This window comes from Spirulina subsalsa FACHB-351 (assembly GCF_026130165.1).
GTDB lineage: Bacteria > Cyanobacteriota > Cyanobacteriia > Cyanobacteriales > Spirulinaceae > Spirulina_A > Spirulina_A subsalsa_A.
This window is the reverse complement of the sequence record NZ_JAIHOM010000004.1, coordinates 1-81,112: the sequence shown is the minus strand read 5'-3', so window position 1 is coordinate 81,112 and position 81,112 is coordinate 1. Positions and strand designations below refer to the sequence as shown.

62 protein-coding genes, 3 tRNA genes, 1 other RNA gene, 2 pseudogenes and 1 riboswitch are annotated in these 81,112 nt (G+C 47.7%); of the genes and pseudogenes, 29 read left to right on the top strand and 39 right to left on the bottom strand.

Translation table 11 applies throughout. The features are described 5' to 3' along the window. Nucleotides 1-212 (top strand): transposase (locus K4A83_RS01500; RefSeq protein ID WP_265262603.1); only part of this gene is annotated, 212 nt, incomplete at its 5' end. A 173-nt stretch (nucleotides 213-385) separates the two neighbouring features. On the opposite strand, the gene amt is transcribed toward K4A83_RS01500, so the two are convergent. The 3 genes from amt to K4A83_RS01485 form a co-directional block, all read right to left on the bottom strand. Next, nucleotides 386-2,956, bottom strand: coding sequence for an ammonium transporter (amt, locus tag K4A83_RS01495; protein WP_265262606.1), 2,571 nt, complete (start codon nucleotides 2,954-2,956; stop codon nucleotides 386-388). A gap of 228 nt (nucleotides 2,957-3,184) precedes the next feature. Then, nucleotides 3,185-3,613: an NUDIX hydrolase gene (locus K4A83_RS01490; protein WP_265262602.1), complete on the bottom strand. Its 429-nt coding sequence runs from the start codon at nucleotides 3,611-3,613 to the stop codon at nucleotides 3,185-3,187. A 28-nt stretch (nucleotides 3,614-3,641) separates the two neighbouring features. After that, nucleotides 3,642-5,615: a DICT sensory domain-containing protein gene (locus tag K4A83_RS01485; protein ID WP_265262601.1), complete on the bottom strand. Its 1,974-nt coding sequence runs from the start codon at nucleotides 5,613-5,615 to the stop codon at nucleotides 3,642-3,644. 262 nt (nucleotides 5,616-5,877) lie between these two features. Between K4A83_RS01485 and rnpB the strand changes: the two genes are divergently transcribed. Then, an RNA gene (rnpB, locus tag K4A83_RS01480) (RNase P RNA component class A) lies at nucleotides 5,878-6,237 on the top strand. A 194-nt stretch (nucleotides 6,238-6,431) separates the two neighbouring features. On the opposite strand, the gene K4A83_RS01475 is transcribed toward rnpB, so the two are convergent. Continuing rightward, on the bottom strand, nucleotides 6,432-7,031 hold the full coding sequence (locus K4A83_RS01475; protein ID WP_265262599.1) for a DUF1517 domain-containing protein: 600 nt from the start codon (nucleotides 7,029-7,031) through the stop codon (nucleotides 6,432-6,434). A gap of 286 nt (nucleotides 7,032-7,317) precedes the next feature. On the opposite strand from K4A83_RS01475, the gene K4A83_RS01470 reads away from it, so the two are divergent. Further along, nucleotides 7,318-8,136 carry a polysaccharide deacetylase family protein gene (locus tag K4A83_RS01470; RefSeq protein WP_265262598.1) on the top strand — a complete coding sequence of 273 codons (819 nt, stop codon included), beginning with the start codon at nucleotides 7,318-7,320 and terminating at the stop codon, nucleotides 8,134-8,136. A 97-nt stretch (nucleotides 8,137-8,233) separates the two neighbouring features. Here the strand turns inward: K4A83_RS01470 and K4A83_RS01465 are convergent, their stop codons facing one another. Further along, nucleotides 8,234-10,636, bottom strand: coding sequence for a phosphoketolase family protein (locus tag K4A83_RS01465; RefSeq protein ID WP_265262597.1), 2,403 nt, complete (start codon nucleotides 10,634-10,636; stop codon nucleotides 8,234-8,236). Nucleotides 10,637-10,782: 146 nt separating this feature from the next. After that, nucleotides 10,783-14,331: a methionine synthase gene (gene metH, locus K4A83_RS01460; protein WP_265262596.1), complete on the bottom strand. Its 3,549-nt coding sequence runs from the start codon at nucleotides 14,329-14,331 to the stop codon at nucleotides 10,783-10,785. A 74-nt stretch (nucleotides 14,332-14,405) separates the two neighbouring features. Here metH and K4A83_RS01455 point away from each other — a divergent pair, with 74 nt between their 5' ends. Continuing rightward, entirely contained in the window at nucleotides 14,406-14,963 is a 558-nt protein-coding gene (locus K4A83_RS01455; RefSeq protein WP_321160986.1) for a sugar O-acetyltransferase, read from the top strand. Nucleotides 14,964-15,011: 48 nt separating this feature from the next. Here the strand turns inward: K4A83_RS01455 and topA are convergent, their stop codons facing one another. After that, nucleotides 15,012-17,657, bottom strand: coding sequence for a type I DNA topoisomerase (gene topA, locus K4A83_RS01450; protein WP_265262595.1), 2,646 nt, complete (start codon nucleotides 17,655-17,657; stop codon nucleotides 15,012-15,014). A 1,030-nt stretch (nucleotides 17,658-18,687) separates the two neighbouring features. On the opposite strand from topA, the gene K4A83_RS01445 reads away from it, so the two are divergent. Next, a complete protein-coding gene (locus K4A83_RS01445) occupies nucleotides 18,688-19,530 on the top strand; it encodes a hypothetical protein (protein ID WP_265262593.1) in 843 nt (280 codons plus the stop codon). 172 nt (nucleotides 19,531-19,702) lie between these two features. Here K4A83_RS01445 and cbiQ read toward each other — a convergent pair whose 3' ends face one another. Both cbiQ and K4A83_RS01435 read right to left on the bottom strand, forming a co-directional pair. Then, complete coding sequence (cbiQ, locus tag K4A83_RS01440; RefSeq protein WP_265262592.1) at nucleotides 19,703-20,491, bottom strand: cobalt ECF transporter T component CbiQ; 789 nt, start codon at nucleotides 20,489-20,491, stop codon at nucleotides 19,703-19,705. Then, entirely contained in the window at nucleotides 20,491-21,969 is a 1,479-nt protein-coding gene (locus tag K4A83_RS01435; protein ID WP_265262591.1) for a CoA-acylating methylmalonate-semialdehyde dehydrogenase, read from the bottom strand. Before K4A83_RS01435 ends, cbiQ begins: the two co-directional genes overlap by 1 nt. A gap of 120 nt (nucleotides 21,970-22,089) precedes the next feature. Between K4A83_RS01435 and K4A83_RS01430 the strand changes: the two genes are divergently transcribed. Next, nucleotides 22,090-23,004 carry a glycine betaine ABC transporter substrate-binding protein gene (locus tag K4A83_RS01430; protein WP_265262590.1) on the top strand — a complete coding sequence of 305 codons (915 nt, stop codon included), beginning with the start codon at nucleotides 22,090-22,092 and terminating at the stop codon, nucleotides 23,002-23,004. 124 nt (nucleotides 23,005-23,128) lie between these two features. Here the strand turns inward: K4A83_RS01430 and purM are convergent, their stop codons facing one another. Further along, nucleotides 23,129-24,151 (bottom strand): phosphoribosylformylglycinamidine cyclo-ligase, encoded by a 1,023-nt coding sequence (gene purM / locus K4A83_RS01425; protein WP_265262589.1) that lies wholly within the window; start codon nucleotides 24,149-24,151, stop codon nucleotides 23,129-23,131. 438 nt (nucleotides 24,152-24,589) lie between these two features. Between purM and K4A83_RS01420 the strand changes: the two genes are divergently transcribed. The 5 genes from K4A83_RS01420 (at nucleotide 24,590) to K4A83_RS01400 (ending at nucleotide 29,658) form a co-directional block, all read left to right on the top strand. After that, a complete protein-coding gene (locus K4A83_RS01420; protein WP_265262588.1) occupies nucleotides 24,590-25,618 on the top strand; it encodes a septal ring lytic transglycosylase RlpA family protein in 1,029 nt (342 codons plus the stop codon). Between the two features lie 452 nt (nucleotides 25,619-26,070). Next, the gene (locus K4A83_RS01415; RefSeq protein WP_265262587.1) at nucleotides 26,071-26,733 is read left to right on the top strand and encodes a FeoA family protein; all 663 of its coding nucleotides are present in this window, start codon (nucleotides 26,071-26,073) and stop codon (nucleotides 26,731-26,733) included. 11 nt (nucleotides 26,734-26,744) lie between these two features. Next, a complete protein-coding gene (gene feoB / locus K4A83_RS01410; RefSeq protein ID WP_265262586.1) occupies nucleotides 26,745-29,114 on the top strand; it encodes a Fe(2+) transporter permease subunit FeoB in 2,370 nt (789 codons plus the stop codon). Between the two features lie 15 nt (nucleotides 29,115-29,129). After that, entirely contained in the window at nucleotides 29,130-29,351 is a 222-nt protein-coding gene (locus K4A83_RS01405) for a FeoC-like transcriptional regulator (protein WP_265262585.1), read from the top strand. 236 nt (nucleotides 29,352-29,587) lie between these two features. After that, nucleotides 29,588-29,658 (top strand) — tRNA-Gly (locus K4A83_RS01400). A gap of 175 nt (nucleotides 29,659-29,833) precedes the next feature. Here K4A83_RS01400 and K4A83_RS01395 read toward each other — a convergent pair. Both K4A83_RS01395 and K4A83_RS01390 read right to left on the bottom strand, forming a co-directional pair. Further along, nucleotides 29,834-29,907, bottom strand: a tRNA-Pro gene (locus K4A83_RS01395). A 71-nt stretch (nucleotides 29,908-29,978) separates the two neighbouring features. Next, a complete protein-coding gene (locus K4A83_RS01390) occupies nucleotides 29,979-30,509 on the bottom strand; it encodes a GNAT family N-acetyltransferase (RefSeq protein WP_407809774.1) in 531 nt (176 codons plus the stop codon). Nucleotides 30,510-30,823: 314 nt separating this feature from the next. Between K4A83_RS01390 and lspA the strand changes: the two genes are divergently transcribed. Further along, on the top strand, nucleotides 30,824-31,312 hold the full coding sequence (lspA, locus tag K4A83_RS01385) for a signal peptidase II (protein WP_265262583.1): 489 nt from the start codon (nucleotides 30,824-30,826) through the stop codon (nucleotides 31,310-31,312). A gap of 58 nt (nucleotides 31,313-31,370) precedes the next feature. Next, nucleotides 31,371-33,611 (top strand): PBP1A family penicillin-binding protein, encoded by a 2,241-nt coding sequence (locus K4A83_RS01380; protein ID WP_265262582.1) that lies wholly within the window; start codon nucleotides 31,371-31,373, stop codon nucleotides 33,609-33,611. Nucleotides 33,612-33,664: 53 nt separating this feature from the next. Here the strand turns inward: K4A83_RS01380 and K4A83_RS01375 are convergent, their stop codons facing one another. From K4A83_RS01375 to K4A83_RS01355, 6 genes and pseudogenes are all read right to left on the bottom strand, one after another. Then, nucleotides 33,665-33,985, bottom strand: coding sequence for a hypothetical protein (locus K4A83_RS01375; protein WP_265262581.1), 321 nt, complete (start codon nucleotides 33,983-33,985; stop codon nucleotides 33,665-33,667). A 621-nt stretch (nucleotides 33,986-34,606) separates the two neighbouring features. Beyond that, a pseudogene (locus K4A83_RS22925) lies at nucleotides 34,607-34,735 on the bottom strand (RNA-guided endonuclease TnpB family protein); the annotation flags it as partial. 248 nt (nucleotides 34,736-34,983) lie between these two features. After that, nucleotides 34,984-36,522 (bottom strand): sensor domain-containing diguanylate cyclase, encoded by a 1,539-nt coding sequence (locus K4A83_RS01370; protein ID WP_265262580.1) that lies wholly within the window; start codon nucleotides 36,520-36,522, stop codon nucleotides 34,984-34,986. 146 nt (nucleotides 36,523-36,668) lie between these two features. Beyond that, complete coding sequence (gene pta, locus K4A83_RS01365) at nucleotides 36,669-38,759, bottom strand: phosphate acetyltransferase (protein WP_265262579.1); 2,091 nt, start codon at nucleotides 38,757-38,759, stop codon at nucleotides 36,669-36,671. 49 nt (nucleotides 38,760-38,808) lie between these two features. Next, nucleotides 38,809-39,126, bottom strand: a complete 318-nt coding sequence (locus tag K4A83_RS01360) for a hypothetical protein (RefSeq protein ID WP_407809776.1) — start codon at nucleotides 39,124-39,126, stop codon at nucleotides 38,809-38,811. Nucleotides 39,127-39,325: 199 nt separating this feature from the next. After that, nucleotides 39,326-39,421 (bottom strand): annotated as a pseudogene (locus K4A83_RS01355) (helix-turn-helix domain-containing protein); the annotation flags it as partial. Nucleotides 39,422-39,733: 312 nt separating this feature from the next. Between K4A83_RS01355 and K4A83_RS01350 the strand changes: the two are divergent. Beyond that, nucleotides 39,734-40,870 carry a three-Cys-motif partner protein TcmP gene (locus K4A83_RS01350; RefSeq protein WP_265262577.1) on the top strand — a complete coding sequence of 379 codons (1,137 nt, stop codon included), beginning with the start codon at nucleotides 39,734-39,736 and terminating at the stop codon, nucleotides 40,868-40,870. Here the strand turns inward: K4A83_RS01350 and K4A83_RS01345 are convergent. From K4A83_RS01345 to K4A83_RS01320, 6 genes are all read right to left on the bottom strand, one after another. Further along, the gene (locus K4A83_RS01345; protein ID WP_265262576.1) at nucleotides 40,860-41,636 is read right to left on the bottom strand and encodes a DUF5131 family protein; all 777 of its coding nucleotides are present in this window, start codon (nucleotides 41,634-41,636) and stop codon (nucleotides 40,860-40,862) included. The genes K4A83_RS01350 and K4A83_RS01345 overlap by 11 nt on opposite strands. A gap of 244 nt (nucleotides 41,637-41,880) precedes the next feature. Next, entirely contained in the window at nucleotides 41,881-42,888 is a 1,008-nt protein-coding gene (locus tag K4A83_RS01340) for a methyltransferase domain-containing protein (protein ID WP_265262575.1), read from the bottom strand. A gap of 55 nt (nucleotides 42,889-42,943) precedes the next feature. Beyond that, nucleotides 42,944-44,140: a fatty acid desaturase gene (locus K4A83_RS01335; RefSeq protein WP_265262574.1), complete on the bottom strand. Its 1,197-nt coding sequence runs from the start codon at nucleotides 44,138-44,140 to the stop codon at nucleotides 42,944-42,946. A gap of 13 nt (nucleotides 44,141-44,153) precedes the next feature. After that, a complete protein-coding gene (locus K4A83_RS01330; protein WP_265262573.1) occupies nucleotides 44,154-44,600 on the bottom strand; it encodes a hypothetical protein in 447 nt (148 codons plus the stop codon). Between the two features lie 362 nt (nucleotides 44,601-44,962). Next, a riboswitch (cobalamin riboswitch) is annotated at nucleotides 44,963-45,107 on the bottom strand. Between the two features lie 209 nt (nucleotides 45,108-45,316). Continuing rightward, a complete protein-coding gene (locus K4A83_RS01325) occupies nucleotides 45,317-45,970 on the bottom strand; it encodes a Uma2 family endonuclease (RefSeq protein WP_265262572.1) in 654 nt (217 codons plus the stop codon). A 46-nt stretch (nucleotides 45,971-46,016) separates the two neighbouring features. Further along, nucleotides 46,017-51,479, bottom strand: a complete 5,463-nt coding sequence (locus K4A83_RS01320) for a hybrid sensor histidine kinase/response regulator (RefSeq protein WP_265262571.1) — start codon at nucleotides 51,477-51,479, stop codon at nucleotides 46,017-46,019. Between the two features lie 374 nt (nucleotides 51,480-51,853). On the opposite strand from K4A83_RS01320, the gene K4A83_RS01315 reads away from it, so the two are divergent. Further along, nucleotides 51,854-53,668 carry a WD40 repeat domain-containing serine/threonine-protein kinase gene (locus K4A83_RS01315; RefSeq protein WP_265262570.1) on the top strand — a complete coding sequence of 605 codons (1,815 nt, stop codon included), beginning with the start codon at nucleotides 51,854-51,856 and terminating at the stop codon, nucleotides 53,666-53,668. Here K4A83_RS01315 and K4A83_RS01310 read toward each other — a convergent pair. Then, complete coding sequence (locus K4A83_RS01310; RefSeq protein ID WP_265262569.1) at nucleotides 53,637-53,882, bottom strand: hypothetical protein; 246 nt, start codon at nucleotides 53,880-53,882, stop codon at nucleotides 53,637-53,639. The genes K4A83_RS01315 and K4A83_RS01310 overlap by 32 nt on opposite strands. Before the next feature lie 161 nt (nucleotides 53,883-54,043). Next, on the bottom strand, nucleotides 54,044-54,790 hold the full coding sequence (locus K4A83_RS01305; protein WP_265262567.1) for a HEAT repeat domain-containing protein: 747 nt from the start codon (nucleotides 54,788-54,790) through the stop codon (nucleotides 54,044-54,046). A 658-nt stretch (nucleotides 54,791-55,448) separates the two neighbouring features. Between K4A83_RS01305 and K4A83_RS01300 the strand changes: the two genes are divergently transcribed. Then, the gene (locus K4A83_RS01300; protein WP_265262566.1) at nucleotides 55,449-55,847 is read left to right on the top strand and encodes a response regulator; all 399 of its coding nucleotides are present in this window, start codon (nucleotides 55,449-55,451) and stop codon (nucleotides 55,845-55,847) included. A 346-nt stretch (nucleotides 55,848-56,193) separates the two neighbouring features. Then, a complete protein-coding gene (locus K4A83_RS01295) occupies nucleotides 56,194-56,430 on the top strand; it encodes a hypothetical protein (RefSeq protein ID WP_265262565.1) in 237 nt (78 codons plus the stop codon). An 89-nt stretch (nucleotides 56,431-56,519) separates the two neighbouring features. On the opposite strand, the gene K4A83_RS01290 is transcribed toward K4A83_RS01295, so the two are convergent. The 3 genes from K4A83_RS01290 to K4A83_RS01280 all read right to left on the bottom strand — a co-directional run bounded on the left by K4A83_RS01290 (nucleotide 56,520) and on the right by K4A83_RS01280 (nucleotide 58,950). Next, nucleotides 56,520-57,680 carry a cysteine desulfurase family protein gene (locus K4A83_RS01290; RefSeq protein WP_265262564.1) on the bottom strand — a complete coding sequence of 387 codons (1,161 nt, stop codon included), beginning with the start codon at nucleotides 57,678-57,680 and terminating at the stop codon, nucleotides 56,520-56,522. A gap of 114 nt (nucleotides 57,681-57,794) precedes the next feature. Continuing rightward, nucleotides 57,795-58,175: a DUF7682 family zinc-binding protein gene (locus K4A83_RS01285; RefSeq protein ID WP_017306594.1), complete on the bottom strand. Its 381-nt coding sequence runs from the start codon at nucleotides 58,173-58,175 to the stop codon at nucleotides 57,795-57,797. Nucleotides 58,176-58,509: 334 nt separating this feature from the next. Then, nucleotides 58,510-58,950, bottom strand: a complete 441-nt coding sequence (locus tag K4A83_RS01280) for a DUF3531 family protein (protein WP_265262563.1) — start codon at nucleotides 58,948-58,950, stop codon at nucleotides 58,510-58,512. A gap of 74 nt (nucleotides 58,951-59,024) precedes the next feature. Between K4A83_RS01280 and K4A83_RS01275 the strand changes: the two genes are divergently transcribed. Both K4A83_RS01275 and K4A83_RS01270 read left to right on the top strand, forming a co-directional pair. Next, the gene (locus tag K4A83_RS01275) at nucleotides 59,025-61,520 is read left to right on the top strand and encodes a GAF domain-containing protein (RefSeq protein WP_265262562.1); all 2,496 of its coding nucleotides are present in this window, start codon (nucleotides 59,025-59,027) and stop codon (nucleotides 61,518-61,520) included. Between the two features lie 80 nt (nucleotides 61,521-61,600). After that, complete coding sequence (locus K4A83_RS01270) at nucleotides 61,601-62,026, top strand: QcrA and Rieske domain-containing protein (RefSeq protein WP_265262561.1); 426 nt, start codon at nucleotides 61,601-61,603, stop codon at nucleotides 62,024-62,026. Between the two features lie 121 nt (nucleotides 62,027-62,147). On the opposite strand, the gene cruF is transcribed toward K4A83_RS01270, so the two are convergent. Beyond that, the gene (cruF, locus tag K4A83_RS01265; RefSeq protein ID WP_265262560.1) at nucleotides 62,148-63,074 is read right to left on the bottom strand and encodes a gamma-carotene 1'-hydroxylase CruF; all 927 of its coding nucleotides are present in this window, start codon (nucleotides 63,072-63,074) and stop codon (nucleotides 62,148-62,150) included. A gap of 409 nt (nucleotides 63,075-63,483) precedes the next feature. Between cruF and K4A83_RS01260 the strand changes: the two genes are divergently transcribed. Then, entirely contained in the window at nucleotides 63,484-64,680 is a 1,197-nt protein-coding gene (locus K4A83_RS01260; protein WP_265262559.1) for a GNAT family N-acetyltransferase, read from the top strand. Nucleotides 64,681-64,732: 52 nt separating this feature from the next. Here K4A83_RS01260 and K4A83_RS01255 read toward each other — a convergent pair whose 3' ends face one another. The 5 genes from K4A83_RS01255 to psbZ form a co-directional block, all read right to left on the bottom strand. Then, complete coding sequence (locus K4A83_RS01255; protein WP_265262558.1) at nucleotides 64,733-66,037, bottom strand: glutamate-5-semialdehyde dehydrogenase; 1,305 nt, start codon at nucleotides 66,035-66,037, stop codon at nucleotides 64,733-64,735. 10 nt (nucleotides 66,038-66,047) lie between these two features. Beyond that, entirely contained in the window at nucleotides 66,048-66,440 is a 393-nt protein-coding gene (locus K4A83_RS01250) for a hypothetical protein (protein WP_265262557.1), read from the bottom strand. 220 nt (nucleotides 66,441-66,660) lie between these two features. Further along, nucleotides 66,661-66,732, bottom strand: a tRNA-Gly gene (locus K4A83_RS01245). Nucleotides 66,733-66,816: 84 nt separating this feature from the next. Next, nucleotides 66,817-67,410, bottom strand: a complete 594-nt coding sequence (ribH, locus tag K4A83_RS01240; RefSeq protein WP_321160985.1) for a 6,7-dimethyl-8-ribityllumazine synthase — start codon at nucleotides 67,408-67,410, stop codon at nucleotides 66,817-66,819. A 142-nt stretch (nucleotides 67,411-67,552) separates the two neighbouring features. Then, nucleotides 67,553-67,741, bottom strand: coding sequence for a photosystem II reaction center protein PsbZ (psbZ, locus tag K4A83_RS01235; RefSeq protein WP_017304778.1), 189 nt, complete (start codon nucleotides 67,739-67,741; stop codon nucleotides 67,553-67,555). A gap of 633 nt (nucleotides 67,742-68,374) precedes the next feature. On the opposite strand from psbZ, the gene K4A83_RS01230 reads away from it, so the two are divergent. Together K4A83_RS01230 and K4A83_RS01225 are read left to right on the top strand one after the other, a co-directional pair. Next, nucleotides 68,375-68,578, top strand: a complete 204-nt coding sequence (locus K4A83_RS01230) for a hypothetical protein (protein WP_265262555.1) — start codon at nucleotides 68,375-68,377, stop codon at nucleotides 68,576-68,578. A 56-nt stretch (nucleotides 68,579-68,634) separates the two neighbouring features. Next, entirely contained in the window at nucleotides 68,635-69,312 is a 678-nt protein-coding gene (locus tag K4A83_RS01225; RefSeq protein WP_265262554.1) for a potassium channel family protein, read from the top strand. Nucleotides 69,313-69,352: 40 nt separating this feature from the next. On the opposite strand, the gene K4A83_RS01220 is transcribed toward K4A83_RS01225, so the two are convergent. Next, nucleotides 69,353-71,002, bottom strand: coding sequence for a cation:proton antiporter (locus tag K4A83_RS01220; RefSeq protein ID WP_265262553.1), 1,650 nt, complete (start codon nucleotides 71,000-71,002; stop codon nucleotides 69,353-69,355). Nucleotides 71,003-71,026: 24 nt separating this feature from the next. On the opposite strand from K4A83_RS01220, the gene K4A83_RS01215 reads away from it, so the two are divergent. Further along, nucleotides 71,027-72,232: a DUF4336 domain-containing protein gene (locus tag K4A83_RS01215; protein ID WP_265262552.1), complete on the top strand. Its 1,206-nt coding sequence runs from the start codon at nucleotides 71,027-71,029 to the stop codon at nucleotides 72,230-72,232. A gap of 98 nt (nucleotides 72,233-72,330) precedes the next feature. Continuing rightward, nucleotides 72,331-72,981: an HAD family hydrolase gene (locus K4A83_RS01210; RefSeq protein ID WP_265262551.1), complete on the top strand. Its 651-nt coding sequence runs from the start codon at nucleotides 72,331-72,333 to the stop codon at nucleotides 72,979-72,981. Nucleotides 72,982-73,112: 131 nt separating this feature from the next. Here the strand turns inward: K4A83_RS01210 and K4A83_RS01205 are convergent, their stop codons facing one another. Then, the gene (locus K4A83_RS01205; protein WP_265262550.1) at nucleotides 73,113-74,129 is read right to left on the bottom strand and encodes a CHAD domain-containing protein; all 1,017 of its coding nucleotides are present in this window, start codon (nucleotides 74,127-74,129) and stop codon (nucleotides 73,113-73,115) included. A 324-nt stretch (nucleotides 74,130-74,453) separates the two neighbouring features. On the opposite strand from K4A83_RS01205, the gene K4A83_RS01200 reads away from it, so the two are divergent. Next, on the top strand, nucleotides 74,454-74,933 hold the full coding sequence (locus K4A83_RS01200; RefSeq protein ID WP_265262549.1) for a hypothetical protein: 480 nt from the start codon (nucleotides 74,454-74,456) through the stop codon (nucleotides 74,931-74,933). A 628-nt stretch (nucleotides 74,934-75,561) separates the two neighbouring features. Continuing rightward, on the top strand, nucleotides 75,562-76,569 hold the full coding sequence (locus K4A83_RS01195) for a pentapeptide repeat-containing protein (protein ID WP_265262548.1): 1,008 nt from the start codon (nucleotides 75,562-75,564) through the stop codon (nucleotides 76,567-76,569). A 531-nt stretch (nucleotides 76,570-77,100) separates the two neighbouring features. Here K4A83_RS01195 and K4A83_RS01190 read toward each other — a convergent pair. After that, nucleotides 77,101-77,520, bottom strand: a complete 420-nt coding sequence (locus tag K4A83_RS01190; protein WP_265262547.1) for a DUF4359 domain-containing protein — start codon at nucleotides 77,518-77,520, stop codon at nucleotides 77,101-77,103. 109 nt (nucleotides 77,521-77,629) lie between these two features. Beyond that, a complete protein-coding gene (locus K4A83_RS01185) occupies nucleotides 77,630-78,052 on the bottom strand; it encodes an acyl-CoA thioesterase (protein WP_265262546.1) in 423 nt (140 codons plus the stop codon). Nucleotides 78,053-78,346: 294 nt separating this feature from the next. Here K4A83_RS01185 and K4A83_RS01180 point away from each other — a divergent pair, with 294 nt between their 5' ends. The 3 genes from K4A83_RS01180 to K4A83_RS01170 all read left to right on the top strand — a co-directional run bounded on the left by K4A83_RS01180 (nucleotide 78,347) and on the right by K4A83_RS01170 (nucleotide 80,919). After that, nucleotides 78,347-79,060, top strand: a complete 714-nt coding sequence (locus tag K4A83_RS01180) for an ABC transporter ATP-binding protein (protein ID WP_265262545.1) — start codon at nucleotides 78,347-78,349, stop codon at nucleotides 79,058-79,060. A gap of 90 nt (nucleotides 79,061-79,150) precedes the next feature. Further along, complete coding sequence (locus K4A83_RS01175; protein ID WP_265262544.1) at nucleotides 79,151-79,657, top strand: adenylyltransferase/cytidyltransferase family protein; 507 nt, start codon at nucleotides 79,151-79,153, stop codon at nucleotides 79,655-79,657. 8 nt (nucleotides 79,658-79,665) lie between these two features. Then, nucleotides 79,666-80,919 carry a dihydroorotase gene (locus tag K4A83_RS01170; RefSeq protein WP_265262543.1) on the top strand — a complete coding sequence of 418 codons (1,254 nt, stop codon included), beginning with the start codon at nucleotides 79,666-79,668 and terminating at the stop codon, nucleotides 80,917-80,919. Nucleotides 80,920-81,112: the final 193 nt, after the last annotated feature.

Sequence of the window (81,112 nt, the reverse complement as noted above, 5' to 3'; positions counted from 1 at the left end):
TCATCGACCGTTGGTATCCTTCCTCGAAAACCTGCTCACACTGTGGTCACGTCCTCAAAGAGTTGGACTTGTCGGTGCGAGAATGGCGTTGTCCGTCCTGCCAATCTGTGAACGGGCGAGATGAAAACGCCGCTAAGAATATTCAAGCAGTTGGGGCATCAACTGTTGGGTTAGACGATGTTAGACGGGCAATGCCCGCAATCGTTGCTTGACCCCAGAATCCCCGCACCTTTAGGTCGGGGAGTATGTCAAACCGACTCCGATGGGAAAACCGCAGCAAATCCTCGTTTCTTCCGTCAAGTTAAAGCAATCCTGCCAGAGCAAGTTACTTCGCAGAAAGAAGAATCCCCCTAAGAATTGCGAAACGCAATTAACGGCGGGAGTGTCAAGAATGGGCAGCTGTTCCCGTTAAACGGGCTGTAGATTCCCGACGATTGGGGAGTTGAGTGACAGGGATTTCTAGGATAAACTTAGCCCCTTGTCCTACTTCAGAATGGCATTTCATCACCCCTTGATGACGATCTACGATGATTTGATAACTAATAGATAAACCCAATCCTGTCCCTTTCCCGACTTCTTTGGTGGTGAAAAAGGGATCAAAGAGTTTAGGTAAATATTCAGGTTGAATTCCCATCCCATTATCTTGAATGACAATGCGAATCCAGTCCTGATTCTTCCATTCAGTTTGAATGAGAATAGTGGGTTCTCGATCTTCGTCAAACTGGGTTTCTTCTAACGCATCAATGGCGTTATTTAACAAGTTCATGAACACTTGATTCAATTGCCCAGCGTAGCACTCAACGAGGGGCAAATCTCCATATTCCTTGACCACTTGAATATTGCGCCGTTTACTAGGAATTTCCCCACATTTGGGATGTAAGCGGTGCTGCAAAATCAACAGGGTACTCTCTAAGTTTTCATGGAGATCCACGTTTTTAACTTCTGCTTCATCCAAGCGGGAAAAGGTGCGCAGGGATTGCACAATTTGCCGAATGCGTTCGGCTCCCACTAGGAGGGAATTGTGAAGTTTTGGTAAATCTTCTTGCAAAAATTCCCATTCTAGTTCTTCTAATTTGCCCTGAATTTCACTGGGGGGTTCTGGATAGTATTCTTGATATAAGTCCAGTAAACGCAGGAGATCATCACTGTAGGATTGAGCATAAATTAAGTTGCCATAGATGAAGTTGACGGGATTATTGATTTCATGGGCAACTCCGGCCACCATTTGCCCTAAACTGGACATTTTTTCCGATTGGATGAGTTGGGATTGTGTCCGTTGGAGTTCAAGTAAGGCTCGTTCTAATTGGACGGTTTTGGCTTGGTGTTTTTCGGCTTCCTCGGCCTGTTTGCGCTCCGTAATATCCCGGAATGTTCCAGTATAAAAGGAACGAGTTTTTAATTCTGCTCGGCGTAAACTAGCTTCAACGGGGAAATGGGAACCATCTGCTCGTTGTCCTAGAATCTCTTTCACGTTCTGGTCAAGGAGTTGAACAAAAAATTGGGTACGGTCTGCGATCGCCCCCGGATAACAACGCACCAAGTCCAAAATCGACATTCCCACCAACACATCCCCAGTGTAGCCAAACATTCGCTCGGCGCTGGGATTGACCGTTAAAATCTCTAAAGTGTTGGTGGTAAAGGTAATAATGGCATCGGTGGCCGTTTCAATAATCGCCTCAATGCGCAGTAGGGATTCTTCCATCACGTCCATCACGCTGTTGTAGCGCATAGCGATGTGTCCCGCTTCCGTAAAAGGATCTACCGGCACCCGTAAGCTCAAATCTTGGGTAGCCGCTTGCTCATCCATGACGCGAAACAATTCGTAGGTTTCGGTTTTTGCGCCATGTTCGGAAACATTTAAACCTAACTCTTCAGCTTCCACAGAAACGCGGAGGGAAAACCAAGGGGTCAGGCATTTTAAAAATAACCAGGTCAGGCCAAAAGCCCAGAGGAAGGCTAAGATAATCCCGAGGGTCTGAATCCCTAACTGTTCGAGACGACTAACACCCGGTGCAAAGGTATCTAAGGGAGAAAAGAGGGCAACGGCTACAGTTCCCCAAGCACCCGCCCCCGCGTGGACTGCTACGGCATCTACGGCATCGTCCACCTGGCAACGGAGGAGGAAGCGGCTAAAGAAGAGCATCACTAAGGCTCCCACCGCCCCAATTAAGGCCGCTGAACCACTGGATACGGAGTGACAAGATCCGGTAATGGAGACTAAGCCTGCTAAAGAGCCATTGATTAAATATTCAACCCTTGCCCCTTGTCCTTTGGGCCAACTGAACAAAATGCCGATCAGCATTCCCGTTGCACCTGCTAGGATGGTGTTCCCGAGGATGGCGGGAACTTGAGGGCCGAGGTGCAGTAAGCTACCACCATTAAAGCCTAACCAACCTAACCATAAAAACATGGTACCCATGACCGATAGGGGGAGGTTAGAGCCATGAATTCGTTGGGTGGCATTGGCGACAAAACGGCCGAAACGGGGACCCACCACTAAGAGAACGGCGAGGGATGTCCAGCCGCCGATACTGTGAACTACTGTGGCTCCGGCTTGGTCAATAAAGCCTAAATCTCCTAACCAGCCGACAAAGGTTCCCGTTCTAATACCATTCCAAGCCCAATGACCATAAAGCGGATAAATAATCCCCGAAATAAAAGCGGCAATGCACAAATAGGCGGAAAACTTCAAGCGTTCAGCAACTGCTCCGGAAACAATAGTGGTGGCAGTGCTGCAAAACATTGCTTGGAAAATAAAAAACGTTGCTTGTTCTGGTGTGGACTCCCAATCCATCAAGAAACCTGTTGAGCCTATCCACCCTGCTTGAGAGGCTCCAAACATCAGGGCATATCCTAATGCCCAAAACAGCAACACGGAAATTCCAAAGTCTGACAGGTTCTTAACAGCGACGTTAATGCTGTTCTTCGACCGAGTAAGTCCAGACTCCAGGCACATAAACCCGGGCTGCATGAGGAAGACCAGACCAGAACAAACGAGAAGCCATAGAATGTCAATCACTTCATCACTTGCTCTTTTCTTGCAACATAATATTCTCGCCTATCGGGTGGCTAAATGCTGTAATAATTTATACTTTTTTCCTTAGACATTGGGGGCTTTCAGTTGGGCTGGACTTGGGGGTAACTTGACTAGCCCCAAGCCCTGTCTAGGCAAGAGCGGGGACGGTCAAAAATGAGGTCGTATCCCGTAATTCCGGTAACGGAAATAATCTCCCAAAATTCGGTCATGATCAAAACAGAGATGGGTGGGCATTTCCCAAGGGTGAAAAATCCCTAAACTTTGGGCATCATCAGCCGCTTTGGGTTCTCCGGTGGCTGTGGCGAGAAACACGATGCTGATGGTGTGTTGGCGGGAGTCCCGTTGGGGGTCGGAATAGACATAAAATTGCTCTAATAAGGTGACGTTGAGGGAAACTTCTTCTTTGGCTTCTCGTCGGGCGGCGGTTTCTACGGATTCTCCATAGTCTACAAAACCGCCGGGGATGGCGTACCCATAGGGGGGGTTTTGCCGTTCAATTAAGATAATGGGGCGGTGGGGACGGTCGATGAGTTCAATGATGATATCAACGGTGGGGGCAGGATTACGGTAGGTCATAGTTGGATCGGTGGCGTTGTGGGCTTAACTAGCGGGTGGTTCGTTTTTTGTTCTTTAAGGGGGGTGTTTCGACGGAGGGAATAATGGGTAGGGTGAAGTGGAAGGAACTCCCCTGATCTTTGCCTTGGGATTCGGCCCAGATCATGCCGCCCCAACGTTGAATGATTTGCCGACAAATGGCTAATCCTAGCCCGGTTCCCCCAGTGGTTCGTTGTAGGGCGCCTTCTTCTTGATAGAAGCGGTCAAAGACGGTTTCTAGACGTTTGGGTTCTATGCCGCGTCCGGTGTCGGCAACGGTGACTTGTAACATCCGTTTGTCCCGAGGGTGGGCGCTGATGGTGATCTTGCCTTTGTGGGGGGTGAATTTACAGGCGTTGTCGAGGAGTTTGGCGAGAACTTCGACTAACCATTCTCCATCGGCTTCGATGAGGGGCAGGTTTTCAGGGAGATGGGTGATAATTTGGGGCAGGTCTTGGGGGTTATGGCGGGCGCGAATATGGCTTAATCCCAAATCAATACATTCGGGGAGGGCGAGGGGTTCGGGGTTCCAATCTACGCGGCCGCTTTCGAGTTTGGAGAGGGTGAGGAAGTCCTGAATGAGTTTGCGCATTCGTTCTGCGTCGGAGAGGGCGGTGTTGAGCATGACTTGACGCAGTTCTGGGGGCATATCGGGTTCTGTGCTGAGACTTTCGAGACAGACTTGAATGGTGGAAAGGGGGGTGCGTAGTTCGTGTCCGGTGATGGCGACGAGGTTGGAACGGGTGCGGTCGAGGGCGGCGAGTTGTTGGTTGAGGTCTTCGAGGTGGGCGTAGGCTTCGGCTTGAATGAGGGCGACTCCGACTTGATTGGCGATCGCCTCGACTAGGCCGATTTCCTCGCTGGTCCATTCTTCGGGTCGCGGACCACAGTGTTGGAGTTCGACAATTCCCAGTAGGCGTTCTTGGTAAAAGACGGGAACGAGTAACCAGGAGCGAATGCCCCACTGGGTCAAGAGTTGGCGAAATTCAGGACTGGTGGTGGGGGGAAGGTCTTGGTGGGTGTCTTTGACCCAGGCGGATTCGTTGGTGGTGATGACGGTTTGGAAGAGGGGGTTTTCTGTCAGGGGCCAGGTGATGCCTTGGAGGGAGGGAACGTTAGGACTGAGGAATTCATGGGCAATGGTGGCGGTGGTGTCGGTGGCCCGACAGCGATAGATCAGGCAACGACAAGCGCCGAGGACTTGCCCTACTTTTTCGACGGCGACTTCTAGGATTTCTTCGGGATTCAGCGATCGCCGAATGGCCACGGTCATCAGGTGAATCAAGCGTTCTCGTTTTTCTTGGGCGGCGATCGCACGATAAGCCTTCATTAACTTATACTGGCTGACCTGCAAGTAGGTCACTAAACGTCCCACAAAGGGATCCGGATTGGTCTCCACAGACTCGTCCCCACCCTGACTTTTAACGAATGCTCCCAGATAGGTTTGTTTGGCTTGAGCCAGTTTCCGCGCTAACTCCGGACGGTAACGCAAAATCCGATCTAACAAAATCCCAGCCGCCTCTTGAGCCACCTGACGTTCAAAGGTCCAAATCCCCTCAAACCGCCGATTGGAGTCCATCCCTAAAGTGGACTCATCCCCCGGGCTGCTTTTTTCTCGACAAATCAAACAAGTGGCATAACTATCCCCCAGCACCACCAGATGCCATTCTTGGGCTAAAGCATCGGTGGGCGCAAATGCCACGGTTTCATAATCCCCCGAGTGATTGCGAAACTCAGTTTCTGGGGCCGCTAATACATAAACCTGATCACTTTTCTCGGCAATGCGACGATAACGATGGGCTTCTTGACGATAAAAACGCTCTTGTTGGAATGTTGCAATGACTAAAGGAGCGCTAGACCCTGCCAGCACTTGATCCTCCATCGCATGGGACAGCGCAATGAGAGAGGATTTAAAATACATCTGGGGTCGCCAGTCCGGTAGCACCTTCAACAAATCAGCAAGGACGGAAGTAGAAATACTCATTAAAGTTGGGGTTGGGGTCTTTTCCTCAGAGGTGGATTTGGTCAGGGCGTAAAAAAAAGTCTGCGCGCAATCGGAACAGAATAACTTCTTATTTTAAGTTAAATCAGGAAGCCCTATCCTCACCAACGGCAGGGTGGGGTAGTTCATTTGGTGGCCTTCACTCTCCATCCTACAAAAATGCGCTCCTATCGCGATTTTCTATCAAAAATTTCAATCATTAGATAGACCATCTCCAATTTTTCAAGATACACTAAAGCTAGAAAGAGTCGGCGAGATGGTTGCAGATTAGCCCTGGCGGTTAGTCTGAGGAAAGTCCGGACTCCCCAAAGACCAGACCTGCTGGGTAACGCCCAGTGCGCGTGAGCGTGAGGAGAGTGCCACAGAAAAATACCGCCTTCGTTTGAGGGTAAGGGTGCAAAGGTGCGGTAAGAGCGCACCAGCAGTATCGTGAGGTACTGGCTCGGTAAACCCCGGTTGGGAGCAAGGTCGCAGGGGCAAGGGTTGGTCTTTTTCCTGTCCCGCTTTTGGTGAACCGCTTGAGGTGTTTGGTAACAAACATCCCAGATAGATAACCATCCTTCCTCTGGGAAGAACAGAATCCGGCTTATGTCCGGCTCTTTCTTGATTGATCAATTTCTAGCTGAATTCTAGGGCTGACGCGCCCCGCTTAAGGTTGATTCTCAAATCAATTCTTAAGCGAGAGCGCGTCAGGGGGTTTAGATTGGGTAATGGGTACTTTCAAGTTAACTGAAAATAGCGGTTTTGTCAAGTTGGCTCGCGGAAATTACCGATTTGAGATCTATCTGCGTGCGCCCTTTAAAGTGGAATGAGTTCAGGAAAATTCAAGAGGATTTGTTCATCTGTTAACTGATCTCCCAAACGGGCGGGGGAAAAATGGACTTGAATCGCACGCAAACGGTCTTCATAATGTAAATTAATCAGACTTTTTAAGCCCTCAGTCATGGCATTAAGATCGGCGAGATCCGTTTCTAACTCCTGAACTTCTCCCTCTGCCGCGACGGTAATCATCACCACAATATGGCGTGTAATGGGGATAGACAGCGTATCCTCTGCCATTTCTTCCCCTAGACTAGGCTGACTCAGATAACGTTGTGCTGAATCGGTGAAGAGTGTGTTAACGTAGTCTCCGGCTTCTTCTTCTTGCCAAAAGATATCCCCTTCATTGGCGGCAGCCTGCCAAGTGTGTTGGACATCTAATAGACTTTGACAAATTTGTTCTAAACTGTCCCCCAAGACTCTGAGATCGCCTTCTGATGCGATCGCCTCTCGTCCCGCTTGATTGAGAATTCCCAGTAGTGGGGCAATATCCGAGCCTGTAATCTGCAAAAACAAACGACACACCATCAAGCGTTTGCGTCCCATCATTTGATTTAAGCGATCGCCAATTGGAGACATCCCGTTGTTCACTCCTTCCGATGCACATTTGCTCTATTTTACCGGAAATGGGGAATCTCGAATGCTGATAGCAGCATTTACTCTTTTTCCAATTTATTTGGAATTTTGACAAAAGTCTTGGCACAATAGGAGATGACCATAATTAGACCCTATTTGCCCCGGTCTCTTCTGACAAAATCATGAGAGATGGGGCTTTCTTCTTAAGAGAGGCTGAAAATAGGGATCAACTCACCCAAGAGGGGAACGATTTCCCGAGGGGTTTTCTCTGACCCAAAATAGGAGCTATATGAGACGCTGGAAACGCTGGTTTTTGATCATGGTATTCCTAGGGATTGTACTGGGATCAACACCTTTCCCCCTCAGCCCACAGCCCATTGATATTATCTTAACGCCAGAGCCAGTTAACCCGGAACTACCCCCCCTGCCTGATTTTGTGGATCACCTACCCGAAGTTCTACCCCCTGCCCCCATCAGGACCCCTCCCCCCCAATTTCAGGGCAAAGTTGTGTATCAAGTTGACCTCCCTGCCTCGGAAAAGGCGATCGCCCTGACCTTCGATGATGGGCCTTGGCAAAACAGCGATCGCTTTCTAGAAGTTCTCGACACCCACCAAGTCAAAGCCACCTTTTTCGTCGTCGGGCAACACCTAGAACTCTATCCCCAAGTCGCCCAACACATCGTAGAAAAGGGTCATATCATCGCTAATCATAGCTGGAATCACACCTATCATCCCCTCAGCCCCACCCAAGCCGCCACAGAGGTCAAAAAAACTGAAAATGAGATATTAAGGCTCACAGGGGTCAAAACCACCCTATTCCGTCCTCCCGGTGGAGTTCTCGATAATGGGATGGTAGCCCAGGCCAAAAGTCAAAACTACACCATCATCATGTGGTCTATTGATCCCCAAGACTACACCAATATTTCAGCCCCCACCATTACCCAGCGCGTCCTCAGTCAAGCCAAATCCGGCGGGATTATCCTACTCCATGATGGGGGAGGGAATCGTCGTCAGACCCTCGAAGCACTTCCCCAAATTATTAGCCATTTAAAGCAACAAGGCTATGAATTTCTCACCCTTCCTGAACTCTTAGCCAAAAGTCTATAGCAAGGGGCGGGAGTAATTCATGAATTACCCCTAGAATATTTGAGGAATTCACAAATTACCCCCACGATATAGCACGATATAGATTGATAAATTACCCCTAATAAGGCCACTTCCAGTGAACCATTTCAGGTTTATCTATCCCATGATCATAGGCATAGTGTAAATGGTCAATGATCTCATTCTTCATTCGTTCCTTCACATAGGCCGCCGCAGAACGTAATTTCGGCACATAATTGATCACATCAATCACCAAATTAAAACGGTCAATTTGGTTATGAATTGCCAACTCTAAAGGAGTATTAATATTTCCCTCCTCCTTGTAACCCCGAACATGAATCCGGTCCTGATTTGTCCGACGATAAACCAACTTATGAATCAACCAAGGATAGCCATGAAAATTAAACACTACAGGCTTATCTGGCGTGAACAACGTATCAAAATCTCGGTTCGATAAACCATGAGGATGTTCCCCCTCTGACTGCAACTTAAACAAGTCCACCACATTAATAAAACGGACTTTTAAATCCGGGAACTCTTCGCGCAAAATTGCCGTTGCAGCTAACGCCTCCCGAGTGGGAATATCCCCACAACTAGCCATCACCACATCAGGAATATCCGGCTCTTTTCCACAATCATCATTGCTAGCCCACTCCCAAATCCCAATCCCTTTCGTGCAGTGTTTAACCGCATCTTCTATGGTCAAATACTGCAAATGGGACTGTTTATCTGCCACAATGACATTCACATAATCCGTACTGCGTAAACAGTGATCTGTCACCGATAACAAACAGTTGGCATCCGGTGGGAAATAAACCCGCACCACATCGGCACTCTTATTCGTTACCAAGTCCACAAAACCGGGATCTTGGTGACTAAAACCATTGTGATCTTGCCGCCACACGACGGAAGATAAGAGAATATTCAACGAAGAAATCGGCGCACGCCAAGGCACTTCCTTCTTGCAAATATCGAGCCATTTGGCGTGTTGATTAAACATGGAATCAATCACATGGGCAAAGGCTTCATAGGTATGGAAAAAGCCATGTCTTCCGGTGAGTAAATAGCCTTCTAACCACCCTTCTAAAGTATGCTCACTCAACATTTCCATCACCCGACCATCGGGGGACAATTCACTCCCGTCCTCATCTTCGGGTAAAAAGTCCGCCAGCCAGGTTTTTTTAGTCACTTCATAGACCGGATGGAGACGATTAGAAGCCGTTTCATCGGGGCCGAAAAGGCGGAAGTTCGTCATATTATTGCGCATTACATCCCGCAGAAAATAGGCCATGACTTTAGTATTTTCCATCTCAATGGAACCCGGACGGCCAATATCTACGGCATAGTCGCGGAAATCAGGCATTTTCAGCTTTTTACGCAGGATTCCCCCATTAGCGTGGGGGTTAGCTCCCATTCGGCGGTGTCCTTTGGGACTCAAAGCCTTTAATTCGGGGATTAAACTGCCTTTCTCATCAAATAATTCCTCGGGTTTATAACCTTTCATCCAGTCCACCAACATCTGTAAGTGTTCTGGGTTATGATGTAGACCCCCCATGGGGACTTGATGCGATCGCCAAAATCCCTCAACCTTGTGACCATCCACCTCTTTCGGGCCAGTCCAACCCTTCGGAGTGCGCAAAATAATCATCGGCCACCGGGGACGTTTGGCCACCCCCGTAGTACGCGCTTCTTCCTGAATCGCGTGAATCTCATTCACACAATGTTCTAAAGTATTCGCCATCAAGTGGTGCATCGTTGTCGGGTCTTCCCCTTCCACCACATAAGGCGTATAGCCATAACCTTTGAACAAATCTTCCAATTCTTCCCGACTAATGCGAGAAAGGATGGTAGGATTAGCAATTTTGTAGCCGTTGAGGTGCAAAATCGGCAGCACTGCCCCATCTCGAATCGGATTGAGAAACTTGTTCGAGTGCCAAGCGGTAGCAAGGGGGCCGGTTTCCGCTTCCCCATCTCCCACCATAACCGTCACTAGGAGGTCAGGATTATCAAAAGCGGCTCCGTAAGCATGGGAAAGACTGTAACCCAGTTCCCCCCCTTCGTGAATAGAGCCTGGAGTTTCTGGGGTGCAATGGCTACCAATCCCCCCCGGAAAGGAAAACTGTTTGAAAAACCGTCGCATCCCCTCCTCATCTTCGCTCATGTTGGGATAAATTTCCGAGTAAGTCCCTTCAAGATAAACAGGAGCAAGAACCCCCGGAGCGCCATGACCCGGGCCAGCTAAATAAATAGCGTTCAGGTCGTATTTCTTAATGAGACGGTTCAGGTGAACATAGACAAAGCTTAAACCCGGACTAGAACCCCAATGACCGAGGAGGCGGTTTTTCACTTGGTCAGGTTGCAGGGGTTCTTTGAGTAGGGGATTACTGCGTAGATAAATCATACCTGCGGCTAGATAGTTGCAGGCTCGCCAGTAGGCATCTATTTTTTGCAGTTCCTCTTGTTGAATTGAGTAAGGATTGGAGGATTCTGGGGTAATAACCATAAATGACTCTGGGTTAGACTTGGCTGCATTCTAACCTGTTCTGTTTGTTTTGGGAGCTAAAAGTGTTTTAAGATACCATTTAATTTTCTGGAGGTTTCAGGTTTTCTGGACTAGAGGACATTCATCCTAACTGGTCACGAGTACCCCTAGGCGCTAAAGTATTTCGCCACAGGATGATAGGTAATAATGGCCGTGGTGGATTGTTCAGGATACAACTGTTCGCTTTCGTCCATGTATAAACCAATGCGATCGCACCTCAACAACTCCAATTGCTTATACTGGTCTTGGATATTGGGACAGGCCGGATAACCAAAACTATAACGGGACCCCTGATAACGTTGTTGTAAGATATCCCGAATATTATCCGGTTCTAAATCCCCAAATCCTAACTCGCGGCGAATTGTAGCATGAGTCCATTCCGCCAGTGCTTCAGCCGTTTGTACCGCCATCCCGTGATAATAGAGGTAATTAGTGTAATCATCCCCCTCAAATAGGGTTTTAGCGTAGTCTGTGGCCACATCCCCCATCGTCACCGCTTGCATGGGGAAAACATCGATAATCCCCGAATCTTTAGGAGCAAAAAAGTCCGCAATACAAAGACGACGACCTGAACGTTGTCGGGGAAATTCAAAGGTCGCAACTTCTTGTTTCGCTTCGGGATTATTGGGATCATAAATATATAAGGTATTCCCTTCCGATTGACAGGGGAAATAGCCATAAATGACCGTCGGATGCAGCAGACTTTCTCCGAGAATTTTAGCTTTCCATTCCGCTAAAATCGGGTGAACTTTTGCCGCTAAAAACTCGTCGTATTCCTCCCGCGATTGGTCTTTCGGTTTGCGAAATTGCCACTGTCCCACAAATAAGGCTTGTAAGTCTAAATACCAGAAAATCTCCTCTAATGATAACTCGCTGGGTTGTAATATCTTAGTCCCCCAAAATGGAGGAGTCGGTCGTTCTATATCCACGGCAACCGCTTCAGAGCGACGGGTATCAATGACCAGAGGTTCATCTTTTTTCACCTTGCCATTGCTACTTTCTCTCCCGTCGTCTTTCCCCTCATTGCGACCTTGGAAAACTTGATTTTCTTCCGCAAAATTCGCTAAAAAGCCTTGTAAATCATCCCAATTCCCTGCTTTTTTGGCGGGCATTAGTTTGTCCATAAAGTGCAAGTCGGAAAAGGCATCTTTCCCATAAACCACTTTCCCCTGATAGGTATTCTTGCAATCTTCATAGACAAATTTAGGCGTTAAGGCCGCACCGCCTAAAATCACGGGAACGGTAATTCCTCGCTCGTTAAACACTTCTAAGTTATCTTTCATGAAGGCTGTGGATTTAACTAATAATCCACTCATGGCGATACAGTCCGCCTTGTGTTCTTCATAGGCTTGTAGGATATTTTCTACAGGCTGTTTAATTCCTAAGTTAATCACTTTATAACCATTGTTGGTCAAGATAATATCAACTAGGTTTTTGCCAATATCATGGACATCTCCCTTGACCGTTGCAATAATAAACGTCCCTTTGGCATTACTTTCGCCCTCTTCTTTTTCCATGAAGGGTTCTAAATAAGCTACGGCTGCTTTCATGGTTTGGGCAGATTGTAAAACAAAGGGCAGTTGCATCTGTCCTGAACCGAATAATTCCCCGACAACTTTCATCCCATCTAAGAGGAACACATTAATAATATCTAGGGGCGGATATTGGGTTAATGCTTCCTCTAACGCCTGTTCTAAGCCTAAGCGTTCCCCATCAATAATATGGCGTTTTAACCGTTCTTCAATGGGTAAATTAACATCAACGGCTTCCCCTTTGCTGGCTTTTTTTCCGGCAAATAATTCCGTTAATTTAGTGAGGGGGTCATAAACGCACACATCCCCCTCAAACTTCCGCCGATCATAAATTAAATCCCGACAAACTTCTTGATGTTCAGGGTCAATTTTGGCGAGGGGTAAAATTTTGCTGGCGCTGACAATGGCGGCATCTAAACCCACCTGCATGGCTTCATGGAGAAAGACCGAATTCAAGACTTGACGGGCGGCGGGATTTAAACCAAAGGAAATGTTAGAAACTCCGAGTAGGATGTGACAATGGGGCAATTCTTGACGGATTTGTTGAATAGATTCAATGGTGGCCTTGCCGTTTTCTCGGTCTTCTTCAATCCCGGTGGAAATGGGGAGGGCGAGGGGGTCAAAAAAGAGTTCGTGGGGGGGGATGCCATAGGCTAGGGCGCTATCATAGGCTCGTTTGGCGATCGCAAATTTCTGATTAGCTGTCCGGGCCATCCCCTCCTCGTCAATGGTCCCCACCACCACACCGGCCCCGTAACGCTTGGCCAAATCCAACACCTGATAAAACCGAGGTTCCCCGTCCTCATAGTTGGTCGAGTTGAGGATACATTTCCCCCCCGCCACCTTGAGGCCGGCCTCCATCTTCTGCCATTCCGTGGAGTCTAACATCAGGGGCAAGGTGACATTATTCACCAAGCGCGAGGCCAACTCTCGCATATCTCGTTCCCCATCCCGTCCCACATAGTCCACGTTGACATCCAGAATATGCGCCCCTTCCTTGACTTGGGCTTTGGCGAGGGAAATTAAACCATCCCAGTCTTCCCCATCCAACAGGGTGCGGCACTTTTTCGACCCACTGGCGTTCAACCGTTCCCCGACAATCAAAAAGGAATTATCTTGAATGTAGGGCTGGGTGCTATAAATTGAAGCGGCCGAGGGTTCATAATGGGGGTGGCGTGGTTTGGGGGTTAATCCCTGCGCCATTTCGGCCAACTGTTGAATATGTTCGGGCCGAGTGCCACAACAACCGCCGATAATTTGCACTCCCAAATCTTCCACAAAGTGCATTAAAGCCATTCGTAATTCCATCGGGGTGAGGCGATAATACGCTTGGCCGCCCACATTTTCCGGTAAACCTGCATTGGGAACACAGGAAACAATAAAGGGGGAATTTTCCGCCAAATACTTAATATGTTCCTTCATTTGTTCGGGGCCTGTGGCACAGTTTAGCCCCAAAATATCAATAGGATAGGGTTCTAAAATAGCTAAGGCGGCGGCCATTTCGGTTCCCACTAACATGGTTCCCATCACTTCCATGGTGACAGACACCATCAAGGGCAAACGCTCCCCTTTTTCCGCAAAAACGGCTTCAATGGCATTTAGTGCCGCTTTAATTTGTAGGACATCCTGACAAGTTTCCACCAATAGGAGATCAACCCCTCCATCATAAAGACCTCGGACTTGCTCAATATAGGCCTCTCGCAAACTGTCAAAATCAATATGTCCCAAGGTCGGTAATTTCGTCCCCGGCCCAATAGACCCGGCCACAAAGCGGGGTTTTTCTGGGGTAGAATACTCTTGGGTTAGGCGTTTCCCCAATTCTGCCGCCTTGCGATTGAGGTCATAGGCACAATGGGCTAAATCGTACTCTCCCAAGACCAAAGGAGTTCCTCCAAAGGTATCCGTTTCAATCACATCGGCTCCCGCCTCCAAAAACCCGCGATGGACTTTCTCCACGGCCTCTGGTTTCGTCTGCACCAGATACTCATTACAGCCCTCATATTTCGCTCCCCCAAAGTCCTCAGCTGTGAGGTTCTGCACTTGGAGGTTCGTCCCCATTGCACCATCAAAGACGAGGACGGGACGTTCTGGACTATTGAGACGATCGAGAAAAGCGCTCTTCATGGGTTCTCAAGACGGGTAAACAGGCATCTTTGTATTTTAGCAGGGGGGGGAATGGAGTTGATTGGAGGCAGATTATGAACAACGAAAAGGTCAAAATGCTGGCGGGGGAACTCTATAATGCCAATGATCCTGAACTGCTGGCTGAACGTTCTCACACTCGGGGTTTACTGGCTCGTCTGAATCAGAGTCGTCCACAAGACCAGAACCTGAGAGCGGAAATCTACGGGGCTTTATTCGGTTCTGTGGGGTGTTCTCTGGTGATTGAACCTCCCTTTTATTGCGATTATGGGCAGAATATCATTTTAGGCGATCGCATTTTCCTAAACTTTAACTGTGTGATCCTTGACCCAGCAAGGGTTGAGATTGGCGATGATGTCTTTTTCGGCCCGGCCGTGCAACTCTACACCGCCACCCATCCTCTGGATTCGGGCCTCCGTCGCACCGGGTTAGAATCCGCCCATCCCATCACCATCGGTTCTGATGTTTGGATTGGGGGAGGGGCTATTGTTTGTCCGGGGGTTAAAATTGGGGCAGGGTCGGTTATTGGGGCGGGTTCTGTAGTCACAAAGGACGTAGCTCCGGGGGTTGTGGTCGCTGGAAATCCCGCCCGAGTGATTCGTGTCCTTGATTGACATACTCCCGCCGTTAATTGCTAACGCAATTTAACGGGGGATTCTTACTCAAGAACTGGACTTTTTCCGACTGCTGGTTTTCTTCGCCGTCGTTTTCTTCGTCCCTGTTGCCTTCGTGGTGGTCTTCTTCCGGCTCGTTTTCTTTGTTGCAGCCTTCTCGGCTAACAACTGTAACGCCCGCTCCAACGTTATACTTTCCACCGTTTCCCCGTCCGGTAAACCCGCGTTCACCTTGCCATGATTCACATAAATCCCGTAAGGTCCCTCATAAATATTCACCGCTTGTTCATCCTCGGGATGATTGCCCAATTCCCGTAAAGGCGTTTTAGTCTTGCTGCGACTGGCTCCCCGGCCGCGTTTCGGTTCGGCTAATAACTGTAAAGCCCGTTCATAGGTAATGGTCAGCACATCATCAGGGGCCTTAATGGAACGGTAATCTTTCCCTTCCTTCCCTTGGTCATGCACCACATAGGGGCCAAAGCGTCCTAAACTGGCTTTGATTTTCGCCCCCGTTTCTGGGTGTTCCCCCAACAACCGAGGCAGAGATAATAACCCCATCGCGATGTCTAAGGTCACATCTTCGGGTTTCAAACCTTTAGGCAGAGACACCCGTTTCGGTTTGGGGTTTTCGTCCGTTTTATCCCCCAGTTGAATATAGGGGCCATAATTCCCCGTCAGGACATAAATGGGTTCCCCAGTTTCCTCATGGAGTCCCAATGTCTCCGGGCCTTCAATTTTTTGCTTGAGTAGGAGTTGCACCTGCTCAGGAGTTAAATCACTGGGGGTTAGGTCTGGGGGAATGGAAGCGCTGACCTTTTCCTCCCCTTGTACTACTTCTAAATAGGGGCCATATTTGCCGATTTTAACGGCGGCTTCCAAATTATCTAGAATCACACTTTTAGCGGTGCTGGGGTCAATTTGACTTTCTCGCACCTTCACCTGAGTTTCTAACCCCTTTTCACCGAGATAAAAGTCTTCTAAGTAGGGCAACCATTCGGCCTCCCCTGTGGCAATGTTATCAAGGGTTTGCTCCATGCGAGAGGTGAACCGAGTATCCACTAAGTCCGGGAAATGTTCCTCTAGTAAACGGGACACCGCAAAGGCTGTAAAGGTGGGAATCAGGGTTTTATTGCGCATCTGCACATATCCCCGGTCAATAATGGTGCCGATGATGCTGGCGTAGGTACTGGGACGGCCTACTCCTTCACTTTCTAGGGTTTTGACTAGGGAGGCCTCGGTATAGCGGGCGGGGGGTTGGGTTTCGTGTCCCACTACGTCCAATTCCTTACAGTCTGGCTTATCCCCTACTTTTAGCGCGGGGAGGATGACCTCTTGATCTTCAATGGCGGCGTCGGGGTCATCGGACCCTTCTACATAGGCGCGGAAAAAGCCGGGGAAATCAATGCGCTTGCCGTTGGCGCGGAATCCTGCGTCTTCTACGTCGATATTAACGGTGATTTGGGTGAGTTTGGCATCCTTCATCTGACAGGCGACGGTGCGTTTCCAGATCAGGTCATAGAGACGGAATTCGCGATCGCCTAATCCCGTTTCTTTGGGGGTACGGAACCGAGAACCTGCCGGGCGGATGGCTTCGTGGGCTTCTTGGGCGCCTTTACTTTTGGTGGTGTATTGTTTCGGTTTCGGAGACAGGTATTCTTTGCCATACATTTCCTGCACACAGGAGCGGGCGGCTGTAATCGCTTGGTCTGAGAGATGGACTGAATCGGTCCTCATGTAGGTGATATAGCCTTCCTCATAGAGTTTTTGGGCAACACGCATGGTATCCCGGGCCGATAACCCTAACTTGCGGTTGGCTTCCTGTTGGAGGGTGGAGGTGGTAAACGGGGGGTAGGGTTTACGAGTGGTGGGACGTTCCTCAATGTTCGTCACCGTCCAGATTTTACCTTCTAGACGGTCTTTGAGTGCGATCGCCTCCTGTTCATTCAACAGCACCACATCTTTTCCCTTAGCGATTTTCCCCGTATTCGGATCAAAATCGCCCCCCGTGACCAATTTTTTCCCCCCCAAGGTGATTAACTTCGCCTCAAAAGGGCTTTTTTCCTGTTCTAAACTGGCTTTTAAATCCCAATAGCCCGCCGACTGGAACTTACGCCGTTCCCGTTCCCGTTGCACCAACAACCGCACCGCCACCGACTGCACTCGTCCAGCCGACAGGCCATAGGCGATTTTCTTCCACAGCAAGGGCGACAGGGTATAACCTACCAAACGGTCTAAAATCCGCCGCGTTTCTTGGGCATGAACCAAATTGTAGTTAATATCCCGACAATCCTTTAACGCCGCCCGAATGGCCTCCTGAGTAATTTCATGGAACACCATGCGTTTAATGGGGATTTTCGGCTTTAAAACCTCTTTCAAGTGCCAGGAGATACTTTCCCCCTCCCGGTCTTCATCTGTGGCGAGAATTAGCTCATCGGCGGCTTTGAGCGCTTCCTTGAGACTCTTCACCACCTGCTTTTTCGTTTTCGGCACCACATACAACGGGTCAAACTGGGCTTGTACATTCACCCCCAACTGCGCCCAATCCTCGCCCTTGTAACTAGCGGGGATTTCATCGGCCGACGAGGGGAGATCACGAATATGACCCATCGATGCCTCAACGCGATACCCCGAAGGCAGGTAATTACGAATAGTGCGGGCTTTAGTGGGCGACTCAACAATAACAAGGGTGGACATAGGAAGGTAACAAGATGATCAACATATCGAGACAGAGGAGTTGAACGTTGGAGTTGAACGTTTTACCATCCCCTCTTTATACTTAACTTAAATCCAATGGGGCGATAAGACCGCCAATCTCATGTTCTCAAAAAAACGCACAGGGCTTCAAAACTAGCATACCTTTGGCGCTCCTTAATTCTACCAAGCTCCGTCCCACTGCTGGGCTTATACCGCGTTAGCCTGCCGCCCCTATCCCCTCAGTGCCAACGCCTGACCATCTTGCAAAAAGGATTAAGTATGGTGGGGCGCACCAAATCTCAAGCTTCAGGAGACTTGTCCTCTAGTTGTGTTGGAGAAATCCTGCTCAATTACGGTGAGTCTGTGAAGGAAGAATCCCCTCGCCTTTAGGCAGGGGAGCGTCAAAGCAGCTAAGAAGGTCAATCCTGCACTATGCCGAGGGGTTCTGGGTAGCCGCAAATGTCGAGGCGTTCCCTAAAACCCAGTTTCTTTGCTCCCCCAAACAAGAAACTGGGTTGCGCTCATCTGCTCATTTCCCCCCTAAACGCTCCCAAAAACCCGGTTTCTACTGTTCAACTTGAAACGGGGTTTCTTGCACTGACTTTTTTTCCGCTACAACTTCCCTGAAACCCAGTTTCTAATCGCCAGCTAATCCAGAAACCGGGTTGCGCTCATCTGCTCATTTCCCCCCTAAACGCTCCCAAAAACCCGGTTTCTACTGTTCAACTTGAAACGGGGTTTCTTGCACTGACTTTTTTTCCGCTACAACTTCCCTGAAACCCGGGTTCTAATCGCCAGCTAATCCAGAAACCGGGTTGCGCTCATCTGCTCATTTCCCCCCTAAATGCTCCCAAAAACCCTGTTTCTATGGGTTGGATTTTGCGCTCCCATAAACTTAAGCTTCTATCTGGAGATATATAGGAGTAAGCGGATGTTTACTGATACAATAATCTAGTAACACTTTATTGAAATAAGTTCACTTATAAATCCGGCTTACTGTATATTTAACTAGGAATTATTCAACGAGAGCATGGGGATTTTGAACTGTAATCAAGCAAGCTTAGAGTCGATCATAGTTCGGGCGCAAACTGACTTAATCTCACCCTATATATTCTATAAACTCTGCCAAGAATTTTGTTTAAAGACAGGTACGGATAAGTTGTATTTTGGAGAACCTATCTCTTGTTGTTTAGACTTTGATAGAGGATTAGGTATTGCAGAAATTAGGACGTTTTTGGATGGTTTAGCCTTTTATATTCGGCTGATTAATACCCCTAATTCTACAGTTAATTTTTGGCTGAGTTGTCGTGATAAAGAACTGAAAAAACCGATAAATATAACGGTAAAAGTTATCGGTTGTGGGGTGGTGGGTAGAGTGGCAAAAATCATAATAGATGGGGCGAATCCTGTAGCTTTTAAAACATTTTTTGACCCCGATTTCGTATGGATTCATGGTCCTTGGGGGGAGATTCCGGTAGGAATTCGGTTGAAATATTGTGGGGTAACAAGAGATATGGCTGAGTTTTTATTTGCGGGTACGAGTTGGGTTGTGAGTGAGTGGATTGATTATGAGCAATCGAAGTTATGTAATCGTGAGGGCTTAACCTATCAAGAATTTGCCAAGAAAGAGGGGTTAACTAAACTCAACCCTTTAAACCGCAATAACTATAATCTGAACGGTATCAGACTTGATCCCGGTGGCATTCAAAAGGACTATCTGGGTCGCCGTTGGGTCGATTTTTATCGAGGGATTTGGTTTTATATGCGCAAAATTCGCCGAGATAAATGGAGGGGAATTTATGCAATTGCTCATCAGTTTTTGAGAGGGATAATCCTGACGTTCCGCAGATTAATTCAAAAACCCGGTTTCTAATCGCCAGCTAATCCAGAAACCGGGTTGGGTTCATCCTCTCGTTTTCCTTCTAAACGCTCTCAAAAACCCGGTTTCTACTGTTCAACTTGAAATTAGGTTTCTTGCTCTGACTTTTTTCCCGCTATAGCATCCCTAAAACCCAGTTTCTTTGCTCCCCCAACCCAGAAACTCTTTACAGTTTCAGGGTGGCTAAAATGATTAAGACCAGTCCTAAAACGGCTTCGATACTATACCGTAAATTGGGGGAATATCGGCGCTGATGTAATACCCGAAATTCTCCGTTAAATCCTCGGGATTGTAACCCTAATACTGAAGCGCGATAGTTCTCTAGGGTGCGGTGTAATAGTTGAGTTATTAATAATCCTAAACTGTGTAAACTGCGGTTAAAAGAATGGTAGCCAAAGCGGGCATTTTGTGCTAGAATTAGCTCATTAGCTGTGTCCATTAAAAGGAAAATAAAGCGATACATTAATAACAATAAGTCGAGAATTAAGGAGGGACACCTTAGTTTTTGTAAAAGGCGAATGATTTCAAGGAGGGGGATGGTGAGGAGGATAAAGTATAAACAGGAGGTGAGGGCGATCGCACGACTGAGCATTTCCCCGGCCTGTTGGAGTCCCTGTTGGCTAAGATAGAGGTAAAATCCCCCCAAGAAAAACCCTTGCCAGATGTCCTCCTGTATTTCTGAGATTTGGGAGAGAGACACCCCACTGAGGACTAAGGGGGGTAAACTCAACACCCCAAATCCCAAGGGCAGACTTAATAATTTTCCGTACACTGACAGGGGAATTCCCCCATACACCACAATCCACACTCCCACCCAGAGGGTAATGAGCCACTGGATGGGGGGCGGTGCGGTGTACCCTAGGATAAAAAGGGCGATCGCAAACCCTAACTTATGTTCTGGGGGTAAACGTCGTAAACGGTTGGTATAGGCGAATTGCGCTAGGTTTAAGGACATTAAAACGACCGACTCCAATCCTCAAACCAGCGTTCAACGACGACTTTAGTTTGAGTGAAAAACTCAACCGCGTGTTTTCCTTGACCATGTAAATCCCCAAAAAAGCTCTCTTTCCAACCACTAAAAGGGAAAAAGGCCATCGGTGCAGCTACCCCAATATTAATCCCAATGTTACCCGCTTCAGCCTCATAGCGAAATTGACGGGCGATCGCACCACTTTGGGTAAAAATACAAGCCATATTGCCCCATTGTCCGCCATTGACCCATTCTAGGGCTGTTTCCAAGCGATCCACTTCCACAATCCCTAACACCGGACCGAAAATTTCCGTTTGCGCTAAGATACTGTCCGGTTGCACATTTGTTAACAGGGTTGGCCGGATAAAATTGCCCTGTTCATAACCCGAAATCTGAGGATGACGACCATCTACTACAGGAGTCGCTCCCTCAGCGATCCCTTGTTCTATAAGTTGTTCAATTCTAGCTTGACTTTGAGGAGTAATCACCGGCCCCATTTGCACCTCGGGATTTAAACCATCCCCCACAATACGGGTTTCGGCCACGTCCGTCATGGCATCAATAAACCAATCCCGCGCTTCCCCCACCGTCACCGCGAGAGAGGCCGCTAAACAACGCTGTCCAGCACAACCAAAGGCACTATCGGCGGCAATTTTGGGGGTTAAATTGGGGTCGGCATCGGGGAAAATAATAATCGGATTTTTCGCTCCCCCTTGACACTGTACCCGCTTCCCGTGAGTGGCCGCTTTCCCATAGACATATTTAGCCACCGGGGAAGATCCCACAAAACTAATCGCCCGGATGGTGGGATGTTCTAAGATGGCATCGACTACCGTTTTCGCCCCATTGACCAAATTCACCACCCCGGCCGGCAGTCCCGTTTCAGCGAGGAGTTCAAGGGTACGCTGCATGGTGAGGGGGACTTTTTCCGAGGGTTTAATGACAACAGTATTGCCACAGGCGATCGCATAGGGTAAAAACCAAAAAGGGATCATCCCGGGAAAGTTAAACGGGGCAATAATGGCCGTCACCCCCAAGGGTTGACGAATCATGATCTCATCAATGCCCCGAGCAATATCTTCAGAATTGTATCCTTGCATTAACAAGGGAATCCCACAGGCCACCTCCACATTTTCAATGGCTCGTTGCCACTCCCCCCGCGACTCTGTTAAGGTTTTGCCACATTCGAGGGTAATTAAACGGCACAATTCATCGAGATGGGTTTCTAGCAAGATTTTCAGCTTAAATAAATACTGAATGCGTTCCGTGGCCGGTACTCGTCGCCACGTGACAAAAGCCCTCGCCGCCGCTTCTGTCGCCCGGTGAACATCTCCCACCGTGCCGAGGGGAACATAATTCAACAAGTCTGCCGTCGCAGGATTCCGAACCTCTAGGGTGTCTTTACTCTCGGAGGGGTACCACTGACCATTGATGTAGTTTAGGAGAGGAGTCGCTGTAGCCATGATGCTTGTTCACATTGAGAGGCAAGATAATCCTAGCTTACGGCATCCTGTCGCACTACGTCCCCCAGGGAGTATGTCACAATGAGAAAAGCTAAAGGATTAATTTATCCACATTTCATTATGTTTCGTCTTCGCTCTTGGCTGTTGCCCTTCATCCTTGCTGTTATCACGTTCTGGATTGCGATCGCCTGTAATAATCTCCCCAGCAGCCGGGAGATGGTGATTAGGGTAGGCTCTAAGAATGTTGCCGAACAGTGGATTTTAGGAGAAATGTATGCTTTAGCGTTAGAAGATCACGGTTTCACGGTAGAACGCCATTTAAATTTACCCGGCACCACCGCCGCCCACAATAGTTTAACCCGAGGCGAAGTCGATTTATACCCGGAATATACAGGAACCGCTTTATTAAGTGTGTTGAAATTGCCCGGCAATAGCGATCGCCAAGTGGTTTATGAAACGGTGAAAGAAAGTTATCAAGAGCAGTTTAATTTAATCTGGTTAGCGCCCTCTCCCATGAGTAACACCCAGGCGCTAGTGATGACTCCCCAAAAGTCCCAAGATTATGGGATCACCACCCTTTCTGATCTGGTTGCCCAAGCAGATCGCTTAGTTATGGTGGGGCCGCCAGAATTCCAAGAAAAGGAGGACGGTTTACCCGGCATTGAGGAAGTCTATGGCCCTTTTACCCTCAAGGATTATCTTGCCGTTTCCCCTGAATTTCGCTACAGCACCTTAATGTCAGGGGATGCTCATGTCGCCGTGGGTTCTAGTACCGATGGCGAAATTAGCGCGTTTAAGTTGGTCATGTTACAGGATGATAAAAACTTTTTCCCCCCCTATCAAGTCGCTCCCGTGGTGCGGGCCAATGTGTTAAAAAAACACCCAGAACTTGAGGATATTTTAGATAATATCACCACGCAAATCACAGATTCTATTATGCAGGATCTGAATTATGAAGTGACAGGAAAACAACAAGATCCCGCCATGGTTGCCCATGATTTTTTACAAAAAATTCAGGTATTGGGGAGAAATTAGGGGAGCGGGGGAGAAATTATCAATTGACAATTGACAATTGACAATTATCAATTATCAATTATCAATTCCCTAGCCCCACGAGTAGAGTTATATGCCTAACGGCACGCTTCGCGTACAGCAAGCCCTAATTGATAACCAGATTCCGGTTGCCTGGAATGACTTCCCCGAGAACAAAAGCCGAAAGATGATGGGATTGAAAATGGGCGATCGCCGATTCCACCTCACGGGGGGGTACAATGACCACAAAACCCACCCCCATATTGAACGTTTCAAACATCGCCGCTTCAGAAACATCCCCCATTTGAGCCAACCATTCAAATAGAGGGGGAATAGACCAAGCGTTTCGCTCAATTTTCACCCCTTGATGCTCCTGTACACAACGGGGGAGATTTTCCGGCAGTCCTCCCCCAGTAATATGAGCCATGCCGTGAATATCCACCCCAGACCGTAAAGCACTGAGAATCGGCTGTACATAGATGCGAGTCGGGGTAAGGAAGATTTCCCCCAAACTGGCACCCCCCAAGGCCGGGGGACAATCAGACCAGCTTAACCGCTTCGTCTCAATGATTTTGCGCACCAAGGAAAAACCATTACTGTGGACTCCTTGACTGGGAAGTGCGATCGCAATATCCCCCAACTCAACCCGAGAACCCCCTAAAATCCGCTCCCGTTCCACAATCCCCACACAAAACCCTGCTAAATCATACTCCCCCACCGGATAAAACCCCGGCATTTCCGCCGTTTCTCCCCCCAAAATCGCGCAGCCACTCTGACGACAGCCTTCCGCAATTCCAGCCACCACCTCCGCCAACTGCTCCGGATTCAACTTCCCCGTCGCTAAATAATCCAAAAAAAATAGAGGTTCAGCCCCCAGCGTGAGAATATCATTCACACACATAGCCACCAAATCAATCCCCACCGTGTGATGAACATTCACCGCTTGGGCAATTTTCAGCTTCGTTCCCACCCCATCGGTCCCCGACACTAAAACCGGATTCTGATACCCCGTCGGTAAGGCAAAACACCCTGCAAATCCTCCCAACTGACCCAAAACCTCTGGCCGTTGGGTACTCTCCACCGATTGACGAATACGCTCCACAAAAGAGCGTCCTGCTTCCACATCAACCCCTGCTGCTCGATAATCCATAATCCTCGTTCACCTTGCAATTGATTCTTTTCGCCTGTCCATCTTGCGATTTAATGCTGATTTTCCCGCTATTGATTTAAAAAAAATCAACTTCTACAGAAAAGCTTTAGTTTTTTAAATATAACCCAAAAGCTATTAAACCTTTCAACCCTTGACCTGACTAAGAGTTCACCCCGCCAAGGGTCAAATTTGGCAGGGGTGAGGACTCACGATCCCCCCTCCCTTACGGATGTTCATTACAAAACTTCATGCTAATCTGTGTCAGTTCTCGCACATAGAAACACCTTTCATCAGTCAACAAGTTGTTGCTTGTCTTTCCCCCCTCGCTCAGTGCCGCGTCGGTCAAGACAACACAGAAGCGTAAACGTTAGAACGACCCCCGTTAGAGCGTCCAACATTACCCCCTGTGAGTCAACAGCCTAGTACCTGAAAAAGCCTATGAATCAACAACTCTGGTCTAGCCTAACTGCCACCGTCCTCAGCACCGCGCTGAGTGCGGCTGTTCCCTATAACGTCAATGCCTCTGAGCCAGTCGTCCCCGTTGGGATTGAAGGAACAGAAGCCGCCCTAGCAGAATTGTATGGGGATTCTGTTTACCTCGCTCAGACTGCTGAGGAAATTGCCGCTAGTGATTCCCAAATCTCGGGGAACAGAGGCAGCTTGACCACAATTTTCCCCCATGCGGTGGGAGAATCCCAAGGCGCCACCTTGTATGTGCGTCGTATTCCCCTCCTAACCTTTGTGGGGACTGACTCTGCGAATGTTGCCGCTAAGAGTTTAACGCCGAGTTTCTTGACTCCTGAACAAATCCGTCAGGGTCAAGGGCTACAGGTTAATCAATCCAATGAAGACCCCGTTTGGCGCGCTACGCTGGTCGCAGACCGCATTAACCAAATGTCACCGGAAGAAGCATCTTCTATTACCTTAGCGTGGAATGCCGAACAGGAAGCCTACATCATCAAAGCGGGTGAAACCGAATTGGTGAGAGTGGACCGTCAAACCCAGTTACCCGATAGTACCGAGAACTGGGATCAAGACGCACTACAAGCGACAAATCGCTTGCGTCGTCTGGTGGGAGGCGCTGCTCCCCTCAGTGCGGGAGATGTGCAAATGCGTCCCACTCGTGCCGCTCGTTCCGTGCGTCCGGCTCAACGGGTCGCTGTAGGGCGGATTAATGGACAATATCAGGGGATGGCCTCTTGGTATGGTCCAGGATTCCATGGTCGTCGGAGTGCAAGCGGAGAGCGGTTTAATCAAAACGCTTTAACGGCTGCTCACCGGACGTTACCTTTTGGGACACAAGTTCGGGTGACGAACTTAAATAATGGTCGCTCTGTGGTGGTCCGCATCAATGACCGAGGGCCCTTTATTCGCGGTCGCATTATTGATTTATCTCGGGGTGCAGCGAGTGCAATTGGAATGTTAGGGAGCGGTGTTGCTCCGGTTCAAGTGGAAGTGATTGATTAAACGGCTTAACGCTAAATCACGGATTACAGCCAGGGCTTCCTAGCCCAAAACAGGCGATAGAGTGGAGGGCAACGGCTCTCTACTCTGTCGTTTTATGGTTATAGAAATTTAACAAGATTAATTCCCCATCCCACCAGTGGAGTAGGGTCGCTCACCTCAAAATGCCCAGATTCAATCGGTGTGAGAACTTCTGGCTCATGGTTGGGTTCTTGGCTATGTTCAACCCATCGGAAGTTAATAATAATCTTTGTTAAGTAAATGAGACTTGTTCTCTAGAACAAAATTTAGGGCATCCTAGCACTGTTTTTAACGCCCAACGCCGCTTGATAGCGTTGAAGAAGGGATTTAATGGGGTTTTACCCATTCTTAAGTTTTTTGGAAGTAACCGTTACCTTTGAGGTTTTCATGATACTTATTGAGAATAATTTGTATTAAAGGTTTTCAATAAGCCAATGAATGACCGAATTGTAAATTTGCTGTGCAAACGCAGGCAAGACCGTTGGCAGTCCTTTGTTTATTTGAGCGAGACATCGGGTCAAACCGAGCTTGACCCGGATCAATCGGAGGCGATCGCCTCTGATGACTCCTGCCAGATTTCTTTAGCCGAGACGAAAGTAGGCGATCGCATCAGAATCGTTTCGTTAAACTGCGGGTCAGCAAACAACCGTTTGATGGGGATGGGACTCCTGCCAGGAGTCCAACTCGAAGTAGTCAGTGTTACGGGAACAGGGTCAGCCATTGTGGCACTAAACGCGAGTCGTTTGGGCTTAGAACACAAAATAGCCCAACAGATTCAAGTGCAAAAAGCAGACATTTCCCTTAAGACGAGCGTAAACCCAAGCCATAGCCGATTTTTAGCCATGAAACAATCCAACGAAGACAGTGGGATCAAGTTGCGGAAAGCCAGCATTGGATCCAGCTTAAAAGTTGTGTCTTATGCACCGGGTTGTCCAGACTATAAACGGAAGTTACTGGCAATGGGATTGACCCCAGGGACGGAATTTGTGGTTAAGCGTCATGCTCCCCTGGGAGATCCGACAGAAATTGAAGTGCGGGGGTTTCGGCTCAGTTTACGCAAAGATGAAGCGGATGCTTTAGTGGTCCAATCCGTATAGGGGTAATTATCATGCTGAAAAAAACTATCGGATTAGTGGGGAATCCCAATTGTGGGAAAACCACCGTATTTAATGCCCTCACCGGGGCAAATCAACGAGTAGGCAACTGGCCGGGTGTCACCGTTGAACGCAAAGAAGGCAGTTATCGCTATCAAGGCAAAAATATTAAACAACCTTGCACCATCAACGTGGTGGATTTACCCGGAGTTTATTCCATTGATGTGGGGGAAACCACCACCGGACTCGATGAATTGGTGGCTAGAGATTATCTCGTTTCTAATGAAGCTGACTTAATCGTGAACATTGTTGATGCCTCTAACTTAGAGCGTAATCTGTATCTGACGACCCAGATTATGGAAATGGGCATCCCCATGATTATTGCCTTGAATATGATGGATTTAGCCAAAAATCGGCAAATTCGCATTGACCCAGACCAACTATCTAAGCGATTGGACTGCCCAGTAGTGGCTTTAGAAGCACATACAGGCAAGGGAGTTACTCAGTTGTGTGATACTATTGCTTGGGTCCTAGCAGACCCGACCCCCCCTCAAAGTTATGTGGCCTATCCCCCTGTGGTCGAGGAAGCCTTAGAGGATTTGATGCCAACGTTGTCAGCCCAAAACCTGCCATCACACAATGTTCGCTGGTTTGCCCTTAACTTATTGCAATATGACGACCGCCATCTGCCGGAATTGGGTGACGACCTGCTGAGACGGATTGTCAAACACCGCCATCGCATTCACCAAACCTTGGCAGAAGATACAGATTTGTTGATTGCCGACAGTCGCTATAGCTGGATTCGTCAAGTGTTAAATGACGTGATGGAACGAACCAATGTGGTGACGCAAACCATGAGCGATCGCATTGATCATGTCGTACTCAATCGCTGGCTAGGCCTGCCGATCTTCCTGCTGGTGATGTATGTCATGTTTTTCGTGGCGATTAATGTCGGGGGCGCATTTATTGACTTTTTCGACATTGGCGTTGGCGCGATTTTTATCGGTGGCACCGGCCATCTGTTAGAACAAATTAATGCTCCGGGTTGGTTAAGGGGTTTGTTAGCCGATGGTGTAGGTGGGGGCATTCAAACCACCTCAACCTTTATCCCCCAAATTGGTCTGTTGTTCCTCTTCTTGGCTATTTTGGAAGACTCGGGCTATTTAGCCCGGGCAGCATTTGTGATGGATCGGTTGATGCGGTTCATTGGACTGCCCGGTAAGTCTTTTGTCCCGATGATGGTCGGGTTTGGCTGCAATATTCCGGGGATTATGGCCACCCGGACTTTAGAAAATCGGCGCGATCGCCTCATGACCATTATCATGAATCCCTTTATGTCTTGTGGCGCCCGTCTACCCATCTATGCCCTATTCTGTGCAGCCTTTTTCTCCACAAACGGACAAAACGTTGTTTTTGTTCTCTACATTATCGGCATTCTCGCCGCGATTTTTACGGGATATGTGATGAAAAATACCCTGTTTAAGGGAGAAGCTGCCCCATTTGTCATGGAGTTACCCCCCTATCATATTCCGACCGTCAAAGGGGTATTAATTCGGGGCTGGGAACGGCTGAGAGCCTTTATCACCAAAGCCGGGAAAATGATCGTGATTATGGTGCTGATCCTCGGGTTGATTAACTCCGTAGGTTTAGACGGTTCTTTTGGTAAACACGATAGTCAAGACTCGATTCTCAGTGCTTTTAGTCGTACTGTGACTCCGGTCTTTACCCCAATGGGCATTCAACAGGACAATTGGCCGGCAACGGTTGGGTTGTTTACGGGGGTTTTTGCTAAAGAGGTGATGGTGGGAACGATGGATTCTCTCTATACTCAACTGGCCCAAGAAGCGGGTGCAGGTGAGCCGGAAGAAGCCTTTGATTTTTGGGGGGAGATTGGCGAAGCCTTTGCCAGTATTCCCGAGAACTTAGCGGATTTGGCGGATCAGGTGCTTGACCCTGTTGGCATGAGTATTATGAGGGATACCGGGGATCTAGAAACGGCTGCCGAAACTCAGGAAGTCCATTACACTACTTTTGGCCAAATGTCTCAACGGTTTGGCAGTACCACGGCGGCGATCGCCTTTTTGCTATTTGTGCTGTTGTATTTCCCCTGTGTTGCAGCTACGGCGGCAGTTTATCGGGAAACCAATCTCGGCTGGACGATCTTTGTTGCCGCTTGGACTACAGGACTCGGTTATTGGGTGGCGGTGTTCTATTACCAGTCCATGACCTTGACTGAACATCCTCTGAGTTCCAGTGCTTGGATTGTTGCCCTAATCCTGAGCCTGTTCGGAACATTAGTCGCCTTGAGCCACTATAGCCGCAGTCATCGCGTTAAATCCAAGGTCAACCCCAATAGACAAAATAATCAAGCACTGCAATCTTAGGCGGAGACCCAAGCGATGATTTTAACCGAGTTACAGCAATATCTACGCCAGCACAAAACCACCACCTTAGACGAACTTTCCTGCCACTTTGCGATCGCTCCCGATGCCCTGCGGGGAATGCTGAGTCAACTGGTGCGTAAAGGACGAGTACGCCAACTGGAAACTAAAAAATGTGGTGGTTGTCATAGCTGCTCCCCAGAAGCCTTAGAACTGTACGAGTGGGTTAATTCTGGATAAAAGTCAGGGCAACCAAGCCATCCCCAACATGACGGGAATGGCTTGGTTGCATCGCCATACTCGCCTGTGAACTCCCCCACTCCACTGGCGGGATGGGCAATTCCCGGCAATCTTTTTTACATAGGGTTTGTTGAGTCTAGCGTTGGGTTTTTTCAGCAGACCCTAAATATCTATTGAGCATTAGGGGTTGTTTTCTACTCAGTCCTGTGCTACAGTGATAACTCGGTGGAAAAACTGCGGGTGTAGTTTAGTGGTAAAACTTTAGCCTTCCAAGCTAATAATAGGGGTTCGATTCCCCTCACCCGCTTAATAAGGGAAAACAAGAGCAAATTATTTTTTGACCTGTTGAAATAGATGGAATCCCCGTCCGTTTACGGCGGGGCGGATGTCAAGATCATGACTCCTTGTGGCTGCTCTACCAGATTACCAGTATACTTAAAACCTATATATAGCAAAGGTATATAGCAAAGGTTTAACTTAAATCGGGATGACAGGATTTGAACCTGCGACATCCTGCTCCCAAAGCAGGCGCGCTACCAAGCTGCGCTACATCCCGAAGTCGTCGTCAGGTGACAGTCAAGTGACAACCGATTTAGTATACCCTATTTTAAACCGTCTTGCCTAGCTTTAATCGGGATACCAAAACATTCCCTTAATTCCTTCCGGGTCAAGGATAAAGCCTAAACGACGGTAGAAATCCACCACATGGGGATCGGCAAACAAGGTAATGTTACTAATATCCTCGCTGCGCAGTTTTTTAATCGTGTATTGCATTAACGCCTTACCCAGACCTTGACTCTGATAACTCGGATGCACCACCACATCCCAAATGGTGGCATTAAAGGCATGATCGGAAGTCGCCCGGGCAAAACCAATCAAACGCCGTCGCACCCCCCGTTGTTCCCACATAGACACAACGAGAAAACTATGCTGGAGTGCTTTGCGGACTTTGCGGAGGGGGCGCCTTGCCCACCCCACCGCATCACAGAGTTCTTCAAGTTCATACAAATCAATCTCTCGCTCTGTGCTGAAGACAATGCGAGTGTCGTTGGCGCGAGGATCACTAGATCGAGGATCTTTGGCGATCGCACTTCCACGCCCTCCCCGAGAACCCGCTACCGTGTCAGAATTGCTAAACAAGCTTTTCCAAAAACCCATGCCAATGTGGCGAACTGATCAGTGGTGAATAAACCGGAAGGCGAAATTACAGCAGAGTCCAGAACTCCTGATTTCACCCCCACAGCCATAGATGATAACACAACTCACCCGTTCAATGGCTAATTCGGGATCCTCTCTTAAACGGTACGGTAGAATACAGAACATGGAAGCAAAGACAGTGATCGTTATAGCCGGAGTAGAGATTCCCCAAAGAATTGGGAACGGACACCCCTGAGCGTGCGAGAATTGGTCAAAGCCCTAGAACCGAGAATAATCAATAGAGAAGAGACTAGGACTAAGCTCAAACAAAATTTATGAAGCAGCGACGTAGAAGATTGGCAGTCAATCGCTGGTTTTGGCTCGCCGCACTGGTGGGACTCTTACTCGACCAACTGACTAAAAACTGGGTAACAAGTACCTTTGCCCAAGAATTCGATACTATTCCTATTCTGCCCGGAATTTTTCACTTCACCTATGTTACCAATAGTGGGGCGGCGTTTAGCCTCTTTACCGGGGGGGCGGACTGGTTACGTTGGCTGTCCTTGGGGGTTAGTGTGGGGTTAATGCTCTTTGCTTGGTACAGTCCCCCCCTCCGATTGGCGGAACAGTTAGGTTATGGATTTATCCTCGCCGGTGCCATTGGCAATGGGGTTTGTCGGTTCTTATATAGTTATGTGATTGATTTTCTAGATTTCCGTTTAATCCAGTTCCCCGTTTTTAATTTGGCGGATGTGTTTATTAACATAGGAATTGTCTGTTTACTCTATGCCATGTTCCGTTCTCCCTCTCATCTCAGAAGTTAGTTAAGATTGCTAATCTCCATTCTGCTCAATCTCTACTCATATCCTACCGAATTGACTTATGACTAGCCCTCCTCCTACCCAACTCAGTCGTATTGCGACCCAAGTGGTTCAACGGTTAAATACGGTTTTAGCGCTTCGTCCTAATGCACGAGTGCCAGAATTGTGGGTACAGGATGCCGATGCAGACCATGCGGAAACCTATAAATTGGTGGGGGATAAGTACACCTTGGGGCGCAGTTCCCGGTCCAGTGATATTGTGGTGCGCAATGGGGTAGTCAGTCAGGTTCATTTATCGGTGAGTCGGGACCCGAAACATCCCCGCCAATTTGTGCTGAAGGATGAACACTCCACCAATGGGATTTATTTGGGCAAACGTCGTCTAACCTCCCTAGAATTGCGTCACGGGGATATTATTACCCTGGGGCCGCCGGAGTTGGCCAATGGGGTGCGCTTGCAATATCATAATCCTCCGCCGTTATGGGTGCGGGGGCTGCGCTATGGTTTGTATGGGGTGGCGGGGATGACGGGATTAATTACGGCGGCGATTTTGTGGGAGTGGACGAAAATTCCCATCTATCCTCTACCCTTGGGGGTGCAGGGTCCGGTGGCGGTTTATGCTCGGGATGGGCAAACGCCTTTGATGCCCTTGCGGACAGAAGCCCATCGGGAGTTTGACCGTTTATCGGATTTTTCGCCCTATTTGCCCAAGGCGGTGATTGCTTCGGAGGATAGCCGCTTTTATTGGCATCCGGGGGTAGATCCTTTGGGGATTTTCCGGGCAGTGTTGATTAATGTGCAACGGCAGGGAATTCGTCAAGGGGGAAGTACGGTCACGCAACAGTTGGCGCGTAGTTTGTTTCCGGAGTATGTGGGGCGGTCGAATACGGCGGGGCGCAAGGTGCGCGAGGCGATTGTGGCGTTGAAGTTGGAGACGTTTTACAGCAAAAATGAGTTGTTGCGGACTTATTTGAATCGGGTTTATTTGGGGGTGGGAAGTTATGGCTTTGAGGATGCGGCACGGTTTTATTTTGATAAGTCGGCGGCGGATTTGACGGTGGCGGAGGCGGCGGCGCTGGTGGCGATTTTGCCTGCGCCCAATGCCTATAATCCGGTGCAGGATTATCGGACGGCGGTGCAGTTGCGGGACCGGGTGATTAGTCGGATGGCGCAGTTGGGGATGATTTCGGAGGAGGAGGCGAGTCAAGCGCGGAGATCCCGGATTCAGGTGAGTCCGAGGGCGCGAGAGGCGTTATCTCAATCGGTGGCTCCCTATTATTATGGTCAGGTGTTGCGGGAGTTAAATCGTCTGTTTCCGGAGGTGGCGCGAGAGGGGAATTTTGTGATTGAGACGGCGCTGGATCTCAATAAGCAGGCGAAGGCGGAGGAGTCTTTGCGGCAAATGGTGGAACGGGATGGGGGACGGTTAAATTTTAGGCAAGGGGCGATTGTGACGTTGGATGGTCGCAATGGGGAGGTGTTGGCCCTGGTGGGGGGGGTGAGTTATGCCCAGAGTCAATTTAACCGGGCGACTCAAGCCCAACGTCAGCCGGGATCGACGTTTAAGGTGTTTGCCTATGCGGCGGCGTTGGAACGGGGGATTTCGCCGAGTAAGGTCTATTCTTGCGCTCCGGTGACGTGGCGGGGGCAACGGTATCGAGGCTGTGAACGGACGGCGGGGGAGGGTGCGAATTTTTATCACGGGATGGCGCAGTCGGAAAATGCGATCGCCATTCGCATTGCTCAAGATGCGGGGATGGACAATATGATCCGCATGGCCCAACGGCTAGGCATTACGTCTAAACTCAATCCTTCCCCCGGATTAGTGTTGGGGGAAAGTGAGGTCAATGTGCTGGAAATGACGGGGGCCTATGCCGTATTTGCCAATAATGGGGTGTGGAATCGCCCCCACACGATTCGCCGAATTCTAGATAGTAGTGACTGCGAAGATGACCAAGATTTCCAAACTTGTCGGGTGATGTATGATTTCTCCCAAGATGGGGAACGGGATGGGGATGGAAACCAACAAGTGATTAGTGGTGCGATCGCCCAAACCATGCACAATCTATTACGGGGTGTCATCCAAGGAGGCACTGGAGGACGTGCGGCCATCGGACAAGGAGAAGCGGGCAAAACCGGAACCACCGATCGCAATGTGGATTTGTGGTTCATTGGTTATGTCCCCCGTCAACATTTAGTGACAGGCATTTGGTTAGGTAACGATGACAACTCCCCCACTCGGGGAAGTAGTGGTCAAGCGGCCCAATTATGGCGGGATTATATGCGGCAAATTGTGCAATAAATCGGGAACAGGGAACAGTCAAAACTCTTGCCTATTCCCTAAGCAATAATCGCCTAAACCATCACCTTTTCTTTCTTCCGTTGGCGATGTTGACTCTTTTCCAAAACATAATAAATGCCGTTGAGAATAGTAGACTCTCTAGCCAGTTGGCGTTCTGCTGACTCATGAATCAGATGGGTTTTTAAAGATTTTCCTTGACCTTGATCACACACCATGTAAAAATTCGGAACTCGACTCAAAACGTAAGCAGTTAAATCAGGAAATAAATCGCGGCGAATAAATTCTCTTTGAATATGATCGGGCTGTTCTGCTAGGATGTGATCCATCTCTTCTTCAACTTGTAGGAGTGTCAAGTTGACTAAGTTTTTGCTCATGCTTATCTTCCTGTTATGAGTTCCTACCCACTGCTTTGAGTTCGTAGACTTTGAGTTCATAGAAGATTGATTAATCAATATTGATTAACAAATATTGACCAATCAACTTGTCCCAATCAACTTATCTCAGTAAGTTTGCCTACCCTGCATAAAGACTGGAGCAGTTACGCCCTATTATAGACCATGATGCGCGCAAATCTGAACGCAATATTTAGTTTTCTAAAAGGTGTGAGGGAATACATTTATGTGCCGAGGATTGTGATTCACAAAAGACTGCTCTAGGGATAATCTAACAGAAAATGGCATAATCCAAAGTCGTTAGTCGTTGTTTTAACATGGGTTTCAGTCAATTGCTTATTGTTAGTTGTTTAAAATCGTGATCATGTAACTCTAGATTACCGATTATGTTTTGAGAGGTAATGGGGTGAAAATAAGTATATATTCTTATTGTGTTTTGATCCTTTATAGGATAGCGCAGCAAACAGCAAAGTACGGATTTCTAAATTTTGCAGGGGAGTCCAAAGAATACCCGCCCCAAGACCTGCGATAAAATTTTGATTCCCCAGTTGGATTGACACTCCCATCGCTAAAAGCGAGGGATTCTTGGTTCAACGAGTTTCCTTAACTTGGCAGGACGTATCCAACCAAGCCAGAGGGAATCTCTCCCCAAGCGTAAGTTCCCGTTTGCCCAGCGGTACTTAGTCCCTTGTTTAAAATATTGATAGCGGCGTTAATATCTCTATCTTCTACGCGGAGTTTGTTAATCGAGACCATAATGCCGCGATAAACATCTTAGCCAAAGGCTTAGAAATGCTCGGCATAGTATTGCCAAATACGGTGGGAAGAACCGATAGAGAGGGGTCAGTTGGTGACTCCGACGGGGACTTTTCCCTTAACACCGGAGTTAGTCGCTTTAGGCGATCGCGAATTAACCCATCCCTACTACTGGAGTGCTTTTACCATGATTGGTTCCCCCTGGTAGGAGCAGGCCCGAGTTTTCACGCTAAAAACTCGGGATATTCGGCGAAAATCATCCGATCTCGTCCTTGGTGTTTGGCTTCATAGAGTGCCTGATCCCCTCGTTTGACGAAATCCTCATAGGAGAGTCCGGGATGGGGAATAGTGGTGATAATTCCCACGCTGACGGTGATATGGTTGCTAACCTTCGATTGACAATGGGGAATTTTGAGTTTTCGCACTCGGGAGAGAATTTCCCCGGCCACTTGAACGGCTCCGTTCGCATCGGTATGGGGGAGTAAAATGGCAAATTCTTCCCCTCCGTAGCGTGTTACGAGGTCTGTAGACCGCTTAACAGCCGTGCGTAGGGTTTGGGCGACGGTGCGTAAACACTCATCTCCGGCTGGATGACCATAGGTGTCATTGTAGGCTTTAAAGAAGTCTACATCGACTAGCACTAAGCTGAGGTAAGCCTGAGATAGGGCCATTTTCTCCCATTCTTGGGGGAGTGCTTCATCAAAACAGCGACGATTTCCTACTTGGGTTAAGCTGTCTAGGGTGGCGAGTTGTTGGAGTTCAGTGTTGGTGGTTTTGAGTTCTTCTAACAGTTCGGCTTGTTGGATGGCGATCGCAACTTGGACGGCTAACTGCTGTAATAATTCTATCTCGAAGGCTTGCCAAGAGCGGGGTTGTTCGCATTCCTGCACCACTAACATTCCCCACAATTCCTCATCATGCAGCACTGGCACCACCAAATTAGCACGCACTTGTAAATCCGTGAGCCAGTGAATATAACACTCCGATAAATTGGACTGCCGTACATCATCCACTACATGAATCCGTCCTTTTTGGTACAGTTCTACATAGTTGGCGATGAATTCTGTATCGGTGAGTCGTCGTCCGAGGAGGGAATAATCGGGGGAACGGAGTGCTTCTACTACCACTGTCCCACTCCAATCAAAGTCTAAACGGTAGAGAAAAGCGCGATCGCACAGCAAGAGATTTTGCACTTCCTGCACCGTTGTCTCTAGAATCGCCTCGATTTCCAAGGAGCGGCGAATGCGTTGGGCGATCGCATTCACTAAGGTCTGTTGATGGATAATATACTTTAAGGCATCTTCCGTATTTTTCCGTTGGGTAATATCTTCCCCAATCCCAGCCACCCCCTCCACTTTTCCCTCTGCATCCCGAATGGGAAACAACCGCACCGACACCCAGCACGTCCGGTTTTGGGGATCTACCATGCGATACTCTAACTCTACCGTATCCTTGAGAATTCCCTTGTCTAGTGCCTGTTCTTGGGTAAACGTAACTTGTTCTGCATCCTCGTCTAAAATCCCCGTTAACCAAAAACATCCCGTCTCCGTGGAACTCGGCACATCCCATAACACCTCACAACCCGGACTTTTATAGAACAATTGTTTTAAGTCAGGACTCATTAACCAGATGACAATGGGTAAACGAGTCACTAACTCTTGCAAAGCAATATAGTCTCGCCATGCGGCGAGATCCTGCTTTGATAAAGACGCTTGAAGGTTTGCATCCGCACACCAACAAGCGGGGAGGGGTGAATGGGTCATAAGTAAAACTGTTCTACCTCGTTAGAACAAGAGTATACCCAAGGTTTGATAATCCTATCTGCTCACTCACAAGGGAGGTCATTAACCCGACATTCTACACACAAACAATATTGTAACGAGCTATGCTCGGAAAATCCTGTGACAACTTAACTTTGAATAGCCGTAATCACTACAGTATTGACAATATCCGGTACAGTACAGCCGCGACTGAGGTCATTCACAGGTTTTTTCAGACCCTGGAGAATCGGACCAATGGCGATCGCACCTGTTTCCCGTTGTACCGCCTTATAAGTATTATTCCCCGTATTCAGGTCAGGGAACACCAAAACCGTCGCCTGTCCCGCCACTTCCGAACTCGGCAACTTTTGCGCCGCCACCTCTGCATCTACAGCCGCATCGTATTGAATCGGCCCCTCTAACTTTAAATCGGGACGGCGTTGTTTAGCAATTTCTGCCGCCTGACGGACTTTTTCCACCGCTTCCCCCCGTCCAGATGTTCCCGAAGAATAGGACAATAACGCCACTTTAGGTTCAATGCCAAAAGACTCCGCCGTTTTCGCCGAAGATAGAGCAATTTCCGCTAATTGTTCCGCGTTTGGATTGGGATTAACCGCACAATCACCATAGACTAAAACCCGATCCGCTAAACACATTAAAAACACCGAAGAAACAATAGCACAATCCGGCTTTGTTTTAATAATTTGTAGCGCTGGACGAATGGTGTGTTGCGTGGTATGCACAGCACCAGATACCATCCCATCCGCCTCCCCTTGATAAACCATCATTGTCCCGAAATAGGACACATCTAACACAAAATCCCGAGCCGCTTCTAAGGTCATCCCTTTATGTTTACGAAGATCATACAAAATCTGACTATATTCAGCCACTTTCCCCGACTCAATGGGATTAATGATCTGCACTTGATCTAAATCTAAACGAATCCCTTGTTGCTTGACAATTTGGGCAATTTCTTCCCGTTGTCCCAAGAGCGTTAAATCAACAATATCCTGATTTAATAACAGTGCCGCCGCCTTTAAAATACGCGGCTCATTGCCTTCCGGGAGAACAATATGTTTATGGAGAGCTTTTGCCTGTTCCACCCGATTATAAATAAACATTTTCGGCGTGATTCCCTGACTGCGGAGGGTACTAATTTGCTTCTCCAATTGTGCTAAGTTGACATGACGGTTAAATTGCCGTAAACTCAGGGATATTTTTTCATGATCCGATGCCGTAATAGAGGGATAAACTGCCGTATTGAGTTGAGTAGCTGTTTCATAAGTATTCTCTTGCACCAAGAGAATAGGTAAGGTATCTGATAAGCCCTCAATTAACTGCATAATAGGCAATTCTGGCCTAAATCCTGTAGATAAAACAATCCCAGCCAAGCGGGGATAATTAACCGATTGATGGGCTTGTAATGCCCCAACAATAATATCTCCTCGATCCCCCGGTGTAATAATTAACGCATCATCGACAAAGTGAGTAATAGCGTGTTGTACCTGCATCGCCGCCACAATATAGCCAGATACCACATTATCCAGTTTATCCCCTCCCCAAATTACCTCCGCTTTGAGTTGAGCCACAATATCCCGCACCCGAGGACTATTGAGACGATTACTAAAGGGAATCACTCCCAGTAAATATTCTTGGGGATTATATTTTAACTCTAAATTTTCTTGTAACTCTTTTAAAGCACGGGGATTTGCCTTATTTAGTAAAATTCCTACCACCTGACATTCTTCTTCTTGGTAAGCATGGAAGGACAAATCAACGGAATTAATCGCCTCATCAACAGTCTTTTCATAAGCATTACCTATAATTAAAACGGGACAATTTAATGTCTTCGCAATAGTGCGGTTAATATTAAACTCAAACGCTGTACTTTGTCCTAAATAATCTGACCCTTCACAGAGGATAAAATCACATTTTTGCTCAAGATTTTTGTAGCGACTAATGATTTTTTCTAAAACCCCTTCTACATTCCCATTTCTCCCCAAATCTCCCATCTCCCGAAAAGAAACCCCATAGGACTCCTCATAGGTTTGATTTAAGCGAAAATGCCGTAAAATGAGCTTAATATCTTTATCCGCTTCTTCGGGTCGATGAGTGCCGATAATAGGGCGAAAAAAGCCGACCTTTGTCGTTTTGCGTAAAATTAGTTCAATAATGCCTAAAGCAATGAGAGACTTTCCACTTTTCGACTCATTAATACTAATGTATAGGGAGTGTGTCATGGTTCACCATAGAGAGTTCAAGATGAGCTTGAGGTGAGGAGAAAACCCTTTAAAAAGCATCTTGGACGACTAACATTAAGCCCCAAATAAGTATGAGTAAAGAAACACTAATCACCCCCATGACGGGGGTGAAACGGGGACGAGAAGGGCCACTATAGGCCTCGCGAATCAGGATAGATACCGAGGCCCCAATGCCGTAACTTAGACTCAAGACAAGATATGGCCATTGGTGACTGGTGCGCCAAGTGAAGAGCAGAACGAGCAAAAAGGCGATCGCTAAAGATAACATTAAAGCCTCAATAAAGCGAGGGGGGTTGTGTTGACTCGATAAAACAATAGTTTGCCACCACAGTCGCCAAAGTTCCATCACGGTGTTTCTCTCCTATTCACTCCTTCAATATTGACATCCTCCCCAGCTATCACGGCGTGGGCATTCCCAGTCTGACCATTACATAGCCTCCTGACAGGTAGACAAACAAGCCACTGCCCCCCGCAAACGCTCGCGCCGTCTAGAGCCTTTCAGCTTAAATGCTGCTTTAGTAAAACGAGCAGATTTTCGGTTCATCTTCTTTAAAAGCCACCCTCACACAGCCGAACAGTTGAGCAAGTCCTTGCTGCTGTTGAGTGGTGGGGTAGATTTTATACTGATAGCGTGCTTTCATCACTGTGGGTTAAGTGGTTCTGTAGCATTATACTAACTTAGTTTAACCAATTTCTAGCTGCGGTCGGTGGGGCATCGCTATACTCAATACTGATCTTGAGAATCAAAAAAGGCCGTCCCGGAAGGACGGAGTTTTAGACCCATTTTTTGATGAACCCAAAAAATCAAATAATATATAGCTAGTCCTAATGAGATGTGAACTCTGGGCTATTATCCTATGTCGATTCCAGGCGAGCCTTTTTTGCACGACTCAGATAGGTTCGCTATATTGGGTATTATTCCATTCCAGATCCTGTTAATATTCACACAATATATGACCAGAAACTCATTTTTTGAGGTACAGAAAGAACAGTCCTTGATCAAAGCCAGAATTGTTGAAAAATATTTCTGGGCTTGGGCAAAAGTAATTATTCCTACTGTCAAACAATCCTCTAAAAAACCCAAAAAAATTGCTTATATTGATCTTTTTGCGGGGACCGGACGATATGAAGATGGTTCAAAATCCACCCCAGTGAAAGTGCTGGAAACAGCTATCTCAGATCCAGATCTGCGGGATATGTTAGTATCAATTTTTAACGATGTCGATGCCACCCATGTCAAATCTCTTGAAGAAGCTATCAATGAGATTCCCGGCATACAGCGTTTAAAATACCCTCCCAAAATATGGAATCATGAAGTTGGAGATAATATAGTTAAAACCTTTCAAGAACACCGATTGGTTCCCACCTTATTTTTTGTAGATCCTTGGGGCTACAAAGGTTTATCTCTTCAACTGATTAATTCAGTGGTCAAAGATTGGGGTTGTGATTGTATTTTTTTCTTCAACTATAACCGGATCAATATGGGATTAAGCAATGATGCCGTTCAAGAGCATATTAATGCGCTATTTGGAGAAGTACGGGCAGATCAACTCCGCCAACAATTGGAACCACTGAGTCCACGAGAGCGTGAGTTAACTATTGTAGAAGTAATTTGTGAAGTCTTAAAAGACATGGGGACTCAGTATGTTCTTCCCTTCCGATTTAAACATGAAAGCGGCAATCGCACTACCCATCATCTTATCTTTGTAAGCAAGCATATCAAAGGCTATGAAATCATGAAAGACATAATGGCTAAAGAAAGTTCTGAGCAGACGCAGGGTGTGCCATCTTTTGAGTACAATCCGGCGACTCTACGACAACCGTTATTGTTCGAGTTGACTCGTCCTCTTGATGCACTCGAAGCGATGTTGCTGGATACGTTTTCAGGTAAAACCATGACAATGCAAGAGATTTACGAACAGCATCATGTTGGGAAACCGTATATTAAAAAGAACTACAAAACTGCCCTTATTAATCTTGAAGCTCAGGGAAAAATTACGGCAGATCCACCTGCCAATAAACGGCGAAAATACCAGGGAAAAATCACATTTGCTGATGGGGTCAAAGTGGAATTTCCACCTAAGCAATAAGCTCTAACTGATTCCCCCCCTTAGTTACCTTAATTGGAGAAGTTCCCCATTTGTCAATATGCTGATTCCATATATCTGGCATTTCATCCCAGATTCTATTATCAAGTAATCTACCGCCAGCTTTTGGTGTTCTTCCTCCAACTTGTTTAAAGAAAAATGCTACCCCGGCATTTTGGCACTGGTCGCGAATATCCTCTACCCATTGGATTTGTATGGGTCGATGTTTGTGACCAGATTCACCACCTACAATAACCCAATGAATATCAGTCAAATTTAGTTGAAGTTCTCCTAAAAGTGGTTCACACGATATAAAGCGTACAGATACAGGAACTCGGCGAAGATATTCAATACGCTCAACGTAGTTCTGATTTTCAACTGATACCCCTAACCAGACATTCTGTGGAAAATCCAACTGAGAAGATAAATCATCTAAACGTTGATGGCGCTTGGTCAGAATTTGATAGATATGCCAAGGAGTTTTATTAATAACAGAGAAAACTTCTCGGATGAATTCTAAGGGAACATCCTCATGGAAAAGATCACTCATCGAGTTAACGAAAATTCGGCTGGGAGTGCGCCAACTCAATGGTTGTTGTAACCTCTCCGGATGCAATGTTAAGGCAAAACCGTTAGGAAAGTTCTTGTGAAAACGCTGCGTTATAGCTTCAGCATAACAATGAAGACAACCCGGGCTAACCTTGTCACAGCCAGTTGTCGGATTCCAAGTTTTATCAGTCCACTCAATACCCGTATGGGTGCTAGACATATTTCAATCCCGCCAGCTACATCAGCGCCAGACGCTAACCTGCCTGGAACAAAGTGTTTCCTAGTACTATAGCATTATTAGGATAAACTTGCCAGTCTACAACCAGACCCAACCTAAAGTCAGCAGGGGTCGCCCGTTATACCCGTAGGGTTAGCGGGGGAGAACTTCACGAAACTCTCTAGGAGCCGAGTGAGCTACCCCATTCTCACCAAAGGCAGGATGGGGCAGAATATTCACAGTGATATTATTTGGTCTGGGCAGTGAACGGTTCACTGGTTTGACCCGATACCGCCATCTCCCCAACAGGTGTCGCAGCGCGAACCGCCCGGAACATCCCAAATCGGCACAAACCCGCTCCAAACGCCACCCGCATTAACAACAAGGTGGGAACTTCCCGCAAAGACTTCAGGAATCCCCTCACCCCAAAGCGAATTAGCCCCTCTGGACGTGCTACCCCCTGCCAAATGGAATCAAGCCAAGAGGGTAACGTTTCCGCCGTCCAGTCAGCCGTGGCAACTTCCCCAGATACCAACCCAGTAGCGGCAAGTTGTTCAGCAAACCCTTCAATACTGGCAAAGGCGGGATGGGCCCATTGATCTAACAGTTGCCGCATTACAGGCTTTTCCCAGAAATTCAAAGGCTTTTGGCGGTCATCTCGTTGATTCCAGTCCGCCACCACTAAAATCCCCCCCGGTTTCAACACCCGCATCATCTCTCGTGCATATTGGGCTTTATCCGGCATATGGGGACCCGCTTCAATGGACCACACCACATCAAAGCTCCCATCGGGGAAAGACAACGCTAAGGCATCATCCACCTGAAACTGAGCAGTAAGATCGGGGGGTGTGAGTTCCTGAGCGCGTTTGACTTGCTCTGGGCTGATGGTAACACCTGTAACCGCAAAACCATAATCTCGCGCCAGAATGCGACTACTGCCCCCAATCCCACAGCCCACATCTAAAACCGTTGTGCCAGCAGGAAGGTTATTTAATCTTCCCCAACGCACCATTTCATGAACAAAATCCTCCTTTGCTTTTAAGAAGTCCTTCCGTTGGGGTGGTGAGCCATAATGCCCGAGGTGGATATGTTCCCCCCAGTAAAATTCGAGGATGCCGTCATTGGTCCAATCATCATAGGAGTTGGCGACAGAATCGGCGGATTGATATTTCCGAGGAAAGAGGAGGTAAAGTGCTAATCCTAGGAGGATTGCCAACAGGATTAAGCCCGGGGTGATTACAAAAAGATTAGACATGGTTGAACGATCAAAGGTATTCCTTAAAAGTCACGAGCAAGCTTGAGAAAGTTCACTATTTTAGAGCAGTCTCCATCTGTGCTGTATCACGAAAAGAAGCGATGCTCACTAAGCGATTCGACTCTGCATCCCAGAGCAGGAATTGGCAACAGTTGAGTAAATCTCTGATGTGCAGTGTCTTCACTTCCGAGAGCAAATGACGATTTTCTTCATGACAAGCGGCGAGATGGTAATTGGGAATTCTGGAGGAGAGATGATGAATATTGTGATAGCCAATATCTGCCGTAAACCATCTCAGGATGGCTGGTAATTCTAAATAACTGCTCCCCTTAACGGCTCCCAAAACATAATCCCAGCCTGCTGTTTTATGGGCGTAAGATCCCTCAAAAATATGTTGTACAAAAAAGATCCAGATAAAAATAGTCGCAGAACAACTAAGCGTAATGGAGTAAATCGTCCAGAACAGCCCAAAGCCCCATACATGACTGAGAAAAATCCAGCCACTGATTACACAAATGTTATTGAACAAAAGATCCCAAAACTCAGTAGCTGACTGCCAGTGTTTTGACGAATGGGCGGATGTTGTTTGTGCTAGGTTAAACTCTGAACCTTTTTGCAAATCTGTGAATAAATGATGGGCGAAATCATAAACTCCCAGAATTAAAATGAGTCTGGGTTTAATAACTAAGTAAAAAAAGCCGCCCGGAATGGCCATTAAGGGATATCGTAGGACTTCATAAAATCTTTGATTGAAGGGATCAAGCTGGGAAAATTCCTCAGTCGATAGGAAATCGGCAACACCCCGATAGCGCTCCCAGTCGCCATTGGTTTTGTGATGGTAAGCATGATCTCTTGACCAACCATATTGGGGCATGGCGTTGATTACACCGAGCAGAAATCCCATAATTCGGTTCATCCGTTTTGAGCGAAACAAAGAATAGTGTCCGCAATCGTGCATTAAGGAAAAACAGCGTAGGGAGAAGAGAATTAGCAGGGTAATAATCGGCGGGAGAAGCCAGAAAGAAATCGAGGCGACTTTTATGGCTAATATCCATAAAAGAACATACGGCACAACGGTATTCAGAATTTGATAGGTTGCGCGCAGGTTGCTACTTTTGATGTACGGAGTTAAAACAAAATCAGATTTTTTAAGTTGATCTGATGTTTTTTGGGGATGGGAAGATGCAGATTTTACCAAGGGATGTACTGATGTGGGAATTTTTCCTAGACGATGCAAGTAATTTTTGAGCATAATGGATTTTGAGTCAATTTCCTAGAGTAGGATTTTCGAGGTGGAATTCTGACCAACGCCGTCTTACTTGGTCGTGGATTGTGCATAAGGGGGTCTTGGATTGTAAACAATGAACCTCAACGGTGTCATTTCCTTGAAGTGAAACAATAATTTCGTAGGTGGGGTCATAGGTTGCGATCGCCTGAATTAGGTCAGGAATTGCCTCCCACTCCAGATTGATTTGCTGAAAGTGGCACGCTGCCTCATTTTGAGCGATAAACCTTTGAGTAAACTTCACCTGTTCAAGTTGCCAATTTATTGTTCTGGGTATCTTCTCAGTTATCTCGCAAACTAGAAGACCTCGCCCCTGAGATAGATAGCCACAATGGGCGGTATATGCTAAGAGAATGAGGTTTTGTTGAACAAAAGCATCCTGCCAGTAAGGTGAGTTTCTTTGCCAGAGATCATGACTAGAGTGCATAACTATCCCCCCATAGAAGTTGGTTTATCTTTACCCGATAATTTGGGGAGACAATCTGGATTTTATTCTGGTTTCTAAAGTTCATAATAGTCACGTTTTAAGGCAAAAAAAAGTAGCAAAAACGGAGCGCATTTCTGCGATTCATTCCGGTGCAAAGAGCAGTAAGCTGTAACGCTCTATAAAGGATTAGTTGATATTAGGGAACAGAGAAAGCTTTGAGGGGATTTGTTCTCTCCCTAAAACTATTTTGCTGGTCGATTTTTCCTGCTTTTGGTGAAATCGACCTTTAAAGATAAATTCAGAAAAGCTTTTAGACATTATCATCCGTACCTCGCAGACGAAATAGAACAAGTTCGCGCATCTCCAGAGGAGACTATTCGGCGGGCATTCTGACTGAGAGAGTGCTTGCTCTCCTCACAGCTGCGGGACAGCGCCGGATTTGCACCGGACTTTCCCCCTTACGTCTGATGGCTGCTCCCCACCAGAACCGAAAATACTGATTGACTATAACACAAACTTAGGGCAGAAAGCATCCCTCAAGAGATTGTTGACTAATCCTCTTCAGCCAGAATCGAGGCGAACCTATTTCACAGGGGAGCTAAGTGAAGAAGCGAAAGAAGAAAATCGACAAAAAGCTATACCAAGAATTTTTCTAACTTTGGGTCTTAACTTGTCAAGATCGCCTATTACCTTGTTGAGTCTAGCGTTGGTCTTTTTCAGCAATCTCTAGCTATTCCCAATTGTAAAACCTCTAAAACTTTAGCCAAATCACCTGCTAATAATGCTGATCTATCTAACCATAATCCGGGGAAAATTTGGGAGCAAATTATGCCTTCTGAATTAGGTTCAAGTTTAATATACTCTTCATTCGTTAATCTAAACCAATCAAACTCACCATCCTCAACTCGCCAGACTAAATATTCTTGTACTTGGTTACGGCGATAAACATTGAGTTTTTGATGTAAGTCAAGAGAAACGGTACTTGCTGCTATTTCGACTATTAATTCTGGCGCACCTTCTACATAGCCATCGTCACTAATTGTTGATTGTCCACCGTTTGTAATCCTTAATAGTGCATCAGGTTGAGGTTCATTATCAGCATCAAGACGCACCGTACAATTATCACCTAATTCAATTCCGGGTGTACTTGACCAATAGTTACCTAACCAAGTGATAATACGAGCATGAGGGTTGCCATGATTCCTAATTCTTAAAGGAGAAGCCATATAAACAATTCCTTCAATGAGTTCGGCTTTTTTAAGATTTGGCATGGCATTATATCTACGCTCAAATTCTCTACGAGTGAGTTTATCGCCATTTTCTAGGGGTGAAATTGTTGAGTTAGGGTAGATTTTTGCCGTTGCTATCATAGTTTGATTGCCCTTTTATGAAAATCTTCGCCAATACTTCCTGCTCTTAGGGTTCTAGTTCTAACAAAATCTCCCCGTTAATCATGCGCTGGGCGGCATCGAGTAAAATATCATCTACATAGGGCTTAGTAAAATAGCCCCGAGCGCCTCGTTCTGCGGCAATTTGGCGGTGTTTGCGCGCCCCTCGGGAGGTCAACATGGCTACGGGAACCTTTGATAATTCGGGGTCATTTTTCAGTTCTGACAGTAACTTTAACCCGTCCATTTTAGGCATCTCAATATCACAGAAGGTAATATCAGGATTTAACCCGGCTTTGAGTTTTTTCAAGGCATCTTGACCATCCCGCGCTTGTTCTACCTCATAGCCGGCCTTTTCAAAGGTCATGGACAAAAGCGATCGCACCGTCACCGAATCATCAATAATCAAAACCCTCGGTTGTCCCGAATGTTGCACCCTCACCGGACCGGGACTGGGAGGACGGGGGGCTTCTTCCGGCGGGAATAATTCGTCTAAGCTAAAACTGGGTTCTTCCGTCTCTGGGGCTTGGGGAGGCGTAACAGGGGCTTCCACTGGGGGAGCGCTCCCGACTGTGGTACGGCCGGGGGTGCGGATACTATTGGCTAATAACACCTCCCCAGCGCGAATCCGTTCGGCGGCCTGTAATAAATCCTGTTCTACATAGGGCTTCGTGAAATAACCACTCGCCCCTCGTTCCGCCGCCACTTTGCGATGGCGTTCAGCCCCCCGAGAGGTCAACATAGCCACAGGAATAGTCCCCAGTTCGCTATCGCTTTGGATTTTGCCCAACAGTTCTAAACCATCCATGCGGGGCATTTCAATGTCCAATAGTGCTAAATCCGGTCGGATTCCCCCTTGGAGTTTATCCCAAGCTTCTTTTCCATCTCTGGCTTGTTCCACCTCATAGCCAGCCTTTTCAAAGGTCATGGACAAAAGCGATCGCACCGTCACCGAATCATCCACAATTAACACCGTCGGGGGATGGCCGTCGTGGGTATCGGGAGCAGATGGTAGGGTAGTCCCCCGTGCTGCCCCCGGGGAAGTCTCCACAGGCATTTGAACCAAGGTAGGAGTCTGAGTCTCCTTAAGGCGCGGTTTACGAGAACTGCCAGCCAACAGCACATCCCCGGTCATCATCCGTTGTGCCGCATCTAACAACACTTCCTCTAAATAGGGCTTCGTGAAATAGCCACAGGCCCCCAACTCCGCCGCCATTTTCCGATGACGTTCGGCCCCCCGAGAGGTCAACATAGCAATGGGTAACTCCGCCAAGACCTCATCTTTTTGCAGACGGCTTAACAATTCTAACCCGTCTACCCTAGGCATTTCGATGTCACAGAACACAATATCGCAGGGCAGACCCGAGCGCAGTTTTTCCCAAGCATCTTGACCATCCCGGGCTTGTTCCACCCGATACCCAGCCTTAGCAAACGTCATGGATAACAACTCCCGGACTGTGATGGAGTCGTCTACAATCAACACCACCGGCTCCCGTTGAATTTGACTTTCCTCCTGCGCTCGGATAGCGGGGGGCGTTTGCCACATTCCCACACTCATATCCTTGCGAATGCGACCCTCGGCAATTTCGATTAATTCTAGAACATCCGCGATCGCCATAATACGACCATCCCCCTGCACCGTCGCCCCAGCAATCCCCGCCGGCTTAGGAATTGGCCCCAAAAGCTGTTTAATTACAATCTCCTGTTCGCCCAGCACCTGATCCACCCCCACCGCAATATAATTGCTCGTACTGCGCAGAATCACCACAGAAATCATATTGTCATCCCGTCGCCCCGCGTAGAGGTTCGCCCGTCCCAAACGACGGTTAAAGGACAACAATTCCGAAAGGTGCATATATTGCAGGGTCGTATCCCGCCATTTAATCGACAACTGCCCCTTCGTATTGCGTTGAATATTCGTTTGGGGCAGGTCTAGCATATCTTCCACCCCATCGAGGGGGAAAGCAATGGAGGCATTTTCACTAATACAACACAGGGCCTTACAAATACTCAAGGTCAGAGGTAAACGAATAGTGAACGTCGTCCCCCGTCCCGGTTTAGAATCAATGCTCACACTGCCGCGAATCTCATTAATACTGGTGCGCACCACATCCAAACCGACCCCCCGTCCGGCGAAATTATCCGCCTGATCCTTCGTACTAAACCCCGGATGGAACAGGAGATCATAAACCTCCAACTCCGAAAGCTGTTGAGCTTGGCCGTGGGTCATCAAGCCTTTTTGGATCGCTTTAGCCTTAACGCGATCGCTATTAATCCCCGCCCCATCATCACTCACCGCAATCACCGTCTGGTTCCCTTGTTGCAGCGCGCTCACCTTCACCTGTCCCGTAGGGGGTTTCCCCGCCCTCCGCCGTTCTTCCGGCGACTCAATCCCGTGAGTCAGCGCATTATTCACCAAATGGGTCAAAGGATCCGATAAATGCTCCAAAATCATCTTATCGATTAACGTTTCCTGACCCTCCAGTTGTAACGTCGCTTCTTTACCCAACTGAGGCGCAATCCGCCGCACCGCCAAAGGTAAACGGTTCGCCGTATTCCCAAAAGACACCATCCGCGACTTCGTTAACCCCTCCTGTAACTGAGACGTGACCTGTCGCAAGGTTCGCGCCACCTGGTCAATATCATCCACCAAAAACTGAATATCCGAAGCCGACTCCCGCACCCGCACAATCAACTCAATCATCTCCTGAGCTAATTCGTGAAACTTGGTGAAACTATCCATTTCCAAGGAGTCGTAATCATTCTCATGTTCCACCGTAATCGGAGCCGCCCCCGGAATCACCACCTCATGCTTATGTTGAGCGCGATATTCCCGACGACTGCGCAACAAGGCATCCTCCAACAGCGAGCGTTCATAGAGGTCTTGCATTCGTCCCCCCACATCGCTCAAGTTTTGAACTTGGTGCATCAAGTTCTCCAAAAACTGGCGCAGACGTTCCTCATCTCCCTCCAAACTATTCCGGTTCACCACCAACTCCCCAATCAAGTTATTGAGGTTATCCATTTGGCGCACCGGAACCTTCAAGGTGGCTTCCACCTTAGATGATTTAGTCCGTCGGGTGGCTGGAGTCCGCCGTTTTACATCCCCCGGCGGTCCAGCCTGTTGTTGAGTTTGAATTAACAGTTCTTCTAAATCACTAAAATCATCGGTTTCAGGATGGGATTCCCGGTCCACTGGGGTAGTGGGCGACGGGGGGGCAGTGTCCACTGGGTGAGGCGACTGTTCCAACAGGGCTTCCAATTCCGCCAAGGTCGTGGCTAAAGGCAAATCCTTTCCTAGGTCACGCTGGGCGAACACACTCGGAGGTTGTTCCAACAGGGCAGCTAATTCTTCTAAGGGTTCATAGTAGCTAATTTCCCCATTAGAAGCCGTGGAGGGGGCAGCCTCTTGGGGTTTAGGTTGCCCTTGGGGTTGGGGAGCAATAACCGATTCTTCTGGCGCACCACTGAGCAGGGCTTCGAGGTCATCCACTCCTTCCACAGGCGACTCTTCCGGCATCCCACTGAGTAGGGCTTCGAGGTCATCCACTCCTTCCACAGGCGACTCTTCCGGCATCCCACTGAGTAGGGCTTCGAGGTCATCCATCCCTTCGACCCCACCACTCAACACATCGTCTAATGTCGCTTCTGACTCTGACTCGGCCGAGGCGAATAATTCATCAAGGTCTAAACTTTCGTCCCCTTGAATGCCCATTTGACCCGGTTCACCCACCCCACTACGATTGACTGACTCAGGCATCCCAGATAGTCCGAGGTCTTGGGCATCACCAAACAGATCCTCTAGATCCCCTTCCACATCGTCTAATTCAGCGAATAGCGCCTCTTGCTGTTCTGGCTCGGAAATAGGGCTAGCAGCCTCGGGAGTCGGGGTATAGTTGGGGGTCATGCCAATTTCAGCATTTTTCCCGCTAAAGAAGGCTTCTAGATCATCCATATCCTGAATGATCGTATCTTCCCCACTCAGGATGGCGTTAAATTCCTCATCAACAGCTTGAGCGCTGGGAATGTTGGCATCACTGAAATCAAAACCGGGATCGGTGCTTTGGATGAGGGTAGTAAAGGCATCCAGTTCAATGTCCTCCTCGGACTCTAGAAGGTCTAAGCCCTCAATTTCCACCTCTGCCGTTTCCCCAGTTGGACTCAACTCATTGACGGCCGATTCTGAGGAAATATCCAGTAGATCACTAAAGTCTTCTTCCTGCTCTAGGGCGAGTTCTGGCGGTGCAGGGGTGGATACAGGGGGTTCGGGTTCGGGGGGGGTAGGGACTGGGGGAGGGGATTCCCCAAAGGAAAACCCTTCCCCAAACAAGTCGGTTAGGGAATCAAACTCCTGTCCTTCTGTTAAGGTCAAGTCCGATTCAAGGAATTGTTCACTGTCTCCTAGGAAGTCGGTGTCTGTGCCAAAGAGATCATCGGCTAGGTCTAAACTGTCCTGTTCTGCGGTCGTTAGTTCCGCCTCTTCTCCAAAGAGGTCATCAAGGTTGTCGAGGGAGTCATCTCCTGCTAAGGCACCCTCCAAATCCATCTCTAGACTCTGTTCTAGGGCTTCAATGGACTCAAGGTCTGTGAGTTGATTAGAACTTTTGTTTTTATCTGTCCCTCCTTGGAAGGAGGGGAAATCTTGACTGGGAGAACTATCGTGTAGAAGGGCTTCTAAATCATCAAGACCCTCTGCGCCCAGGTCTTGATCAAGGACTAAACTCTCTAAATCATCAGAACCAGAATCTCCGAATAGGTCGGCAAATTCTCCCTCGTCTAAGAAGCCCAATTCTTCGGGTTCTTCTAGATTCATCTGGGGATGGTCTGTGAGGGTGGGGGTGGGGGAGGCATCACTAAAGAAATCATCTAGGTCAGCCAGACTATCTAGGTCAAGAGTCTCTAGATCAAGGTTTTCTTCGGCAGGAGAGGACATAGGCGGGGTTGTCAGGGCTTGAAGTTGGGAATTGGGATGAATAGGATCAACCTGACCTTTAACCCAATCTTGGGCGGAGGGTAGGATATCTTCTTCCTGGACGGCGCTGGGTAATGGGGAACTTCCGGTTGAGGAGGCTTGGGGTGAACTCTCTAGATAATGGGTTACTTGAGGGAATAGGGGTTCAATTTCTGCCATTACTGGAGCGGCAACCTCTTCGGGCAGGGTGATTGTTTTTTCTACTTGGTCAATCATCCGGCACAACCCTTGATGAATGGGGAATAACAGACGGGTTAAGCCTTGATCAACGGGGCGGGGATTGTTTTTGAGAAATTTAAAATAGTCTTCTAGCCGATTGGCGGTTAGGCGAATGCTTTCCAAGTCCAGCATGGCCGCTCCCCCTTTGATGGAGTGCGCACCGCGATAGACCTCCTGTATCATTTCCGGGTTGTCTACGGTACTTTGGAGGTCTTGTAAACTTTGTTCAATTACCTCTAGATGTTCTTTGGCTTCGAGAACAAAGTATCCGGTTATTTTCTGGCGTTGTTCGGCATCCATAATTAATTATTAATAATCAATTATCAATAATCACTCTTAGATTTCCGATAATTAGGCTCAAACACCTATTACACCGTTTCTAAAAGGAGGTTGTAGGAGATGTCTAATCAACAATTATCAGTCCTCAATAGGGTTGGTGTCCCCCCTGACCTACGCGCTAGGGTCTATTGAGTGGTACTGACTTAACTCTAGCCAATCTTGACTCAGTTTGAACAATCACTCTCTCCTCAATTCACAATAGTATCCGGTTTTTTGAGGAGTGACCCGGTAACAATGAATAGTAATCGGTAGGAGATGGGGTGTGAGGTGTGGAGGGTGAAGTATGACTTATTTCCTTTTTCCTATTCCTTATTCCCTATTCTCGACACCCCACTATGAGTTACTGTCCCCATCCCCAGTGTCAACAACCTGAAAATGCAGATCATGCGCGCTTTTGTGGGCATTGTGGGACGCGGTTGCTATTGGGGGAACGGTATCGCCTGCTACGTTTGATTGGGTCGGGGGGGTTTGGACGGACGTTTTTAGGACGGGATGAATATAAACCTTCCCATCCTTTTTGTGCGGTTAAACAATTTTGTCCCCAAGATCAATCTCAGAAGGCGGCGGATTTGTTTGAACAAGAGGCGCAACGGTTGGAACAGTTGGGACACCATGCCCAAATTCCTCAACTTTATGCCCATTTTAGCCAAGAGAATCAACAATATATTGTTCAGGAGTGGGTGGATGGTCAGAATTTAGCCCAAGAGTTGGCCCAACAGAAGTGTTTTCCGGAGGGGGAAGTGGGGCGGGTTTTGCTGAATCTCTTGCCTGTGTTGCGCTTTATCCATGAAGGACAGGTGATTCACCGGGATATTAAGCCGGAAAATATTATCCGTCGGATGAGGGATCAAGAGTTGGTGTTGGTGGATTTTGGGGCGGCGAAGTATGCGACGGAAACGGCTTTGGGGTGCCGGGGGACGGTGATCGGTAGTGTGGGTTATGTGGCGCCTGAGCAAAGTTTTGGTCGGGCGACGTTTGCTAGTGATTTGTATAGTTTGGGGGTGACTTGTGTTCAGTTGTTAACAGGGGTGGATCCTTTGGAGTTGTATAGTGTCCAGGAGGGGGCTTGGGTCTGGCGGAAGTTTCTGCCTCGTCCGGTCAATCCAGCGTTGGGTCGGATTTTAGATAAGTTGTTGGCCCGGGGGGTGCGCGATCGCTATGAGTCGGCCCAACAGGTCTTAGCGGCGTTGTGTGCCTCGAATTTACAGCCCCAGTTATCCCGTCCCCTCTGGCACTGTACGGATACTTTAAGGGGTCATACGGAGGGGGTGCAGGTGGTGGCGTTTCACCCCAAGGGAGAGGTCTTGGTCAGTGGTAGTGGCGATCGCACGATTAACCTCTGGCGCAAACAAGACTGGTGGGAACTAGACACTCTTCTCGGTCATGAAAACACTGTCCAAGGGTTGAGTTTCCACCCCCAAGGCCATCACTTAGCTTCTGTGAGTCGGGATAAAACCCTCAAGTTATGGGATTGGCAACAGGGGCGCTTTCACAAAACTCTACAGCGTAAGGGGGGGTTAGGGGGCGGTGTGTTTACGGTGGCCTACTCCCCCGATGGTCATTATCTCGCGAGTGGGGGGGGAGAACATAGTGTTGAGCTTTGGCAAGTTTGCCCCTTCCGTAAAGTGACCCAATTGAAGTTAACTGGGCTATTTGCTAATGTGGAGGCGATCGCCTGGAGCTCTGATAGTCAACTCCTCGCCACAGCCAGTAACTCCCCCCGTCTCTATCTTTGGTCAGTTCAGCAACAAAAACCCCTCTGGACCCGCAAACTCCTCTGTTCTGCCCTCGCCTTTAGTCCCAATGGTCAACTTCTGGCAACGGCTGGGTCAATATCTGAAGGCACAAGGGCGGGCAGTCCTGCTATTCTACTCTGGGAAATCCACACTGGACGCATGATTAAAGCTTTAGTCTGCGGCAACAATGCCGTCTCTAGTTTGGCATTTCATCCTCAAGGGCATTTGCTAATTAGTGGCGATGAACAAGGAATCTTGCGACTGTGGGATGTCAAACGAGGCTTAACGCTGGGTTCGTTACGGGGTCACACTGGCATAGTCCACAGTGTAGCGTTTCACCCTCAAGGCCGGCTTTTAGCCAGTGGCAGTGAGGACAAAACCGTTAAGATATGGCAACCGTTTCCACAAAATTAACTGGAGTACAGTTATCCTGAGCCAGTTTCCGCGTGAATTTCACCCATAAGGAGGTTTTTTCAACCACGGGGAGAGTTGCTAAAGGCAAGATGGAAGGAGCGCAAGCTTCAAGGTCTTCACTCCCACAAACTGGGCAGCTTTCCTGCTCTAGAAGACTAGCGGCAGGGTTACTAATCTGACCACAATGGCGACAGAAGTTATAGTGATGAAGCATGGGTTTTCCCTCAGCGAAATGGTATGAATCTCTGATTATCTTAACATTTCTTTATCTAAGTTAACAATAAACCCCTGAAATCTTGACAAAAAAAATTATTTATGGTAGAGAGCGATCCAAGCCCCACTCAACATCAGGAAGGCACACAAGCTTAACTTGAGTTAAACCAAACCTTCTAACTCCAACTCCTCAATCATTTGCAAACCTCGGGGATCTCCGACTTTAAGCAGCGCGGCCTTAGCATCTTCCCGTACCCCGAGATCAGAATCTTCTACTAAAGACTCTAACAGGGCATCAATCGCTGTGGCATAGACCACATTAGAAGGTAACTCCCGGCATAACTGCCCTAATGCCCAAGCGCAATTACTCCGCACCGCTGCCACGGAATCTTGACGGAGTGACTCAATTAATGGCGGAATTGCACCGATCATCACGTCATAATCTAACTTAGCCATCTGGGCTAAGGCACTAGCTGCCCAGAGACGCACGGCCGAGATGTCCATTTTTAAACCTTGGGTGAGGGGGGCAAGGGTGCGACGATCTAAACAGTTACCTAATGCCCAGACAATGCCTTTGCGGACGTAACCATTCCAATCTTGGTAATACTGAGTCATTAGGGCTTCCACTGCATCAGGGCTGGGATTGCGTCCTAAACCATAGGCCGCACTGACGCGGACTAGGGGACAAATATCCGTTAAAGCTTCCATCAGGTGGGGAATTGCTCGTGAATCCTGAATCTGACTAAAGGCACGGGCGGCTACAATCCGTTGAGAGGTGTCGTCGGAGGATAACAAGCGTAACATTTCCTCGGGATCTGGTGCCGCTTCTTCTTCGATTGCGTCTAGTTCATCAAGTGGACTATCTAACTCATCCTCCCAGTTGACTGGATTGAGGCCATCATCATTCATAGGAATCTGCAAAAAAATCACATCGCGTCACGTTGAACGGGCTGCTCCTCGCCCTTTCCTCGGGATGGGGGAGGGGCAGATCTCACCACGCTATCATCGGTCATTCCTCCCATTGTATCGGCTTTTGATGGATTTTGAACAAAAAGAGCGGCCCATTCCCCCACCTCGAAGCGAAGGGTAGGAATTGACTGAGTTTAACCGGGGAACAAGCGGGAGCAAACGAGGGTTGCGATCAGGCGAACAACATTCCGTTACAAGCTCAACCCCTCTCAATTCCTCCGGGGGATTCTCCCACCATAATCTGCAATTTGGTGGGATGGGGATGTCAACGCTAAAATCAAAAAATGGACTCCGAGAGCAGCAACCTGAATCCTGAAAACTAAGTATGGGTTTGCTGGGGGCAAAACTTTGTGTCTGTCAGAGATGCGGTTATTCGTCTTCCTTCAGATGCTTGTTGCTGATACTCGCAAGGACTAGCATTGCAAGCTAGCCCGTCATCTCTGTGGTAACGTTGGGATGGTTTTTGGGGAGACAGTCGGCGGGAAGTTGGTCATGGGACTGCTCTCGCTCAGGGTCTGTAAAACAGGAATCTCGCACTATACCTGTTAGGGTTGGTGGGAGAGTGTCAATAGAAGCTATATTACTCGGATGAAAGGGGATGCCTGAAAAACTGAAAATTATGGTCGTGGATGATGAGAAGGACAATCTGGATTTGTTGTATCGTACCTTCCGACGGACTTTTAAGGTGTTGAAAGTGGATAGTCCGGCGATCGCACTAGAAATGCTCACTCAAGACAGCGACGTTGTAGCCGTGGTTTCAGATCAAAGTATGCCGGAAATGAGCGGCATCCAGTTGTTAAGCAAAATTAAGCATCAATATCCTAGAATTGTGCGGATTTTACTGACAGGGTATTCCGATGAACAGTTAGTAGAAGCGGGGGAGGACTTGAACTCAGCCGAGGTCTTTCGTTGTGTCTCTAAACCTTGTCAGCCGGAAATCCTTCAATCGGTTTTACAGCAAGCGGTTGAGGTGTATCAGGGGGGAATTGATAATTAGGGCTTGCTGAATAACTCGGGGAGTCGGGAGTCAGGGAGCAGGGGAGAGGGGGAGCAGGGGAGCAGGGGGGCAGGGGGGCAGGGGAGCAGGGCAATTGATAATTGACAATTGATAATTATTACCTATTCCCTATTCCCTATTCCCTGTTGCCTATTCCCTATCACCTATTCCCTATTCCCTTTGCTTTCCCTTGTGGATGACAAAACTCAAATGGGAACGCTATATATCTTTATCAAAACTTTACAAAACAGAACTTTCGAGGACAGAACTTCATCATAACTTTATAGAATTTCCGTAATTTCCTGTATATAGTAAAGACTCAGTGAAATTACTTTAAGTGTAAACAATGATGATGATTCAGAGTGTATCCAGTCTGATCTTGACTTTCTCCGTAATTACTGTTACATCAGGAGGGGTACTGTTAAGCGTTATGGGAGCCCAAGTTTCCGATCCTTATGGTTGTGCCATCAGTCCAGATAATATCGGTTGTGAAATGAATCGCCCTTTTGATGTGAAAGAATCTGACGCGGCCTATGATGAAGACATCAATCTTGATGCCATCTTATCGTTGGAGCGGGAATAATACTGAACTTTTGACCTATTATAAAACTGTTGATTTGTCTTCAAGGGATTTACTTGATCTTCGTCTTTCGCTTCAATGTGACGTTTCTATTAACAGCCTGATAAGGCAAATTTCGGTAACAAACGGTCTAGGACTTGTTTTAAGACCATAGCCGTCCAATCAATATCTTCTAAGGTGGTTTCTCTGCCTAAAGTGAACCGAATTCCGGCTAAAGCTTCTTGATCGGAATAGCCCATTGCTTTGAGAATGGGACTGGGGGTTAATTTGCCACTATGACAGGCTGATCCGGCGCTGATGCCGATGCCTGCTAGGTTTAACTGCCGGACTAGGGTTTTTCCGGTAATTTCCCCTTGAGTTAAACAGAGACTGACGTGGTGGGGGAGACGGTGTAACCGATCTCCGGTGGGGACGAGGTAGGAACAACAGGCTAGTTGATCAAAGAGGCGATCGCGCAATTCCCGTAGACGAGGAGTTTCCCTTGTCATTTCAGCCAGCGCCCACTCAGCCGCCACCCCAAACCCGGCAAGGGTTGGCACCGCTTGGGTTCCTGATCTTAAACGCTGTTCCTGTCCTCCCCCATAAATCATCGGAGCGAGTTGTACCCCCTCCCGCACATACAAGGCCCCGGACCCTTGGGGGCCGTAGAGTTTATGGCCCGATAGAGAGAGTAAATCTACCCCCAACTGCTGCACATCGAGGGGTAATCGTCCCGCCACTTGTACCGCGTCAGTGTGGAATAATACATTGTGACATCGGGCGATTTGGGCTAAGGTTTCAATGGGTTGCAGGGTGCCGACTTCACTCTGACCGTAAATGATGGACACCAGGACGGTATTGGGTTTTAAAGCGGCTTTGAGGTCAAGGGGATTGACCCGACCTTGGCGATTGACTGGGAGACGGGTGACTTGCCACCCTTGTTGTTCTAAAATTCGGGCGGGTTCTGCGATCGCCGAATGTTCCACCGAGGAAATAATTAAATGCTGGGGAGTCCGGTATTGTTGTGTCACGCCAAAAATCGCCCAGTTATCGGCTTCTGTCCCCCCAGAGGTGAAAAAAATGCTCTCGGGATGGGGGGCATTAATTAACTGGGCCACCTGTAAGCGGGCCATTTCCATCACCGTAGCCGCCCGTTGACCCCAAGCATGAAGACTCGAAGGATTGCCCCATTCTTGTTGAAGGACTTCTTGGATGCGGGCAGTCACTTCAGGACGTTGCGGTGTTGTCGCACTGTAATCCAGATAAATTTGCATAATTCTTGGGGAAGGTCTGAGAGCAGTTCAAGGGGGGGTGTCGGTCTAAAAGGTTCCATAAGCCCTTGGCAAATGAAGCCACAAGATAGGCCTGATTCCTCATCGCCACCCGGTTTAACTACCGGGCTTACAAACATTGTAATCTTCATGGGAAATTACCGCTTCTGGAATGACTAAATTGCCATGATCTCGACAGATCAGACGGTAATTTCGGGTGACAGGAATACTAATTACAAAACGGTCGTGGCGCAGTCGTTTACCGCGAAATTGGCGATAATCTTGCTGTTGTTGCAGGCTGGTGATAATATGTCTAGCTTTAATCACCACATTTTTAGGTAGTTCACTCAGGTCAATGGCATCGTGGGCAAAAGTGGCCTCCCACGATTTTTTCTCCCGCTTTTTCCGCTCCCGATCTTCTTCTTTTTGCGCACATCGGTGGCAGGTCTGACCATACCCCTTGTGACCGCAAGGAAACTGTTTCTTTCGTCTAGCCATAAGACCACTGGTTATTGAACCTCTGGAGCAATAAGTTAGGCTTATCGCTCTAGATTCTCAGAGATATTACTAGCTCTGCATTCCAATCCAATTGGATTCCCAGACTGAGCGGCACTGACCTCTACTGACTCGTATCTTCAGATTAGGCTGGTTAACTAATCTAGTTGGTTGATTCCAACTTGGGCGTTACTTCCGGGGTGCCTCTCCGTAAATCCTTTTGAGGATAACAGTAGGATAACACAGCCGTGACCGAAATTCCCCTACGACCTCACTTTTATTGGGGTCACAGTCCCCTTTCAGCCTAGGGATGGGCGGTTATCGTTGGGGGATTCCGCTAATTGAAAATTGCTGCACTGCGACGATCCACTGGCCAATCTTCATTCACTCCCCCAATAATAACCTGACGCAGGGTGAGATATTCCCGACTCAGTTGGGTCAGAGCATTAATTAAAACATCAACGGCGATTAAATCACTGGTGCCTAAATCCAGCCAACAACGTCCCCAAGTTCCTGCATATTCAAAATCACTCATATTGTGCATTGGAGCCATCATAGCGGCTTCTGAGATCGCCGGATTATACTCCATATAACTAATATCAACTCCGGTTTCTGTCACCTGTAGATTTTCCCCGTTGAACCCTCCTAATTTGCCCAAATAGAACCAAGAATTGAAGAGTTCCTCGACATATTGCTGTTCCAAGGGGGAGGGAATATTTTCAAATTCTAGCCAAATCCACAGATCAAAGGGGTTGAATTCACGAAATTGTATGTCCATACATTGGGTTTATTTACGGTGCTATGTCGTCAAATTTTAGACTATCCTAGAGGATAACAGATTGAGCTTGAGTTATGGTTCATTTTTCCTCGCCGGATGAGCATGAGCGTCTCCAGGTGTTGTATCGTTATCAGATTTTAGATACTCCCCCGGAAGCGGTTTTTGACCGCATCACTGTTTTGGCGACTCGTGTTCTGAATGTGCCGATTGCTTTGATTAGTCTGGTGGAGCGCGATCGCATTTTTTTTAAGTCTCGGCAAGGTATTGATCCCCCAGAATTAGATCGAGAGGGGAGTTGGTGTGGTCAGGCCATGTTTACTCAAGGTATCTACTGGGTAGCCGATTTGCTGGAACATCCCATCTGGTGCAATCATTCCTTTGTAACCGAGAAACAGTTACGTTTTTATGCGGCCAGTCCCCTCTGCACCACCACGGGACACCGTTTAGGGACTCTCTGTGTGATGGATTATCACCCCCACCCCTTAGACGAGGAAAAAAGCGCGATTTTGGCCGCTTTGGGGGAGTTGGTAATAGAACAAATGGACTTACGATTAGCCGCTAGTCGTTTAGTGACCACGGAGAAGGCTTTAAAGCACAGCGAGTCACGGTTTCGGCAGTTTGTGGAGCAAGCGGCCGATGTGTTCCTGATTTATGATGAAATGGGGTTTGTCTTAGACACCAATCAAGCGGCTTGTGATTTTCTCGGTTATAGTCGGGAGGAGTTATTACACCTTCCCATGCACTTGATTACCTCCCGTTGGCATCCCCAACAGTGCCGGACTGGTTTGTTAACGGGTCAAGTACATCGCCAGATGGATCATTATCGCTGCAAGGATGGCACCTTAATGCCTGTGGAGGTGCGTTTAGGTTGGATTGAAATTGACGAACAGCGCTGGATTCATGCCATTGCTCGGGATATTCGCGATCGCCTCATTGTAGAACGAAAACTCAAGCAACAAGCTGACCGTCAACGTTTAAGCTATAGCCTTACCCAAAGTTTACGCCGTACTCTTCATTTAGATGACATATTGCGTACCACAGTTGCTGAACTTTGTCAACTTTTCGCCACCGATCGAGTGGCGATTTTTCGCTTTTTAGACCCCCATCAAGGGCAAGTCGTCGCTGAGTCCGTTGTATCCCCTTGGCTGTCGATTCAAGGAGAATATTTCACCGATGTTTGTATTCACCAAACCTTTGAAGACTTATCCCGCAATCAACGAGTTTTGATTCAACATCCCAACATTGAGCAAAGCCCTTTAAGTCTTTGTCATGTGGAATTATTGCGCCAGCTTGAAGTGAAGGCCTATTGTGTCCTACCCATCTTTTTAGCCCAAGAATTGTGGGGGTTATTAGTTGTCCATCATTGTACAGCCCCCCGTCAGTGGGAAGAGTGGGAAATGGGCTTGTTATTAGACCTCGCCAATCAGTTAGAAATTGCGATTCAACATAGTCAACTTTACGAAAAAACCCAATATCAAGCCCAACGGGAACAAGCCATTCATCAGGTTGTCAAAACAATGCGCCGTTCCCTTAATTTAGACCAAATTTTTTCAACCGTCGTGAATGAACTCGGAGATTTACTCGCTGTTGATCGGGTGGTTATTGTTGAATACCGTATCCAAGAAAAAGTTTGGGTTCATGTGGCCGAATATCGTAAAATGGCTGAGTTTTCTTCGTTGCTTGGGCAGAAAATTGACGATGAAAATAATCCCATTGCAGCCCGTCTAAAAACCCTAGAAATTGTTCAACTTGATGATACCAGTCATTTACATGATCCGATTAATAAAAACCTGAACGAAAACTTTGGGGGGGCTTGGTTACTCATTCCCCTGAGTTATGATGATCAACTGTGGGGAAGTTTAACCTTGATGCGTTCTCCCCAGAGAGGACAAGGCTGGAGTCCCCATGAAATCGAAGTCGCTCAGGAAATTGCTGATCATTTAGCCATTGCTATTGAACAATCTTGTCTCTATCATCAACTGGAAAAAGCTAATCAAGAATTGAGTCAATTAGCCTGTATGGATGGATTAACAGGCGTGGCAAATCGTCGGCGATTTGATGAATATTTTTATCGACAATGGGAGCGCGGACAGCAGGAAGAAATCCCGTTATCTTTGATTTTAGTCGATATTGACTTTTTTAAGCCTTATAATGATACCTATGGTCATCAAGCGGGAGATGATGCCCTGAGACAAGTTGCCCAGGCTTTAACCCATTCATTAAGTCGAAATAGTGATCTCGTGGCACGTTATGGGGGGGAAGAATTTGCGCTAATTTTACCGAATACTCCCCTGGAGCAAGCCCAAAAAATTGCGGCAAAAATTCAGACTCAAGTGGCAGATTTACAGATTCCCCATAGTGCATCTTCAATTAGTTCTTGGGTAACGGTAAGCATGGGATTGGCTACGATTATTCCTGAGCCTCATCTGTCCCCCCAAGAATTTGTGACTTCGGTGGATTGTTGTTTGTATCAAGCTAAAGCGAAAGGTCGCAATCGTTATGTTGCTAATAGTCGGAATGTGGTCAATTTTTTTACCAATCATTCTCCCCGCAAAATAGATCATGGCTAGTCAATCAATCCACTTTTTTTATATAACGTTATAGTAGGGACTGGAGTGATCCTGAACTGAAGTAGTATCGAGTAAAAACTATGAATCGTAGAGACTTTTTAAATTGGATTGGGGTTGGATTTGTGGCCAGTTTTCTCCCGGTTGCGATCGCCGCTTGTTCGGATAATGAGGAAACCACTACCGCCACACCGGGGGAATTCCAAGCGGTGGCAACGGTGACAGCCCTTAATGCAGAAGGCCATTTACTGGATGAATCTTCCCCCATCGGTAGTATTTCCATCGTGGAAAATCCTAGTAATCCTGAGCAATTCCTAGCGGTTAATCCCACCTGCACCCATAACGGTTGTACTGTGGATTGGAACTCAGAAGCCGGGAAATACGTTTGTCCTTGTCATGGGGCTGAATATAGTCCCGAGGGGGAAGTTTTAAAAGGACCGGCAATGGATTCTTTGCCAACTTATGAGGTGAAGGTAGAAGGGGATGAAATTCTAGCTCGCGTGATTTAAGGGGAGTGGCTAGGTTGTTCTAGGATTCCTGATTTTTGCTCCCACCAAGAAGCCCGATTTCTGGTCATTTTTGCCTTAAAATGGGCAGATTGATTCAGAAATCGGGCTTTCTCAGCAGACCCTACTTAACCAGTCCGGCTGGAAAGGTAGGAGATTGCTGAGAACGGGACTGTAAGACGCTTTCTTGTAGGTTTTCGGCTAAAACGTCGCTGCGAGATTTAGCAATGGTGAAAAAGGCGATCGCGGGAATCACCCCAACCACCCAGCCTAACAGAGCGGGAATCCAGAAACCAGAACCAACACTCATCACCGTGGCAAAAATTAAATTGCTCACATAAACCACGAGGGGAAAGATCAATTGTTCACGGGAGAGATTGAGGGGGGTTTTCGGCCATAAGAGGGTGGCAACCGTCATAAACACAACACCAGTCCCAAACCATCCGGCAAAATTTTGATAAGGCATCCCGAAAAATCCGCCCGGTTGCTCCCAAATCCAGAAGGGAACGCTAGTCTGGCTCATGGCGGGGTCGAGGACGAAATCCCAAGAGGTCAGGAGTAGGGATCCCAAGGCGATCGCACTGATTAAACTCCAGCGAGTGGCTACCCCACGAGACTCTAGACCTACACGAACTAAAAGATAGGCACTAAACCCTAAATAAAACCAAGACAAGGGAATAGTAAACGGCACTAAACCCGCGATTTTATAGCCTAAACCACTTAAATAACGGTAATGACCGAAAGGAAATCCGGTACTGGTGCCTAAAAGTTCACTTCCTAAAGAAAGGAACACCGCCGGCACCATGAAGGTTAAACAACGACGTAAACCAAAAAGGCGGTAAGCATAAATCGCTACCGCCGCCGTTGCTAAAACCATATAACTGGCACCCCCTCCAGCCATTGACCAGCGAAAGACCAATTGGCCAAACTCTGACAGACTAGCAATAAATTGAGCGTTGGGGAGGACGATCAGTAAGCCCGCTAAACCAAATACCATCGAGATAATATGGCCAACGAGCAGGGAGCGTTCAGCAATAACAAGTTTTTTCATCTAAAATGCAAACCTCTTGAATCTGAGTGGTTCATCCCGCCAAACTGCTCGTTGCTCTGAACTCGGGGCAGTGGGGGCGGGGAATTGCGTAACATCTAGAATGGGAATTTCAATGGTTGATAACAGTTTGCCTATCCTGACTGGAGATAGCATGACACCACAGTTTATTAAACAATAGTTTACATCTGTACACAATACTTTACTTTGAGTCAGGTCTGAGACTAAGGAGAGAGGAGTCAATCGTATCTTTTGTTACGAACCCTGCCTGTTGGGTGAAATCCGTTAGAATGAGAGCATAGGAGTGCTGTGAGATAAGTGGGTGTGACAGATTGCCTTTAGGTCTGAAATCCGCCCCTTCTGTTCCCTCTCTTGGCTCTCTCGTCGCTCTTAGCAGGCATTTGGGAATTCTATGACCTCATCTGTGATCAAAGACCTCAATCTAGAAATTCGCCCGTTGCAACTCCGTGATCTCGATGGGGTGGAACAACTGGTTAATCAGGTATTGGCCGACGACCACGAGAAACAAGCCAACCATCTCCGCAAAACCCTAATGGCCTTTCGCCAGTGGTATGGTTTGTTAAAATTGCTGCGTCTGTTCCCCAACCCTACTCAGGATCGTTTTTGTTTATATGTGGCGGCGAGGGGCGAGGTGATTTATGGGTTAATTCACGTTTCTCCGTTCAACCGCACGCGCACGACTTGGCGGGTGGAGAAAATCTTGGTCAATCCGGCTCTTCCGGCTGGTGAGAAACTGATCCCGGCTCAAGATGTGGGTTCTCATTTGTTGCGGCACTGTTTAGAAACCATTTGGGAAGCGCGCACTTGGTTGTTAGAGGTGAATGTGAATGATAATGAAAGTCTGGGGATTTACCGACAAAATGGCTTTCAACCTTTAGCTCAACTCACCTACTGGGCGATCGCACCGGATCTATTAAAGCATCTCGCCGCAACCCCTCCCACTGTCCCCAATTTACTCCCAGTCAGCAACGCGGACGCTCAATTGTTGTATCAACTGGATACAGTGTCCATGCCGCCTCTTTTGCGTCAAGTCTTTGACCGCCATATTCTGGACTTTAAAACCCCGTTCTGGCAGGCTTTACTGGATAACCTGAAAAAATGGTTCAATCAACAAGAACGAGTGCAGGGTTATGTATTTGAACCCCAACGCAAGGCAGCCATTGGCTATTTTGACTTAAAAATTACTAAAAATGGGGTTAAGGCCCATAAAGCCCAGTTAACGGTGCATCCGGCCTATACTTGGCTTTATCCTGAACTGCTGTCTCAGATGGCGCTGGCGGTGCAGGATATCTCTCCTCAAACTCTCCTCCTCGCTTCGGCGGACTATCAACCGGAACGGGAAGAGTATTTAGAGAAGTTGGGGGCAGAACGCACCGAACACACTCTGTTAATGTCTCGCTCGGTGTGGCACAAGTTGCGGGAAACGAAACACCTTGAAGGGCTGCAACTGTCGGATGTGTTGCAAGGTCTACAACCAGCCCGGACTCCGGTTCCAAGTCGAATGTCTTGGATGCGCCATTTCCAACATCACAAACCTGCTCAAGGGGGAGAAAATGGGGCGGAACATCCCCCGGAAGCCCATTCTTGAAAGTAATTCAGTGAACAGTAAAATATGGGAATTAATAATTAATAATTGTTCCCTATTCCCGATTCCCCCGTCTCTCGCCTTTATCTTCTCTCCTGCCTTGCCCCTGTACCACTTGTTTAACAGTGGTGAAACTTTCTAGGCTGATTAAGCCCCGTCGTTGCCCTTTTTGGTTGGAAATGCCCAAAAAGACGGCATCGCCCCGTTGAGGGTTGCGGGTGAAACGGGGGGAGGAGTTAATGTAAATCAGGGCGCTGTTGATTTCTTGGGCGAAATGGCGACTTTCTAGATAGGATTCTGTAACGAGACAGTCGGCATGACCGCTACTATGTTCGTTGATCCAGGCGATCGCACCCTCTAAATCCGGCACCATCTTAAAGGCGACAATTTTGGTTAAATAAGCTAGATCCCATTCTTTGTCTTGAACGGGTTTTAACAGATCGGGGAATTCTGCCACCAGTTGCTCATCACCCCGCAGTTCAAAGCCTTTTTCTTGTAAATCACTGAACAACCGCATCAAATAAGACAGTTTTTGCCCGTCTTGAATTAACACCTTTTCAATGGCATTTACAGCATCCGGTTCTCCTTCGTGGCTGTCGAGAATCATCCAGCGCATTAAATCTAAGTCGCCACTGGGGGAATAGTAAAGGTAACAGTTGCCCAAGGCGGAACGCAATACGGGGGCGGTTGCCCATTGGCTCACTTGTTGGACTAAACTGGCGCGTCCGTAGGGGAGAATCAGGTTGAGATGGTGATCTTGGGTGACTAATTCTTGGATGGGGGTGCCGGTTTCGGCGGGTATAATTTCAATGCTACTGGGGGGGAGTTTGGTTTCTGCGATCGCCTCTTGGATGAGTTGACCGATAATTTCCGCCGTGTGACTGGATTCGGTACTGCCGCGCAAAATCAACGCATTGCCCGTTTTTAGGGAAAATCCGGCGGCGATGGCGGCTAATTCGGGGAATGCTTCATAAACTAAAGCAATCACCCCAAGGGGCATCAATTGACAGTAGGTTTGGGAGGTTTCCAAGGGGTGGGGCGCATTCATCAAGCGCAAAATCGGGTCCGAGAGTTCCGCCAAGCGTCGCAGGAGGCGGATGGTTTTGTGGAGGCGTTCTGGGGTGAGTTTGAGCCACTCCTGCACAATCTCAGGGATGGCCATTTCTCGACTGGCTTCTAGGTCGAGGGTGTTGGCTTCGAGAATTTCCGCTTGAGCGCTTTCGAGCATTTTAGCAAGGGTTTGAATGCCACGACTGCGCTCTACTCCGCTTAAGGTATCCAATTCTAAGGAGGCTTGATAAGCGCGTTGGACGGCCAACTGAACGGGGGATAGGGAGTTCTGGGAGTTGTCTAATTCCATCACCTTGCTGCTAACGCCGATAGGATAACCAAACCATAAAAGCCGGGAGAAGAGCGAGTAACACGGCTAACATTACCCAAAAAATCACACTGAGTCCAGACGGCGATCGCAGAGCTAAGGGCAACCAGACAATCAATAACATAACAATTATTGTTAAGGCAATGGGTAAATAGCGATCGCTTACCGTCGGATTCGCCGTCACCCAGCGCGTCCCAGTCCACCGCCAAACCCGTTTATAGGGATAGGTCGTAGACAGTTGTTCAATGGTTTGACCTGTCTCATCTACCACAAAAATCTGCTGACATCGATTACAGCCTAGGGCTTCTGTGAGGACAATAGGCTGCAATAATCCTTTCCGCCGACAGGGACAAGGGTATTCATGGTCTAAGTTGATTTTCTGCACGTTCTAGGGTTAGAGCAAGAGAACAGAAGTTTTTCACTTAGCATCATGTTATCTAATCTCCTATCAAAACGGTTGCACAAATGCAACAGCAAAGGGTTTCAGGAGAAAATTCTGAAACCCTTATTTTGTAGTCATTCCTGTACAAAACCTGTACATAGTAGATTATTCATGGTTTACAAAACATGTACAGGAATGGCTGTAACCTTTGTGTAGTCTTTTAAGCGGGTAACGCGATTCGAACGCGCGACATTCACCTTGGCAAGGTGACGCTCTACCCCTGAGCTATACCCGCAGTAAATTTAAGTCACTCTTTTTATAGTTCCACAAATCGAAACCTTTGTCAAGGGGTCGGGTCAATTTTTCCCCGTTCCAGAGTTCACGCTTGATTAACTTCCCCGGTTTTTTGACCCGGTAAGAGATCCTCACCTGTGGGAGCCGGTAGTGCAGGATTGGCTTCTTCCACATAGGAATAGGGAGGAATGGTTAACTCGTGGCGCATTTGCTTCATCAGATTAGCCATTTCTAGGGCATTCATGGCATAACTCCAGCCTAAATTGCTCTTAATCCCCGCTCGTTCTAACGCTTGCTGCATGGTGTCCGTCGTCACTACACCAAAGACCACCGGGACTCCGGTTTGAAAGCTGGCGGCGGCAATGCCTTTAGCGGCTTCCCCGGCCACAAAGTCAAAATGGGGAGTTTGTCCACGAATTACGGCCCCTAAACAGATCACAGCATCGTAACGCCGAGACAGCGCAGCTTGACGGGCTACCATGGCTATTTCAAAACTCCCCGGCACCCAGAAATAATCGACCTGTGTTCCATGAGGATTGATGTCTACACCATGACGTTTTAGACAGTCTTGGCATCCGGCCAGTAGTTTTCCGGTCACTAGGTCATTAAAACGACCAATCACAATCCCAAAACGAAGGGATGCCGGGTCTTGATGGAAATTTCCCTCAAATACTGCCATGAGTGCCTCAATAGTTTAATTTGTCAATAACGATTAGGAGAATATTCTGGGTTGGCGATCGCAAAACTCAGCGCACAGTCGAAACAGATCCCCGTGAACTACCCCACCCCACTAGCGAGATGGGGAATTCCCAGCCATTGGGTTAAACCACTAAAAAGTTCAGAACGCCCACGACAATCACTAGGACTAACCATAGACCAGAACTTAGGAAAATCAATCTTTTGGATTGATCCCAGTTTTGAGGAGTGGCATAAGCCACCGGAACTCCAATCACCATGGCTAAAGACAAGAAAACCAGCCCGGCTAACGCCAATTGAAAGAGAATAGACATTTTATTATGCTCCCAGTACAGCTATGAACAGAGATTAAAAAAACAGTTGAGCAGAATCCCCCCCATTGGGCATCAAAATTCCGCTTGATTAGTACGGTACCAAATATTGACCCGTTGCACAAGACTGAAGGAATGCACCGCAACGGTAGAATTATCTAGGCTAGATGGTGGTGAACTTCCCGCCCCAATGAGAAGAGACACCCAACCAAAAAAAAGCTAGCTCGTTGCCAAGCTAGCTCTTTGAAAAAGCACCCGGGAGTCTGTCCTTGTTTCGACCCCGAGTGCTTCCTCTTACTTTCTCCTCACACTCGACTATTAGAATAACCGAATATTCGGCGTTGTCAAGCCATTCTCAGAGAAAATGGCCGCAATATTAAGGATTGATGACAAAAGAACAAACTTCTTTACCTCCCTTGTAACCCTTTAGTCAATATTTTTTGACGGGCAGGACTACCCCAAAAATGAATGGAGTCAGTGATTTAAATCACAAATTCATGGATACTTGATCTCATAGGTCATGTAATTTACATCATCTTAGATATTGACGAAGTTCACGATTTATTGTATGCGGTGTCACGGGAGAGGGGTCACTGATTAGAGATAGTAGAGAGTAGAGAGTTTTTAACCCCGGCCATGACTATTCAACATCAACTGATTCCTGGTGCGATCTTCGAGATTTTGGCTTCGGTTGCGCAAACCGGAACCCTCACCCTGACTGATCGCTATGGTCTATTAGCGGCCATTATGGAGGATAATCTAACCGAAGAAGAAAGACGGGCTGTAGACCGTCTGTTGCGTTCAGTCCAGCGTGGTCGCGTTAGAGTCGCGATCGCCTAAATCGTCCCCTTTAACCCTATATTGCAGGTCATCAGCATTCAATCAACCTTTCCAGAATGTACATTATCATCGGCGGAGCAGGCATGATGGGTTTGGATCTTGCCAAAACCCTTTTGGATTCAGGTCATACCATTGCAGTGATTGATATTAACCCCCTTGCCTGTCAGTATGCCCGCGAAAAAATCGGCGTAATGGCCTTTGAAGGCAGTGCCGTCAATACAAGTGTATTATTAGAAGCCGGAATCCGTAAAGCCGATGCTTTTATTGCCGCCCTCCCCGAAGATGCACTGAACCTAGCGATAGTCACTCTGTCCAAACATTATCAAGTTTCACAGATTTTGGTTCGGATGAGCGATCGCGATTTTGCAGCCCCCTATCAACTCGCCGGAGCCACTCATATTATTAGCACATCCGAGTTAGCCATTGCCCGTATTGTTAACGCCATTGAGTACCCCCAAGTTGATGCTATGATGCACTTTGAACAGGGACAAATCGAAGTCTTAAAACTCTCCATTCCCCCCGTTTGTTCCGTTGTCGGGCGAACCATTGCCGAAATTGCCCGAGATCCAAAATTTCCCACCGGAACCCTAATTATCGGCTATCAAGCACACCCCCATGAGGACTTAAGTATTCCCAATGGGGGTACAGTTTTAGAAGGAGGATCGACTATTTTAGCCGTCACAAAGCCCCATCTTGTCCACCAGATGCTTGATTTTATGGGGCTATGTTCCTAATCGAGTTTTAAGGTTTCACCAAATCAAGCAACTTTTACCTCTAATCTTCATTTAAAGATAACAACTTTTCATTGATTCCCCTCAAATAGACTGCTCCCACCTCATCAGACAATAATCCCTTCCGCATAGCATCCTGAATCGCCAGCTTTTCCGCTAGATACAAACGACGACGCAATCCGTCTAAATAACCCTGTTCTTGCAAACCATTAGACTGCTGGCTAATCCGTTGATTATACCAATTCCGTAAAGCCTCCTCAGAGCGAGCAATTCTCGCCTGATAACTCGCAAACAGTTCCTCATGGAGGGATTTAGGCAAACTCCCGGATTGTAACAAACTGCTTAATTCCTGTTGAGCCGCTTTGGAAGCAATTAAGTTTAATTGAAGTTCCTCAATTTGTTTTTGCTGGGGAGATTCCGGAGATAACCGCAACTTTTTCACAAACCAAGATAGACTTAATCCCTGCCCCACCAAAGACAACAACACCGTACTAAAAACGAGGGTAATCACTTCTATTCGTCCCGGCAAAGTCAAGGGCAAACTCAGAGCTAAAGCCATTGAAAGAGAACCCTTAACATTGCCTAAAATTAAAACGTGCTGCCACCGTAACGGAAGAGGACGGTCAAAGAAACGCATAAAAAAGAGTAAGGGGTAAATAGAAAAAACCCGCCCAATTTGATAAGCAATAATAGCTAATACTGCACCGGGTATTGTTGTGTAAATAGTTGTTGGATCAATTTCAATTCCGACTAACAAAAAAATAAAAGTATTAGCCCCAAATCCGGCATAATCCCAGAAATTAAGTAAACTCACCTTCGTAGTAGCTGAAGTTTGTCGAAAGCCTAGATTTCCCATCACTAAGCCCGCAATCACCACCGCAATCGCACTGGAAACCCCCAACATTTGCCCTACTTGAAAGGTGCCTAACGATATGGCAACCGTGAGCAAAATATTACTTAACGCATCATCTAACTGACGAAATAAACCTACACAGAGATAGCCCAAACCTAACCCTAAAACCGTTCCCCCGACAAAAGCAATTAAAATCTGTTCTATCCCCTCCCCAATTGTGAAAGAACCGCGAGTATGAATCGCCGTAATGACACTTAATAAAACTAAAGCGCTGCCATCGTTAAATAAGCTTTCTCCTTCTACAATTGTCACCAATCTTTTAGGCACAGCAACCGTTCTAAAGGCAACAATCACTGAAACCGTGTCCGTAATGGTTAAAATGACCCCTACCGCACAGGCTGTAATCCAAGCTAAACCTAAGCCAAATCGGAGTAAACTAGCTGTGATGGCCGCCGCTAAAATCACACCTGGACCCGCTAAAAGGAGAATGATTTTAAGGGTACTGCGTAAGCGACTGATATCGGTATTAATCGCCGCTTCAAAAATTAGAATCGGCAAAAATAAGTTGAGAATAACATCAGGATTTAAGCCAATAGCTGACGGTAAAGCTCCTTTAGGAATCGCTAATCCAGCTAATACTAAACCCACCACATAGGGAATTCTTAACCATCGAGTAATTAGAGCCACAGTTGTGGCAACCATTAAAAGCACAATTAAAGCATTCACCAACCCCGTAAACTGCCCGGAGTTGTTGGGTAAAGTTTGTTCTAGTAACGATGCTATGAGGGGATTAGTCAAGAGATCAGGAGTCCGCTTTAGGATAAAATACTCTAAGATCATGTTATCTGTGAGAGAAGTTGAACAGTGCAGGATAGCCCAAACCCTTCTTATACTAGCCCCCATCCGCAAGAGTTAAATCCCCAAGATATCACTTGGCCTTTTTGGTTTCTGGTGCCAATTTATCCCTACGGACAACGAAAAACCCTCTTAAGAGAAGTTGTCAAGGGAGAGGTTTGGATTTTTGAGCAACTCCAAGGGATTTTTTATGTGGTGGTGCCAATCCGTATGACGGTGGTGAGATTGGAGGAGGGTGGACTTTTAGTTTATGCACCTGTGGCCCCGACGCGGGAATGTTTGCAAGGCGTGCGACAATTAGAGGCACAATATGGGTCGGTGAAGTATATCATTATGCCGACAATTTCAGGGATTGAACATAAAGTTTTTGTCGGACCTTTTGCCCGACATTTTCCCACCGCACAGATTTATGTGGCTCCCAATCAGTGGAGTTTCCCGGTGAATTTGCCTTTGAGTTGGTTGGGATTGCCTCCTCGACGGACTCATATTCTACCCCCGGATAGCCGTGAAGCCCCTTTTGCAGGACAATTTGATTACGCGATTTTAGACACCATTGAACTGGGGCCAGGACGTTTTTCCGAGGTGGTATTTTTAGATCGGCGATCGCGCACCCTCCTAGTCACCGACTCCCTTGTATCCATCCCCCAAGATCCCCCCGAAATTCTACAACTCAATCCCTACCCCCTCCTCTTTCACGCCCGAGACAGCGCCTTTGATCCCCTCCAAGACACCCCCCAAAACCGTCGCCAAGGATGGCAGAGAATCACCCTATTTGCCTTTTATTTTCAACCCAGCACCCTCGAAGTAGCCCCCTGGTCCTCCGTCCTCCGCGAAGCCGTAAAAGCCCCAGAACGCAGCAAAAAAGCCTACTTCGGACTATTCCCCTTTCGCTGGAAACCCAACTGGCAAGAATCCTTTAACCAGTTACATGGGGGTGGACAGTTGCGCGTTGCCCCCATCTTACAAACCCTGATCCTCAACCGTGCGCCCCAAGCCGTGTTAAACTGGGCTGATCAAGTCGCCCGTTGGTCCTTTGACCAGATTATACCCTGTCATCTCACTGCCCCCATCGCCGCCACCCCTTGGGAATTTCGCCAAGCCTTCAACTTTTTACAAGGACATTCTTCAGGACTCCCCGATGCAGACATGGCCTTTATGCGTCGTTTGGATCAAGGTTTAGCCCAGCGTGGCATTACTCCCCCTCCGAAAGTATAGCTAGGGCGGGAGTCGGGGAGCAGGGGAGCAGGGGAGCAGGGAATTGATAATTATTACCTATTACCTATTACCTGTTCCCTATTTCCTTAAACTCAACCATGCTCAACGCCATTTTATTTGATTTAGACGGCACATTAGTTAACACCGACTCCCTCCATTTTGATACATGGATCACCGCTTTAAAACCCTTGGGAATCTCCATGGATCGACCCACCTATGATCGGGTGATTTCCGGCAAACATAACGATGATATTGTACAGGATATCCTCTCCCATTTGCCCCTAGAAGAGGCGAGGAAGGTCGCAGAAGAGAAAGAACGGCTTTTTCGTCAAATGGGAGAGAAACTAAGCCCTGTCGCAGGTTTAAACCAGATGTTAAACTGGGCAGATCAACAACAACTCAAGCAGGGAGTTATCACCAATGCGCCCCGTGAGAATGCAGAATTTATGCTCAAAACCTTGGACTTATGGGAACGGTTTCCGGTGGTCATTGTTGCCAATGATGCCCCCAAAGGCAAACCCGATCCTGCTCCCTATCAATTAGCCCTTTCTCGCTTAGAAATAGAGTCCGACGGAGTATTAGTTTTTGAAGATTCTCCTTCTGGAATTCGTTCTGCTGTGGGGGCAGGATTATATACCATTGGCATTGCTTCCACTCATCCAGTAGAATCACTCTTAAGAGCAGGAGCTAAACAGGTCATTGAGGATTTTACAGATTCCACATTGTGGGAAATATTAGCACTATTTTAGCAGAATCAGTTCCCCTAGGTGATCCGCTACTCTGAAATAGAATAGAGTGCGTCAGAGTGAGGCATTCGAGCTTCAGATCCATGCCCTTCATCCTGACGCACCCTTTTCAAAAACGCCCCGAGATAAATTTCCTAAGACTCAGGAAGTAAAACCAAATCTTTAGGGAAACTTTGCTGTTTTAGGGGTTCTAGTTTCTGCACAGTTAAGCGGAAATGATGGCGGGTGGAAGGTTCGGTAAATTGAGCTTGTAAACCTTGCCAAGCTTGCCATTTTTCCCAGCGAATTTCCTGTAGTTTTTGGGTTAAATGGGGTAATTCTTGCTCAATGGGGTCTGGAAAAAGACTTTGTAGAAATTCCACTAAGACAAAACTATCTTGAATGTCGCCTAAGACGGTCTGGATTTCCTTGATATCTTGAACATAGCTTTGATAGGTTTCCCCATAGAATTGGGTGAATAGTTCCAGTTGATAGCGCGATCGCTTGGCCTCTTTGCGCAGACTATGTAAGCTAGTGATCTCATGAGTAAAGACTTGTTCCATTAAGGCTCGGGGAGAAGGATCTAAAGAAACAGCATTCGTCAAACTCCCTACCCCCACCCACCAGCCCTGATGTAGCAACAATTGACTCACTTGGGGTAAAAGTAAATCCGCGAGAACCTCCTCAATGGGTAGAGAAGCAATAGCGTGATATTGGGGAAATTCTAACCATTCTGTTAAGCGTTGTTTGAATTTAAGGTAGGGTTTCTCTTGGAGGGCTTTACGGACTTGTTTAAAAGCTTTGTGGCGTTGATGTTTGAACGCGGGGAACACATCCCGCAGCACCTTCTGTTCTTTTTTGGGCAAATGGGGGAGATAGTCTTTTTTAAGGCTTTCCCCCAACACATCCAAATCTCGTAACTCCCCTAAAATGCGAGCAAACTTACCCACTTTTTGCTCGCGGATGCCTTTGGGTAAACGTAACGCAGTGGCAAAACCAATCAAGACGGTGCGTAAACGCCGCATTCCAACCCGCATTTGATGTAATTCTTCAGGATCTTGATCTTTGAGGACTTCCGGCTCATGTTTGAGGATTTTTTTATAATGCTTGGCAACGGCAATATAAGCCCAATCGCCAAAAGTTACAGCAGTTTCCGGTGTAGGTTGTTTCATAACTCCCCGATGAGCAGTGCAAGCTATCTTCTCCATGTTAGATCGATTTTTGGCGGTCGGGAAAACAACCAATAGTCTGAGGGGGGATTGGTTTCCCCACTGATTCTCCTCGTACTCATAGGGACGGGATAACGCAACTGGGGCAGAAGAAGCGATTAAGCTCTAACCAGACAGACGATGCTGGGGTTACTGAAACCCCGTCCGTCTGTACGGCGGGGTAATTCATGGCACTGGCACAGTATCCGAGACAAAAAGCTTGCATTGACTGCAAAAGCTCATATTATTATCGGTAAGTGTAAATCGTCTTATGGGGTAGATTTAATCATGCGTCTTACGAAATTCACCGTACTGACTGGAACAGCGTTGGCTGTTTGTTTAAGTGCGATCGCTGCCGATCTCGTACAAGCTCAACCCGGTAGCAATCCTCTGCTCCTCGCTCAAGAAAGTCCCTCCCGCGAGCCTAAAATTCGCGGAGTTGTGCGCAGTGTTGTGGGAACTCAGGTTTTAGTTGAACTGGAACGGAGCGAAGATCCCCTAATGTGGGTCGGTGTTTCCCAATCGGATTTAGGGGCCATGAACTTAATGGGCGGAACCCCCGTCTTTGTTCAAGGGCGGCGCATTGTGGGATTAGCCCCCAGAGGAATCTCCGTCTCTTCTCCCTCCGACTTCAGCAGTCGCACCGAATCCCTCTGGGCTGAATACGACCGCAACCAACAAGAACCTCGTTCTTCTTCCATTTTGCCTCCCTCTGACCCCATGATGGCCCCTGTTCCTCAAACAGCCCCCATCCCCGGTTTGTGGTAGGTTAGGCTTGGGAGGAGAACCCTATCCAGACTAGACGCTGCAAGGTGTCTCATCTCATTGGACTCGTTAAATCAACAATCCTCTCCCATTACCGCAGAGGAGCGTCCAATTCCTTTTCCCCTAGGCGCACCCTATGTAAGGGTGCGTTTTTAATTGACCGTCTGGATTCCCCTTGCCAGAACGCCCCTCAAGCGAGTATCTTTAAGGGGTATAGAGAATCAGTTGAACGTCAAATCCATCTAATTTACTTATCAAGTTTTAACTGTATGTCACGCAACAACTGGGAAGAGAGCGGGTTATTAGCCAGACTATCCGCAACCCAAGACTTCTCAAGCTTAATGCCCAGACCGGGTTGGACAGCCCATTTCCTCTGTTGGATGCAAAATCAGGGAATTTCCTTTGTCCATTTGTAGCTGATTCACCCTGAAAATTCCCCAACCATCAGGACAGATGAGGGAAGATCGCAAAAACTAAGCCGTCAAACCCCTTAGTTTTTACCTCTACTTAGAAATTTTCTCATCTCGTCACGTTTTAACTGGATCGAATTTTTTCCTGTTCCTATCTTTATACCCATTCATTTTGATCGAGTGTTCTGTCTACTCCATCAAAAATCATCCACCCATTTTTTATGAGTAAAAGCCAGCTTTTCAGCATTGATGAACTTTTACGTCGAGTGAGCCAAGGAGAGCGCAATTTTTCCCGGATTAAAGTCCGTCAGGCGAACTTTGCTCACGCTAACTTGAATCAAATTAACTTGAGTTATTCCTCCCTTAAGCACGCAGACTTAACGAAAGCGAAGTTAATGCGGAGTAATTTAAGTCAAGTGAATCTCAATCATGCCCAACTCAATCAAGCACTTTTGATTGAAGCCAATTTGAGCGGAGCAACACTGATTGAAGCGAGTTTGATGGCCGCAGACCTCAGTGGGGCGATTCTCTCTAATGCTAATCTTTCTGGGGCTAATCTGAATCGGGCTTCTTTGGTGGGCTGTAGTTTAGTCCAAGCACAATTCCTCAAAGGGAGTAAATTAAAAGGTGCAAATCTGACGGGAGCGACTTTAACTCGTGGTGCTTTGGTAAAAGCTAACTTAAATCAGGCTAATTTAACTCGGGCTATCTTAACTCAAGCAAACTTAGAACAGGCTAGTTTACAGTCTACTATTCTAACCTGTGCCTATCTTAATGGGGTGAATTTGCGGGGGGCCAATTTACAAGGGGCGGATTTAAGTTTTACCAATTTGCGCAATGCGGATTTAACGGCGGCCAATTTGAAAGGAGCTAGTTTAGAAGGTGCAGATTTAAAGGGGGCAATTTTGACCTCTGCTAATCTGCGTTATGCCCAATTACAAGGGGCAGAATTAACTAATGCTAATCTACAAAACGCTAAGTTGTCTCATGCGGATTTGACGGGGGCGAATTTATTAAGTGCGAATTTGTCCTATGCTAATTTGTCTCAAGCGCGACTTTGCCAAGCTGGGTTATTATTGGCTCATTTAATGGGAACGAAGTTTAATCAGGCTAATTTAAAGGGGGCGAATTTGATTGGGGCGAATTTGAGTTTGGCTGATTTTTCCCATGCTTTACTAGAGACGGCTATTTTACCCAATGGTCAAACGGGAGAATCAGTGGTCAATTAGTCTAATACTGGTTTTATGGCAATTGATAACTGTTCACAATAAAAAATGGACAAAACAGAAGGGGTAAATCTTGCTGCTTTATCCATCGATTTCAGGCGTGAGCATTCAAAAACTTGTCTGGGTAGATGTTCTGAGAAAAACTAAAGATTATAACATTTCTCTTCTACTGTTTGTTCTACTTCCCGTTCCATGATGCCACCCTGTTCTAGAGTTTAAAATTCCCCGGATAGAAACGAAAACACTGAGGATGGATTATTGAACTGGATTCTTGAACCTAGATCAAGACGACTTTGTTTCATAGAATCAGGTCATAGTATCAGGAACATTACGACCCGGAACTTTCTAAAAAAGAGGTCTTTTCCTCAAGTCTGTTCTCTATGTTTCTAATCTAACGAATGGGGATGGTTTCTACAATAGCCAATTCCTCTATTTTGGTTGCGCTTTTGATTAAGAAATAATACGGATTAGGTCAGGGATTTGTGTTATTTTTCCGTAATAATACGCAGGATACAATAAAATCAGCAGGGGATCTCACGAGAAGGTGATGAAGTTGCCAAGCAGGGCGAGGGTAGTCACTTTTTGGTCGAGGATTTCTGTGTGATAGAGAGAAAAGACTTGAAAGTTTTGCTGGGTGGTGGATTGTTGGACGAAATCTTTTAGGAAGGGTTTGAAGCGATCGCCTCCTGCGGTTAAACTGTCCTGGCAAAGCTGCTGTAAACGGTTTCCGGTGTTTTCTAAACCCAAGTCTCGTAAGAGATTGTTGACTCCGGTGGGAATACGATCTACAACATTTTGCTGACAAGCACTTTCTTTTATTTCACGAACAAATTTTTCCGAGGCATAATTGAGATAAGCCTCTTTTGATGGGTTGGTGACCGCAAATACACCTACTAGGGCGATTAAAGCGATCGCACTCCCCCCCTGATAAATAGTCTGGCTAGATAATCCCATAGTTCTAGTAATCATAACTGTAGAACACTTGCTATTCTCCTACAAGGGCAAAGTCTGATATTCCGGACTGCCCGGAAATCCTAGCCCTTCTGTTGTAGTCAGTTTCAGGTTATGAATCTGAGGTTTGCCACTGGGTCAGCCAATGAATCAGGTCAGGAGGAAGAGTCAGACGCTGACGTTGGATGGGATCAATGGCAACGTGACGGGTTAAAACTTGAGCAACTCGGCGATCGCCTGCTGGGTCGTGATAAATTTGATATGTCACCTCAAAGCTGCTTGAATCTAAGGTATGGGGCGTGAGGACAATCAGAATGCGATCGCCACAAAACAAAGGTTGGAAAAAGTCCACCGCACAATGAGTAATCGGTAACGCCAAACCTCTGGCACTGACCAACGCCTTGAGATCAATACCAACCGCTAGTAATGAGTCCTCATAGGCCACATGACACAAGTGGGGGACATTGGCAAAATAAACCACCCCGGCCGCGTCAGTTTCCGAAAGATGGATGGTATAACTAGCAGTAAAACTCATAGGCGATTAGAAATTAGCATGATTTGAGGGGGAGATATGATAGGGTTCAGAAACATTTGGAGCAGATTCACGCTCTTAAGCTTACAACGGAGGGGTTAACCCCGATCTAGTTTATTCGTTCTAGCTATAATCGATAATTTGATTTCCAGTCCGGTCAGAAGTCGCTACTATAGCGTTACATTGATTAACATACCGTCTCTAGATTTAGTCATTCACTCAATTTTGATGGTCACATCTCGACTCCAACTAACTCATCCTAACCAGGTTGTTCCTACTGTACACTGTGTCGAATTCATGCCCAAAGGCGCGATCAAGTGTTGTGGGGTGGACATGACCTTCTCGATGGGACAACAGCAAATTGCTGTATTACAAGGTATTGACTTATCCATTGAACGGGGGGACATTCAGCTTTTAATGGGACCCTCTGGGTCTGGTAAAACTACCTTACTGTCCATTTTAGCGGGACTCTTGACCCCCAGCCACGGGAAAGTCTACCTCCTCGGTCATGAAATTACCCGGATGTCCCGTCGTCAATTAGCCCGCTTTCGTCTACACAATATTGGGTTTATTTTCCAAGGGTTTAACTTATTTCCAGCCCTCACGGCCTTGGAAAATGTAGAGTTAGCCATGAAAATGAAGGGCGTCCCGAAAGCAGAACGTCGTCCCGAGGCCACCCATTTACTGGACAAAGTGGGGTTAGGGAACAAGATGCACCACTTACCCCGCGACCTTTCTGGGGGTCAACAACAACGAGTGGCGATCGCCCGCGCCCTAGTGGGGAAACCTCAACTCATTATGGCAGACGAACCCACCGCCGCCCTAGACTCCCACAGTGGTCATGGGGTGATTGAACTCCTGCGGGAATTAGCCAAAGAAGAACACTCTACTGTTGTCATGGTGACCCATGACCCCCGCTTAAAAACCGTCGCCGACAAAATCACCTACCTCGAAGACGGGATCTTAATGCGTGAACCGTCCTGTGATCAGAACCCTAGTTTCACCCACTAATCCCCGTTCGTCCATCCTAACTCAATGGGTCAAAGAGAGACGTGAGCATCCCCGATAGTTCAGGTTCTTTCCTCCCGCCCTCTTACGCTTATGTCTTCCCTCTACCAACTTGAAGCACTACAACAGGAAATTGCCAACCATCCCGAGCAATGGCGGCCTCTCGTGTTTACCAATGGGTGTTTTGACCTGATTCATGCGGGTCATGTGCGCTACCTACAAACGGCCAAAGCCTTGGGCAAAACCCTAATTGTGGGTTTAAACAGCGACAGTTCTGTGGCTCAAATTAAGCCCTACAGCCCCGGAATGCCCTCTCGCCCCATTATTCCCCAACAAGAACGAGCAGAGGTCTTAGCGGCTCTAAAACCCGTGGATGGCGTCGTTATTTTCGAGCAAACCACCGCGACTTTTCTCCTCGAAACACTCAAACCGGAAATTTATGTCAAAGGGGGCGACTACACCCCGGACACATTACCCGAATATCCCACCGTACAAGCCTATGGTGGACAGATTGAATTAGTACAGGTCGAGATTCCCTCTTCAACGACGAGTATTATTCAGCGTATTCTGGGCAAGCAACCGGAATTGAAAAATCTTTGACCATCCCTATGAACGAATTATTCCAACAAGTTCGGATTCTCGATCCTCTCTCCCAAAGCGATCGCCTTGCAGACATCTTGATCTGTGACAGCAAAATTGAGGCGATCGCCCCCCAACTGACCCAATACCCCTCCGACAGCCAAATCACCCCCCCCTCTGGCTATATTCTCGCCCCCGGTTTAGTCGATCTCTACAGCCAGAGTAGCGACCCCGGTCACGAAGACCGAGAAACCCTCGACCAACTCGCCCAAGCCGCCCTAGCAGGCGGTTTTACCCACATTACCCTCCTGCCCAACACCACCCCCCCCTTAGACACAGCCGCCACTTGTCAATTCCTCCAGCAAAAAGCCCAGACCCTTCCCAAAAAACCTCAATTCCACTACTGGGGAGCTATTACCCGCCATCTCGCTGGAGAACAACTGGCCGAACTCGACGACCTCCGGCAAAACGGCGTAATCGGTTGGAGTGACGGCAAAACCCTAGCCCATTGGGGCCTATTGCGTCGGGCCCTCGAATATGCTCAACCTTGGCAAAAACCCCTCGCGTTAGGGCTAACTCACCCCCAACTCCAAGAACAAGGCGTAATGCGCGAGGGGCCCCTCTCCATTCAAATGGGACTGGTGGGAGATCCCGCCTACTCCGAAAGTGCCACCCTCGCCGCCCTGTTGGAAATTATCGCCGCCTTCTCCACCCCCGTTCATCTGATGCGGGTTTCCACCGCTCGTTCCGTGGAACTCATTGCCCAAGCCAAAGGGAAAGGCCTCTCCATTACTGCCAGCACCCCCTGGCACCACTTACTCCTCGATACCAGCGCCCTCATGGACTATGACCCCAATTTGCGCCTAGATCCCCCGTTGGGGAACAGTACCGACCGCCTCGCCCTGCAAGAGGGAGTTAAAACCGGGGTAATTGATGCGATCGCCATAGATCACACCCCCTACAGTTACGAAGAAAAAACCGTCGCCTTTGCCGAAGCCCCCCCCGGAGCCCTGGGCCTGCAACTCGCCCTCCCCCTGCTCTGGCAACACCTCATCCGCCAAGGCGATTGGACCCCGCTCCAACTCTGGAACGCCCTGAGTACCGCCCCCCACCGTTGCCTACAACAACCGCCCCTAGAATGTACCCCAGGCACCCAAGGCGGCTTTATTCTCTTCGATCCCCAAGCCCCTTGGACCGTCGATTCAACCACCCTCCATTCCGCCTGTCAAAATACCTACTGGTGGGGGAAAACCTTACAGGGTAAAGTTTTACGAGTTTGGTAGGTTAGGTCTGCTGAAAAAGCCCAACGCTAGACTCAACAAGGGAATAGGAAATAGGCAATAGGCTAAATTGACATACTCACCGTGCTGAAGCAACGGTGATTCTTGACACCTCAACGACTGACGCTGGCGAACCAGTCTTACTCTGTCTCCGTGTCCGTTTAGAGTCGTGGCGATGCCCCATCCCGACTTGATC

What these genes read in the sequence shown, in the direction of transcription:
- cbiQ (WP_265262592.1), bottom strand. Translation starts at nt 20,491, where the DNA reads ATGTCCTTAAACCTAGCGCAATTCGCCTATACCAACCGTTTACGACGT.
- pta (WP_265262579.1), bottom strand. Translation starts at nt 38,759, where the DNA reads ATGACACACTCCCTATACATTAGTATTAATGAGTCGAAAAGTGGAAAG.
- K4A83_RS01470 (WP_265262598.1), top strand. Translation starts at nt 7,318, where the DNA reads ATGAGACGCTGGAAACGCTGGTTTTTGATCATGGTATTCCTAGGGATT.
- K4A83_RS01300 (WP_265262566.1), top strand. Translation starts at nt 55,449, where the DNA reads ATGCCTGAAAAACTGAAAATTATGGTCGTGGATGATGAGAAGGACAAT.
- lspA (WP_265262583.1), top strand. Translation starts at nt 30,824, where the DNA reads ATGAAGCAGCGACGTAGAAGATTGGCAGTCAATCGCTGGTTTTGGCTC.
- K4A83_RS01330 (WP_265262573.1), bottom strand. Translation starts at nt 44,600, where the DNA reads ATGCACTCTAGTCATGATCTCTGGCAAAGAAACTCACCTTACTGGCAG.
- feoB (WP_265262586.1), top strand. Translation starts at nt 26,745, where the DNA reads ATGCTGAAAAAAACTATCGGATTAGTGGGGAATCCCAATTGTGGGAAA.
- amt (WP_265262606.1), bottom strand. Translation starts at nt 2,956, where the DNA reads ATGTGCCTGGAGTCTGGACTTACTCGGTCGAAGAACAGCATTAACGTC.
- K4A83_RS01370 (WP_265262580.1), bottom strand. Translation starts at nt 36,522, where the DNA reads ATGACCCATTCACCCCTCCCCGCTTGTTGGTGTGCGGATGCAAACCTT.
- K4A83_RS01405 (WP_265262585.1), top strand. Translation starts at nt 29,130, where the DNA reads ATGATTTTAACCGAGTTACAGCAATATCTACGCCAGCACAAAACCACC.
- K4A83_RS01275 (WP_265262562.1), top strand. Translation starts at nt 59,025, where the DNA reads ATGGTTCATTTTTCCTCGCCGGATGAGCATGAGCGTCTCCAGGTGTTG.
- K4A83_RS01280 (WP_265262563.1), bottom strand. Translation starts at nt 58,950, where the DNA reads ATGGACATACAATTTCGTGAATTCAACCCCTTTGATCTGTGGATTTGG.
- topA (WP_265262595.1), bottom strand. Translation starts at nt 17,657, where the DNA reads ATGTCCACCCTTGTTATTGTTGAGTCGCCCACTAAAGCCCGCACTATT.
- K4A83_RS01285 (WP_017306594.1), bottom strand. Translation starts at nt 58,175, where the DNA reads ATGGCTAGACGAAAGAAACAGTTTCCTTGCGGTCACAAGGGGTATGGT.
- K4A83_RS01190 (WP_265262547.1), bottom strand. Translation starts at nt 77,520, where the DNA reads ATGGGATTATCTAGCCAGACTATTTATCAGGGGGGGAGTGCGATCGCT.
- K4A83_RS01340 (WP_265262575.1), bottom strand. Translation starts at nt 42,888, where the DNA reads ATGTCTAATCTTTTTGTAATCACCCCGGGCTTAATCCTGTTGGCAATC.
- K4A83_RS01360 (WP_407809776.1), bottom strand. Translation starts at nt 39,126, where the DNA reads ATGGAACTTTGGCGACTGTGGTGGCAAACTATTGTTTTATCGAGTCAA.
- ribH (WP_321160985.1), bottom strand. Translation starts at nt 67,410, where the DNA reads ATGGCAGTATTTGAGGGAAATTTCCATCAAGACCCGGCATCCCTTCGT.
- K4A83_RS01220 (WP_265262553.1), bottom strand. Translation starts at nt 71,002, where the DNA reads ATGATCTTAGAGTATTTTATCCTAAAGCGGACTCCTGATCTCTTGACT.
- K4A83_RS01420 (WP_265262588.1), top strand. Translation starts at nt 24,590, where the DNA reads ATGAATCAACAACTCTGGTCTAGCCTAACTGCCACCGTCCTCAGCACC.
- K4A83_RS01290 (WP_265262564.1), bottom strand. Translation starts at nt 57,680, where the DNA reads ATGCAAATTTATCTGGATTACAGTGCGACAACACCGCAACGTCCTGAA.
- K4A83_RS01170 (WP_265262543.1), top strand. Translation starts at nt 79,666, where the DNA reads ATGAACGAATTATTCCAACAAGTTCGGATTCTCGATCCTCTCTCCCAA.
- K4A83_RS01430 (WP_265262590.1), top strand. Translation starts at nt 22,090, where the DNA reads ATGTTTCGTCTTCGCTCTTGGCTGTTGCCCTTCATCCTTGCTGTTATC.
- purM (WP_265262589.1), bottom strand. Translation starts at nt 24,151, where the DNA reads ATGGATTATCGAGCAGCAGGGGTTGATGTGGAAGCAGGACGCTCTTTT.
- K4A83_RS01260 (WP_265262559.1), top strand. Translation starts at nt 63,484, where the DNA reads ATGACCTCATCTGTGATCAAAGACCTCAATCTAGAAATTCGCCCGTTG.
- K4A83_RS01310 (WP_265262569.1), bottom strand. Translation starts at nt 53,882, where the DNA reads ATGCTTCATCACTATAACTTCTGTCGCCATTGTGGTCAGATTAGTAAC.
- K4A83_RS01255 (WP_265262558.1), bottom strand. Translation starts at nt 66,037, where the DNA reads ATGGAATTAGACAACTCCCAGAACTCCCTATCCCCCGTTCAGTTGGCC.
- K4A83_RS01435 (WP_265262591.1), bottom strand. Translation starts at nt 21,969, where the DNA reads ATGGCTACAGCGACTCCTCTCCTAAACTACATCAATGGTCAGTGGTAC.
- K4A83_RS01455 (WP_321160986.1), top strand. Translation starts at nt 14,406, where the DNA reads ATGAACAACGAAAAGGTCAAAATGCTGGCGGGGGAACTCTATAATGCC.
- K4A83_RS01390 (WP_407809774.1), bottom strand. Translation starts at nt 30,509, where the DNA reads ATGGGTTTTTGGAAAAGCTTGTTTAGCAATTCTGACACGGTAGCGGGT.
- K4A83_RS01175 (WP_265262544.1), top strand. Translation starts at nt 79,151, where the DNA reads ATGTCTTCCCTCTACCAACTTGAAGCACTACAACAGGAAATTGCCAAC.
- K4A83_RS01200 (WP_265262549.1), top strand. Translation starts at nt 74,454, where the DNA reads ATGCGTCTTACGAAATTCACCGTACTGACTGGAACAGCGTTGGCTGTT.
- K4A83_RS01180 (WP_265262545.1), top strand. Translation starts at nt 78,347, where the DNA reads ATGCCCAAAGGCGCGATCAAGTGTTGTGGGGTGGACATGACCTTCTCG.
- K4A83_RS01295 (WP_265262565.1), top strand. Translation starts at nt 56,194, where the DNA reads ATGATGATGATTCAGAGTGTATCCAGTCTGATCTTGACTTTCTCCGTA.
- K4A83_RS01230 (WP_265262555.1), top strand. Translation starts at nt 68,375, where the DNA reads ATGACTATTCAACATCAACTGATTCCTGGTGCGATCTTCGAGATTTTG.
- K4A83_RS01445 (WP_265262593.1), top strand. Translation starts at nt 18,688, where the DNA reads ATGGGGATTTTGAACTGTAATCAAGCAAGCTTAGAGTCGATCATAGTT.
- K4A83_RS01335 (WP_265262574.1), bottom strand. Translation starts at nt 44,140, where the DNA reads ATGCTCAAAAATTACTTGCATCGTCTAGGAAAAATTCCCACATCAGTA.
- K4A83_RS01485 (WP_265262601.1), bottom strand. Translation starts at nt 5,615, where the DNA reads ATGAGTATTTCTACTTCCGTCCTTGCTGATTTGTTGAAGGTGCTACCG.
- K4A83_RS01325 (WP_265262572.1), bottom strand. Translation starts at nt 45,970, where the DNA reads ATGATAGCAACGGCAAAAATCTACCCTAACTCAACAATTTCACCCCTA.
- psbZ (WP_017304778.1), bottom strand. Translation starts at nt 67,741, where the DNA reads ATGTCTATTCTCTTTCAATTGGCGTTAGCCGGGCTGGTTTTCTTGTCT.
- K4A83_RS01270 (WP_265262561.1), top strand. Translation starts at nt 61,601, where the DNA reads ATGAATCGTAGAGACTTTTTAAATTGGATTGGGGTTGGATTTGTGGCC.
- K4A83_RS01475 (WP_265262599.1), bottom strand. Translation starts at nt 7,031, where the DNA reads ATGTCTCCAATTGGCGATCGCTTAAATCAAATGATGGGACGCAAACGC.
- K4A83_RS01205 (WP_265262550.1), bottom strand. Translation starts at nt 74,129, where the DNA reads ATGAAACAACCTACACCGGAAACTGCTGTAACTTTTGGCGATTGGGCT.
- K4A83_RS01320 (WP_265262571.1), bottom strand. Translation starts at nt 51,479, where the DNA reads ATGGATGCCGAACAACGCCAGAAAATAACCGGATACTTTGTTCTCGAA.
- K4A83_RS01415 (WP_265262587.1), top strand. Translation starts at nt 26,071, where the DNA reads ATGAATGACCGAATTGTAAATTTGCTGTGCAAACGCAGGCAAGACCGT.
- K4A83_RS01380 (WP_265262582.1), top strand. Translation starts at nt 31,371, where the DNA reads ATGACTAGCCCTCCTCCTACCCAACTCAGTCGTATTGCGACCCAAGTG.
- K4A83_RS01350 (WP_265262577.1), top strand. Translation starts at nt 39,734, where the DNA reads ATGACCAGAAACTCATTTTTTGAGGTACAGAAAGAACAGTCCTTGATC.
- K4A83_RS01345 (WP_265262576.1), bottom strand. Translation starts at nt 41,636, where the DNA reads ATGTCTAGCACCCATACGGGTATTGAGTGGACTGATAAAACTTGGAAT.
- cruF (WP_265262560.1), bottom strand. Translation starts at nt 63,074, where the DNA reads ATGAAAAAACTTGTTATTGCTGAACGCTCCCTGCTCGTTGGCCATATT.
- K4A83_RS01305 (WP_265262567.1), bottom strand. Translation starts at nt 54,790, where the DNA reads ATGAATGATGATGGCCTCAATCCAGTCAACTGGGAGGATGAGTTAGAT.
- K4A83_RS01210 (WP_265262551.1), top strand. Translation starts at nt 72,331, where the DNA reads ATGCTCAACGCCATTTTATTTGATTTAGACGGCACATTAGTTAACACC.
- K4A83_RS01225 (WP_265262554.1), top strand. Translation starts at nt 68,635, where the DNA reads ATGTACATTATCATCGGCGGAGCAGGCATGATGGGTTTGGATCTTGCC.
- K4A83_RS01465 (WP_265262597.1), bottom strand. Translation starts at nt 10,636, where the DNA reads ATGGTTATTACCCCAGAATCCTCCAATCCTTACTCAATTCAACAAGAG.
- K4A83_RS01375 (WP_265262581.1), bottom strand. Translation starts at nt 33,985, where the DNA reads ATGAGCAAAAACTTAGTCAACTTGACACTCCTACAAGTTGAAGAAGAG.
- K4A83_RS01315 (WP_265262570.1), top strand. Translation starts at nt 51,854, where the DNA reads ATGAGTTACTGTCCCCATCCCCAGTGTCAACAACCTGAAAATGCAGAT.
- K4A83_RS01490 (WP_265262602.1), bottom strand. Translation starts at nt 3,613, where the DNA reads ATGACCTACCGTAATCCTGCCCCCACCGTTGATATCATCATTGAACTC.
- K4A83_RS01195 (WP_265262548.1), top strand. Translation starts at nt 75,562, where the DNA reads ATGAGTAAAAGCCAGCTTTTCAGCATTGATGAACTTTTACGTCGAGTG.
- K4A83_RS01185 (WP_265262546.1), bottom strand. Translation starts at nt 78,052, where the DNA reads ATGAGTTTTACTGCTAGTTATACCATCCATCTTTCGGAAACTGACGCG.
- metH (WP_265262596.1), bottom strand. Translation starts at nt 14,331, where the DNA reads ATGAAGAGCGCTTTTCTCGATCGTCTCAATAGTCCAGAACGTCCCGTC.